Raw genomic sequence first — 115,343 nt, 5'->3', positions numbered from 1 at the left:
AATATGCAAATACTGAACAGCTATTCCTCTTTAATAAACAGACAAGCATTGGCATTGGGGCTGTGCTTTTGCTATGCTTTTAACGAACTAGAGGTGAGATGACATGAAGCATACAAATGTACTGCTGGCAGGAGGAGCCTCACGCCGCTTCGGAGAACCGAAGGCGTTTGTGAATTGGAGAGGCAAGATGTTTTACGAATGGGCTAAAAAGGCGCTTGGAGAACATATGGTTATCATCAGCCGTCCTGAGTTTATTGATAGATTTCAAGAAAACGGTGAAATCGAAGTGTATCAAGATGCTGAGCCGTTTCAAGGAATGGGGCCTTTGGCTGGTATATATACCGCTTTTAAAAAGACAGACGGTGATCTTTATACTGTTCTTTCCTGTGACACGCCGCTGATACAAAGAAGGACGATGCTGGAGCTCAAGCGTCTGATGACTGAGGGTATAGACGCGGTCGTCCCGATTTCAGACGGACGGGAGCAGCCGCTTATTGCAATTTACCATAAACGAATCATGCCCATTCTATATGATCAGCTCTCTGAGAAGAGATTAAGAATATCAGATTTGTTAGGCCGAATTTCGGTTTGTTACGTACAGGCTGAAGAGATCGGGGCAAATCCGGCAGAGTTTATCAATGTTAATACACGTGATGATTTTAGGCGTTTGGAAGAAAAAACGGACTCCTTCAGGTGGGACTGATGGAGCAAAAACATGTTAAGATGACATAAAAGATAAGGAGAACAGGTTTGATGGAGGAGCGTTATTCACGGCAAATCAGATTTAAGCAAATAGGCGAAATAGGCCAGAAAAGAATGGGAGACAGCCATGTGCTGGTTGTCGGAGCTGGAGCGCTTGGGACTGCAGGTGCTGAAGGGCTTTCTAGAGCGGGGGTCGGTACTATTACCATTATTGACCGTGACTATGTGGAGTGGAGCAACCTGCAAAGGCAGCAGCTTTATACAGAAAGCGATGCCAAGCTCCGTATGCCGAAAGCCATGGCTGCCAAAGAGCATCTATCAGCGATTAACAGCGGAATACATATTGAGGCGTATGTTGCCGAAGGAACAGCCGAAACGCTTGAGCCGCTGATTGAAAAAGCAGATGTCGTGATCGACGCGACAGATAATTTTGAAACCCGCATGCTGATAAATGATCTAGCCCAGAAAACAAAGACACCGTGGGTCTATGGTGCTTGTGTAAGCAGTCAGGGGATGTTCATGACGATTATTCCGGGAGAAACCCCTTGTCTGTCTTGTTTGTTTGAGCAAATTCCTGTCGGCGGGGCGACGTGTGATACTGCTGGCATCATTCCGCCCGCTGTGCATATCGTTTCGGCTTATCAGCAGGCTGAGGCTTTAAAGCTGTTAACCGGACAAACAGACGCGATACAGCGCGGTTTTGTGACATTCGATGTCTGGAACAACTCACATATGAAAATTAACGTTGATCATGTACGCCGTGAGGATTGCCCGTCTTGCGGAGCACATGCGGTTTATCCTTATCTCCAAGACTGGAACACACCAAAAGCCGCTGTACTGTGCGGCCGTGATACAGTTCAGGTAAGATCGGAATCATTAAAAAGAATTCCGAAACAGGAGCTCATCAAGCGGCTGAAAACAATCGGCAAGGTCGAGACCAATGCGTTTTTGCTGCATATTTTTTACGAAGATTTCAGAATCGTCATTTTCAATGACGGACGGGCACTGGTGCATGGCACAAATGATGTGAAAGAAGCCAATTCCGTGTTGGCAAGAGTAATTGGATTGTAACAACAGGAGGGGTCAGAATGCTGGAGAAAAGAACACCGATACCGGTAGACGAGGCAGTTCGGCGTGTCAGCTATTTTCAAAAACAAGGGGAAACGGAATGGGTGGCGCTTGAAGAAAGCCTTCATCGATTTTTAGCTGAAGATGTAACAGCGGATCACCACGTACCTGCATTTGACCGTTCGCCATATGACGGTTTTGCTGTCAGAGCGTGCGATACGGCTGAAGCTTCACGTGAGAACCCAGTTCGGTTTGAGGTTATAGATCATATTGGAGCGGGGGCTGTATCTGAAAAAGAACTTGGCCCGTTTCAGGCCGTGCGGATTATGACTGGAGCTCAAATCCCTGAAGGAGCAGATGCTGTCGTCATGATAGAGCTGACTCAACCCTTTGAGGAGAATGGGAAAGCGTTTATGTCTTTAAAACGCCGCTTCCAGCCGGGGGATAATATTTCAAAAACAGGTGAAGACGCTCAAAAAGGGAGTGTTTTATTGAGAAAGGGCACCCGGGTAACACCAGGAGTGTCTGCGCTTTTGGCAACCTTCGGATACGCATCTGTGCCTGTTGTGAGAAAGCCTGTTGTCGGGATTATCGCAACTGGTACCGAATTGCTGAATGTTAGTGATCCGCTGGAGCCGGGGAAAATCCGCAACAGCAATGCCAGTATGGTGTATGCGCAAGTGATAGAAGCAGGCGGATCACCACTTTATTTAGGGAAAATTTCTGATGATCTGGATAAAAGCTTTGCCGCGATCAAAGAAGCAATGAAAAAGGTTGATTTTCTGATTACAACTGGCGGCGTGTCAGTGGGTGATTTTGACTTTTTGCCTGCGATTTATGAAAAACTCGGAGCGGACGTGCTCTTTAATAAAGTTGCCATGCGCCCGGGCAGCGTGACAACGGTGGCGCATGCAAACGATATGCTGCTGTTTGGCCTGTCAGGTAATCCGTCAGCATGCTATGTCGGTTTTGAACTGTTTGTCAAACCGATGATCCAGACTTGGCTGTTCAATGAAAAACCGCATTCAATTTGTGCAGAAGCTGTTTTGACAAAGGATTTTCCAAAGCCGAACCCATTTACCCGATTTGTTCGTGCGTTCGTGTATCACCAGGAAGGGAAGCTGTTGGCGACACCCGTCGGATTAGATAAGTCGAGCTCTGTTACGTCACTTGCAGAAGCAAATGCGTTTATTATCCTGCCGGGCGGCACGAGAGGGTATGAATCAGGCCGAACGGTTCAAGTGCTGCTCATCAGAGAAGAGAATGGAAGTGAATGGCCTTGGTCTGTCCTTTCCCGATCGTCCAAGTTGTAGGATTTCAAAACAGCGGGAAAACAACGTTTATTGAGCGTATTCTTGAAAAAGCCTCTGAACAGGGGCTCAATTTAGGCTGTCTGAAGCATCACGGTCACGGCGGTGAACCGCAAACGTTCACTGAAGGAAAAGACACTGATCGTTACCAAGCGGCAGGTGCTGATGTGACAGCGGTAGAAGGTGCTGGTGTGTTACAGCTGACAGCCCGCCGCAATTGGGATTTGCCGCGGCTGATCGAGTTATATCAGTTTCTCGAAACAGACTGCCTTCTGATAGAAGGCTTTAAAAAAGCGCCTTATCCTAAAATAGTTATACTAAGCGAAAAGGAAGATCTAGAAGCGCTGCAGACTGTAAATACAATCGCCATCATCTATAGAAAAAAAGAGCATATGACAGAGCAGCAGGAATTACCCGTTTTTCATGCGGATGATCCGGTTGCGGTGGATTTTGTGCTCTCACAGCTGAAGGGGGAATCGCATAATGGAACGGTTTGAGGTTACGAAAACACCCATTATTACTGAAGACATCGTCAAAAAAGTGGAGAAACGGGAAGCAGGGGCAATTACTACATTTATTGGCACGGTTCGGGAATGGACAAACGGAAAAAGAACGGTTCGCCTTGAATATGAGGCATATGAACCGATGGCCGTACAGATGCTGGCTCAAATCGGGGCTGAAATCGAAGAAAAGTGGGAAGGCGCTTCAGCGGCGATCACGCACCGCATAGGTGTGCTGGATATCGGTGAAGCAGCGGTCGTGATCGCTGTATCTTCTCCCCATCGAAAAGCTGCTTATGAAGCCAATGAGTATGCGATCGAACGAATTAAACAGATTGTGCCGATTTGGAAAAAAGAAATTTGGGAAGACGGTGAGCAATGGATCGGCGACCAGCTTGAAACAACAGCTTATCCGAACGGAAAACCAGATCTAAGCGAGGGAGAGCAGCATGATTAAAATTCTTTTATTTGCAGGGCTTGCCGAACAGGCCGGCACACAAGCATTGGAAATAGATATGGAACAAGCAACAACAGATGAAATAAAAGTGAGTCTAAAAGAACAATACGGCCTCGAATCTATTGATACAGCTATGATTGCCGTTAACGAAAGCTATGTAAAAGAAAATACCTCCGTATCTTCAGGTGACACGGTAGCCATCATTCCGCCGGTCAGCGGTGGATGAAAACCGGACGGCATTCAGCCATCCGGTTTTTCTGTGTTTTTTTCGCATATCCTCAAGCATCCTCAGCATACAATGATTTTCTGTAAGCGTTTATTCTACATATAAGTGACTCCCTATAAAGTAAGAGACCCACTCCATCATTAGACTGAATTTTTGAAAAACAATAGAAATTTATTTCGGGTATCGATATAGTAAAGATGATAAAAATTGGAAAGGTGCTGGATATGGAGACATTTAAAAGGTTAAAAATGTTTTATTGGCCGTACAGAAAAGTGTTTATGTGGTCGCTTCTGGCCATGCTTTTGATGACTGCGATTACTGTCGTTTACCCGATTATCCTGCAAATTACGATTGATGAAATCGTACTGGGACGGCAGTATCAGCTTGCAACATGGGTCAGCTTAGGGTTTATTGCGGTAATGGCCTTGAAAGGAACCGCCACTTTTTTTCATCAATATTTAGGTGATATGTTTGGAATCAAATCCGTTTATCGGCTGAGAAATGGTCTGTATGAAAAACTGCAGCGGCTTTCTTTTTCTTATTATGATAATGCGAAAACAGGAGATTTGATGTCCAGGCTGACAGCTGATGTTGAAGGGCTTCGTTTTTTCTTATCATACGGTCTCGCTGAGCTCATTCGATTCGGCCTGCTGGTCGCCATCAGCCTGTCAGTCATGTTTTACTATTCTGTTCCACTTACGCTTGTGACCATAGCTGTTCTGCCATTTCTCGCTGTTGCGGTATATCAGTTTGACAAAAGGGTCCATCCTGCCTTTAGAGGCATCCGCAAATCGTTTGCGAAACTCAATACAAAAGTCCAAGAAAATATCAGCGGCATCAATACGGTTAAATCTCTTTCAAGGGAAGATTTTCAGATCAGCACTTTTAATAAAGCCAATGCGGAATACAGGGCACAATATTTACAAACATCATCCATTTGGTCTACGTATTTCCCTTTAATGGAGTTCATCGGGAACATTTGTATTGTAGCTCTCCTCTCATACGGCGGCTACTTGGTCATGCAAAATCAGCTTAATCCCGGCGAGCTTGTCGCTTTTTTCAGCCTCGTCAATTATATGATGTGGCCGATTATGAACTTAGGCTTTGTAATCAATATGTTCTCTCAAGCAAAAGCGTCAGGTGAACGCCTGCTGGAAATTCTGGAAAAAGAAGAAGACATCACAGACCATGCTCATGCTTTGCATAAACAAAAATTAACCGGAAATGTCCATTTCAAAAATGTTTCTCTTGCATACGGAAAAGAACAAACAAACGCGCTGTGCAATGTAAGCTTTGAGGCAAACAGCGGGAAGATAATCGGACTATTGGGCCCGACAGGTTCAGGCAAAAGCTCAGTTACACAGCTCCTCACCAGATTTTACAGCCCTGTTGGCGGAATGATTACCATTGATCACAAACCCATCACAGATTATTCGTTAAAAACCCTTCGCTCCAATATCGGGGTCGTACTTCAAGAATCTTTTCTGTTTTCATCTACGATTCGATCAAACATTTCGTACGGGAGGCCAGATGCCTCAATGGATGACATCATCGAAGCGGCAAAAAGGGCGCAGGCTCACGACTTTATTATGGAGCTTCCTGATGGATATGACACCATGCTGGGAGAGAGGGGAATGGGACTTTCCGGCGGACAGAAACAGCGTATCGCCATTGCGAGAGCCATTTGTTTGAACCCGAGCGTTTTAATATTGGACGATGCCACAAGCGCAGTAGATATGCAAACGGAGCACAGCATACAGCTTGCCTTAAAAGAAGTCATGAAAAATCGCACAACCTTTATCATCGCTCACCGCATTTCTTCATTGAAACACGCCGATGAAATTCTCGTTTTTGATAAAGGGCGCATTTGTGAAAGGGGAACACATCACGAGCTTCTTGAAAAAGGCGGCTACTATAAAAAGATTTACGATTTGCAATACCGTGATGTCAAAATGATAAATGAGCCGCATCAGGTCGGATAGGGAGGGCCATATGAAACAAGCAAAAAAACAGGGGATTTTGGAGCGTTTCTATTATTCTTCAGATGAAATCATTGAAAAGCCGTTTAACTGGGCTCAAATGTGGCGGCTGCTGAGTTATGTCAAACCTTATCGAAAAACAATTTTGCCGCTTTCCTTTCTCACTGTATTGATTGGGACTGCTGTGAAGCTTGTGATTCCTATTCTGATCGGTGTTTATGTTCTCGATCAAGCGATTACAGCGAGAAACTCGGAGCTGCTGACCCAGCTCATTTTTATCATTAGCGGTTTATATGTGCTCAATTATGCCGCCAATGTGTTAAGAATCAGGTGGATGAATCAGCTTGGCCAGCATGTGATTTACGATTTGCGCCAGCATTTATTTACCCATGTGCAGCGCTTATCCCATCGATTTTTTGATCAGCGGTCGGCCGGATCGATCTTGGTCAGGATTATGAATGATATTAACTCTCTTCAAGAGCTCTTTACAAGCGGAGTCATCAACTTATTGACCGACTTGCTCCTTCTGGCTGGTGTTATCATCATTTTGTTTACACTGAGCCCTGAGCTGACTATCGCCATTATGGTGACACTGCCGATCATGTTTTTTATTTCAACAAGTCTCAGAAAAAAAATACGCCGCTCCTGGCAAACGGTGCGCCTTAAGCAATCGAAGCTCAATTCTCATCTGAATGAAAGCATTCAGGGCATCCGTGTCACGCAGGCATTTACGCAGGAAGAAGAAAACATGGCGTTTTTTGACGGCGTCAATCAGGAGAACTATCAATCATGGAGGGAAGCAACAAGAAAAAATGCCATGTTCCGTCCGTTGGTAGAAATGACGAATGCGATAGGAACGGCTGTTTTGATTTGGTATGGCGCCACACTCATCATGAATGAAACCATCACGATTGGCGTCTTCGTTTCTTTTGCCTTCTATCTGGGCATGTTTTGGGAACCTATTTCGAGACTGGGCCAGGTTTATAACCAGCTGTTAATGGGGATGGCATCATCCGAACGGATTTTTGAGTTTCTGGACGAACAGCCAAATGTCAAGGAGAAGCCGGATGCCATTCATAAGAAAAAGATAAGTGGGGAGATCAGTTTTGAAGAGGTTGAATTTTCGTATGATGAAAAACGAAAAGCCCTTCACGCGGTTTCCTTCTCTATCCCGGCGGGCTCGACGCTTGCGCTTGTCGGACATACGGGGAGCGGGAAAACGACGATCGCCAATTTAATCAGCCGTTTTTATGATGCCACGGGAGGCACCATTAAAATAGACGGCATTCCGATAAAGGATCTCTCCCTTGCCAGTCTGCGTACTCAAATCAGCATTGTGCTGCAAGATACATTTATTTTCTCCGGGACCATCATGGAAAATATTCGTTTTGGCCGGCCGGGTGCTTCAGACGAAGAAGTGATGAAAGCAGCCAAAGCGGTCGGAGCGGATGAATTTATTTCTGGTTTAGCAGAAGGATACAAAACAGAGGTGGAGGAAAGGGGCAGCGTACTGTCTGCCGGACAGCGCCAGCTCATTTCCTTTGCAAGAGCATTGCTCGCCGATCCAGCTATTATCATCCTTGACGAAGCAACGGCCAGTATTGATACAGAGACGGAGGTGAAAATTCAGCAGGCGTTAAAAACGCTGCTGAATGGGCGTACAGCAGTGATGATCGCCCACAGATTGTCCACAATCCGCGACGCCGACCGCATCATTGTTCTTGATCACGGCAAGAAAATGGAAGAAGGAAACCATGAGCAGCTGCTCGCTAAAGGGGGCATCTATGCCGGGCTTGTAAAAGCGCAATATAGTGCAACGATAGAATAATATAAAAAGCCTTCAGTTATAAATTGAAGGCTTTTGGAAATTTATTAGAAAAACATGAAACTTTTTGATACCTCTCCCGTACTATTTGTTAGATATTCTCGAGGAGGTTTTATAATGGAAACAAATGTAGAAAAAAACAGCGGAATGGCGACTGAAAAGCCATCACTTTTTGGAGTGATCACAAGTCCGTCCGTTCAATTTGAAAGAATAAGAGAAAGACCGGCTGTATGGGGACCGCTTTTTATTGTTGCAGCGATTATCATCGTCGGCGCGGTACTGCAATCACTCGGTACGGATTATAGTGAGCTTTTGAAAAGCGGGGACACTCAAGGGCTATCAGCTGAACAAATTGAAACTGTCGCAACAATAACCAAATTTGGAGGAATGGCAGGCGCTATTTTCGGCGGTATCGCAGCGTTATTTATTGCCCCTCTTATTTATTGGCTCTGTGTAAAAATATCAGGCGGAGTTACGACATACAAAAAAATGCTTTCTCTCGGTCTGTTTGTCTCTTTGATTAGCAGTCTTGGATTATTGGTTAACGGAATCGTTGCTTTTACGACTGACGTGAATCCTCTTTACAGCACGACGTCACTGGCAGGGATTATCCCATCTGACGGAGCTCTCGCCAGCGTGTTAAATACCTTTGAGATATTCAGTATATGGAGCTATGTATTATTGGCAATCGGACTTCACAAAACAGGCGGCATCTCAAAAAAAGCAGGATGGATTTCAGTGATTGTTCTTTTCGGGATTCTGATTGCATTTTCGTTCTTTTCAGGTTTAATCAATTCTGTGGCGGGTGCATAAACTTATGAAAAAAGTCTGGATCGGAATTGGAATCGCAGTTTTAGTCGCTCTTTTTATTGGAATGAATATTTACCGGTCTGCCGCTCCGACAAGCGGCAGCGCTGGCCAGAAGATACAGACGGGAGGCCTCGAAGAAAAAGAAATCTCGTCAACGGTTATGGTTCCCGGCACACTTAAATTTTCAAATGAACAGTATGTGTTTTATGAAGCGGATAAAGGGACATTAGAAGACATTAAAGTAAAGGAAGGCGATAAAGTTAAAAAGGGCACGCCTTTGATCACCTATACAAATGAGCAGCTAAGCCTGGAAAAAGAACAGAACCAGTTAACGGCTCAATCGAATCAGCTTCAAATTGACCAAATACAAGAAAAGTTAAAAGCCTTAGACAGCAAAGAAAAAGAACTGGAAAAACAGGTTGGCAAGAAAGAAGCAGAAAAACAAATTGAATCTGAGCGGACGGAGCTTCAAATGCAGGAAAAAACTGCTGAGATCGAATTAAAACAAACCGAGCTTCAGCGGCAGTCACTTGCCAATCGGGTGTCAGATCTTCAAGTGAAAAGCGAAATCGAAGGCACCGTTATTTCTGTCAACCAAGAAGCGGCATCCAAAAAATCAGATATTCAAGAGCCTGTCATACATATCGGCAACCCGAAAGACCTTGTCGTCTCAGGGAAATTGTCTGAATACGATACACTGAAAGTCAAAAAAGGCCAGAAGGTCACACTCACTTCAGATGTTATTCAGGATAAAACATGGAAAGGCACAGTTTCCGCAGTCGGACTTGTTCCGGATCAGCAGGAAAGCACTGCGGCACAAGGAACAGAACAAGCGGTCCAGTACCCGCTTCAAGTGAAAATAAAAGGGAATCTTCCAGAAGGAAAGCCAGGGTTTAAATTCATCATGAATATTGAAACAGATAAGCGGAAAGCAAATACGCTTCCTTCAAAGGCAGTCAAAAAAGAAGATGATCAATATTATGTGTATACAGTAAAAGACGGAAAAGCAAAACGAGTTGATGTCAAAATCGGTCAAGTAACAGATGATCTGACAGAAATTAAAGAGGGAATTTCTCAAGATGATCAAGTCATTTTGAATCCTTCTGATCAGGTAACCGATGGAACGGAAGTGAAAGCATAAATGATTCAGCTTTCTAATGTGCGAAAAAGCTACCAGATCGGCAAGGAAACGTTTGATGTTCTCCATTCTATTGATTTGGACATTCATCAAGGGGAATATGTCTCGATTATGGGGCCGTCAGGATCAGGGAAATCGACGATCATGAATATTATCGGATGTCTTGACCGGCCGACTTCCGGTACGTATAAATTAGACGGCGAAGATATTTCTTCATATAAAGATAAAGAATTGGCGGCAGTCCGTAACCGGTCTATCGGTTTTGTATTTCAGCAATTTCAGCTTCTTCCGCGGCTGAACGCAAAAAAAAATGTTGAACTGCCGATGATTTATTCCGGTATAGGCAAAAAAGAACGGCAAGAACGGGCTGAGAAAGCGTTGGAAAAGGTCGGGTTAGCCGATCGAATGCTTCACATGCCCAATGAGCTGTCGGGCGGACAGAAGCAGCGGGTGGCGATTGCGAGGGCGATCGTGAATGAGCCAAAATTGATTTTAGCTGATGAACCGACCGGCGCGCTGGATACGAAAACAAGCGAGGCGATTATGGATCAATTTACAGCATTAAATGCCGAGGGAACGACAATCGTTCTTGTTACTCACGAGCCGGAAGTTGCAGATTGCACGAATCGGATCGTCATGGTGCGTGACGGAAACATTGTTCCTGCCAGCTCCGGACAAAGGAGTGTGGGAGAATGAGCCTGTTAGAAAACATCAGAATGGCTCTAAGCTCTGTCCTTGCCCATAAAATGCGTTCGATCTTAACGATGCTCGGCATTATCATTGGTGTAGGCTCTGTCATTGTTGTCGTTGCGGTAGGACAGGGCGGAGAGCAAATGCTGAAGCAGTCGATCAGCGGCCCGGGAAATACCGTGGAGCTGTACTATATGCCAAGCGATGAGGAGCTTGCAAGCAATCCGAACGCCTTAGCAGAATCTACTTTTACAGAAAACGATATTAAAGGTTTAAAAGAGATAGAGGGCATCAAACAAGTCGTTGCCTCGACTTCTGAAAGTATGACAGCACGTTATCATGAGGAAGAAACCGATGTTACGATTAACGGCATAAACGATGGATACATGAATGCTAATTCTTTAGAAATCGATAGCGGCCGAACCTTTAATGACAATGATTTTCTCGCGGGGAAAAGAGCCGGAGTCATCTCTCAAAAGATGGCTGAAGAGCTGTTTAATAAAACCTCCCCTCTCGGTGAAGTAGTCTGGATCAACGGACAGCCTGTTGAAATTATCGGCGTGCTGAAAAAAGAAACAGGCTTGCTTTCTTTCGGTTTAAGTGAAATGTATGTGCCATTTAATATGATGAAATCCTCTTTTGGCACAAGTGATTTCAGTAATGTATCATTGCAAGTTGAATCAGCAGATGACATAAAATCAGCTGGAAAAGAAGCGGCACAGCTGGTAAATGACAATCATGGCACAGAGGATTCGTATCAAGTGATGAACATGGAAGAGATTGCTGCCGGGATTGGCAAAGTAACGGCGATTATGACGACGATTATCGGCTCAATTGCAGGGATCTCTCTTTTGGTGGGCGGAATCGGTGTCATGAATATTATGCTCGTATCAGTCACAGAACGGACGCGAGAAATCGGAATCAGAAAATCACTCGGTGCGACGAGGGGGCAGATTCTGACTCAGTTTTTAATTGAATCAGTCGTATTGACGCTTATCGGCGGACTGATTGGGATTGGAATCGGATACGGAGGGGCCGCGCTTGTTTCTGCCATTGCGGGCTGGCCGTCACTCATATCCTGGCAGGTTGTATGCGGGGGCGTGCTGTTCAGTATGCTCATTGGTGTTATTTTCGGCATGCTTCCTGCAAATAAAGCCGCAAAGCTTGATCCGATTGAAGCGCTGCGTTATGAGTAACCTCATGCAACCTGCATGAGGTTTTTTTATGTTTAATGGTTTCTACTATGAATATAAAAGACTTTTTTCATTAAAATAAGAAGAAAATGTCGTACAATTGTCCTTATTTTTGTCGAATTTACAGTTTACAAACCCTATAGACATACGTTAATATGGAGAAACGTGAAAGATTTTGATAGTTATTGAATGAATTTGAATGATTTTAGTTGCCTAAATTGAAAAGAGCGTTTACAATGAAATTGTATTCAAAATGAATACGTTTTCATTAGGAGGTGAAGCATGTTAACTCCTGAACGGCATCAATTGATTATTGATCAAATAGAAAAGTATGATGTGGTAAAAATTCAAGAGCTCATAAATCTGACAAATGCTTCTGAATCAACAATCAGAAGAGATTTATCGACACTTGAAGAACGCGGTTTTTTAAAGCGTGTTCATGGGGGAGCGGCCAAGCTTTCCGATATCAGACTTGAACCCGATATGCTTGAAAAATCATCCAAAAACCTTCACGACAAATTGAAGATTGCTGAAAAAGCTGCTTCACTTTTAGAAGAAGGGGACTGCATTTACCTTGATGCAGGCACGACGACTTTGCACATGATTGATTTTATGGATAAAAGCAAAGATATTGTCGTTGTCACAAACGGGGTGATGCATATCGAAGCATTAATAAGGAAAGAAATTTCTTTTTATCTGCTTGGAGGATACGTAAAGCACAGAACGGGCGCGGTTATTGGAGGCGCTTCACTGATTGCCATGGATCAGTACAGATTCGACAAGAGCTTTCTGGGGACAAACGGTGTGCATACAGAGGCTGGCTTCACAACGCCGGACCCTGATGAGGCCCTTTTAAAACAGAAAGCTGTCAAACAGGCAAAACACGCTTACGTCTTAGCAGACCCTTCGAAATTCGGAGAAATTTCATTTTCGGCATTCGCCGGAATAGGCGACGCAACAATCATTACGACTGACGCTGAAGAGCTTACATTCGATAATTACCAAGAAAAAACTGTCGTAAAGGTAGTGAAACCATGATTTACACTGTAACACTTAATCCATCTGTCGATTATATTGTTCACGTTGAAGATTTTACTGTAGGAGGCCTGAACCGTTCCGTATACGATACAAAGTATCCAGGGGGCAAAGGCATCAACGTATCGAGACTGCTGAAAAGACACCATGTACCGTCTAAAGCGCTCGGATTCGTCGGCGGATTTACCGGAGAATATATCAAAACATTTTTGCGGGAAGAGAACCTGGAAACAGCTTTTTCTGAAGTAAAAGGAGATACCCGTATCAATGTAAAGCTGAAAACTGGTGATGAAACTGAAATTAACGGGCAGGGACCGACAATTTCGGGTGAAGATTTCAAAGCCTTTTTAGAACAGTTCCAATCTCTGCAAGAGGGAGATATCGTCGTCCTTGCGGGAAGCATTCCATCTTCACTGCCTCACGATACTTATGAAAAAATCGCAGAGGCCTGCAAACAGCAGAACGCACGAGTTGTTCTGGATATCTCAGGCGAGGCGCTTTTGAAAGCGACAGAAATGAAACCGTTTTTGATGAAGCCAAACCATCATGAGCTTGGAGAAATGTTCGGCACGACAATTACATCTGTTGAAGAAGCCGTTCCTTATGGGAAAAAGCTTGTAGAACAAGGTGCTGAACATGTAATCGTATCCATGGCAGGAGACGGAGCGCTTCTGTTTACGAACGAAGGTGTTTATTTTGCTAACGTGCCAAAGGGGGAATTGGTAAACTCAGTCGGAGCGGGAGATTCCGTCGTTGCAGGGTTCCTTGCCGGTATTTCCAAACAGCTGCCGCTTGAAGAAGCATTCCGCTTAGGAGTGACATCAGGCAGCGCTACCGCGTTCTCCGAAGAACTTGGAACAGAAGAATTTGTCCAGCAGCTTCTTCCTGAAGTTAAGGTCACACGTCTATAGAGGAGGAAACAAAAGTGAAAATAACTGAGCTTTTAACGAAGCATACGATAAAGCTTAATATTGAGAGCAAAGAAAAAGAAAATGTTATTGACGAAATGGTCACTGTTCTTGATAAGGCTGGAAAGTTAAATGACCGACAAGCCTACAAAGAAGCCATTTTAAATCGTGAGAGCCAAAGCTCAACGGGTATCGGTGAAGGAATCGCTATCCCGCATGCGAAAACGGCAAGCGTTATCAACCCGGCGATCGCGTTCGGACGTTCAAAAGACGGTGTCGATTATGAATCATTAGACGGCCAGCCGGCTCACCTGGTGTTCATGATTGCGGCGACTGAAGGCGCGAACAACACTCACCTTGAAGCATTGTCAAGACTTTCAACGCTGTTAATGCGTGAAGAAATCCGCAAGCAGCTCCTTGAAGCTGAGTCTGAAGATGCCATCATCGACATCATTAACCAGCACGATAAAGATGATGACGAAGAGGAAGAGGAAGAAGAAGCGGCACCAGCACCTGCCGGAAAAGGAAAAATCCTAGCGGTGACTGCATGTCCGACAGGTATTGCACACACATTCATGGCTGCGGATGCCCTTAAAGAAAAAGCGAAAGAGCTTGGTGTGGACATTAAGGTCGAAACAAACGGTTCAAGCGGTATTAAACACAAGCTGACTGCCCAAGAAATTGAAGATGCACCTGCAATCATTGTCGCAGCGGACAAGCAGGTTGAAATGGAGCGCTTTAAAGGCAAGCGCGTGCTTCAAGTACCTGTTACAGCAGGTATCAGACGCCCGCAAGAGCTTATCGAAAAAGCGATGAATCAAGATGCGCCGATTTATCAAGGCAGCGGCGGTTCTTCAGCTTCAAACGATGAAGATGGTGCGAGTGGAAAATCTGGCGGCGGCATCGGAAGTGCGTTTTATAAGCATCTGATGAGCGGTGTCAGCAACATGCTTCCGTTCGTAGTCGGCGGCGGTATCCTCGTTGCGATTTCATTCTTCTGGGGAATTAATTCTTCCAATCCGGATGATCCTACTTACAACACGTTTGCTGCAGCTCTTAAGTTTATCGGCGGTGACAATGCATTAGGATTAATTGTGGCTGTTCTTGCCGGATTCATCGCAATGAGTATTGCAGACCGTCCTGGTTTTGCGCCTGGTATGGTCGGCGGATTTATGGCTACTCAAGCAAATGCTGGATTCTTAGGCGGATTAATTGCCGGATTCCTGGCTGGTTATATCGTTGTTCTTTTGAAAAAAGCATTCGTCTTTATTCCGCAGTCACTTGACGGACTGAAACCTGTATTAATTTATCCGCTGCTTGGTATTTTCTTAACTGGTATTATCATGCGTTTCGTTGTGAATACACCGGTAGCAGCATTTATGGATTTCTTAACAAACTGGCTTGAAAGCCTTGGTACTGGCAACCTTGTATTAATGGGTATTATCTTAGGCGGTATGATGGCGATCGATATGGGCGGTCCGCTTAATAAAGCAGCCTTTACGTTCGGTATCGCGATGATCGATGCAGGCAACTATGCGCCTCATGCAGCGATTATGGCCGGCGGTATGGTTCCTCCGCTTGGTATCGCACTTGCAACAACAATTTTCCGAAACAAGTTCTCTCAGCGTGACCGTGAAGCAGGTATTACATGCTACTTCATGGGTGCTGCATTCGTAACAGAGGGAGCGATCCCGTTTGCTGCGGCTGATCCACTTCGCGTCATCCCAGCTGCTGTCGTTGGTGCAGCTGTTGCCGGCGGATTAACTGAATTCTTCCGTGTAACGCTTCCGGCACCTCACGGAGGAGTGTTCGTAGCCTTTATTACAAACCATCCGTTGCTTTACCTATTAAGTATCGTGATCGGTGCTGTCGTGATGGCAATTATCCTCGGCGTCGTTAAAAAACCTGTAACAGAGAAATAAGAAAAAAAGCGTCCTGATTCAAAAGGACGCTTTTTCTTTATCCTGCTCGCTGGAGCGCGGTTAAGTTATGTATTTTATTATCTTTTATGATAAAGTAAAAGAAGGGAAACAACTGACATAGCAATCGTCTAGGAGGAAACACTTTGACCGAGGAAAAAAACACGAAAACTGAAAAAACGGCGAAGAAAAAAACCAATACGTACTTGGAATGGGGAAAAGCGATTGTCATCGCGGTTCTGCTGGCTCTCCTGATCCGTCACTTTTTGTTTGAACCCTATTTAGTTGAAGGTTCATCTATGTATCCCACATTACATGATGGAGAAAGGCTGTTTGTGAATAAGACAGTCAACTATATCGGCGAGCTGAAGCGCGGAGATATCGTCATTATCAACGGGGAGACTTCGAAAATCCATTACGTAAAACGATTGATCGGAAAGCCCGGAGAAACCGTTCAAATGAAGGATGACACGCTTTATATAAACGGAAAAAAAGTAGCCGAGCCTTACTTGTCTAAAAACAAAAAGGAAGCAGAAAAACTTGGTGTCAGTCTGACAGGCGACTTTGGACCGGTTAAGGTTCCGAAAGGCAAATATTTTGTCATGGGAGATAACCGGCTGAATTCAATGGACAGCCGAAACGGGCTGGGACTGATTGCGGAAGACCGGATTGTCGGCACATCGAAGTTTGTCTTTTTCCCGTTTAACGAAATGCGTCAAACAAAATAAAAACGCCTTGCTGGCCTTTGGACAGCAGGCGTTTTTTAATTTGAAAAAGAAGCGACCAATGCAATGCATAATACAGTAATGAACACTGAACCGATAATGGCCAGTACACTGAAGAAAAGGTGAACCTGTTTGTTCTCTTTTCCGCGCTTTTCTAAAAGTCGTTTAGAGAAAATGTGCGAAAATATGTAAATTAGGGCTATTCCAATATATAGGCCGATATCTTTGGCGGTAAAGCCTGTTACGGCAAGGTAAAAGCCCGTAAAAAAGATCAATAAACAGTATTCAGTAAGTGTTAAAAGCCTCAACGTGTTCCTCCATGAGAGTGTGTAATTTTCCAGCCGGATGCATTCTCTCTGTTCAATTGTAACATAGCCGGCCGGTTTGAGTGTATAAGTGTTTTCTCTCTTGTTTTATCAGGGAATCATTTCTCTTGCCCTGCATTCATGGTATACTTTTATTGATGATAGACATGATGGAGGATAATAAATGATTGCTGTAAATAATGTAAGCTTGCGGTTTGCGGATCGCAAGTTATTTGAAGATGTTAATATTAAGTTTACCCCAGGCAACTGCTATGGGTTAATTGGTGCAAATGGTGCCGGTAAATCAACGTTTCTGAAAGTGCTCTCAGGCGAAATCGAGCCTCAGACAGGCGATGTTCATATGAGTCCTGGTGAGCGTCTTGCCATCTTGAAGCAGAACCATTTTGAGTACGAAGAGTATGAAGTGCTGAAAGTGGTTATTATGGGCCACAAACGCCTGTATGAAGTCATGCAGGAGAAAGACGCCATTTACATGAAGCCTGATTTCTCAGACGAGGATGGAATTCGTGCTGCTGAGCTCGAAGGTGAATTTGCGGAGCTGAACGGATGGGAAGCGGAAAGTGAAGCTGCGATTCTTTTAAAAGGCCTTGGTATCTCAGAAGACCTTCATACGAAGAAGATGGAAGACCTTGGCGGTTCAGAGAAAGTAAAAGTGCTCTTAGCACAGGCATTATTCGGCAAGCCGGATGTTCTGCTGCTTGATGAACCGACGAACCACTTGGACCTTCAGGCGATTCAGTGGCTGGAAGAGTTTCTGATTAACTTCGAAAACACTGTTATTGTCGTATCCCATGACCGTCACTTTTTAAATAAAGTGTGTACGCACATTGCTGACCTTGATTTTAACAAGATCCAAATCTATGTCGGAAACTATGATTTCTGGTACGAATCAAGCCAGCTGGCGTTAAAGCTTTCTCAAGAAGCGAACAAGAAAAAAGAAGAGCAAATTAAACAGCTTCAAGAGTTTGTCGCTAGATTCAGCGCCAATGCGTCTAAATCTAAGCAGGCTACATCAAGAAAGAAACTTCTCGAAAAAATTACGCTGGATGATATTAAACCATCTTCCCGCCGCTATCCTTATGTTAACTTTACGCCTGAAAGGGAAATCGGAAATGATGTTCTTCGGGTGGAAGGCTTAACGAAAACAATCGATGGCGTAAAGGTGCTCGACAATGTCAGCTTTATTATGAATAGAGAAGATAAAATTGCTTTCACTGGCCGCAACGAATTGGCTGTTACTACGCTGTTTAAAATCATTTCCGGGGAAATGGAAGCTGACAGCGGAACGTTTAAATGGGGCGTTACGACATCTCAAGCGTATTTTCCAAAAGACAACAGCGAATATTTCGAAGGCAGTGATCTGAATCTTGTAGACTGGCTTCGCCAATATTCTCCTCATGACCAAAGTGAGAGCTTTTTACGCGGATTCTTAGGTCGCATGCTGTTCTCCGGAGAAGAAGTCCACAAAAAAGCAAATGTACTATCCGGGGGAGAAAAGGTTCGCTGTATGCTGTCGAAAGCGATGCTTTCTGGCGCTAATATTTTAATTTTAGATGAGCCGACCAACCATCTAGACTTAGAATCCATTACAGCGCTCAATAACGGCTTAATCAGCTTTAAAGGCGCTATGCTGTTCACTTCCCATGACCATCAGTTTGTACAGACAATTGCCAACAGAATTATAGAAATTACACCTAACGGCATCGTCGATAAGCAAATGAGCTATGATGAGTTCCTTGAAAATGCTGATGTGCAGAAAAAACTGGCTGAACTATACGCGTAATAAAAGAAGCAGAGATTCCTCTGCTTTTTTTTGATACATAGAGTTGAAAGGAGATCACAGCATGAAATGTTTAGTTGTCGGAGCAGGAGGAGTAGGCGGATATATTGGCGGTCGGCTTGCAGAGAAAGGCAATGATGTGACATTTCTCGTACGCCATAATAGAGCTGAGCAGTTAAAAGAAACCGGGCTTGTCATCCATAGTGAAAAGGGGGATGTATCATTTCAGCCCGCATTAATCAGTGCCGGAGAAACCGGGCATTTTGACATCGTTATCATTGCTTCTAAAGCATATTCACTTGGTCAGGTGATAGACGATGTCAAATCGTTTGTCGATCGCGAATCTGTCATTATCCCTTTCTTAAATGGGTACCGCCACTACGAGCAGCTGTTTACGGCATTTTCAAAAGAACAGGTGCTGGGCGGCTTGTGTTTTATAGAAAGTGCTCTAGACAATAAGGGAGAAATTCATCATACGAGTGCATCGCATCGTTTTGTATTCGGAGAGTGGAACGGTGAGCGTACGGAACGAATAACAGCGCTTGAAGAGGCATTTTCAGGCGTGAATGCAGAAGTCATTATCAGCGGGCATATCGAGAAGGACATTTGGAAAAAGTATCTGTTTATTGCGGCGCAAGCGGGGATCACAACGTTATTTCAAAGACCGCTTGGCCCGATCCTTGAGACAGAAGGCGGACGTCACACGGTCCAAACCCTTATTGCGGAAATTGGCGCTATTCTGCGAAAAGAAGGCGTTCCTGCAGATCCGGATCTTGAAGAAGAGAGCTTCCGTACGATGACAAGCATGTCTTATCATATGAAATCATCCATGCTTCGTGATATGGAAAACGGACAAACGACTGAAGGCGACCACCTGCACGGCTTTTTGCTTGAAAAAGCAAAGCGTTTATCTCTTGCAGCACCTATATTAGAAACGGTTTATGCCAATCTGCAAATGTATGAAGCAGAAAAATAAAAAGGAGGCGAAAAGCCTCCTTTTGTTTTATTTAAAAAGCCCAATTTCCGTTTCTGAAGATAGGCTCTCTTTTTCCGTCTGACGTAATTCCGTCAATATTCATATCCTTAGAACCAATCATAAAGTCCACGTGTGTAATGCTTTCATTTAAGCCTTCTTTAACAAGCTCCTCACGAGACATCTGTTTTCCGCCTTCAATGTTAAAGGCATATGCACTTCCGATCGCCAAATGATTTGACGCGTTTTCATCAAACAATGTGTTATAGAAAAGAATATTTGATTGTGATATAGGTGAATCGTATGGAACAAGCGCCACTTCACCTAAATAGTGAGAACCCTCATCTGTTTCCACCAGTTCTTTTAAAATGTCCTCACCTTTTTCGGCTTTAATATCGATTATACGGCCATTTTCAAACGTGAGGGTGAAGTTTTCAATAATATTTCCGCCATAGCTTAACGGTTTTGTGCTTGATACCACTCCGTCGACCCCGTCTTTTTGCGGAAGTGTGAATACTTCTTCTGTCGGCATATTGGCCATAAACTCATGGCCGCTTTCACTCACGCTTCCAGCACCAGCCCAAAGATGCTTCCTAGGGAGCTTAATTGTTAAATCAGTTCCTTCTGCTTGATAATGTAAAGCGGCATAATGCCTCTCGTTCAAATGGTCAACTTTTTCATGAAGATTTTGATCATGATTAATCCACGCTTGCACCGGGTTGTCTTCGTTTACGCGCGTCGCTTTAAAAATTTCTTCCCACAGAAGCTGAATCGCTTCCTCCTCTGATTTGCCTGGAAAAACTTTTTGAGCCCAGCCCGCTGACGCCGCACCTACGACAGTCCAGCTGACTTTGTCCGATTGAATATATTGTCTGTATGTATGTAATGCTTTGCCTGCTGCTTTTTGGAAGGCAGCAATCCGTTTAGAATCTACACCTTTTAGTAAGTCTGGGTTTGACGACACAACAGAGATGAAAGCGGCACCTTTTTTAGCAAGCTCTTCTCTGCCTTTTGCCTCCCATTCAGGGTATTCTTCAAAAGCTTCAAACGGCGCGAGTTCATATTTTAATTTGGCGACTTCGTCATCCTGCCAATTCACCGTGACATTTTTTGCACCTTTTTCATATGCATGTTTCACAATTAAGCGGACAAAATCCCGTACATCTGTTGAAGCATTTACGACTACATACTGGCCTTTTTGGACGTTTACCCCGACCTCTACAGCCAGCTGCGCATATGTATTTAATTTCTGTGAAAATGAATCCATGAATTATTCCTCCTTAAGCTTTTTTCTCATCATATCAAATATGATCCTATAAAGGAAAGAAAGGAGGCCAAAGTGAAAAACCCAAAACAACATGTCTTGGGTCTTTCGATATTACGGATGATTCAGTTTTACAGTGCCGCCTGCAGGCGAATGAGGCATATTTGCTAAAGAAATGCTCATGCCTCCAAGAATAATTCCGCTTAAAATGGCTGCGATCGCTACTCTTCTTCCTAAATCTCTTAGCATCAGTTTCCTCCTTAACGTTTCTCCATTTCCCACAATATGAAGGGAATGAGGAAAAAAGAAGCAAGAAATTTGCTGTATGTGAGATTTTTTTCAGGAAAAGACTATTTAACCGCCTTTTGAAGCTTATCAATCACTTCTAAAGAACGGCCGGTGCCGATTGCGACACATTCAAGCGGGGTTTGCGCCACGTGTACAGGCACGACAATCTCTTCTGTGAGCCATTCTTTAATCCCGTTAAGGAGCGCGCCGCCGCCTGTTAAAATAACGCCGCGGTCAACAATATCTCCGCTTAATTCAGGCGGGCAGTCCTCAAGTGTAGCTCTGATGGCTTCGAGAATATGGAGGAGAGATTCACGCATTGCATCTTGAATTTCATTAGATTGAAGCATAATGGTTTTTGGAAGGCCTGTCACGAGGTCGCGTCCCCGAATTTCCATTGCTTCAGGAACATGCTCAATCAGGGCATGGCCAATTTCCATTTTTACCTGCTCAGCTGTGCGTTCGCCGATCAGTAAATTGTATTTTTTCCGGACGAAAGAAACGATATCCTCATCAAGCTGGTCTCCGCCTATTCTGATAGAGTGGCAGGAAACAACGCCGCCGAAGGAAATAATCGCGACTTCCGTCGTCCCACCGCCGATGTCTACCACCACATTGGCAACCGGCTCATCTACCGGCAAATCCGCTCCGATCGCTGCTGCTACTGGCTCTTCAATTAAATGGACGTTTTTCGCGCCGCAATTTTTCACCGCATCACTGATGGCGCGGCGTTCTACTGCGGTTGAGCCTGAAGGTGTGCAAACGACTACGTTCGGTTTTCTGAACGACATGCCGATGCTTTTTGCGGCTTTTTTCATAATGTGTTTTAGCAGATCGGTTGTCATATCATAGTCTGCGATTACGCCATCTTTCATTGGTCTGACAGCGACAATTTTTCCCGGTGTTTTACCGATCATGTTTTTCGCGTCAGCCCCGATCGCAAGAACTGCTTTTGTCGTTGTATCCACTGCGACAACAGATGGTTCATTTAAGATAATCCCTTTATTTTTGCTGTAAACAAGTATATTAGCTGTTCCTAAGTCAATCCCGATTTCAGTTGATTGAAACATGTTTTCACCCAATCTTTATCCTGATTTTATATGATTCTACATTTAAAGTTTCTAAGAAATGAAGCGATTTTTGGGGGTGTGCGTCGGTAAAGAAATGTTTTTGTAAAAAATCGCGGAACTGTGTAACAGAAGTAATACATTTTTCGGTTTTATGGAAAAAATATCTTGTACTTCTTTATAGAAAGCGGGAAACTTTTTCTAAGTTTCGTACGTCTACGATATATTGAGGTACATCCTTAAACATTACATGAGAAAAGAAACATTTAAAGGAAGAAGGGTTTTTATGAAATCAATAGGTGTTGTAAGAAAAGTAGATGAATTAGGGCGTATTGTCATGCCGATAGAATTAAGACGGGCACTTGATATTGCTATAAAAGACAGTATTGAGTTTTTTGTTGACGGAGAAAAAATTATCTTGAAAAAGTACAAACCTCATGGCGTCTGTTTAATGACCGGAGAAATCACTTCAGAAAATAAAGAATACGGCAACGGTAAAATTACGTTAAGTCCTGAAGGTGCACAGCTGCTTCTCGAAGAAATTCAAGCCGCTTTAAAAGAATAATATCATGTTTGAAAAAGGCGGAGCGATATCATCTCCGTCTTTTTTCGTGCCAATTTCTGATTACCGCCCCTAAGATATGACATCATGAACATTAGGTAATGAATGATTTGGGATACTTTACATATTTTACTCAATTATTTGTCGAAGAATGGTACAATAAGTAGAGAAACACAAGCGGCAGGTGGTCATATGAGAAAATATCAAGCTCGTATCATTTCCATCATTTTGGCAATGATTTTTATAATGTTTTGGGATTATTTATTTTATTTTATAGGCAAAAACCCGATTAATTGGCCTGTTGATATTGTGTATACTGCAGTCACGCTGGTAAGTGTCTGGATGCTGGCTTATTATATTGATGAGAAACAGCAGCTGGTTAAGAAAATGAAGGATAATGAATGGAAGTATAAACAGCTTTCTGAAGAAAAAAACCGCATCATGGATAATTTGCAGGAAATCGTATTTCAAACGAATGCAAAAGGCGAAATTACATATTTAAACCAAGCGTGGGCATCCATAACCGGCTTTTCAATCAGTGAATGTATGGGAACGATGTATAATGATTACTTCATAAAAGAAAAGCACGTAGCCGACCACATTAACAGCCAAATTCAAAACAAAGCGTCTTCTGGCATGTTTACGGCAAAATACGTGAAAAAGAGCGGCACGATTTTTTGGGGAGAAGTTCATTATAAACTTTACTACGACCGAGATGACCAATTTACAGGCAGCCTGGGTACAATGTCAGATATTACTGAGCGGAAAGAGGCTGAAGATGAGCTCATTGAGATTAATGAACGGCTGGCGAGAGAATCTCAAAAACTGTCAATCACGAGTGAACTTGCCGCTGGCATTGCACACGAGGTCAGAAACCCTTTAACATCTGTCAGCGGTTTCCTTCAGATTATGAAAACACAATATCCGGACAGAAAAGGCTATTTTGACATCATCTTTTCAGAGATTAAAAGAATCGATTTGGTGCTCAGTGAGCTGTTGCTGCTTGCAAAACCGCAGGCGGTCACATTTAAAATGCATCAGCTCAACGAGATCCTGAAACAAGTCACGACATTGCTTGATACCAATGCTATTCTGTCCAATATCGTCATAGAAAAAAATTTCAAAGAGACAGATGGCTGTATGATTAACGGAGACGAAAATCAGCTGAAGCAGGTCTTTATCAATATCATTAAAAATGGGATTGAGGCAATGCCAAAAGGCGGTGTCGTAACCATTTCGACTGCTAAAACAGCCTCTCATGCAGTGATAAGCGTCAAAGATGAAGGGTACGGCATGCCGCAGGAAAAGCTGAAACAGATTGGCAAACCTTTTTATTCAACAAAAGAAAAGGGAACCGGACTCGGACTTGCCATTTGTTTGAGAATTTTGAAAGAACATGACGGGGAATTGAAAATCGAAAGTGAAGCTGGAAAAGGCAGCGTCTTTCAAGTTGTTTTGCCTTTAACTTCAGACAGCTGAGAGGGGAAAAATGAAGATGAACTCGCTTCTGTTTGTATACGGGACATTAAGAAAACATGAAGAAAATCATCATCTGCTTGCACAATCGGCATGTATCAGTGAGCAGGCCAGAACGAAGGGATGTCTGTTTGCTGCAAAAGAGGGGCCCGCAGCCGTTTTTGAAGATGAGGGCTATATATGCGGCGAGGTATATGAAGCAGATGAATTGTGTATACATAAGCTCGATCAATTTTATCAAGGCTATGATAAACAAACGGTGCTTGTAGAAACGGATGCCGGGATCAAAAAAGCGCTTGTTTATTTTATGAACAAAGACGAGTGTGCCGGCTTTCCGATAATAAGCAGCGGCGACTGGAAAGAACATCAGATGATCAGTAAATCGCAAAATCCTGTTTATTATTTTGCCTATGGGTCCTGCATGGACAATGCCCGCTTTCAAAAGGCAGGAGTCGATCACTATTTTCAAGATCCAGTGGGAAGAGCTGTTTTAAAAGGTTATACAACCCGCTTCACCCTAAAAAGGGAAGACGGCTCAAGAGCGGATATGATAGAAGACGGAGGAACAACAGAAGGCGTTTTATATCGTATTCCTTTCTCTGCTCTCTCCTATCTGTATAAAAGGGAAGGCGTTGAATCTCTTACGTATCGGCCGGCATTTGTAGACGTTGAGGCAGGCGGAAGGCGCTACACAGACTGCTTAACTTTTCTCGTCCTCCAAAAAGAAGCGGAAACTGCCCCACCTCAGCACTATCAGATTGAAATTGAACGCGGAGCGGAGCTGTATTTGTCACCGGGGTTTGCTGAAAAGCTCAAGCAGCATATGAATTCGCTTCCAAAAGGGTAACGAAATTAACACTGTTACAAAAGAATATGATAAAATTTGATCAATATGAAGTCAGGTAAAGGAGCACCATTATGAAAAAAGAATTTGCGGTAATTGGACTAGGCCGTTTTGGTGGCAGTATTTGCAAAGCATTAAGCGAAGAAGGCGTCGAAGTTATGGCGATGGATATCGATGAAGATAAAGTCAACGAGTATGCCAAGATCGCATCCCACGCCGTTATCGGTGATTCAACAGACGAATCTGTCCTGAAAAATTTGGGTCTGCGAAATTTTGACCACGTTATTGTTGCAATCGGAGAAAATATTCAAGCGAGTATTTTAACGACTCTCATTCTGAAAGAACTTGGCGTTCATACCATTACAGTTAAGGCACAGAATGATTATCACGAAAAAGTGCTGTCTAAAATCGGTGCAGATCACATCGTCCACCCAGAACGCGATATGGCAAAACGAATTGCACATAACATCGTGTCCAACAACGTACTTGATTATTTGGAGCTGTCTGAAGAGCATAGTCTTGTTGAAATCGTAGCTAACAGCCGTCTGGCTGGAAATACGCTTCTCGATTTAGATATTCGTGCGAAATACGGTATTAACATCGTAGCCATCAAAAGGGGCAAGGAAGTCATCGTATCACCTCTTGCGACGGAAGTTATACATCAAGAAGATATTCTCATCGTCATTGGATCAGTTACAGACATTTCCCGTTTTGAAAAAAGAGTTCTTCATACAAAATAGCAGTAAAACAAGCCGTCCCCAAAGGGCGGTTTTTAATATTATCAGAATATAACAACTTTAATGAAATGAGCGTCAATTTCCTAAAATTTTATTGACTAAGCATAGGCGTTCCGATAGCATATTGTACCATATAATAAAAAAGAGGAGGGGCCTATTTGAATAAAGAAGAGCTGGTCAATAGGCTGAATGCTTCAGCCCGAAGACAAAAAGCTGATATCGTCATTAAGAACGGAAAAATCATGGACGTATATAATCAAGAGTGGATATATGAAGATATTGCGATTACAGATGGAGTCATTGTAGGCCTCGGCGAGTATGAAGGCGAAAATATCATTGATGCAGAGGGACAAATGATTGTTCCGGGTTTTATTGATGGACATGTACATATTGAGTCATCAATGGTTACACCAATAGAGTTCGCTAAAGCGGTACTACCGCATGGCGTGACGACCGTTGTTACCGATCCGCATGAGATCGCGAATGTATCTGGGGAAAAAGGGATTGCATTCATGATTGAACAGGCTCGGCAAACACCGCTGAATATCCATTTTATGCTCCCCTCCAGTGTGCCTGCCGCAAGCTTTGAGCGATCAGGCGCAGTGCTCAAAGCTGCCGATTTAAAGCCTTTTTACGAAGAGGAAGAAGTATTGGGGCTGGCTGAAGTTATGGATTATGTGTCGGTTCAGCAGGCTGAAGAAGATATGGTTCAGAAACTGCTCGATGCCCGTGTTGCAGGAAAGCGGATAGACGGTCATTTGGCGGGTTTATCTACAGACCTCATTAACATATATAGAACCGCATTGGTCTTAAACGATCATGAAGTAACGACGAAGGAAGAAGCCCTTGATCGTATTAGAAGGGGAATGTATGTGATGATGCGTGAAGGGTCAGTCGCAAAAAACACTCTCAATGTGCTGCCGGCTGTGAATGAAAAGAACGCGCGCCGTTTCTTCTTCTGTACGGATGATAAGCATGTGGATGATTTATTGTCAGAGGGTAGTGTGAATCATCAGGTGAAAATGGCGATTCAAGCCGGACTAAATCCGTTTTTAGCCTATCAATTAGGAAGCCTTAACGCAGCCGAATGCTATGGATTAGATACAAAGGGAGCGATTGCCCCAGGTTTTGACGCTGATTTGCTCTTTGTATCTGATCTGGAAAACGTCACTGTCACAATGACGATGGTAAAAGGACAGACTGTTGCTGAAGGCAGCAAAGCAATCTATCAAGATTGTGCTTCAACGGCGGCACCAGAACCAGCACTGCTTGATTCTGTTAAGCTTGCTGCTCCTCTTAACAAACAGAATTTTTATATGCCGATTGATTCAAAGCAGCAGATCAATGTGATTCAAATCATTCCAAATCAGCTTGAAACACGATTGATACATGTCGAGGCACCTAATGCTCGCGATTTTGAGTCTGACATTGAGCTCGATTTGTTAAAGATTGCAGTTGTTGAGCGGCATAATGGTTTAAAAGAAATCGGGCTTGGTGTTGTGAAAGGATTTGGATTTAAGAGCGGAGCGATTGCTACAACCATCTCGCACGATTCCCATAATATGATTGCAGTCGGAACAAATGATGCCGATATCGCGGCTGCAGTTAATAAGCTGCAGGAAATTGGCGGAGGATTAACGGTCATAAAAAATGGAGAAGAGCTTCATTCAGTTCCGCTGCCGATCGCGGGGTTATTATCCGACCAATCTGCAGAACAGGTGAATCAAAGCTTACTGACGCTGCATGATAAATTGTCGTTAATCGGTTTCACAGGCGAGTTTAATCCATTTTTGACGCTGTCGTTTTTAGCATTGCCTGTCATTCCTGATATCAAAATGACGACAACGGGATTATTTGATGTAAAGTCATTTCAGCATATTGCATTGCAATAAAAAAGATGCACTCCAAAGTGAGTGCATCTCAGCATGTCGACAAACCCTCGCATTCGTTGTCAGGCCTGCGCTTCGGTGCTCACGAATTTCAACATTCGCTGTGCTCCGATGCTCGCCCTTCCTAGAATTCAAGGGTTTTCAATCACGCTGAAAAGATGACAAAATCCTAAAACTAAAAATCGTTTTAGGATTTTGTCAACAATCTAAGATGCACTCCTAAGAGAGTGCATCTTTTTTTAAACCTCCATAATGATCGGAAGGATCATCGGACGGCGTTTCGTTTTTTCATATAAGAACGGCGCAAGCGTGTCTGTAATCTCATTTTTGATTTCAGACCATTGAGTCGTTTTTCGTTCCATCACTTTTTGTAAGTGGTTTGAGATAAGCTCTTGAGCGTCATTGATCAAGTCGCCAGATTCTCTCATGTACACAAATCCTCTGGAAATCAAATCAGGTCCCGCTGAAATCTTAAAGCCATCCATGTCAATGCTGACAACCACAATGACAAGACCTTCTTCAGAAAGAATTCTGCGGTCACGAAGCACGATATTCCCAATATCACCGATACCGCTTCCGTCAATGTATACTGAACCAGACGGGATTTTGCCGGCAACTGAAGCTTCATCGCCTTTAAGCGCCAATACTTCACCATTATCCATGATAAAGCAGTTTTCTTCAGGGATGCCGCAATCTGTTGCAAGTTTGACATGCATCTTTTGCATTCTGTACTCACCGTGAATCGGCATGAAGAATTTAGGCTTGATTAAACGAAGCATCAGCTTCTGTTCTTCCTGTCCGCCGTGACCGGATGTATGGATATCATTAAGAGGTCCGTGAATAACCTCGGCCCCCGCACGATACAGCTGGTTGATCGTCCGGCTCACGCTGATTGTGTTGCCTGGGATAGGGGATGAAGAAAATACGACTGTATCCCCAGGATTAATTGAAATCTGGCGGTGTGTGCCGTTTGCAATTCTTGATAATGCCGCCATCGGTTCCCCTTGGCTTCCTGTACATAAAATTGTTACTTTATTGGCAGGCAAACGATTGATTTCGTTATGCTCAATAAATGTATTTTTAGGACAGTTAATATATCCGAGAGTTTGTCCGATTTCGATAGCCGATTCCATACTGCGTCCAAATACGGCAACTTTTCTTCCATTTATTACAGCAGCCTCAATTACCTGCTGCAAGCGATGGATATTCGACGCAAATGTAGCGAAGATAATTCGGCCGTCTACCTTGCGGAAAATGTCATGAATGCTTTCTCCGACACGGCGTTCAGACATAGTGAACTCTGGGTTCTCACTGTTTGTGCTGTCTGAAAGGAGGCACAGAACGCCTTCTTTTCCGATTTCGGCCATTTTCGTCAAGTTTGCTGGCTCGCCGACTGGAGTAAAGTCGAATTTGAAATCTCCAGTATGTACGATGTTTCCTGGCGGCGTCTTTACAACTATACCGTAGGAATCCGGAATACTATGTGTTGTTCTGAAGAATGACACAGCCGTTTTGCGGAACTTTACGATATCATCTTCACCAATAATGTTCAGTTTCGTCTGTCTTAATAATCCATGCTCTTCAAGTTTATTCCGAAGTAAGCCGATCGCGAGTTTACCGCCGTAAACAGGAATATTCACTTGTCTGAGCAGGTACGGAATACCGCCGATGTGGTCTTCGTGCCCGTGGGTGATAAAAAGCCCTTTAATTTTATCTTCATTTTTGACTAAATACGTGTAATCAGGGATAACGTAGTCAATGCCGAGCAGTTCATCCTCGGGAAACTTGATCCCCGCATCAATCAGCACAATTTCATCCTGAAATTGAACTGCATACGTATTTTTACCGATTTCGCCCAAACCTCCGAGGGCGAAAACAGCAGTCTGATCATTTTTTACAAATTTCATACCGCTCATAACTCCAATACTTTAAAATTTTCGCTCTGTTGTTCATATTCTAAAAATGCACCATCAACAGGTGTGATAAACTCAATATTAAATTTCTTCTCTTTCAGCTTTGTTCTGACGTCACGTTCAGATACGCCTTCAACATAAAGTGAATCTGTCTTTTCCCGAACAGGTACTTCGTCAGCCTTTTCTTGATAAAATACCTTATAAATCATCCAAATCTCTCCTTAAATGCCGTATGTTAGACTCGCTTACTCTATTATATTCGAAAACGGAATATAAGGAAAGCCTTGAGCAAAATAAGGATCTCTCGAAAAGTGAAAGATCCCTTGTCAGGCAATGGCTTTCTTGCGGAGCATTCCGTTCCATTGTTTTCTGAGTTTCTTTCTTAATTTGCGCAGCATTTGTCAGTCCCTCCTTTTATAAACATTTGTCCAGAGTTCTTTTATACAAATAGTATACGGAGGTTGAGGAAGACTTTTCGTGGTTATTAATGGAATTTAATATGATTTTTGAATGAAATAGTTTGCTGAATGGCAATCTTTTTGTATGATGAGGGTGGGAATTGCAGATCAAGACGATAAAGGGGAAGTTACAATGGATTCAAAATTAATCTTTTTTGATATTGACGGTACGATATATGATCATGACAAGAATATACCGGAAAGTACGAGAAAAACGGTAGCGGAGCTGCAACGCCAAGGGCATCATGTGTTTATTGCCAGCGGGCGGTCTCCTTTTTTGGTTAAGCCGATTTTGGAGGAGCTGGGCATACACTCATTTATTTCCTATAATGGGCAGTATGTTGTCTTTGAAAATCAAGTAATTTATAAAAATCCGCTGTCTGAGGAGGCAATCAGGCGATTATTAAAGCAGGCGGGAGAGGGCAAACATCCTGTCGTGTTTATGGCTGAGGACACGATGAAAGCGACTGTTGCGGATCACCCTCATGTTTTGGAGGGAATCGGCAGCCTTAAAACCGATTATCCAGAAACTGATGACCTTTTCTATGAAGGTAAAGAAATTTTTCAGCTTCTTTTATTTTGCCAGGATGAAGAAGAAAAAGCTTATGCCGCTTTTCCTGAATTTGATTTAGTGCGCTGGCATGAGTATTCGACTGATGTTCTGCCGCATGGAGGTTCGAAGGCGGAAGGGATCAAAAAAGTGATCGAGCGTCTACCGTTTGATATCAGCGATACATATGCTTTCGGCGACGGATTAAACGATCTGCAAATGATTGAGTATGTCGGGACAGGTGTAGCTATGGGAAATGCTGTTCCTGAATTGAAAGAAATCGCGGACTTTGTAACAAAGTCAGTAGACGAGGATGGAATTGCATACGCTGTGAAAGAATTAGGTCTTTTAAAATAAAGAAACGGCTGGCACTGCGCCAGCCGTTTTTCTTTTTAGCGCTCAATCGCGATTGCATTTTCAGGTTCTTTGAAAGGATTCTCCTTATCAATATGATCATAGAACATAACGCCGTTCAAATGATCAATCTCGTGCTGAAACACAATAGCCGGAAATCCTTTTAAACGGATATCAATGTTTTCGCCTTCAAGGGTTGTTCCTTTTACTCTGACGCGAGCATAGCGGGGAACATAACCGGGAATCGCTTCATCAACAGACAGGCAGCCCTCGCCGCTTGTTAAGTAGCTTTTTTCAACAGAATGGCTGACGATCTTAGGATTAAACAAAGCATAGCTGTATAACTTACCGGAAGCATCTTCCGCATGAACAGCGATCATTCGTTTTTTGATATTAATTTGAGGAGCCGCGAGTCCTACGCCTGGACGCAGCTTGTATTTTTCGGCTAATTCCGGATTTTGGCTGTTCTTAACGAATTCGATCATGTCGGCCAGCTGCTGTTTTTCTGCATCAGTCGGAGGCAGCTCAACAGGTTCGGCTGTCTCTCTGAGGGCTGGATGGCCGTCACGTACGATGTTTTCCATAGTAATCAAGAAACTTCACTCCTAAAGCTTAATATGTAAATTATATCGGATTTCTTCACAAAGGTGCAACGAAACAAATGACCAGCCGAAGATGGCTGGTCAAGTTCAAGCTGTGTAATTAGCAACAGCCTCCGCCTAAATAAGCAGCTCCGACAATGATTAACAAAATGAATAAAACAACGATTAGCGCAAAGGTGCGGCCGTAGCCATAACCGCCATATCCGTAACCACCATAACTGCAGCAGCCTCCGCCGTAACCATATCCATACATATTACAAAACCTCCTCTTTTAATTACGCCAGAGCCTTTAGAAGTAGGCATAGCGTCTACTATAACCTATGTAAAAACAAAAAAGTTGTATGGTCATCTGTCCTGATTTTTCACTTTTTTGATTTGATTTCAGAGTTGCCTCACAGGTACAGCTATTGCCAAACGTCCCCATGGATTTTATAGTAGAAACTGTCAAGATTGGGGGATTTAACGTGAAAGACGCAATAAAACGGCGGCCTGGAATGAAAATCGGAGCTTTTTGTGCGATGGCACTGATATTAACAGGATGCATGGGAGAAGACCCGGTTGATTCACTTCATCATTCATTAGAAAAAGCCGCGGAATCGGAAAAGCCGTTTCTAGAAGAACAGAAAACGCTCGAAGAATTAGAAGCGAAGGAAAATCAGCTTTACGATGATGTTATGAAGCTCAATATGGATGATTATAAAAAAATTGTTGCTTTATCTAACGAAGCGCTAGAAAATGTCAGCAAGCGTGAAGAACATCTGAAGATTGAAAATGACAGCATCAAAAAATCGGAATCAGAATTTGAGGAAGCAAAAACGTCTGCTGAACAAATTAAGGATAAACACATAAAAGAAAAGGCTGATGCCGCAGCAAGCCATATGAAGAAAAGATATACATCATATGGCTCCATGTATGAAGAATATAAAAAAGCGCTTCAACTTAATAAAAAGCTGTATATGCAGCTGAAAGATAAAGACTTGGCACGAGATGATCTGGACAAGCAGATCGATAAAGTCAATGCTTCTTATGAAAAGGTCCTTAAATACAACGGAGAATTTAATGAACAAACAGAAAAATATAATAATGCCCGGGAAGATCTATATGATGCCGCAGGCTATCACGTGAAAAAGAGCTGACTTTGAACAGCTCTTTTTTTTAATAAACGCGACGCCAATTTCATTCAAAATTTTCATTTCTATTGTAGTACAGTGTAGTGGTGTATACTAGTACAGTTTTGGGTACAGCTGGCATCTGTTTTTTTATTGAAAATGTAAAGCGAATACATTTATTGAAAATCAGCGATGAAAACGATTGACGGCTCTTCTTTATTTGGTGTAAACTAATCCATGTTAAGCGGTGTTGTATTAGTTTTTTACAACTTCGAAATAATACAGTTCAAAGCAGAGTGTAACTATCCTACATAAAAGGTTTTGGCAAACTGGGGATCGGCTAAAATATATACGACTTACTGCTAATACTTTAGGGTACCCTAAGTTTGTATGTATAAAAGGAATGCACGTCTAATGACTGTTTAAAAGAAAGGAAGAGGTGACTTAGTATGGCTGCAAAAACGAAAAAAGCTATCGTTGATAGTAAAAAGCAATTTGATGCCATTAAGAAGCAGTTCGAAACGTTCCAAATTTTAAATGAAAAGGGAGAAGTCGTGAATGAAGCGGCGATGCCTGATTTAACAGATGATCAATTAAAAGAGCTAATGCGCCGCATGGTATTTACGCGTGTGCTTGATCAGCGCTCTATCTCATTAAACCGTCAAGGACGTCTCGGATTCTACGCTCCTACTGCGGGTCAAGAAGCTTCTCAGATTGCAACGCATTTCGCGCTTGAAAAAGAAGACTTTGTTCTTCCTGGATACCGTGATGTGCCTCAGTTAATTTGGCACGGCCTTCCATTATATCAAGCGTTTCTTTTCTCTCGCGGACATTTCAGAGGAAACCAAATGCCTGATGATGTGAATGCCCTTTCTCCACAAATCATTATCGGTGCTCAATACATTCAAACTGCCGGTGTTGCGCTAGGTCTTAAAAAACGCGGTAAGAAAGCTGTCGCAATCACTTACACTGGTGACGGCGGAGCTTCACAAGGGGACTTCTACGAAGGAATTAACTTTGCCGGCGCTTATAAAGCACCTGCAATCTTCGTAGTACAAAACAACCGCTACGCGATTTCAACTCCGGTTGAAAAACAATCTGCGGCTGAAACAATTGCACAAAAAGCAGTAGCTGCAGGTATTGTCGGCGTACAAGTAGACGGAATGGATCCGCTTGCTGTATACGCTGCAACTGCTGAAGCACGCGAGCGCGCAATCAACGGCGAAGGCCCGACACTGATTGAAACACTTACATTCCGTTACGGCCCGCACACAATGGCTGGTGACGATCCGACTAAATATCGTACAAAAGAAATCGAAAATGAGTGGGAACAAAAAGATCCGCTTGTACGCTTCCGTGCGTTCCTTGAAAACAAAGGCTTATGGTCTGAAGAAGAAGAAGCAAAAGTAATTGAGGATGCGAAAGAAGAAATTAAACAAGCGATCAAAAAAGCTGATGCTGAGCCGAAGCAAAAAGTAACTGATTTAATGAAAATCATGTACGAAAAAATGCCTCACAACCTTGAGGAGCAATTTGAAATTTATACACAGAAGGAGTCGAAGTAAGCCATGGCGCAAATGACAATGATTCAAGCAATCACGGATGCGTTACGCACAGAACTGAAAAATGACGAAAATGTCTTAGTTTTCGGAGAAGACGTTGGTGTTAACGGCGGCGTATTCCGTGCGACAGAAGGATTGCAAAAAGAATTCGGTGAAGACCGTGTGTTTGACACGCCACTTGCTGAATCTGGTATCGGCGGTCTTGCCCTTGGATTAGGCTTAAACGGCTTCCGTCCGGTTATGGAAATCCAATTCTTCGGATTTGTTTACGAAGTAATGGATTCAGTTTCTGGCCAAATGGCTCGTATGCGCTACCGTTCTGGCGGTCGCTGGACTTCACCTGTAACAATTCGTTCTCCGTTCGGCGGCGGCGTTCATACTCCTGAGCTTCACGCTGACAGCTTAGAAGGTCTTGTTGCACAACAGCCTGGTATCAAAGTTGTTATTCCATCAACTCCTTATGATGCCAAAGGACTTTTAATTTCTGCGATCAGAGACAATGATCCTGTTGTTTTCTTAGAGCATATGAAGCTTTACCGTTCTTTCCGTCAGGAAGTTCCTGAAGAAGAATACACAATTGAGCTTGGCAAAGCTGACGTAAAACGTGAAGGTACTGACCTTTCAATCATCACTTACGGCGCAATGGTTCATGAATCATTAAAAGCTGCCGAGGAGCTTGAAAAAGACGGCATTTCTGCTGAAGTTGTCGACCTTCGCACTGTAAGCCCGCTTGACATTGATACAATCATCGCATCTGTAGAAAAAACAGGACGCGCGATTGTTGTTCAAGAGGCACAAAAACAAGCCGGTATTGCTGCAAATGTAGTAGCAGAAATTAATGACCGTGCGATCTTAAGCTTGGAAGCACCTGTACTTCGCGTGGCTGCGCCTGATACAGTATTTCCTTTCTCTCAAGCGGAGAGCGTATGGCTTCCAAACCATAAAGATGTTCTTGAAACAGCAAGAAAAGTTCTTGAATTTTAATCAAACTGCATAATCGAGAGGGAAGATGAACGTTTTCCCTCTATTATATATCTGTTTCAATGCTTACGTTGTAAACTTTAAAATTGCTTAATCAAACTAGGAGGTCGAGAACTGTGGCATTTGAATTTAAACTTCCAGATATCGGGGAAGGTATCCACGAAGGCGAAATCGTAAAATGGTTTGTCAAGCCTAACGATGAGGTAGATGAGGATGATGTACTGGCTGAAGTCCAAAATGATAAAGCAGTAGTAGAAATTCCTTCACCTGTTAAAGGAAAAGTATTAGAATTAAAAGTTGAAGAGGGAACGGTTGCAACTGTTGGACAAACGATCATTACGTTTGATGCACCTGGTTACGAAGACCTTCAATTTAAAGGCAGCGAAGAGTCAGATGATGCGAAAACTGAAGCACAAGTTCAGTCAACAGCAGAAGCTGGACAAGACGTTGCGAAAGAAGAGCAAGCTCAAGAGCCTGCAAAAGCAACTGGCGCAGGACAGCAGGATCAAGCTGAAGTTGACCCGAACAAACGCGTGATCGCTATGCCTTCTGTACGTAAATATGCTCGTGAAAAAGGCGTAGACATCCGTAAAGTTACTGGTTCAGGGAACAACGGACGTGTTGTAAAAGAAGATATCGACAGCTTTGTAAACGGAGGAGCGCAAGAAGCTGCGCCGCAAGAAACAGCTGCACCACAAGAAACAGCTGCTAAACCGGCTGCTGCACCAGCTCCAGAGGGCGAATTCCCAGAAACACGCGAAAAAATGAGCGGTATCCGTAAAGCAATTGCGAAAGCGATGGTTAACTCTAAACACACAGCTCCTCACGTAACGTTAATGGACGAAGTGGACGTAACAAACCTTGTTGCACATCGTAAACAGTTCAAACAGGTTGCTGCTGATCAAGGAATCAAGCTGACTTACTTGCCTTACGTTGTAAAAGCTCTTACATCTGCACTGAAAAAATTCCCTGTTTTAAACACGTCAATTGACGATAAAACAGAAGAAGTAGTCCAAAAACATTACTTCAACATCGGTATCGCTGCTGACACTGAAAAAGGCTTGCTTGTACCGGTTGTGAAAAATGCAGATCGTAAATCTGTCTTTGAAATTTCTGATGAGATCAATGGCCTTGCAACAAAAGCTCGTGAAGGCAAGCTTGCTCCAGCTGAAATGAAAGGCGCATCTTGCACAATTACAAACATCGGTTCTGCCGGCGGACAATGGTTCACTCCGGTTATCAACCATCCAGAAGTTGCGATTCTTGGTATCGGACGCATTGCAGAAAAAGCGATTGTTCGTGATGGCGAAATCGTAGCAGCTCCAGTCTTAGCTCTTTCTCTCAGCTTCGACCACCGTATGATCGACGGAGCAACTGCGCAAAATGCATTAAATCACATCAAGCGTTTACTGAACGATCCACAATTAATTTTAATGGAGGCGTAATGTTATGGTAGTAGGAGATTTCCCTATTGAAACAGATACTCTTGTAATTGGTGCGGGACCTGGCGGCTATGTAGCTGCCATCCGCGCTGCACAGCTTGGACAAAAAGTAACAGTCGTTGAAAAAGCAACTCTTGGGGGCGTTTGTCTAAACGTTGGATGTATCCCTTCAAAAGCGCTGATCAATGCAGGCCACCGTTATGAGAATGCAAAGCATTCTGACGACATGGGGATCACTGCTGAGAACGTATCAGTTGATTTCACAAAAGTTCAAGAATGGAAAACTTCTGTTGTAAACAAGCTTACTGGCGGTGTTGCAGGTCTTCTTAAAGGGAACAAAGTAGATGTTGTAAAAGGTGAAGCTTACTTTGTAGACAGCAATTCAGTTCGTGTTATGGATGAGAACTCTGCTCAAACATACACGTTCAAAAATGCAATTATTGCAACTGGTTCTCGTCCTATCGAATTGCCAAACTTCAAATATACTGAGCGTGTCCTAAATTCAACAGGCGCTTTGGCTCTTAAAGAAATTCCTAAAAAGCTCGTTGTTATCGGCGGCGGCTACATCGGAACTGAGCTTGGAACTGCGTATGCTAACTTTGGCACTGAGCTTGTTATTCTTGAAGGCGGAGATGAAATTCTTCCTGGCTTCGAAAAACAAATGAGTTCTCTTGTTACACGCAGACTGAAGAAAAAAGGCAACGTTGAAATCCATACAAATGCGATGGCTAAAGGCGTTGAAGAAAGACCAGACGGCGTAACAGTTACTTTTGAGGTAAAAGGCGAAGAAAAAACTGTTGATGCTGATTACGTACTGATTACAGTAGGACGCCGTCCAAACACTGATGAGCTTGGTCTTGAGCAAGTCGGTATTGAAATGACGGACCGCGGTGTTGTGAAAACTGACAAACAGTGCCGCACAAACGTACCTAACATTTATGCAATCGGTGATATCATCGAAGGACCGCCGCTTGCTCACAAAGCATCTTACGAAGGTAAAATCGCTGCAGAAGCTATCGCTGGAGAGCCTGCAGAAATCGATTACCTTGGAATTCCTGCGGTTGTCTTCTCTGAGCCTGAACTCGCATCAGTTGGTTACACTGAAGCACAGGCGAAAGAAGAAGGTCTTGACATTGTTGCTGCTAAATTCCCATTTGCAGCAAACGGCCGTGCACTTTCTCTTAACGAAACAGACGGCTTCATGAAGCTGATCACTCGTAAAGAGGACGGTCTTGTGATCGGTGCGCAAATCGCCGGCGCAAGTGCTTCTGATATGATTTCTGAATTAAGCTTAGCGATCGAAGGCGGCATGACTGCCGAAGATATCGCGATGACAATTCACGCTCACCCAACATTGGGCGAAATCACAATGGAAGCAGCTGAAGTGGCAATCGGAAGCCCGATTCACATCGTAAAATAATGCTTATATCAAAAACAGCCCTCGCTTAAAGCGGGGCTGTTTTTTTATTTTGACAGCACATGCTGCAATGGTTTAATGATGTCTTCTTTCTTTTTCACGCATCCCTCTATTTTCACCACGACATGACGCTCATCAACGACCATAAGGGTAGGGACGGTTTCAATCTCATCTTCCCAGCCTTCTTTGTTAGCATAGACCTTCATTTTATCTATTTGCTCGGGATAATCTTTTTCTAAATCAAGCAGTGCATCGTAATATGGCGCTTCCTGGTCAATTTGGTTCTCATCAGAAAAAAACAGGATTTGTGTATGATGAATGTTGTCAATCCGGCTTTTTTTCACCGGATTGATGGTGGAAAGCGTACAGCCCGATAAAGCAAATACTATTATCAGTATGGGGAATACCGCGCGATATCGCATCTATCTTCTCCTCTGTATAAACAATAGTAAACTAGCTTTAGTTTATCATGAGAGGCAGCGTAATCTGCTCCTTGTTACCTAATTGTTATATAATTGAAACCGTTTTTAAAGTGAGATTACATATCATATCCATCGTTTAAAATAGCAATCTGGGGGTATATAGAATTTATTGCTGCGTTCTTTCATAAAAGTTCAAAAAAACATGAAATCATGTTATGTGTTTTGGCATATGTATCGATTAACGCTGCTGTATGAAAAGAAAATATTATATGATGAAAAATGAAAAAATACGCTATATATAACGACATCCAAATTAAATGTGTTATACAGTTAGTTGTTGACATTTTAAATGTGACATATTAATATAATAGCAACAAAAGAAATTAAGCGTTTTCAAATTTCAAAGAAATGGGGAATGAGAGATGGGTACAATTGTTTGCCAAGATTGCAACGAAGCCATTCATTACTTTGAAGATGAGAAAGTGACTACATTATACGGAACATGCTGCGGACAATGTCAATGTCCTGTTGATGAAGAGTAAAAAAAGCATGCGGCTCAAGCCGCATGCTTTTTATTTATTGAATCGCTTTTTGTTCTTTGATGACCCGGATCATGTTTAAAGTTGAGTCTTCAGGTCCTTGAACAGGGAGACCTGCGTCAAGGTTCTTGAAAATGTAGCTGATGTTGTCTTCTGTAATAATTTCACCTGGAATGAAGATTGGAATACCAGGAGGATATACCATTACAAATTCAGCGATAATCCGTCCGGATGCTTCTTTTAAGGGGATGACTTCCGTATTTGCATAGAAAGCATCACGCGGAGTCATTGCCAATAAAGGAATTTCCGGGAGAAGAACTTCAGTTTGCTGATGTGTTACATCTTTTTCTGACATATGATGTGCAATCTCTGTTAAAGCCTCTACAAGCCGGTCTGCATCATTTTGGCTGTCACCAGGGGTGAAAATACACAAAATATTGTACAGATCAGAAAGCTCAACTTCAATATTAAAGGATTCACGAAGCCATTTTTCAACGTCATGACCTGTGAGTCCAAGATTTTTAACAGAGATAATCAATTTTGTCGGGTCATAGCTGTAAGCTGCTTTTGAAACAAGAATCTCAGAACCGACACAATAAATGCCTTCAATCTGATTGAGGCGATCTCTCGTCTGGTTGGCAAGCTTCAGTGTCTCCTCAGCAAGCTGATGGCCTTCTGTCGCAAGGCGTTTTCTGGCAACATCCAGAGAGGCGAGAAGCAAATAAGAAGTTGACGTTGTTGTCAGCATGCTCAGAATGGATTGCACTCTGTCTTTGGATACAAGGCCCTCTCTCATGTTTAAAATAGAGCTTTGCGTCAGTGATCCACCCAGCTTGTGTACACTAGTCGCTGCTATGTCTGCTCCTGCCTGCATGGCTGAAAGCGGCAATTCATCGTGAAAGTGAATGTGAACGCCGTGTGCCTCATCAACAAGCACCGGCACATCAAACGAATGAGCGAGTTCTACGATGCTTTTTAAGTCGGCTGCAACACCGAAATATGTCGGGTTGATGACGAGAAGCCCTTTTGCATCTGGATGCTCGGTAAGCGCCCGTTTGGCAGATTCAAGTGTAATGCCGTGGGAGATGCCCAACTCATTGTCAATTTCAGGATGAATAAAGATTGGGATCGCTCCGGAAAATACAATAGCTGTCATAATTGATTTGTGCACATTTCTTGGAATAATAATTTTATCCCCAGGTCCGCAAACAGCCATCACCATTGTCATAATGGCGCCGCTTGTTCCTTGAACAGAAAAAAATGTGTGGTCTGCGCCAAATGCTTCAGCCGCCAGATCCTGTGCCTGTTTAATGATGCCTTTTGGCGCGTGCAGGTCGTCTAATGGTTCAATATTGATTAAATCTATGCTTAACGCGTTTTCACCGATAAATTGTCGGAATTCTGGGTCCATTCCTGCCCCTTTTTTATGGCCGGGAATGTGGAATTGAACAGGCTGTCTGCTTGCATGCTTTTTCAGTCCTGTGTATAAGGGTGTTTCATGTTGCGACAATTGTTTTCCCACCTTTGTAATCATACCTATGCATAATAGTGTGTATTAAAATCAGTTTCTCAACCGTTTTTTAGACGTAAAACAAATGAATTATATTATGAACTTGAAAGAATGTAAAGAACAATTTATGATCAATTGAAGATGCTTTCTCCTAAGGGAAGCAAATCTATAAGGAGTGAAGAAAATGGAATACCAATATCCGATGAATGAAGATTGGACAACCGAAGAAGCAGTGGATGTGATCGCGTTTTTCCAGCAGGTTGAGCTTGCATATGAAAAAGGTGCAGATCGTGAAGAACTGCTTAAAGCTTACCGCCGTTTCAAGGAAATTGTACCGGGAAAGGCTGAGGAAAAAAAGATATGCGGCGAGTTTGAAGAACAAAGTACATACTCTCCTTATCGCACGGTCAAACAGGCGAGGGAATCTGATCAGGCGAAGATTAAGATGTAAGAAAAGAGCCGGGGGATACTCCGGCTCTTTTTTATGCTTGTGATACTTTTTGGGTGAAACGGTACAGAAAAGCAAGCTGCTTAAAGGCATCATCGATACGCTGAAGGAATTCATGGTTATTCATATTCAGCACTTCTTCTTTTTGAAGCTGGATGCCGCATAACAGCTCAGCTTTTTTTACAGTCTGCAAACGCTCAAACAGCGTCTTCAGCTGTTCCTTGTCCATTTCAGACTGCTTATGTACTCCCGGTTTTGTGTGATCTGCGGACCAAACGAAGCTGTCAGGGATATTCTTAGTAATGGTTTCCTGATTCGCTTCAAGCAATTTGCCGTATTCTTCTTTAATAGGGGATTCATATATAATCGCGAACCACACAAATACGTGGGTTTCCCATAAACCAATCTGAAAATGCGGCAGTTTTTTATAGCCTCTTTTGCTGTTTGCGAATGCGACCCAGCTGTCAGCAGGGGGATTGACGGATCTTCTTGCGTGCTTGGCCACATGAGGAAACATTTCATCTCCGGTTAAAGCTGATAAAGTTGGGGCAAAATGTTCGCCTAGAGCTGTTAGCTTTGGACGGACCGTCTCTTTTAATACCTCCATGCGCGCGTCTAAGCCTTCTATTGTAAATGTGTTAAAGTCTTCTTCCGTAAAACGCATTTGTGTCATGATTTTCCTCCTTCATGCTAAGTAAACATATTTTATCACAGTTCATACGAGCGTCAAAAAGATTGAGCGCGTTTGAAGAAAGGAGAAATGAGGTAATAAACGAATAGGTAAACACACAATTTTCAGAATCATGTTACGCGTAAATAGAACAATCATACGATATAAGAAGTAATCATTGTTGAATGGCAAAATGGGATGCTTTTTTACAAACAAATGATCTCTGGAAGGGGCGAAAGACAATGAGGCAAGTTGTAAAAGAGGGATTTAAGGAAGAGAAAAACAATCGTGTAGCTGTCTGGAGACTAGAGGTTGATTATGAATTGGCAACCCTATATGAAGCAATGCAAAAAGAAAATGAAGAACAGATTGAACAAAGCAAAAACAAACTTGAGCGACTCAGAAAAGAATGGATTCGTCTTAACGGGTAAAAAGCGATAGTGAAAACGAACCGCATGAATGGTTCGTTTTTACGTGAGAAGGGATATTTTTCATTTTCCTTGCTTTTTCACCGCCGTTATCAGTATCCTATAAAATAAAGGTCTACATAGAAGAGAGGTACGCACGAATGACAAATTGGACGGAAATTGATGAGATTGCAAAGAAATGGGTAAGAGAAGCAGGCACGAGAATTAAACAATCCATGAATGAAAGCCTGACAATTGAAACGAAATCAAATCCGAATGATTTAGTCACCAATATTGATAAAGAAACGGAAAAGTTTTTCATTGAACGCATTCAAGAAACGTTTCCGGGACACCGTATACTCGGCGAAGAAGGACAAGGAGACAAACTCCACTCACTGGAGGGAGTCGTCTGGATTATCGACCCGATTGACGGGACGATGAATTTTGTGCATCAGCAAAGAAATTTTGCGATTTCAATTGGAATTTTTGAAAACGGAGAAGGAAGAATCGGTTTAATTTATGATGTGGTGCATGATGAGCTCTATCACGCATTTAGCGGCAGAGGAGCTTATATGAATGAAACGAAGCTGGCTCCTTTAAAAGAAACTGCCATTGAAGAAGCGATTCTTGCCATTAATGCGACATGGGTAACGGAAAACAGAAGAATTGATCCAAGTGTGTTAGCGCCCCTTGTAAAAAGAGTCAGAGGCACACGCTCCTACGGTTCTGCCGCTTTAGAGCTGGCAAATGTCGCGGCAGGAAGAATAGATGCTTACATCACGATGCGGCTTGCACCATGGGATTATGCAGCCGGATGTGTGCTGTTAAATGAAGTTGGGGGCATCTATACGACCATAGAGGGAGAGCCGTTTACCTTTTTAGAAAATCACAGTGTGCTGGCCGGAAATCCATCCATACATAAAACGATATTTGAAGAGTATCTTCATGCTCAAAAGTAGGCCGTTTGAACAGGATGACCTCTGCTTGTTAGAGAAGCTCGCGGAGGCTCATCCTGTATGGAAAGAGGAGGAGTTTGGGGAGAAAGATGCAGAAAGCTATATGATCTCCTACTCCATGTACAACGGATCATGGCTTATATGGGAAAAAGACGGTCAGCCTGTTGCCGTCAGCTATCATCTCGAGTGGGCGCCTTCCAACGGAAAGCCGTGGCTTGGAACGGTGCTGATTGACCCGGCTGAAGAAAAAAAGGGGCATGCGAGGATGATCATTGAACAGATCAGCAAATTGCTCGGAGCCAAACATAAAGCGATGTTTGCGGCAGTTCCCATTGACCGGAGTGAATGGATACTGTTTTTGAGCCAATGCGGCTTTGAACAGCTGAAAACGGAGAAAGATGAGACAGGCAAATCATTTATGATCATGGTGAAGCCTTTAGCAGAAGCTGCCGTCTGATAACGGCAGCTTATTTGTTGTATGCCAGTACCATAAAAAGCCTCCCAAAAATTGAGAGGCATCTGATGATAAAAAATTATTTTTTCACCGCATGAATATAATGAATCGTTTCAAACGCTGACAAATCGTCTGTTCGATTGTTGAAGAATTGGTCATTAATATCGTCTGGTGATAGATGTTCATAGATAAGTAAACCTGATGATTCTAACTGAATTTCAATTTCTTGATAAGTGAAACACGATTTCATCGGTTCTCCGCTTGCGGCAGCCATTTTTACCATATGTTCAACTCTATTTGACGTTCCTTTTGCTGTAAAAAGTGTTTCGTCAGCATAATCAAAAACGATAGAGCTTCCTGATGGGACATGAGAAAATAAATTTCTGATCAAGCTTGCATTTTCTTCTCTCGTTAAATAATAAGACACTCCCAGAAGGCTGAAGAATGTTTTTGTGTTTTCAAATCCTTCATCTATAAGAGGCTGATACGAAAACGTTTTGGTAAAATCCATAGGAACAAAGTGAAGATGTCCCGGAATTGTCAGATTTGCATCTTTCAGCTTATTTTTTTTGAATTGCTGTGTAGCCGGATGATCAATCTCGAAAACTTGTAAGCTGTTTTCCAATTCAGGATGCCGAAAACAGAAAGTATCCAGTCCGGCCCCAAGAATGACATACTGTTTTGCCCCCAGCGTCAATTCGTTGTGTAAAACTTTTTCACAATACGCAGCACGTGCTAAGGGCGTAGGCGACAGCTGGATTTGGGTAACCCATTTTAATATTTTTTCAGGATCATTTTGCAGACGTTCGGCCATCTCTTTGCTGAAAAACGATATTCCTTGAATCATATTCTCGCGGATGTTTGTAAACTCTTTTTCATTAATGAGGTCTTTTGCAATAAAATCATCAAAAATGAGAGACGTGTCATATCGGCTATGATATGAACGGGCAAAAGCTGAAACCAAAGACGTTAAGCTGGACTCATTATTCCTCATGAAATGATCCTCCCATAAAAAAATAAGATTCCCCTGGCCAGGAGAATCTTATTATACCTACAAATATATTAATAGTAAATTATAGCATAAATAAAAATTTTTGTCAATGTTTTTGCTCTTTCTTCGATCGTGTGATCTTCATTTATTTCACCTGAGCCAAGTGTCTGCCGGAAGAATCTCCCCTTAGCCCGGATTAATATTGTATACTGCATCGTTGGCTTACTGCTGCTTTCGCATCTTTGCAGCTGAGCGGGGAAGACAGCATCGCTGCTTCCTGTACTGCACGCTTGCGGCTGTGTACTTCTCTTTTGCAAATCAGCAGCGGCTGCTGATTCTCATGGTATCATCCTTTCGGGGTGAATGATGATGCTTACAACGAAGAGAGAAAGCAAAATATGTAACGGAAAAAAGCCTGAGGGATCTCAGGCTTTTTTTAACATTACAATCCAACAGCATTCCAGGCTGCTTCAACTTTAGCGGCATCAGTTGACCCGTACAGATCACGGGCAGATTGAATAAGAGCTGCCTTGGCATCTTTGAACGTCGAAGAAGGCGTGAGGTACGTTGTTAACGCACGGTAATAGATCTGCTGTGATTTAGAGACACCAAGCTTTGTTATGGTATTGTAAGCGGCTTTATTTGGAATTCCGCTGTTTATGTGTACGCCGCCATAATCGCCTTCATCTGTATTTGGGAGGTTTCTGTAATTGGCGTAATTGTCAGGCTGATCGTATTTTGTTGGATTGGACAGGCTGCGGAGAGCAGGCTGGCTGACTGTAATGTCTTCACCGATATCCCAGTCTTCTGTATCGTTAAAATAACCGAATACGTCAGAGAAAGATTCGTTTAATGCCCCTGGCTGATTTTCATAAATCAGGTTGGCCGTTTCTTGAGTGACGCCATGTGTCATTTCATGTGCTGTCACATCTAATGAACCGGAAAGCGGAGAGAAGAATGAACCGTCGCCGTCACCGTAAATCATTTGGTCTCCTGTCCATGCAGCATTATTGTACCGAGTGCCGTAGTGAACGGAAGAAACGATTTTACTGCCTTTGTTATCATAGCTGTTCCGTTTAAATGTCGAATAAAAATAATCGTACACTTTACCGAGATTATAGTGGGCGTCAACGGCTGCCCGCTGTGATGAAGATGTGAATGTATTTGTTGTACTTGAGACAAGCGTTCCCGGAAGGCGGCTTTGTCTGTTTTGCAAGTCATATGTAATGATTTGAGTGCCTGTTGGTTTTGAAAGATCTCTTAGAACGTATTTTCCGCTTTCATAAGAGATGTTCAAAGGAACAGTTGCGCCCTTTAGCGTTGTTCCGCTTCCAGTGGCAGCAGCATGTTCTACTTTGTTTTGCTGTTTTACTATACTGCCTGTTTCAGCATCAACTAAGACTTCCCAGTTGGCAGGTTCAGGTTCGATATAGCGAATCGTCACGTCGTAAGCAAGACGATAGCTGCCGTCCTTTGTTTCTACGGCTTTTAACTCGGCTTTATTGCTGTTTTTGGCTGTTCCGTTAGAAACAGCGTCTGGTGATTTGCCGATCGCTTTGAAAGCGAGTGCCAGCGCTTTTTCAGAAGAGACTTTTTGGCTGTTTTCTGTTTTTGCAGCAGATTGATTTTGTAATTCACCATTGACCGCATAGACATTATCGGATTTATCGACGTGAACGATCACTTGTGAATCTTTAATAGGCACTCCGTTGATTACAGGCGCATATCGAAAGTGCTTGTACCCAAGGGCGTCAGTCGTGCTTTCAACAAGCTTCAGCCTTTTGGCAGGATCACCTTTGAAAATGTTGCTGTTCTTTTTCAAAAACTGTTTGACGGCCTTGTCATTTGGTGCAGAGAGCTCTGATTGTGCAATTGCATTTTTGGAGAGGAAATTTGTTTGATTCTCTTTAAGCTGATGACTTTCAGCAGCCTGAACACCAGGAAGGCTGATTGACAAACTCATAAACGAAGCAGCGACAGCAACAGACAATTTCTTACCTAAACCCACAATAAATCCCCCTTTTTGAAAATACTGAAATCTTTATATTGTTATATTAAACTAGCATTCTGGAATACTCAACAAAAACTAACATAACTAGACAAAATTGATAGAATTGTCCTGTGTTTATTTTTGTTAAATAATTTCAAGATGAGTCAAGTGTCATGTGATGTCTCATTGCAAGTGTTGTGTCTATTTACATATCAAAGGAAAGAGAAGAAATGTTTGTTGATTATTGAAACTTTTTGAAAAGCCGGCTGTCTAACCGGATGAGGCCTTAATAAGAAGTAAAGGATTGTTGTTCGTGTTGGAGTTATTCAGTCATTATGTATTGCATTTCGAACGTTATTTTATATTAAGCCGACAAAGCACCTTGCTGATCCAATGGTCAATTGTTGTTCTGGCGGGCTTATATCTATTGGTGCATCATCCTAAAATAAACCGGTACCGCACAATGTTCTTGGCAGGTGTTATATTGCGAATTGTGTTGCTGACGGGGGTGTCTGTTGAACTCATTCACCAGGTGCAAGCAACAAATTTCACCAGCGCTTACATCAGAGAGGACGGAAATGAACTGCTGCCGCTGCTGCATTTTTTGTTATACGGGTATGTTCTGCTGACGGCTTTTCACTATATGCTGATGCTTCGTGATCATGGCGGAAAAGGCATGTTTTATACATTCGATCTTGCCGTTGTCAGTTTGCCGATCGTACAAATGGTATTCAGTTTCTTTTCGTATTGGAAGGAATATCCTGATGGGATCGAGCCGATTGAATTCGTGTTTCTGTTTTTCATCATCATTCTTCCTATTGTTTTGAATGTACTGTTTTTCAAACAGTATTGGAGAACAAATAAGATTTTATTAGGTTTATTTTATACGATGATTATCGCCCTGCTTGTCCTGGTGCTTGCGCCGTATCCCAGTCAAATCTCGAAAGACTATGGTGCAGTGATGCCATATACAATTTATTTGACAATGGCGGGATTTTTGATGAGTTATCATCTGCTCAATAAGTCGGGAAAGATTTATGTGCGCGTGAATAAGTGGCTGACGATGGCTGTTATTGTATTTTTTATCTTGCTCTTAAATCCAATATATAACTTAGGAACGGCTGCTTTCGCTTTATCAAAGCCAGCAAATGTCCATGATTCATTCAATTTTGTAGGAGAACACATTTCATCTGAAAAAGCGGAACAGATTCTAAAGACATTTTTTCCTGCGGATGAGACATTGTATTTGCACGATACAAACATGGATGTGCATTATTTCTACTCATTTGAAAGTATGAGCTATGAGGCAGACGTCGATGAAGTATCCCAAATGATTCGCAATTATCAGTACTTGAAAAAGCCGAAGGGGAAGACGCTGGCTGATCAGGAGTACGTACGGAAGTCCATCGCTTTCCTTGAGCAACACGGACGTGTGTTAAATAAGGATCATATTGAAACAAAGGTATCTAAAGAAGACGGCCAGACAGTCGTTCGTATATTCCTGAAAAATCAATTTCATAAAAAAGATAATGCTGATGATGGCACAGTATTTTATTGGGAAAAGGAAACCTTAATGGGCTTTAGTGAAGACCCTTCGATTTATCAGCTTGATTCTCTTCGACATGTTCATATCACAGAACAAGATATACACGATAAAGTGAAGGGAATGTTTACAGCTTTAAAAATACCGAAACAGCCTTATCAAATCACAGATATTGAAAGCGACAGCCTGCTTGGAAGCTTAGTTCGAGTTGAAACAAAAGATGGAATTGTTTTGAACTTTGAGACCGACTCCGGCTGTTTACAAAATCTTTCGCTTCCTGTGAAAAAGAATATTTCATTGACAAACGACCGGCTGCTGCAGCAGATGTTATTGGTCTTCGGTGCTGATGTATCAGAAATCAAGAAAAAAAGTAGGCAGAGTGATAAAGTGGTATATTCTGATTCTTCTAATGCGTATGAGTTTTATGAAGATCAAGGGATGCTAAACGTTTATGTTTACAGCGATACACCCGATAAGGCATTTACGTATACGTATCGTGATGGAAAATTGGCTTATGAAAAAGTAGCTTCTGCATACCAGGATGTTATTTACAAAAAACGAATGCGTCCGATCATCGTTCAAAGAGGGAATGAATGCTATTATGCATGGCTGATCATTATTCAGCCATTTGGCTCAAACCGCCATGATGCTTATGTGGTGGATGGAGAAACACAAGAGGTGAAAAATCTTTATGAAACATAAAGAAAAGGAGTCTGTATTTTTAGATTTATATGACCTATATAAAGAAGGAGAGCTAGAGGACGAATCAATGGAATGGATGGAACAGCATGAGCCCCTATACCAAAAGAATGCGGAATCCTTAAAGAGTGAATCTTGTTCAGAGAGAAGCCCGGGTGCTGAAGAAGAGAGCCAAATAAGACATATGAAAGTATACCTGTCTTCCATGTATATCTGTTTCATATTATTGGCCATTTGGATGACGGTGTGGTTTTACTTTTAATGAAGCGTAGGGATTCTATTGAAGATTTGTATCGACAGTATTACCAAGAAATTTTAAATTATTTATATAGAAGGACTCATCACCTTGAAACAGCCAAGGACTTAGCGCAGGACACGTTTTTGAAAGCTCTTAACGGCTTGGCTTCGTTTAGGGGACATTCTTCCATCAGAACGTGGCTTTACACCATTGCACATCACACCTTTGTCAATTGGTACCGCAGGGATGTCAAATACCAATTTACTGATATCAGCAAGAATGAAGGATTAACGCAAACAACTTATGAGCAGCCTGAACAGTATTTGTCGCGGACGGTAAAAAGTGAAACCCTAAGGCAGGAACTCCTCCAGTTAAAGGATCAGCATCAATCCGTTTTGATTTTAAGAGAATTCCAAGAGCTTTCTTATGAAGAAATCGCTGAGATATTAGGATGGAGTCTTTCAAAGGTGAAAACCACACTTCACCGGGCCAGATTAGAGCTAAAGAAAAGCATGACGAAAAGAAGAGAGGAGGAGCGGATATGACCTGCTTTCTAGTAAGAGACCTGCTTCCTCTGTATCTTGAAGGTGATTGTAAAAGAGAAACGGAACACGTCATTAAAGAGCATATAAAGACCTGCAGCAGCTGCAGAGAAATGTATGACATGATGGCTGAGCCTTTTGAATTGGAAGGCGGACTGGCCGTTGTGGAGGCTTTTCTGCTGGAAGAAGAAATGCGGTTTAAACAGAGGTACTACGGTTTGCTAATCGTTAAAGCTGCCTGCTGGTTTGGAGCGGCGGTTGCCGTGATGCTCATCATCAAACTGCTGATATAAAGAAAAGCGCTTGTCCGGTTCCGGCAAGCGCCTTTTTAGTTTAAGCTTGAGGATGAATCATGTCGTAGATTGCGGCAAGCTGTTCTTGTGACAGAGCACTGAATAATTTTTCAAAAACGTCAGCTTCCAGAGGTGTTGCCCCTGCTTGTACCGCTGCATCTATATCATAGCTGTACACACCGTCTTGTAATACAATTGCTGCTTGAAGAATGTGAATCTTTAAAGAAACAGCGGAGAAAAATTGTTCAAGTGCGAGTGCTTCTTTTTCTGTGAAGCCAAGTTCAATTGCTTTTTCTGTATCAAATTTGTAATGTCCATCTTCGACATACACACATTGTGAAACAACGCTGAAAAATTCTGATGTCGACTCCCAGAGAGTTGCGATTACTTGAGCCTCTTCTTTTGTCATTCCTAACTCGACAGCTTTTTCACTGTCAAAATAATACACACCGTCTTGTTCGTATATACATTGATTTAATAAATCAATGTATGTATTGAGATCTTCATTTGTGATTGTCTGATGCTGCACATGAACATTGGAGTTATCAACCATTGTTTTTGCGCTGGCTGCATCAGGGCCGAACGTTAATAGAGCAGCTGAGGTCATTGCGGCAGTCGTTAGCATCGCTTTTTTTACAAATGTTTTCTTCATGTTTCTTCTCTCCCTTTTATGAATTGTGCTACGAATTCCATTATAGGGATAGATTGGCGTCGGAAAAATAGGTTTTATGGTATTTTATGTATATCGTTGCCGAACTACTTTTTGCCGGTCACATGTGTCATTGTTAGAACGATTGTCTATGTATGAATGCTGTTTTGCACCTTCCCGACTAAGAAACAGGGGAGATAAGACTTAATGAAATGAAAAACACCGCTTCTTTGCGGTGTTTTTTTGATTACAATGTCTTCAGCGGGGCAATGCTTTTAATCAAGCAAGCCTTGCTCGCGCATTTTCTTTTTTAATGTAAATCCGCCGCCCATTACGGCACAAACAAGCACAATGCTGGCGATAATGCCTGCAGCGCTTTTTTCAGCGATAAAGACGCCGATCAGCATAATACTGAAAACTGCTGCAAATGCAAATAATAGTAAAAGCCAATTCATTTTTTTCATGTTTTCCATCCCCTTTTACGTCTTATATTAAGTTTACAGAAAAACGTGACGCTTTTAAAGAGGATGTGTGGTATAATATGAAAGTTATTTAATTTTATTAGGAGATGAAAAAGTGAAACTTCGAAATGATCTTCGCAACATCGCGATTATTGCCCACGTTGACCATGGGAAAACGACTCTAGTCGATCAGCTTTTACATCAGGCTGGTACGTTCCGTGCCAACGAACAGGTTGCTGAACGCGCAATGGACTCTAATGATCTTGAACGCGAACGCGGCATTACAATTTTGGCGAAAAATACTGCGATTAACTATAAAGATACACGCATTAATATTTTGGATACCCCTGGACACGCAGACTTTGGGGGAGAAGTAGAACGAATTATGAAAATGGTTGATGGTGTACTGCTTGTCGTTGACGCATATGAAGGCTGTATGCCTCAAACACGTTTCGTTCTGAAAAAAGCTCTTGAACAAAATCTGAACCCGGTTGTTGTTGTAAACAAAATTGACCGTGACTTTGCCCGTCCTGAGGAAGTTATCGATGAGGTTCTTGATCTGTTCATTGAGCTTGATGCCAATGAAGAGCAGCTCGAGTTCCCAGTGGTATATGCTTCCGCGATTAATGGAACTGCGAGTCTTGATCCGAAACAGCAGGATGAAAACATGGAAGCTTTATATGAAACCATCATTAAGCATGTTCCGGCACCTGTTGATAATGAAGAGGAGCCGCTTCAATTCCAAGTTGCCCTTCTTGACTACAACGACTATGTAGGCCGTATCGGAATCGGACGCGTATTCCGCGGCACGATGAAAGTCGGTCAACAGGTTTCTCTTATGAAGCTTGACGGAACGGCTAAGTCATTCCGTGTAACAAAGATTTTCGGTTTCCAAGGCTTAAAGCGTGTGGAAATTGAAGAAGCAAAAGCAGGAGACCTCGTAGCGGTTTCCGGCATGGAAGATATTAACGTTGGTGAAACGGTCTGTCCTGTAGACCATCAAGATCCGCTTCCAGTGCTTCGCATTGATGAACCGACACTTCAAATGACATTTGTCGTGAATAACAGTCCGTTTGCAGGCCGTGAAGGCAAATATGTAACGGCCCGCAAAATCGAAGAGCGTCTTCAGTCTCAGCTTCAGACGGATGTGAGCTTGCGTGTTGAGCCAACCGCTTCTCCTGATGCTTGGGTTGTTTCCGGACGCGGTGAACTTCACTTGTCAATTTTAATTGAAAATATGCGCCGTGAAGGCTATGAGCTTCAAGTTTCAAAACCTGAAGTTATCATCAAAGAAATCGACGGCGTACGCTGTGAGCCTGTTGAGCGTGTACAAATTGATGTTCCGGAAGAGCATACAGGCTCAGTTATGGAATCAATGGGTGCCCGCAAAGGCGAAATGATTGATATGATCAACAATGGAAACGGCCAAGTCCGTCTCATCTTTACAGTTCCTTCCCGCGGATTGATCGGGTACTCCACAGAGTTCCTATCATTAACACGCGGATTCGGTATTCTGAACCATACCTTTGACAGCTACCAGCCGATGCAGGCGGGCCAAGTCGGCGGACGCCGCCAGGGTGTGCTTGTATCAATGGAAAACGGAAAAGCGACATCTTATGGTATTCAAGGAATTGAAGACCGCGGTGTCATCTTCGTTGAGCCGGGTACTGAAGTATACGAAGGAATGATCGTTGGAGAGCATAACCGTGACAACGACCTTGTTGTTAACGTCAGCAAAATGAAACAGCAGACGAACGTCCGCTCTGCGACAAAGGATCAGACAACTACAATTAAAAAAGCGCGCATCATGTCTCTTGAGGAATCTCTAGAGTACTTAAACGAAGATGAATACTGTGAAGTAACGCCTGAATCCATCCGTTTAAGAAAGAAAATCCTCAATAAAAACGAACGTGAAAAAGCGGCTAAAAAGAAAAAAACAGCAGGATTGTCTTAATCTCTTGCAGAATTTGAAAAGATAGAACCCGCACTTTGCAGGGGAGGGGAATCTTTTTGAATGATGTAAGCGAACGCCTGTCGTTCTTCGCTGCTCTATATCAAGTAGACCGGCAGCCTGCGGCAGGCATGTGGCTGCTGTACGGCACGATTTTTGTGTTGGCTGTTATTGTATTTAAGCTTGGATTTGCTAAACGGCTTCCGGTATTAAAATCAGCAGTGGTGTATGTATTTCTGGCTTTGGGCTGCACTGTTTTGACCTTTTTAGGAGTGTTTTTGCCCGTGGCAGAGGGATTGGTCGTCGCTGCGATGATTTTAATCATTTACAAAATTCGGCTGTATCAGTCGAAAAAGGGACAGTCTGCAAAATCATAAAAAGACTCAGCTGAGAAGCTGAGTCTTTTTTGTGTTGTGTATGGTAAAGCGGCTGCTTTATTTTTTGACTTTTTCTTTTTTTTGCTGTCCCGGGTGAAAAGTGAATTTTCCCGTTTTCAGCCGTTCTTCTGTTTTTTGGGCAATCCGGTCGTGGCATTCCTGGCACATATATGTATGGATTGGGCGGTTTCGAAGCCGTTTCGCGATCAGGGTATCATCATCAATTGTTTCAATTTTATCGCAAATAGAACATTGGACCCTCATCATATCACCTCTTTCACTAATATGTATTATAGCACGGATCAGAAGCTGTCCAAAATAAGAAAAAGCTAAAGCGCGAGGCTATAGCTTAATCATTGTTATTCTTTTTCATATGATGATCAGATTGATCGTTTTGCTCCTTTTCCATTTCCTGCTGCTGCTTTCTGTTTAATTGGTCATTTTGCTGCTTTGTTTGCGGCTCGTCTTCATTGTCAATCACATCGTTAGGCACTTCTGGAAGCACTCGGCCGACAATCGCAGCTAATTCATCTAGTATGCCTGTTACCGGACGGCCTTTACTGATTTCTCTGCTCATTTCATTCAGGCGGCTGACCGTATCTGGGTCAGCAATGACAACTGCGTTGGCACCATATCGATCATTTTTTAAAGCCTGTGCCACAGAATATTTAATCGTTTCCACTTTGCTTCTATCCAAAGTATCATCGACATCAATTCCAACAACGGCATAACCTCCAAGCACAACGGCTGTTGCATCCTTGACATCGGGATTTTTTTCAGCAACGCTGACAAGATGCTTGGCAATATCCGTTCTTGTTCCATTGTCTTTTGTCTCCTGAGTTGTGTCCTTTACGTGAATCGGTTTGGTTTCCTGCTGTCTTGTTGATTCTTTTTCAACATTCTGATCCTGTTTTCCTTGTTGGTAGGCACATGCGGACAGGATAAGCGTCAGCTGTATGAGAATGAAAAGAATTCGCACTTGCGGGTTCCCTCCTTGAAATGCATTCATTAATTTTATTGTTGAATTAACCTTCTATCTTTATGCACAAAAACATATATTTTAGCAGGCATTCACCTTTTTTCATCGTAAGAGAAGCAGGAAGAACTTTGACCCTTATATCAGGAGGCTGAGACTTGAGTAAAATTTATGTGTTAGATACGAATGTGTTATTACAGGATCCTAACGCGATATTTTCTTTTGAAGAAAATGAGGTTGTCATCCCTGCTGTCGTATTAGAAGAGGTTGATTCAAAGAAACGGTATATGGACGAAGTTGGGAGGAATGCAAGGCACGTATCTAAGCTGATTGATGCGCTAAGACAAAAGGGCAGGCTGCATGAGCATGTTCCGCTCGACACGGGCGGCACACTGAGAATTGAACTGAATCATCGTTCGTTTCACCAGCTGCAAGAGATCTTTATTGAAAAGACGAACGATAATCGCATATTAGCCGTTGCGAAAAACTTAAGCCTCGAGGAAGAAACGAAGGAGAATGGCAGACCGGTTATCCTCGTCAGCAAGGATGTACTTGTCAGAGTGAAAGCGGACGCAATCGGACTGCTTGCCGAAGATTTCTTAAATGACCGGGTCGTGGACAATGATGAAATGTACAGCGGCTATAAGGATTTATATATCAGCCAGCAGCTGTTCAACTCTTTTTATGGTAAAAATCAAATTTCAGTAAATGATATAAAACAGCACGCGTTTTATCCGAATCAATTCGCATTAATGAAGGATGAGCTGGGAGGATCCTCCTCTGCAGTCGGAATTGCAGATAAAACCGGAACGGTATTAAAAAGACTCGTATTTGATGATGAACATATATGGGGAATCAGACCGAAAAATGTTCAGCAGACAATGGCATTAGAGCTTTTGCTGCGTGAAGATATTCCGCTTGTCACCCTGATCGGAAAAGCGGGAACCGGCAAGACGCTTTTAGCATTGGCAGCGGGACTATTACAGACAGAAGACTTAGGAATATACAAAAAGCTGGTCGTGGCGAGACCGATTGTTCCTGTTGGCAAAGACATCGGATACTTGCCGGGCGAAAAAGAGGAAAAGCTAAAGCCTTGGATGCAGCCGATTTTTGACAACTTGGAGTTTCTGTTTAATGCGAAAAAACCGGGGGAGCTTGAGGCCATTCTGGCAGGTATTGGCTCAATTCAGGTAGAGGCGCTGACTTATATCAGGGGGAGAAGCATTCCAGATCAATTTATTATTATTGATGAAGCGCAAAATTTGACCAGGCATGAGGTAAAAACACTGCTGACGAGAGTCGGTGAGGGGAGTAAAATTGTCTTAATGGGCGATCCTGAACAAATTGATCACCCATATTTAGACAGTCTGAACAATGGTTTGGCCTATGTGGTTGAGCGGTTTAAAGGACAACCCATCTCAGGCAGCGTGAAGCTGTTAAAAGGTGAGAGATCAGGCCTCGCCCAGCTTGCAGCTGACTTGCTGTAATACTAAATGATTTCGATTTCTTTTATATCGGTGATGGGCTGTTTGTGATCAACTGGATCTTCAAAGTAAATATGAACGGGGCCACCTTCTTGAATCGGCTTGCCTGCCTCACTGAAATGGACAATACTGTTCAAAGCGGTTTCCAGAGGAACGGCGGCCTTTCCCGAACTTGTGACAAATACGCATTGTGTCGCAGAGCTGGGCGGCTCGGCATTTTTCAGCACAGTCCCAAGTTTCATTGCAAAGCTGCCGTTCATCAGTTTTTGCTTCTCGTATTGTTTTTCCGTCTTTAATGTCGGCGGCGCAATCCGGCCCTCTCTGATGACGCGTTCAGGATCAAGATCGGATTCATCCCCGGCTGATTGTAAATGTGAGTCTTGACTTGCCCCTTTGCGGTCAAACGAAAATTTGCGATCATCAAAAATCCATACGCTTGGATCAATGGTGATCGGATATGTAACATTGCCTTTTACTTGTATAACGCTCATGATATAACCCCCTTCTCTCAAAATTATAAAAGTTTTCGCATGAATTGTCACTTTGTGTACAAATTATGTGTATTGAAATGCTCAGGGAGCGAGGGTGGTTGCATGGTATGCCGGCATAATGACGAGCTTGAAGCCTTAGTGAAAGAGGCGAAAAAGGTGACGGACAAGGGGGAGGTAGCCAGCTATATTCCTGCCTTGGCAAAAGCCGATAAACACGATCTGTCAGTGGCGATTTATTATTCCAATAATATTTGTCTGTCAGCAGGTGATGTAGAAAAAACATTTACACTTCAAAGTATATCGAAAGTCCTCTCACTTGCTTTGGTATTAATGGAACACGGCAAAGATAAGGTCTTCAGCTATGTTGGACAGGAGCCGACCGGTGATCCGTTTAACTCAATTATCAAGCTGGAAACAGTGAATCCGAGTAAGCCGTTAAACCCTATGATCAATGCCGGGGCTTTGGTAGTGACAAGCTTGATTAGAGGGAAAACGGTGAAAGAGAGACTTGATTATTTACTTTCTTTTATCAGAAGACTGACAAACAACCAAGAGATTACTTACTGCCGGGAAGTGGCTCAATCCGAATACAGCACATCAATGATTAATCGAGCAATGTGTTATTATATGAAGCAGTACGGCATTTTTGAGGATGATGTAGAAGCGGTAATGGATTTATACACGAAGCAATGCGCGATAGAGATGAACAGTCTGGATTTGGCGAAAATCGGATCTGTATTTGCGCTGAACGGCAGACAACCTGAGACTGGAGAGCAAATCATCCCAAAAGATGTCGCCAGGATTTGCAAAACATTTATGGTGACGTGCGGAATGTACAATGCAAGCGGGGAATTTGCAATTAAGGTCGGAATTCCTGCAAAAAGCGGCGTATCCGGAGGGATTATGGGCCTTTCACCCTACGATTTCGGGATCGGTATTTTTGGCCCGGCATTGGACGACAAAGGGAACAGCATTGCAGGTGTAAAGCTTTTGGAAATAATGTCTGAGATGTACAGGCTGAGTATTTTTTAATTTATCTCATCTGCTTAAATCCTCTTGCATTTTCTGCTGATACCCTTTATGATAAATAGAAGAATTAGGTACTCGCCTGGGGAACGGAGGGATACTTTTGGCTTCAGAGATGATAGTTGACCATCGGCAAAAAGCTTTTGAACTCTTAAAAGTAGACGCTGAGAAGATTTTGAAGCTGATCCGAGTACAAATGGATAACTTAACGATGCCTCAATGTCCTCTATATGAAGAGGTTTTAGATACTCAAATGTTCGGGCTTTCGAGGGAAATCGATTTTGCTGTCCGCCTGGGATTGGTTGATGAAAAAGACGGTAAAGACCTTTTATACACATTGGAGCGCGAATTGTCTGCTTTGCATGACGCGTTTACAGGTAAATAAATGATAAAACTCAAACTTATTAACAGTTTGGGTTTTTTTATAACCGCTAATTTTCTCTCATTAAAGACGGTCTTTTTTTACACATTCCTTCCGAATCGTATAGAGATTCTTCGTCTCGTTTGATAAATTGTAGTAAAATAAAAAAGATAAATACATAAAAACCATAGATAATGGAAGTTAGAAGTAGGGAAGAGGATGTTATGTTAAAAAAAATGCTCAAATCTTATGATTACTCACTGATATTCGCAATTGTTTTACTATGCGGATTCGGTTTAGTGATGGTATACAGCTCAAGCATGATTACGGCTGTCTCTCGATACGGGGTAAGCAGTAATTTTTTCTTCATGCGGCAGCTGTTTGCTTTAATTGCGGGTGGCGCTCTTTTTATTCTCATGGCTGTGTTTCCTTACAAAGCACTGGCCCATCAAAAGTTTCAGAAGATGATACTGCTTGTTTCTGTTTTTGCGCTTATCTCGCTGTTTGTATTCGGGCATGTCGCCGGAAACGCGCAAAGCTGGTTTAAAATCGGCGGAATGAGTATCCAGCCGGGGGAATTTGTTAAACTGGTCGTGATTTTATATCTTGCAGCCGTATATGCCAAAAAACAAAGCTATATCGACCATCTGTTAACGGGAGTAGCCCCTCCGGTTGTCATGACGCTTGTGATTTGCGGGTTAATTGCCATGCAGCCAGATTTTGGTACAGCCATGATTATCGGCCTAATTGCGACGTGCATGATCTTGTGCTCCGGTTTCAGTGGAAAGACGCTGGTGAAGCTTGTTTTGCTGGGCGGCATTGTTTTAATTTTAGTCAGCCCGATTATTTATTTAAATCAGGACAAAATTTTAACTGAAGGCCGTTTGGCACGTTTTGAGAGTCTTGAAGACCCATTTAAGTATGCAAATTCATCAGGTTTACAAGTGATCAATTCTTATTATGCGATCGGCTCAGGCGGCATTTTCGGTCTGGGGCTCGGTGAAAGTATCCAAAAATACGGATATCTGCCTGAATCACACACTGACTTTATTATGGCTGTCATTGCTGAAGAACTAGGTATTTTTGGGGTATTGTTTGTGATTTTTCTATTGGGCTTTATCGTAATAAAAGGGTTTTATATAGCCAGAAAATGCGAGGACCCGTTTGGGAGTCTTCTAGCGATCGGCATTTCGAGCATGATTGCCATACAATCGTTTATTAACCTTGGCGGAGTCAGCGGATTAATTCCGATTACAGGGGTTACGCTGCCATTTATCAGTTACGGGGGCTCTTCTTTAGTACTGCTGCTAGCGAGTATGGGGATATTAGCGAATATCAGCATGTTTGTGAAATATTCAGAGAATAAGAAAAAGAGAGAGCCCTTGGCGCCGAAGGGAATGAAAAAGAAACAGCTCAAAAAAACTGTTTATCTGTAAAAAACAAGTGTGTACAGGGGAAGGGTATTCCGCTATGATAGATTATATTCCATTCGGGTAAGGGGGAGAAACGTTTGTCACAGCAATCGATACAAAAAGTATTAGTAGCAAACAGGGGAGAAATTGCAATCCGAATATTCCGGGCGTGTACCGAGTTGAATATTCGTACAGTTGCGGTCTATTCAAAAGAAGATTCCGGTTCCTACCATCGGTACAAAGCGGATGAAGCATACCTGGTCGGTGAAGGGAAAAAACCGATTGATGCTTATCTGGATATTGAAGGTATCATAGATATTGCGAAAAGAAACAAAGTCGATGCGATTCATCCGGGATACGGTTTCTTATCTGAAAATATCCATTTCGCGAAACGATGTGAAGAAGAAGGCATCGTGTTCATTGGTCCAAAGTCCGAACATCTAGATATGTTTGGTGACAAGGTAAAAGCGCGTGAGCAGGCAGAAAAAGCTGGAATCCCTGTGATTCCCGGAAGCGACGGCCCTGCAGAAACGCTTGAAGCAGTCGAACAGTTTGGACAAACTAATGGTTATCCGATTATCATTAAAGCTTCACTGGGCGGCGGCGGCCGTGGTATGCGGATTGTCAGATCTGAAAGTGAAGTCAAAGAAGCATATGAGCGTGCAAAATCAGAGGCAAAAGCAGCCTTTGGCAATGATGAAGTGTATGTAGAAAAATTGATTGAAAATCCGAAACATATTGAGGTTCAGGTGATTGGTGACAAGCAGGGCAATGTCGTCCACCTTTTTGAGAGGGACTGTTCTGTTCAAAGACGCCATCAAAAAGTCATTGAAGTGGCGCCGAGTGTCTCCCTGTCACCTGAATTAAGAAACCAAATTTGTGAAGCGGCAGTTGCGCTTGCGAAAAATGTAAACTATATAAACGCTGGTACGGTAGAGTTTCTTGTTGCAAACAACGAATTCTACTTTATTGAAGTAAACCCTCGCGTACAAGTTGAACACACGATTACAGAAATGATTACAGGTGTCGATATCGTTCAAACACAGATCCTTGTTGCCCAAGGGCACAGCCTTCACAGCAAAAAAGTAAATATTCCTGAGCAAAAGGACATTTCTACAATCGGCTATGCCATTCAGTCACGGGTTACGACTGAGGATCCGCAAAATGATTTCATGCCTGATACAGGAAAAATCATGGCTTACCGCTCAGGCGGCGGTTTTGGTGTCCGTCTTGATACCGGAAACAGCTTTCAAGGCGCCGTGATCACGCCATATTATGATTCACTTCTCGTTAAGCTTTCAACTTGGGCTTTAACGTTTGAACAGGCGGCGGCCAAAATGGTCCGAAACCTTCAGGAGTTTAGAATCAGAGGCATTAAAACAAACATTCCGTTCCTTGAGAACGTTGCAAAGCATGAGAAGTTCCTGACAGGGCAATATGATACGTCTTTCATTGATACAACACCTGAATTATTTAATTTCCCTAAACAGAAAGACCGCGGAACAAAAATGCTCACTTACATCGGCAATGTGACAGTGAACGGTTTCCCTGGAATCGGGAAAAAAGAAAAACCGGCGTTTGACAAACCAATAAACGTAAAAGTAGACATAGATCAGCAGCCTGCCAGAGGAACAAAGCAAATTCTCGATGAAAAAGGTGCTGAAGGGCTTGCAAATTGGGTTAAGGAACAGAAATCTGTCCTTTTAACTGATACGACATTCAGAGACGCTCACCAATCATTATTGGCGACGAGATTCAGAGCGCATGATTTGAAAAAAATCGCGAATCCGACGGCTGCGCTATGGCCTGAGCTATTCAGTATGGAAATGTGGGGAGGCGCGACCTTCGATGTAGCCTACCGATTCCTGAAAGAAGATCCGTGGAAGCGATTGGAGGACCTTCGCAAAGAAGTGCCGAATACCTTATTCCAAATGCTACTTCGTTCATCTAACGCGGTCGGCTATACGAATTATCCGGATAATGTGATTAAAGAATTCGTGAAGCAATCTGCTCAATCCGGTATTGATGTGTTCCGTATTTTCGACAGCTTAAACTGGGTAAAAGGGATGACGTTAGCCATTGATGCCGTTCGGGATACCGGCAAAGTGGCAGAAGCTGCGATTTGTTACACGGGAGATATCCTTGACAAGAACCGTACGAAATATGATCTTGCTTATTATACGTCGATGGCGAAGGAGCTTGAGGCTGCCGGAGCCCATATCCTTGGAATTAAAGATATGGCAGGGCTGTTAAAACCGCAGGCTGCATATGAACTCGTTTCTGCTTTGAAAGAGACGATCGACATTCCGGTTCACCTTCATACGCATGATACGAGCGGCAACGGTATTTATATGTACGCAAAAGCTGTTGAAGCCGGCGTTGATATCATAGACGTGGCGGTCAGCTCAATGGCAGGATTAACGTCTCAGCCAAGCGCGAGCGGATTTTATCATGCGATGGAAGGGAACGCCCGCCGTCCGGAAATGAATGTCCAAAACGTTGAAATGCTGTCTCAATATTGGGAGTCAGTTCGTAAATACTATAGCGAATTTGAAAGCGGAATGAAGTCTCCGCATACTGAAATTTATGAGCATGAAATGCCTGGGGGCCAATACAGCAACCTGCAGCAGCAGGCGAAGGGAGTAGGCCTAGGCGACCGCTGGAACGAAGTCAAAGAAATGTACAGACGCGTCAACGATATGTTCGGCGACATCGTGAAGGTCACGCCTTCCTCTAAAGTAGTCGGAGATATGGCGCTCTACATGGTGCAAAACAATCTGACTGAAAAGGACGTTTACGAAAAAGGCGAACAATTAGATTTCCCTGATTCTGTCGTGGAGCTTTTCAAAGGAAACATCGGCCAGCCTCATGGCGGATTCCCGGAAAAACTACAAAAGCTGATCTTAAAAGGACAGGAGCCGATTACGGTCAGACCGGGAGAACTGCTTGAGCCGGTATCCTTTGAAGCGATCAAACAGGAATTTAAAGAGCAGCATAACTTGGAGATTTCAGATCAAGATGCTGTGGCGTATGCCCTTTATCCTAAAGTCTTCTCTGATTATGTGAAAACGGCAGAAAGCTATGGAGACATTTCGGTATTAGATACGCCGACATTCTTCTATGGCATGGTATTAGGTGAAGAAATAGAAGTGGAAATTGAGCGCGGAAAAACACTGATCGTTAAGCTGATTTCAATCGGTGAGCCTCAGCCTGATGCCACTCGCGTCATTTATTTCGAACTGAACGGACAGCCGCGTGAAGTTGTCATCAAAGATGAAAGCATTAAGTCTTCCGTTCAGGAAAGACTGAAAGCGGACCGGACAAACCCAAGCCACATCGCAGCCTCCATGCCTGGAACGGTTATTAAGGTATTGACTGAAGCAGGTACAAAAGTCAATAAAGGTGATCATTTGATGATCAATGAAGCGATGAAAATGGAAACAACGGTTCAGGCGCCTTTCTCAGGAACAATCAAGCAGGTTCATGTGAAAAATGGCGAGCCGATCCAAACGGGAGATCTGCTTCTCGAAATTGAAAAAGCATAAAAAACAAGAGTGTATATCATTTGATATACACTCTTGTTTTTTATGAAAAAAGCGTAGGGAAATGAAAATTGTGTGGTTTAGAAGAGATCTAAGGCTTGAAGACAATACAGCACTGTCACAAGCCATTTCCTATATAAAACAAAAACAGGCTTATCTGCTGCCGGTCTTTCAGATACTTTGTAGTATGATATGAGCCATAAATATTTCTTAAAGGCACTATCTTTGTATGAAGCATGGCAAAAGGGCTCTATCTGCACATTTTTATCATGAAGCAATACTTATGTTTCGCAGGCTGTGCGGTTTTTTAGCATGATGACAAAAAATACGGAGCGCAGCGAGCCGCTCAATGATCATCAAGTCCAGCGGAGAGGCTGGCCATTGAAACGTATGAAGCGGCAAAAAACATGATACAAAAAAGACCAAAGCGCAGAAAGCTTTGGTCTAGAGTTATTATGATTGTCTTGATTCATAACGGAAGCGTGCAATCAATAATAAGAAGTAGCATAGAACACCAAATAGGCAGGCAATAAAGAACGAGTGGGCAAGTGCAAAGCCCAGAGCCAGTTCAGAGTATACGATCATAATACCGGACAGCGCCTGTAATGTAATAAAAATAAGACATGAGATCCATCCCCAAAAGATCTGCTTTTGATCTTTATAGGAAGTAATAGCATGAACAGCGGCCACAATAATCCATACAAACAACAGCAATGCTGCTGCTCTATGGCCCATTTGCACCCATTCATGGAATTGGGTCGGAAGTCCATTGTTCAGCGGGCTGCACAGCGGCACATCAGGACATGCCAGACTTGATTCGGTATGTCTTACATATGCGCCTGTATACACAACGATATAGGAGTATATTAAAATCCCTATCATGTGAAATTGCATTTTTTTGCCGATTTGAAGCGGCTTAACCAGTTTTCTAACTGATTTGTCGGCTTCAAATATGAGCAATGTCAAAATGAGCACTGAAGCAAAAGAAATCAATGAGATGCCAAAGTGAAGCGCCATAATCAGCGCGTTTGAACCGAATACGACAGCCAATGCGCCAAGCAGTGCCTGTAAAAATAAAAAGATAATAGACATGATCGCGAGAAACGTTGTTTCACGGAAAATCGGTGTGATTTTTCTCCATGACCAAAACGCAAGGCTTAACACAAGGATAATAGAGATCCCGCTTGCGAACCTGTGGCTCCATTCAATAATTGAAGCCGGATTCATTTCAGGGAAAAAACGGCCGTGACACAGCGGCCACTGTCTGCCGCAGCCTTGGCCGGAACCTGTTTTTGTAACGAGAGCTCCCCCGATTAAAACAATAAGCATGACAAATGTTGTCAGAACACCGAGAGCTTTTAATGCTTTATTCATACAATATTCACCTTCTCAACATACTGCTGCGATTTTATATACGTTCCAAGTGTAAGCGAATATGTGTTTTGTGGCAATTCTTAGAGCCTTTTGTTCACAAAAATATAATAGAATGACGGCTATCGGAAAATGTACACTTGATTATTCATGCCGGGTCTGATAGAAATAAGGTAAACGCACTGCCAATTTGGCGATTGCCTTCATCTTTGGTAAAATTCATAAAAAGTTCACAAATAAATTCCTGTTTGTCGTTTAATATTTAATAGGATGTTTTTTTACAAGATGTTATCTTGTATGATAGAGTTGCAGGTTTTTTTATTCTCCTGCGTTAGGTTTGTAAGGGAGGTTTACGTTATGGCTAACTCCAGAATCTTAAATGATACAGCTATAGACGGACAAATTGAAGAAACAACGGCGTGGAAAGATTTTCTGTCCCTTATTAAAATAGGGATCGTCAATTCTAATCTCATCACGACTTTTACTGGAATGTGGCTTGCACTGCATATTTCCGGTTTGAGTTTTTTAGGCAATATAAACACCGTTCTTCTTACATTAATCGGGTCTTCTCTGATTATTGCGGGCTCCTGCGCGATCAATAACTGGTATGACCGGGACATTGACCATGTTATGGAGCGTACGAAAGTAAGACCGACGGTTACGGGTAAAATTCAGCCGAATCAGGCGTTATGGTCTGGAATTTTGCTGGTTGCTTTAGGGTTGATCATGCTGTTGATGACAACTGTTATGGCTGCTGTTATTGGTTTTATCGGAGTCTTTACGTATGTTGTATTGTACACAATGTGGACGAAGCGCCGCTATACGATTAACACAGTAGTAGGAAGTGTTTCCGGTGCAGTGCCGCCGCTTATTGGATGGACGGCAGTGGAAGGAAATATCGGTGTCGTAGCGTGGGTATTATTCATGATTTTATTTATTTGGCAGATTCCTCACTTCTTAGCATTGGCTATTAAGAAAACGGAGGATTACAGAGCTGCAAATATTCCGATGCTTCCTGTCGTATACGGATTTGAAGTGACAAAAAGACAAATTATTGTGTGGGTTGCGTGCCTGATGCCGCTTCCGTTTTTCCTTGGAAGCCTGGGCCTTCCGATTGTCATTCTCGGCTTGCTGTTAAATATCGGCTGGCTGATTCTTGGCTTAATGGGCTTCCGCTCCAAGAATATCATGAAGTGGGCAACGCAGATGTTCGTTTATTCGCTTAACTACATGACAATCTATTTCGTTGCCATGGTTGTCTTGACGCTTTTCTAAAAAATAGATATGATGCTTGTTTTATCGCTTCAAAATAAACGATGACAACTAGTAAATGCCGCCTTGACCTCTTGTTTAATCAGGCGGCTTTACTTTTATACATAGATGGCATTTTGAGTAAAAAAACTCATAATTTAAGAGAAGAGGAAATGTAAGTGCTTTATTGGTGATAGGCTGGATTGCGAATCTGCTTTCCGCCTTTGTATTGACCAGAAAAGGGGTTGGGTGAAATGGTAAAGCATTGGCGTCTTATTTTATTATTAGCCTTGGTGCCGCTTCTATTAAGCGGATGTGGAAAACCTTTTTTATCCACGCTCAAGCCTGCTGGCGAGGTGGCTGATAAACAGTATGACCTGACAGTGCTCAGCACATTGATTATGGTGGTTGTTGTTGCAGTAGTATCTGTTATCTTCTTTTATGTAATTGTGAGATTCAGAAGATCACGGGTCGGTGAGAACACGATACCGAAACAGGTAGAGGGGAACAAAATTTTAGAAATCACATGGACCGTGATCCCGATTTTGCTGCTCATTATTCTTGTGATCCCTGTCGTATTATATACGCTTGAGCTTGCAGATACATCACCAATGGATAAGAAAGGCCGAAAAGCCGAGGATGCTCTCGTAGTCAATGTCCGGGCAAATTTATATTGGTGGGAGTTTGAATATCCTGATTACGGCATTATCACAAGCCAGGAGCTGATTGTGCCGACAGACCAGCGTGTATATTTTAATTTAAAAGCTTCAGATGTAAAACATTCCTTCTGGATTCCTTCTGTTGGAGGAAAACTTGATACGAATACGGATAATGAAAATAAGTTTTTCCTGACATTTGATTCAAAACGAAGCAAAGAGGCAGGAGATATGTTTTTTGGGAAGTGTGCAGAGCTTTGTGGCCCTTCACACGCGCTGATGGATTTTAAGGTAAAGACGATGTCTGCAAAAGAATTCCAGGGCTGGACAAAAGAAATGAAAAACTATAAGTCTACAACAGAGAGCGATTTGGCTAAGCAGGGCGAAGAACTGTTTAAAGAGAAGAACTGTCTGAGCTGCCATGCAGTAGAGCCGAATGATAAGCGTGCAGAAGCAGCGAGAACGGCTCCTAATTTGGCGACCTTCGGTGAAAGGGCAAAAGTGGCAGGGGTGAAAGACGCCAACGAAGAAAATGTGAAGGCTTGGCTGAAGGATTCTGAGAGCATAAAACCGGGTAACAAAATGACAGGAACTTATCCGAAGCTCTCAGACAGTGAAACAGATGCGCTTTATGAATACTTAAAAGGCTTAAAAACGGAAAGCAAGTAGGGAAGAAAGGGAGATATTGGGGGAGGTCACATATGTTGAATGCGCTTACAGAAAAACGGACGCGCGGATCTATACTTTGGGATTATTTGACGACGGTGGACCATAAAAAAATCGCAATTCTTTACTTAATCGCCGGGGGATTCTTCTTTCTTGTCGGGGGAATTGAAGCGATGTTTATCAGAATTCAGCTTGCAAAGCCGGAAAATGCTTTTCTCAGTGCCCAAGCGTACAATGAAGTAATGACAATGCACGGGACGACAATGATCTTTCTGGCTGCGATGCCGCTTTTATTTGCCTTGATGAATGCGGTCGTTCCCTTGCAGATTGGGGCCCGTGACGTTTCATTTCCATTTTTAAACTCGCTCGGTTTTTGGCTCTTCTTTTTCGGGGGCATTTTCTTAAATCTAAGCTGGTTTTTGGGCGGAGCGCCAGACGCGGGTTGGACGTCATACGCCTCACTTTCGCTTCATTCTGAAGGGCACGGCATAGACTTTTTCGTCCTCGGACTGCAAATATCGGGGCTTGGGACGCTGATAGCCGGGATTAACTTTTTGGCCACGATTATCAACATGAGAGCTCCCGGCATGACGTACATGAGGCTGCCTTTGTTCACATGGACGACATTTGTAGCCTCAGCATTGATTTTGTTTGCATTTCCTCCGCTTACGGTCGGATTGGCTCTGATGATGCTGGACCGGCTGTTCGGCACCAATTTCTTTAATCCCGAGCTTGGCGGAAATACGGTCATTTGGGAACATTTATTTTGGATCTTTGGCCATCCGGAGGTTTATATCTTAATTTTGCCTGCATTCGGTATATTTTCAGAGGTCATCCCTGTGTTTGCCAGAAAGCGTTTGTTTGGGTATTCATCAATGGTTTTTGCCATCGTGCTCATTGGCTTTCTGGGCTTTATGGTTTGGGTGCACCACATGTTTACGACAGGTCTGGGGCCGATTGCAAATGCGATTTTTGCGGTTGCCACAATGGCTATCGCGATACCGACCGGGATTAAGATTTTTAACTGGCTTTTGACGATCTGGGGAGGAAATGTGAAGTATACGACAGCGATGCTGTATGCCGTCTCATTTATTCCGTCCTTCGTGCTCGGCGGTGTGACGGGTGTCATGCTGGCAGCAGCAGCTGCTGATTATCAGTTCCATGATACGTATTTTGTGGTGGCGCACTTTCACTATGTCATTATTGGCGGCGTGGTATTCGGCCTTTTAGCCGGCGTTCATTTCTGGTGGCCGAAAATGTTTGGTAAAATTCTGCATGAGACGATGGGGAAAATTTCATTTGTATTGTTTTTTATCGGCTTTCACCTCACGTTTTTCATTCAGCATTTTGTCGGTTTAATGGGGATGCCGCGCCGGGTTTATACGTTTTTGCCAGGCCAGGGTCTTGAAACCGGCAACTTGATCAGTACAATCGGGGCGTTTTTTATGGCGGCAGCTGTTATTCTTCTGCTAGTCAATGTCATTTGGACATCGGTAAAAGGCGAATATGTCGGAGCTGATCCATGGCAGGATGGACGTACCCTTGAATGGACCGTTTCTTCACCGCCGCCTGAGTATAACTTTAAACAGCTTCCTTTTGTCAGAGGGCTTGATCCGTTTTGGATCGAGAAGCATGCAGGACACAAATCAATGACGCCGGCTGAACCGGTTGATGATATTCATATGCCAAACGGCTCAATCCTGCCGTTCATCATTTCCTTCGGCCTTTTTGTCGCAGCGTTCGGGCTGTTGTACAGAACCGATCACGCTTGGGGGCTGCCGGTGATCTTTATCGGACTCGGCATCACATTTATTACGATGCTGCTTCGTTCAGTAATTGATGATCACGGCTATCATATTCATAAAGAGGAACTGCCGAATGATGATAAAGGGGTGAAGGCATAATGCAAATTGAAGAAAAATTCACCGCAGAAACCTTTCCAGCTTCTCCCGAAAAAGTAACGCTGGAAGGGAAAAATAAATTTTTAGGCTTTTGGCTTTTTCTTGGGGGAGAGACAGTTTTGTTCGCGTCTCTCTTCGCAACGTTTCTTGCACTCCGGAATTCAAATGCCGGTGATCCGCCTACGACGGAAATGTTCGATGTAACACTTGTGTTTATCGCCACAATGCTGCTATTAACGAGCAGTTTAACGAGTGTGTACGCGATGTACCACATGAAGAACTTTTCTTTCGGCAAAATGCAGCTTTGGCTGGGAATTACGATCTTATTGGGGGCTGGCTTTTTAGGACTGGAAATTTATGAGTTTAAGCATTACACCCATGAGTTTGGCTTTACGATCACAAGCTCTGCGCTCGGTTCCGCGTTTTACACGCTTGTCGGTACACACGGCGCCCACGTGGCATTTGGGCTTATGTGGATCAGCACGCTGATGATCCGTAATGCCAAGAGGGGGCTGAACTTGTATACGGCGCCTAAGTTTTATGTTGCCAGTCTATATTGGCACTTTATTGATGTCGTGTGGGTCTTCATCTTTACCGTTGTATATTTAATGGGGATGGTGGGATAAACATGGTCGGTAAAAAAAGCAGAGGGCATATCAACAGCGACCTTGAATTTAAGAAAAAGAAGCACGCTCAGGAGATGAAATATCAGGTTCTGTCTTTTGGTTTAATGATCGGTCTTACGATTGTTGCATTTCTGACAGTGGCAACGGACGGTGTAGGCAGCTGGTTTACGATTCCTTTCATTATTTTGCTAGCTGCAATTCAAGTCATTTTCCAGCTGTATTATTTCATGCATATGAATCAAAAAGGGCATGAGGCGCCGGCAATGTTTTTGTATTCAGGCATGTTTGTCGCGTTCATCACTGTGCTTGCGTTTGTCACAATTATATGGTGGTAATTTGAACAGCCGCCGGAGGTGAAGAAATGAATCAGCTAGAGGTATTTGGGTTTCGCGCGATGTGGAGCCCTTATCTTTTTTGTATCTTGTTGGGCATTACAGTGCTTTATCTCTATTTTTACAGGCGAATGTCTTCAAAGCCAAATCGAATAACGGGTAAACAGATGGTGTGCTTTCTATCGGCGATGCTGTTTTTATATGCAGCCGAGGGAAGTCCGGTTGATCTGCTCGGACATATTATGTTCAGCGCGCATATGGTGCAGATGGCTGTCCTGTATTTGGTCGTCCCGCCGCTATTGATCGCGGGAATTCCTGCATGGCTTTGGGAGAAAATCATTTTCAGGCCTGCCATTAAACCGGTTTTTTCATTTTTCACGAAGCCTTTAATTGCTTTGCTTTTGTTTAACGGCATTTTTTCTTTATATCATGTTCCGCTTATATTTGATACTGTCAAAACAGATTCGTTATACCATACATTAATGACTTGGCTTATCTTTGTGCTTGCGTTTTTGATGTGGTGGCCGCTTGTTCATAAGGTCGAGCGTCTCGGGCAGCTCAGCGGCTTGATGAAGCTGGGATATATTATGGCGGACGGTATGCTGCTTACGCCTGCTTGCGCGCTGATCATGTTCAGCGGCGCGCCGTTATATGCCACCTATACAGATCCGTCTGCGTGGGCTGAGGCAATGAAGCTTTGTGTGCCTGCGGATATGATGGGGCAGGTCCCATTAACAGGACCAGAGATGTTAAATACACTGCCTTTGTTAGAGGATCAGCAGCTCGGAGCAGTTATGATGAAAATCATTCAGGAAATTGTGTACGGCACTTTTTTGGCGATTGTTTTTTTCCAATGGGTGAAGAAAGAAAGGGAAAAGGACGGGCAGGAGGAGCCACCGTATATTCAGCAAACGATATCATAAAAGGTACAGCGAAAATGCTGTACCTTTTCATTACATTTGAACTGTTTTTAACATGTCGGATATGTCCTGAATCAGTGCTTTGCTTTTTGTTACAACCTGTACGGGAAACTCTTCCGTTTCTCCATATTCTACTCCGTGCGGGTAGTAATGCTTGCCTAAGAGAGGGGACATTAATTGAATCACGGCGCGGCCGCTTCCAACATCGCCCTCTGCCGCAATGCCCTGTATCCGCAGGTAAAACGTACCCTCAATCGTCGAAAACTTCTTGTCATAGGTGACTCTTTCGTAATCCCATTGACCCGCTCTGACGAGGCCTTTGCTTTCCATCAAGTCGTCTAGCCAGCTGAGCTCAGCCTTTACCCCTTCAAGTCCGCTTTCAGTAAACTTCAACACTGACCCCTCCTTATAAAAATTACCTTTCCTGACAATCATAGTATGAAAGCGTTAAACTTTCAATGAATCTTCTTCTTTTGAAAGTATGCAAAAATTAAATTTTGACGACAATAGCACTAGACTAAAGGAGGTTATACGGATGACAAAAATAAAAGATCTGATGACAGCCGACTTGCAATATTGCACGGTATTAGATAATGTATATGAAGCTGCGGTAAAGATGAAAGACGCGAATGTAGGGGCGATTCCGGTAGTTGATGAGGATGGAGAAACACTGGTCGGCATCGTGACCGACCGCGATCTCGTGTTAAGAGGAATCGCCATAAAAAAACCAAACTCGCAAAAAATCACTGACGCGATGACCGAAAAACCTGTCAGCGTAGATGAAGATGCTTCAGTCGATGAGGTTCTTCATTTGATGGCATCCCATCAGCTCAGAAGGATACCTGTTACAAAAAACAAAAAGCTGACTGGAATTGTCACGCTTGGTGATCTTTCTTTATCTGAGCAAACGAATGAACGTGCCGGCAGCGCCTTATCGGATATTTCCGAGGGGGATAATAGAGAAGAAGGCTTTTTTCATTAACACATAAATCTTTGACATGTTAAATAGGCTGTATTGTAATGAGATGTAAGGCAAGACATAGTGATTCGCTACGGGGGTGATAGATTGAAAAATATCTTGAGAGCGATGGTTATCCTCTTGATTATCTGCGGAACTTATGTTCTGTTTATTCAATATGGATCTGTTCCTGAAAAAAAATCAAATGACAGCGAGCCTCAAGTGTCTAACGAGGAAGCGCAAAGCGGCAAACGAATACATATGCCGACCTCAGGATTATTGTCCTTTATGGGCAAGTCCGCCGATGATGTAATGAAAAAGCTTGGGGAACCAGAACGCATTGACCCTTCAGCTTATGATTACGATTGGTGGGTATACAATCAGGGAAAGGACCAGTATGTCCAAATTGGGGTATTAAACAATAAAGTGGTCACATTATTTGCTACTGGGAATGATATTAACGCGAAGCCTTTCAAAATTGGTGAAACAACCGGAGAAGTATTCAAGACGACCCAGGTGGCACCGTTTGTGAATGTAGAGTATAAAGGAAATTCCTATCGGTTTGAGTTTTCTGAAGAGGATATCAATACCAGGCCGACTGTTAAGGTAGGAAAGATGTATGTCCAGCTGTATATGGACAAATTTGAGGGGAAGCTATCCAGCATCAGGGCGTTTGATGCGCAAACCTTTGTAAAGCAAAGACCTTATGAGGTTGTGTACCGCGGTGAATTAATGAAACCGGAATCTGTTTCAGATGATAAGTGGAAAAAGATCCAAACGACGAGTGAAAAGCAAATACTTGATTTGACGAATGTCATACGCGTCAAACATGGGCTTGCAAGGCTTGAGTGGGATCAGCCGACGGCGGAAGTGGCCTTTGGACATAGCCAGGATATGAAGGAAAATAATTATTTCTCCCATGTCTCTAAAAAATACGGCACGCTGAAAGACCGCTTAGAAGAAGGGCATGTTGACTTTCAGCAAGCGGGAGAAAATATTGCATATAATTATGTGGACGGCCCGGCTGCTGTAGAAGGCTGGCTGAATAGTGAGGGCCATCGAAAAGCGCTTCTGAATTCAGATTATACGCATCTCGGTGTCGGAGTAGACCGAAAATATTACACTCAAAATTTTATTAAGCGATGGTAATGAAAAGCCGCGGAGGAATGGTTCCGCGGTTTTTCTAATTTTCACAAAAGCTTAATGATCTGAATGCATGTGTCGTTGCGTGCATAAGAGCTGCAGCGGAATAAATGTGTTGTTTTCCTTTTCTGACAACATGGCTGCTGAGGAGGCAGATTCCCATTCCTTCAGTAAGGCTCTTTCACGAGTGTATGGGGCAAAGCTGAAAATTCATTCGGGAACGAATATAGGCGAACACAATGCCTGACAAAACGATACATTGTAGTAGGTATCGATTTTCGGAGGGGGTGAGGATTGTGGCGAATCAACATGCCAATCATTCAATCAATGACTTTAAACAATTCGTCAAAAAGCATCCCAAGCTGATAAAAGAAGTACGCAAAGAACAAAGAAGCTGGCAGGACGTATATGAAAATTGGGTCCTCTTCGGGGAGAGCGACCCGATTTGGGATCCGTATCGGGAACCGGAAGAAGCTGCAGAAGCTGTGCCTGAAACAGAGCAAAAAAATGATTTTGTCTCTAAAATGGTGACTGCGGTGAAAAAGATGGATGTCAACCAAATGAACGAACAAATCAATAAAATGAGCCAGTCGATCTCATCGTTGCAAAGTCTTCTTCATACATTTTCCGGGAGCAGCCAGAAGCAATCTCAGCCAGGCTCTGGACAGCATCCTTTTTCTTTTCGAAAGGATTAAAAAAGGGGAGCTCATATGCGCAAAGAGGTTCAGGAATTTATTTTAGCAAACGAAGAACGGAAACGATTCATCAGAGAACAGCCGATATGGTACCGCAGACTTTCGAGAAAACCGGATGATCTGTCCTCCTTTCAGCTTGAGATGATGAACTTTTATGAAAAAACCATACCGCACCGGGTGAACCAATTTACGAACGGGATTCAAATGGCGCAAATGATGATGCAAATGTTTCAAGCGATGCGGACAAAAGATTAAAAGGCCCGAAAGAGGGTCTTTTTTCATGCTGTAAATGCAGGGAGATTGTTTTCGGGCTTGCGGTTAAGCATTTTCCAATTGGCTGGTTTCGTGGTAAACTAACAACTGGAGGTGCGTGCTATGTATGCGACGATGGAATCCGTGCGGCTTCAAAGTGAAGCTCAGCAGCTTGCCGAGATGATTCTGCAGTCGGAGACGGCTGAGAACTACCGCAATTGTTACAAGCGTCTCCAAGAAGATGAAGAGGCAGGGCGGATTATTCGTTCTTTTATCAAAATAAAAGAGCAGTATGAGGATGTACAGCGTTTTGGCAAATATCATCCTGACTATAGAGAAATATCCCGGAAAATGAGGGAGATCAAGCGGGAGCTGGACCTGAACGATAAGGTGGCTGACTTCAAGAGAGCTGAAAATGAGCTTCAGTCTATTCTTGATGAGGTTAGCGTCGAGATTGGGACAGCTGTTTCGGAGCATGTTAAAGTTCCGACTGGGAACCCTTATTTTGACGGTTTGTCTTCATGCGGAGGCGGCTGCGGTTCAGGCGGAAGCTGCGGATGCAAAGTGTCCTGACGAGACTGGCCGTCTCGTCTTTTACATATAAGAGAAATCAGGCAGGTGATTGTATTGGAGAATAGGCGCCAGGGCATGATTGTGTATCTGCATTCCCTAAAGCAAAGCAAAATGCTGAGGAAGTTCGGAAATGTGCACTATGTATCAAAACGCTTAAAATATGTCGTGCTGTATTGCGATATGGACCAAATTGAAAAAACAATGGACAAGATTGCGTCTTACTCTTTTGTGAAAAAAGTAGAGCCTTCTTATAAACCGTTTTTAAAATTGGAATTCGAGTCAAAGCTTGATAAAGCAAAAGAATACGATTATAAAATCGGCATATAGCTGTATAAAAAAATCCCCGCAGACTTCTGCGGGGTCCTTCTATTCCTTAACATGTTAAGGAGAAGGCAAAGGGAGAGGAGAAACCGGAGGAAGAACTTATGGGGAAACGTAAGTCTTCTCCGCGGTTGGCAACAACATCCTCTAGATGCTGTTGCTTATAGTATGGACAAGGATCAGTCCGCCTATACACCTGTTTATTAGAATTAGCATTCATTGTTTGAAAGAATGCTTTATGTTAAGATAGGATTGATTTTTTTCTATGTACATAGCGGCGTCCGGCCGAACAAAGAAACAAAATAGCTTTTAGAAAAAGTGGTGTGGAACATGAGAGTAATTTCTGGATCAAAAAAAGGCCGTTCACTAAAGGCTGTGCCGGGAACATCAACTAGACCGACAACCGACAAAGTGAAGGAATCCATTTTCAATATGATCGGCCCTTATTTTGATGGGGGCAGGGGACTTGACTTATTCGCAGGGAGCGGAGGTCTTGGAATCGAAGCGCTTTCACGCGGGTTTGAGCATTGTATATTCGTTGACCGTGATTTTAAAGCGATTCAAACGATAAAATCAAATTTAAAAACGCTGGAGCTTACAAAACATGCCCAGGTATACCGGAATGATGCGGAACGGGCTTTGCACGCTGCTGCAAAAAGAGAAACAGGCTTTCGCGGAATTTTTCTTGATCCGCCGTACAAGGAACAAAAGCTAAAAGCGCTTTTAACGATGATTGATGAATATCAAATGCTGGAAGAAGACGGCTTTATCGTTGCTGAGCATGACAGAGAGGTCGAGCTTCCCGAAACCGTAGGAGATCTTGTGATGGCAAGAAAAGAAACCTATGGACTTACAGGTGTAGCGATTTATAAAAAGAGGGGGTAGTGATGTGGCGAGTATAGCTGTCTGTCCCGGCAGTTTTGATCCGGTGACCTATGGGCATCTGGATATCATCAGACGCGGGGCGCATATTTTTGAACAAGTGTATGTATGTGTGCTGAATAATTCTTCGAAAAAGCCTTTGTTCAGTGTAGAAGAGCGGTGTGAGCTCCTGAGAGAAGTGACAAAAGACATTCCGAACATAACAGTTGAAACGTCGCAGGGACTGTTAATTGATTATGCAAAAAGAAAAAAGGCGAAAGCGATTTTAAGAGGCTTGAGAGCGGTATCTGATTTTGAATACGAGATGCAGGGGACTTCCGTAAACCGTGTGCTTGATGAATCCATTGAGACGTTTTTTATGATGACCAACAATCAATATTCGTTTTTAAGTTCAAGCATCGTAAAAGAAGTGGCAAGATACAATGGATCGGTCTCAGAGTTTGTGCCGCCGGAAGTAGAGCTGGCGCTTCAACAAAAATTTAGACAAGGATGAGGGTTTTGACTCATCCTTTTTTTGTTCCGTTTGTCAGTCTGTAAGAAAAAATGATAATGTACGTAAACAGCGCGCATAATGTGACAGCGGGTCCAATCTGCACAAGCAGATTCCAGCCGTTTATAAATGCAGTTGGCATTTCGCTGCTATTAAGAGATTTAAATACATACTGATACGGATCATGCCATGCCGTGTAAAGCGGTTTCCATAAAAGCATGACGAAGACGGCGGCATAAACGCCCTGCAGCAAACGTGCGATAAAGAATGGTTTAAATCTGATATCGGTTTCCGATAAAATACCTGCCACCTGAGCTTGAACGGAAAAGCCGCTAAACCCGAGAATAAAACTGACGACAATGGCTTTTTGAAGAAGAGAGACATCTGTCTCGCTGACAAGCTTGCTACCTAACGTGATTTCAAACATCCCTGATAAAAGGGGAATGTCCAATTGAGCTGGAAGCTGAAACAAAGTCAGCACGCCTTTTGTGAAAACAGACAGAATATCAGTCAGCTGCACCACGGACAACAGCCGGTTAAAGACAGAAAATAAAATAATAAAGCCACCCACCATAAGAAGGGTTTGAACAGAAGAGGTCACGGCGTCGCCTAAAATTTTGCCCAGAGGCCGTTTTTCCGCGAGTCTGGCGGTATGCAGAGCGTGTAAAGCATCTTTGATCGAAGGAAAAGGTATTGTTTTCTTCCCTCTGAGATGCTGCTCTTCCTTGCGGCCATAGGAACGCATCGTTAAACCGACAGCCAGATTCCCCAAATAGTGTGCAGAAGCCAATAAAATGCCCAATGACGCGTTTTGAAAGAAACCGACGGCAACAGCGCCGAAAATAAAGAGCGGGTTTGAAGAATTGGTAAACGACGCAAGCCGTTCTGCTTCTACTCTTGAAATCTGTTTTTCCTGCCGCAGACGGGCAGTGAGTTTTGCTCCCGCTGGGTTTCCTGATGCCATTCCCATAGCAAGAACAAAGCCGCCAACACCGGGCACGCGAAAGATCGGACGCATAAAAGGTTCAAGCAAAACACCGACAAACCGCACAATGCCAAAACCAATTAAGAGTTCAGACAGAATAAAAAATGGCAGCAATGACGGAAATACAACCTCCCACCACATAGAAAGCCCGGTTTTAGAGGCTTCGAATGAGGCCTGCGGATGTGAGATGACAGTCGCTGTTAAAAAAAGAAAAAACGAAGCAATCAAAAGTGTATTAATCTTCGACAAGTTCATTCTTACCTCCCCGATGCTAAAAATGCCCAATGACATGTATTCATGATAAAATAATGTATGACACGAAACGGCCAAGCAGTACCTGTCCTCTTGATTCTTTGTACTAATATACGAGCATAGGGGTTCAGTTTAGACCATAGAATTCGGTATACAGGGAATTCAGGCAGGAGGTTAACGCGTTGGCCAAACCTAAAATCGGGTTAGCGTTAGGATCGGGAGGGGCCAGAGGGCTCGCTCATCTCGGTGTGCTTTCCAGTTTACATAAGCACCAAATTGAAGTAGATATGATTGCGGGGAGCAGCATGGGCGCTTTGGTGGGCAGTTTCTATGCCGCCGGCCATGATGTGGCAACGATGAGAAAAGTCGCCAAAGCCTTTAAACGGCGGCTTTATGCTGATTATACGATGCCCAGACTCGGTTTTCTAAAAGGTGACCGCGTCAGGCAGCTTGTACATGCTTATACATTCGGAAAACCGATCGAAGAGCTCCAAATCCCGCTGGGTATTGTTGCGTGTGATTTACAGACAGGAGAAAAGATTGTGTTCCGTAAAGGGTCAGTATCAGATGCGGTGCGGGCCAGCATCAGCATACCGGGTATTTTTATTCCGCAGAGGCTGGACGGACGTCTCCTTGTAGACGGTGCGGTCGTCGACCGAATTCCGGTTTCTGTTGTAAAAGACATGGGGGCTGATATCATCATCGCCTCGGATGTCTCTAGGGTTCGAAAAACCGAAACGGCGGCGCATATTTTTGATGTGATTATGAAAAGTATGGATATACTGCAAAATGAATTGGTGCGACATCAAACGATCGCCGCAGATATCATGATTCGCCCTTCTCTTGAAACATACAGCTCAAGCTCGTTTGCCAATATTGAAGCAATGATATCGGCAGGCGAGGAGGCGACAAACCGAATGATCAGCAAGATAAGAAAAGAAATAGAGAATTGGGAGGGCTCATAACTTGCTACGTAAAAAACATTTTAGCTGGATGCTTGTCATCCTCATTCTGATTGCCGTTTTATCATTTATAAAACTTCCATACTATATTACAAAACCGGGAGAAGCGACAGAACTTGCTTCACTGATAAAAGTGGAGGGAGGCTACCCGGAAACAGGGAGTCTGTCCTTAATGACTGTCAAAGTGGGGCCGGCTAATCCGTTTACATATGTGTGGGCAAAGATGCACCCTTATTATGAAATTGTTCCTGATGAGAGCATCAAGGAAGAAGGTGAATCAGATAAGGAGTATATGAAAAGGCAGCTCCAAATGATGCAAAGCTCGCAAGAAAACGCGGTTATAGCCGCCTATCAACAGGCAGGAAAAAAAGTCACCTATTCCTTTAACGGCATATACGCAAGCTCGGTTGTGGAAAACATGCCTGCAAAAGGGAAAATAGAAGTCGGTGATAAAATCATCAGTGCAGACGGCAAAAACTATCAGTCTGCTGAAAAGCTGATTGATTATATCAGCAGCAAAAAAGCTGGAGATAAAGTCACGTTAAAAATCGAAAGAGAAGAAAAAGTAAAGCGTGTCGCCCTTACGTTAAAACAATTTCCTGATGAGCCAGATCGGGCAGGAATCGGAGTTTCGCTCTATACGGACAGAAACGTCAAAGTGGAACCTGATATTGATTTTGAAATCGAAAATATCGGCGGCCCGTCAGCAGGTTTAATTATGTCACTTGAAATCTATAATCAGCTGACAAAAACAGATGAAACAAAAGGCTACGATATTGCGGGAACAGGTACGATTGATGTTGACGGAAAAGTAGGTCCGATCGGCGGCATTGATCAAAAAGTCGTCGCCGCAGACAAAGCTGGAAAAGACATTTTCTTCGCGCCAAATCAAAGCGGCGCCAGCAATTCCGATTATAAAAACGCAGTAAAAACAGCAAAAGATATTGACTCAGATATGAAGATTGTGCCTGTTGATATGATGCAGGATGCGATTGATTATTTGAATAAGCTGAAAGCGAAAAGCACCTGATCCTCAGGTGCTTTTTCTATATATTTAAAAAACGTTGTTCATCCTCGTCATATCGAATCGGTGCATGTCCGTATTCTTGCAGGTCAAACTCAGTTCTTAGCGGCTCTTCTATCGGCATGCTGTAGATTCTGCTTGCTTTTATGTCCAGATCGAGAGCTGGATGGGAGAAAGAGGACAGTTTGCTGACAAGCGGAACAGACAGCGCTTTTTTCTTTTCCGATAAATAAGCCTGTCCTTTTTTCGTCATGCCGAGCAGCCTGATATAAGGCACCTCTTCGTCTTTCAGCAGCTTGTGCATATCCTGTTTTTTCGTTCTGGTTAAAATGTGAGTGTTCATCCGCTGGAGTCTTGTCCACGTATAACGTTTTGTTTTCAGCAGCTCCATAAATTCCTGATAGGAGCTGGCTTTTCTGATCGAACGTAGAATTCTGTGCTCTAAGCCTTCCTCCACCTCGTATACTTGCTGTAATTCCTGTGATGTTACAGTTGAAAGGCTGTATTTTAAGTAAGAAAAATAGCTTTCAGGTGTATGCCACAGTCCGAAAGATTTGCGGTAATGTGCTAATTCACGTGCAGATGCAGCAGGAAGAAAACGAAGGTAGGCATCAAGACTCTGTTCAATCATCGCTTTTCTGATGCTTGTGGCACTTGCGATATAGTTTTCGCCTTCAGGAAGGTCGGCATCATGATAGTCCGAGGAGATGCGTGCTGTAGTACTAGGTTTCATCGAATATCCCCCGGAAAGAATAGAAGTTACATAATGATATCCCAGAATGTTATTTGGTTTTGACAAATCAAGTGCACTTTCGGTATGTAAAATGGAGCTGAATGCGATAGCTGCCGCGGCTGGATAACTGGAACCCTTTTTAAGTTCTTCTTTAATACGCTGATCAAATGTATGTTTATGTTCATCAATAAGCCTTGCTGTTTCTAAAAACGGCTCAATATCACCATTTTCACTCCCGAAAAACAGCGCCTCGCATCCAAGTTTGTTCAGGATGGAAACACTGCCGCGTGCAAAAATGTCCGCTTTTTGCACCGCGTAAAGATATGGCAGCTCAATGACAACATCGACTCCGTTTTGCAGCGCCATTTTTGTTCGGGCCCATTTTGATACTACAGCCGGTTCTCCGCGCTGTAAAAAATGTCCGCTCATTACCGCAACAGCCGTGTCGCATCCGGTTTGCCGCTTTGCTGTTTGGGCATGATAAAGGTGACCGTTATGAAAGGGATTATATTCAACCACCAATCCGACAGCTTTCATATTTTTTCCGCCTTTCTTGCTATGTTTAAAAACGTATGGTACATTTGCAAATGAAAACTCTTACGTCTTATTTTTATTTTAAGTGTATGCATCGTATATTCCGCTGTCAACGATACTTCAATGGCAGCATTATGCTGTAAAGAAAAAATATTGACAAAAACAATCTTAAAAGCTATAATCATGTTTGTTGCTTTCATGAGGTGATACAAATGAAATGGACGATTTATCAGCTGCATCAAATGCCGAAACAAAGTTTTGAGTTTGATGAAACAGTTGAGTTAAATGAGCTGACAAAGGTGAATTCTGACATTCGCCGCATTTCTCCCGTTCGGGTGAAGGGCAGAGCGGATATCAAATCCAAACAGGTTTCGTTTGATTTTACAATTTCAGGCGAAATGATTTTGCCATGCTCAAGAACACTCGTTGATGTTCCGTATCCATTTGAAATTTCAACAAAAGAACTGTTTATATTTCATCAGACGGATGATATAGAAGATGATGACGTTCACATTGTTGAGGACGATACTATCGACTTAACTCCGATCGTGAAAGAAGAAATTCTTTTAGAAATCCCTATGCAAATCTTTTGTGAATCTGAACAAGAAAAAGGAGCTGCTCCTCAAGAAGGAAAGGACTGGCAAGTCATTTCGGAGGAAGACAAGAAGAATCAAGTTGATCCGAGACTTGCAGCCCTAGAAAAGCTCTTAAAACAAGATGATGAATCTTAACTCTTTAAGGAGGTGGGAATAATGGCTGTACCTTTTAGAAGAACTTCTAAAATGAAGAAAAGATTGCGCCGTACACATTTCAAACTTAATGTACCTGGTATGACAGAATGTCCGTCATGCGGAGAGATGAAATTGTCTCACCGTGTATGCAAAGCATGCGGATCATACAACGGCAAAGACATAAATGTAAAAAGTAACTAATAAGAAAAGCGCAGGGTGAAAGCCCTGCGCTTTTTCTTTTTCTCTCCCTGCCAGCTTGCGGAAAATTTGTGAGTGCAAATAGTCTATCTAATCTATTACCGGCATATGTATGAGATAAATAAGCTGACATGGAGGGAGATTGAATTTGACCATTACAAGACAAGATGCTTGGACTCAGGATGAGGATTTGCTGCTGGCAGAAGTGGTGCTTCGTCATATTCGAGAGGGAGGAACACAGCTTTCCGCCTTTGAGGAGGTTGGAAGGGCGCTGACCAGAACCGCGGCAGCCTGTGGTTTCAGGTGGAACTCGTATGTGAGAAAACAATACCAGTCAGGCATAGAGCTTGCGAAAAAGCAGAGGAAAGAACTGAGAAAGCAAATCGGCGTTCATTCGGTCAATATGCCGAATTCCGTCAAGCAGACTGCTGCGGCAGCGTCAGAAGGAAAACGAGATTTGTCCATTCAGGATGTGATTCAATTTCTCGAACAATTCAAAGAAGCGCCGTCTGCACAAGAATTTCAGCTCGAAAGGGAAAAATTGAAGGAGCAAATCCAAACGCTGCAAAACGAGCTTGAGGATTTACGGAGTGAAAATCAAACATTGAGGAACCAGCTAGAGATGACAGAAGAGGATTACAAGGCACTGATCGATATCATGGATCGGGCGAGAAAAATGGTTGTTTCAAAAGAAGACGGAAGAATGAAAAAAGCGGCTCAAGAAACGTAATGAAACGGCTTGAAATGAACCGGCCCTAGAGTAAGAATAGGCCGGTTGTTTTTATTTCTATGCAGATTCTCCGGGTGTCATTTCATGATCCATATCAGGATGCCAGATGAGCGGGTTTTCCCCTTTGTCCCGCGCCATATCATATTTAACAGTTTCAAAGTTCATTTTATTCCAAAATTCCGCTGATTTCATTCGCGGATTTGTCCGAATCGGCATTTTGAATGATTTAGCGAATTCAACCAGCGCTGTCCCGTATCCTCTGTTCTGGTAGCCCGGAAGAACCTCAAGCTTCCACAGTTCCAAGTAATCCTGGCGGTTGTCGAAATAAGGATTCGATTTGCCGTTAACTTGATATAGACTCATTCGCGCTACAAGTTTATCCCCGAAATAAATCCCGTAAAAAGGCGAGGTGCTGTCATTTTCAATAATATTATCCTGAAGATCTTCAAGCATTGAAAGCTCCTGAATGCCGTATTCTTTGAATTTCTTGAATTCTTCAAGTGTTTTATAGTTGATGAGCAGACGTTCTACCTTTACCAAACCAATCTCCCCCTTTGTTGTTTCTACATATATTGTAAACGCTTTATTTAAAAAATCCAAATATTTAAACTTTAATTTTAAGCACACGATATCTTTGAGCGGTAATTTCTTCGTACTTCTGCTATGATAATACGTAAATGCTAAATTGGGTGTGACATCATGAAAATTGGAATTATCGGCGGAGGTTCCGTCGGTCTTTTATGCGCCTATTATTTGTCACTTCATCACGAGGTGACTGTTGTGACAAGGCGGAAAGAACAGGCTGCGGCCATTCAGTCTGAAGGGATACGGCTTTATAAAGGCGGAGAAGAATTCAGCGCTGATTGCAGTGCGGACACGAATATCAATTCGGATTTTGATCTTCTTGTCGTGACAGTGAAGCAGCATCAGCTTCAGTCTGTTTTTCCGTGGCTTGAACGGATCGGGAAAACGAACATATTATTTTTGCAAAACGGCATGGGACATATCCACGACCTAAAAGACTGGCGCGTTGGCCATTCCATTTATGTTGGAATCGTTGAGCACGGAGCTGTAAGAAAATCAGATACAGCTGTTGATCATACTGGCTTAGGTGCGATAAAATGGAGCGCGTTCGACGAAGCTGAACCAGATCGGCTGAACATCTTGCTTCAGCATAACCACTCGGATTTTCCAATTCGTTATGAGACGGATTGGTACCGCCTGCTGACGGGCAAGCTGATTGTAAATGCTTGTATCAATCCGTTAACCGCGTTATTGCAGGTGAAAAATGGAGAACTGCTGACAACGCCAGCTTATCTGGCTTTTATGAAACTGGTTTTTCAGGAGGCTTGCCTCATTTTAAAGCTTGAAGACGAAGCTGAGGCTTGGGAGCGGGTTCGGGCCGTTTGCGGGCAAACGAAAGAAAATCGCTCTTCTATGCTGGTTGACGTCATTGAAGGCCGGCAGACAGAAGCTGACGCTATTATCGGATATTTATTGAAGGAAGCAAGCCTTCACGGCCTTGATGCCGTCCATCTGGAGTTTTTATACGGCAGCATTAAAGCTTTGGAGCGAAATACAAACAAAGTCTTTTGAGCTTTTTCTGTAACATGCTATACTCATTTCGGATAACTAACTATTTATTGGAGAAAGGAAGTTCTAGAAGATGCAGCTAACTGAACTTTCCATCAAAAATCAGAATGTGTTTGTACAGCACTATATAGATGGCAAAGAAGAAATGTCTTCTTTTTTTGATTACAGCATTCATAATAAGGACATCTGGCGCGAAAGACTGAAAGACTTATCTTCCCGTTTTTTCGCAAGAGAGGAATTGGCGGCGTACTTAACCTCATACCATAACAAATTCGGTTCAAGTGCCATGCAGTCTGCTATTGAGAAGCTGAAGGACCCGTCAAGTGCCGCTGTTGTCGGCGGACAGCAGGCCGGACTTTTAACAGGACCGCTTTACACGATACATAAAATCATTTCAATCATTGTGTTAGCAAAGGAACAAGAAAAGCAACTGCAAGTGCCTGTCATACCGATTTTCTGGGTGGCCGGAGAAGACCACGATTTGGATGAGATTAATTTTGTTCATACATCTGAAGAGAACGGGCCTGTGAAAAAAAAGCTGCCTCAGTCTTATTGGAAGAAATCTTCGGCAGCGAGCACATCGCTTGATCAGGAAAAATGTGCCGCGTGGATAGATGATGTATTTGCCGCTTTTGAGGAAACTGACCACACGAATGCACTTCTCGACAATGTAAAACGATGTTTAAGGGAATCCGTTACATTCACTGACTTCTTTGAACTGTTGATCGCGGATCTGTTCCAAGAGGAGGGTTTAGTTTTATTAAATTCTGGAGATCCAGGGATTAAAAAGCTGGAAACGGCCATGTTCCAAAAGATTCTTCGGGAAAATGATGAACTCGCCCGCGCGGTTTCAGATCAGCAGGCCTTCATGCGTGAAGCAGGCTACAAGCCGATTATCGAGTCCGGAAAAGAACAGGCGAATCTGTTTTATGAATATGAAGAAGAGCGTTTTTTAATTGAAAAAGACAACGGCCGTTTTGTCATCAATGAGCTTGATCTCGGATGGACGATGGATGAACTTTATACACATATGGAAGAGCATCCTGAGCGCTTCAGCAACAATGTTGTGACGAGGCCGTTAATGCAGGAATACCTCATTCCGACTTTAGCATTTATTGCAGGGCCCGGAGAAATCAACTATTGGGGTGAGCTCAAACAGGCCTTTGCGGTGATGGGCTTTAAAATGCCTCCTGTTATGCCAAGGCTGAACATTACGATACTTGAACGGCATATTGAGAAAAAACTGCTTGAACGGAATATCCCATTACAAGACGCGATTGAACGCGGAACGGAGAATCAAAGAGAGACATACTTTGAGCATCAGATTCCGGAAGAGTTTACCGCAGTGATGGATCAGGCGAAAAGCCAAATTGAAGCGATTCACAAAACGGTCCGGCAGGAGGCGTTAAAGGTTGATCAAAGCATGGAACCTTTACTCCTGAAAAATGCCGCCTTTATTCAGGATCAGCTTCAGTTCTTAGAGCGTACTGTGACGAAGCGAATTGAAGAAAAAGAAGGCTACGTCTTGAAGGATTATGAGAGAATCCAAAATAGTATTAAACCGCTTCTTGCACCGCAAGAACGAATTTGGAATATTATGTATTATTTAAACAGGTACGGTCCAAAATTCTTCACATCATTCAAAAATCTGCCATTTTCTTTTCAAAATCAACATCAAGTTGTCAAACTTTGAAATAAAGTTTTAAAGAACCCTGACTAGTTCAGGGTTTTTTTTTATGGGTAAACAGTGTAAAATGAAGTTGTGGAGAGAAGTGGTGGATAGTGGTGAGTTAAGGAGAGAAAGTGGGGCAAGAGATCATGTTTATGGGTGAATACCAGCATACCATCGATGCGAAAGGCCGCATGATCGTACCCGCTAAATTCAGAGAAGGCCTGGGTGAGCAATTTGTGCTGACTAGAGGGCTTGACCAATGTCTCTTCGGCTACCCTATGCACGAATGGAAACAAATTGAAGAGAAACTAAAAGCACTTCCTCTCACTAAAAAAGATGCCCGCGCGTTTACCCGTTTCTTCTTTTCAGGGGCGACTGAATGCGAACTGGACAAGCAAGGCAGGGTAAATATCGCATCATCTCTATTGAATTACGCCAAACTGGAAAAAGAATGTGTTGTTATCGGGGTTTCTAATCGAATTGAATTGTGGAGTAAAGTAATTTGGGAACAATACACAGAAGAGCAAGAAGATTCATTTGCTGAAATTGCTGAAAACATGATTGGGTTTGATATATAATGATTCTTCGTGTATAACACTCTAAAAACAATTTCAATTCATCCTGATAAAAGGTGGGACCAACACATTATGTTTCAACACAAGACAGTACTTCTTCGTGAAACCGTAGACGGGCTCAATATTAAACCGGACGGTACATATGTAGACTGCACACTCGGCGGAGCTGGGCACAGTACATACTTATTGCAGCAGTTATCCGAGAAGGGGCGTTTAATCGCTTTTGACCAAGACGATATGGCATTACAGCATGCGAAAGAAGCGTTGTCCGATTATAAAGGGCAGCTTATTCTGATTAAAAGCAATTTCAGGTATTTAAAAGAATGTTTGAATGAACAAGGCATTACTGAAGTAGACGGTATTTTATTTGATTTAGGGGTGTCTTCTCCGCAGCTGGATACACCGGAACGCGGATTCAGTTACCATCATGACGCACCGTTGGACATGAGGATGGACCAGTCGGCCACACTTACGGCGAAAGAAGTCGTTAATGAGTGGCGCTATGAGGATCTCGTTCGTATCTTCTTTAAATACGGCGAAGAAAAGTTCAGTAAACAGATCGCCAGAAAGATTGAGGAGGCAAGAATCAAATCTCCTATTCAAACTACGGGCCAACTGGTCGATCTAATAAAAGACGCGATTCCCGCTCCAGCGAGAAGGAGCGGAGGACATCCTGCTAAACGCGTGTTTCAGGCAATCAGAATTGCCGTGAACGATGAACTTAAGGTGTTTGAAGAGGCTTTGGAGCAAGCAATTGAGGTTCTGAAGCCAGGGGGAAGGGTATCAGTCATTACCTTCCACTCGCTTGAAGACAGAATTTGCAAATCCACTTTTAAAGAAAAGTCGTCACTTCCGGAACTTCCTCCGGGTCTTCCAGTCATACCGGAAGAATTTGAACCGGAGTTAAAGCTCATCACACGAAAACCGATTACGGCATCTCAAGAAGAGCTTGAAGAAAACAACCGGGCTCGTTCTGCAAAGCTTCGGATTGCCGAAAAAAGAAAATAACAAAACGCGAAAGCAAAATTAAAAGGAGGTCATCAGCCTATGAGCAATTTAGCTTACCAACCAGAGAAACAGCAGCGGCATGCGATCAGTCCTGAGAAAAAAGTGATTGTCAAGAAAAGGGCTTCCATTACTCTCGGAGAAAAAGTGCTCCTTGTCCTCTTTGCTGCGGCGGTGCTCAGCGTATCGCTTTTGATTGTATCGAAGGCGTATGCGGCATATCAAACCAATATTGAGGTGCAAAAACTTGAGGAGCAAATTTCAGCCGAAAACAAGCAAATTGGTGACCTCGAAAAAAATGTTGCTGATTTAAGCAAACCGCAGCGTATTATGGACATTGCGAAAAAGAACGGCTTGAATTTAAAAGATAAAAAAGTGAAAAACATACAGGAATGATTCAAATGCCAAAAAAGAATAAATTTATGAATAGAGGAGCAGCGATTCTAAGTATTTGTTTCGCTCTCTTTTTCTTTGTCATCCTGGGCAGAATGGCATATATTCAAATAACCGGAAAAGCGGACGGCGAAGTGCTTGCGACAAAAGCGACAGAGCAGCATGAAAAGAAACGGACCATTGAGGCGAGCCGCGGCTCGATTTTAGACCGAAAAGGAAAAGTGATTGCGGAGGACACAGCGACGTATAAGCTGATTGCCATTCTCGATAAAAAAATGACGACTGATGTTAAGCATCCTCAGCATGTCCAAAACAAAGAAAAAACCGCGGAAGCGCTGTCTAAAGTGATAAAGATGGACAAGGCTGACATCCTTGATATCTTAAATAAGGATGCGAAACAAGTTGAGTTCGGCTCAGCGGGCCGGGATATTACGTATTCGCAAAAGCAAAAAATCGAAAAGCTGAACCTTTCGGGTATTTCATTTTTACGGGATACAAAACGCTACTATCCAAACGGAGTATTTGCGTCTAATCTAATCGGCTATGCCGAGGTTGATCAAGAAACAAATGAAATTTCCGGCGCGATGGGATTAGAAAAAGTGCTGGATAAGTATTTGAAGGAGCGGGACGGATATGTGACATATGAAAGCGACAAATCCGGCTGGGAGCTCCCGAACAGCAAAAATAAAATTACAGCGCCAAAAAATGGTGACAATGTATATTTAACCATTGATCAGAAAATTCAAACCTTTTTGGAAGACAGCATGACAAAAGTAGCGCAAAAGTATAATCCGAAAAAAATCATGGCCGCAGTCGTCGATCCGAAAACGGGCAAAGTGCTTGCCATGGGGCAGCGCCCAAGCTTTGATCCGAACACGCGCGATGTGACGAACTACTATAATGATTTAATTTCATATGCGTATGAGCCTGGATCAACGATGAAGATCTTTACACTCGCTGCTGCCATACAGGAGAATGTGTATAACGGCAATGAAAAGTACAAGTCCGGAACATATAAAGTAGGCGGAGGAATAGTAAAAGACCATAATGACGGGGTAGGCTGGGGGGCAACAACATACCATGATGGTGTAGTAAGGTCTTCTAATGTGGCTTTTGCCAAATTGGCTAATGAAAAGCTGGGCTATACCCGTCTTGATGAATATCTTCATAAATTCAATTTCTATCAAAAAACAGGTGTTGACTTGCCGAATGAAGTATCAAGTAAAATAAACTTTAAATATGAATTTGATAAAGCATCGACTGCATATGGTCAAGCTTCTGCTGTTACACCAATTCAACAGCTGCAGGCTGCGACTGCAATAGCAAATGACGGTAAAATGATGAAACCTTACGTCATAGACCATATTGTTGATCCTGATACGAAGAAAACCATTTATCAAAATAAACCTCAGTCAGCTGGTACGCCAATCTCTGCAGGCACCGCTAAAAAGGTTCGTAATATTTTAGGTGATGTTGTTACATCTGATATCGGTACTGGACAGCCTTATAAAATTGAAGGTTTTGATGTAGCTGTTAAAACTGGAACCGCACAAATTGCCGGACAAAACGGTTATCTATCTGGCCGCGATAATTACGTATTTTCTGTAATGGGAATGGCGCCTAAAGATGATCCTCAACTGTTGATCTATGTTGCAGTGCAGCAGCCGCAATTAGAGAATGATGAAACAGGTTCAAATCCAGTTTCTGAAATCTTCAACCCAACAATGAAAAACAGCCTGCACTACCTAAACATAGAACCAACTGAAAAATCTGACTCAGATAAGGAAGAAACAAAAGCGCAGACGATGCCCGATTTAACAGATCAAACGGTTACTGCTGCTCAAAAGAAAGCAAAAGAAGAGAATCTCACACCGATTGTCATCGGCAGTGATGTCGCTGTAAAAGAACAGTATCCGAAAGCGGATGAGGAAGTTCTCACCAATCAGAAGGTCTTTCTGAAGACGGGCGGTAAAATCAAAATGCCTGATATGACAGGCTGGTCGAGAAGAGAGGTTCTTCAGTACGGCGAGCTGTCGGGAATTCATATTGAAGTAAGCGGACAAGGCTACGCTGTCAGCCAAAGCGTCAAGAAGGACAAAGAAATAAAAGGAAAAAACGTTATCAAGGTTAAGTTTAAAAACCCTGATTAAAAAGAAAGAAAGCTTGCCGGGGATTTTCCCCATTATGCAGGCTTTCTTTTTTTATACCTTCAGAGGAGCATCGTTCTACCTGTCCAATTACAGGCATAAAATGAAACAAGCCTAAATAAGGAGTGAACGGTCTCTTGCGCGTCTCGAATGTAACGGTTAGAAAACGTTTATTATTTGTTTTGCTTTTTGGCGTGATCGTGTTTCTGATCATTGATACTAGGCTGGGGTATGTTCAGTTTGTGATGGGCGAGAAACTGACTTCGCTGGCGAAAGATTCCTGGAGCAGGAACTTGCCGTTTGAGCCGGAGAGAGGCGAGATTCTGGATCGGAACGGTGTGAAACTCGCAACAAACAAAAGTGCGCCGACCGTATTCGTCGTGCCACGCCAAGTTCAGAATCCAATGAAAACGAGCAAGCAGCTTGCGGCCGTTTTAAACATGTCAGAAGAAAAAGTATATAAGCATGTGACAAAAAAAGCGTCAATCGAAAAGATAACTCCTGAAGGAAGAAAGATTTCAAATGAAAAGGCGAAAGAAATCAAAGCGCTTGATTTAAAGGGAGTGTATGTAGCGGAGGATAGTATCCGCCATTACCCGTTCGGCAGCTTTTTATCTCATGTGCTTGGATTTGCCGGGATTGACAACCAAGGGCTCCTTGGACTTGAAGCCTATTACGACGATGATCTAAAAGGGGAAAAAGGTTCTGTTAAGTTTTATACAGATGCCAAGGGGAAGAAAATGCCTGATGAAGCGGATGACTACACACCGCCTAAGGACGGGCTTGATATGAAGCTGACAGTTGATTCAAAGGTTCAAACGATAATGGAAAGAGAGCTTGATAACGCTGAGGCCAAATATCATCCTGACGGTATGATTGCTGTGGCCATGAATCCGAAAAACGGAGAAATATTGGGAATGGCTAGCAGGCCTGACTTTGACCCGGCTGATTATCAATCGGTCGATCCGTCCGTCTACAATCGGAATCTGCCGGTATGGAGCACGTATGAGCCGGGATCTACCTTTAAAATTATTACACTTGCAGCAGCACTTGAGGAGCAAAAAGTAAATTTAAAACGTGATCAATTTTATGATAAAGGGCATGCAGAAGTGGACGGAGCGAGACTGCGGTGCTGGAAAAGAGGTGGGCACGGGCTGCAGACGTATCTAGAAGTTGTACAGAACTCCTGCAACCCGGGGTTTGTTGAATTAGGCGAGCGCTTAGGAAAGGAGAAGCTTTTCAAATATATCAAAGACTTTGGTTTCGGCCAAAAAACGGGAATTGATCTGCAGGGCGAGGGAACAGGAATCTTATTCCCGCTTGACAGAGTAGGTCCGGTGGAGCAAGCGACGACGGCTTTCGGACAGGGGGTATCTGTCACGCCGATTCAGCAGGTTGCAGCCGTATCTGCCGCTGTAAACGGAGGAACGCTCTACACACCTTATATTGCAAAGGAATGGATTGATCCTATAACGAAAAAAACCGTTAAAAAACAATCACCAATCGCAAAGAAACAAGTTATTTCTGAGGGGACATCAAAACAAATCCGCTATGCATTAGAGAGCGTCGTCGCAGAAGGCACGGGCCGCAATGCATTTGTTGAAGGGTATCGTGTCGGCGGAAAAACGGGAACTGCACAAAAGGTTAAAGATGGAAAATACCTTGAAAACAACCATATTGTATCATTTATCGGTTTCGCGCCGGCTGACGATCCGAGTCTTGTCGTCTATGTCGCGGTGGATAACCCGAAAGGCACGATTCAGTTTGGCGGAACGGTTGCAGCGCCAATTGTCGGGAATATTATGAGAGACAGCCTGCCGGAGCTTGGTGTGAAGCCTCGGAAAAATCAAATCGAGAAAAAATACCAATGGAACGACACAAAAACAGTAGAAGTTCCGAATGTTGTAGGGATGTCTGTCTCAGATCTTGAGTCACTTTTGGTGAATCTCAATGTAGATGCTTCCGGGAAAGGAAGCAAAATCGTTAAACAATCGCCAGCTGCCGGAACGAAAGTAAAAGAGGGCTCAAAGATACGCGTTTATTTGACTGAAGAAGATGAAAAGGAGGCAGCCGATTAATTCGGGCTGCCTTTTATTTTATTGCAGAAAAAATGCTGATATCTTTCAAGATTAGCTGGATGTATCCTTTTATTTACGCTAAAATATGAACTGTATGCTTAAAATCATTATCACATCAGTTGACGTGACTTTAATGATAAAAAGAACGAACTAGAATGTTGAGAGGTTTGATACGATGAAACTTACAAAGCTGCTTACATATTTAACAACCGAACCTTCTGTAAACGACTCACAAGACCCTGAAATAACTTCAATTGAGATGGACTCCAGAGAAGTAAAGAAAGGGAGTCTTTTTGTATGTGTAAAAGGGTATACGGTGGATGGCCATGATTTTGCGCAAAAAGCAGTAGAAAGCGGCGCAGCGGCTATTGTGGCAGAAAAAGAGCTCGATGTGGATGTGCCTGTCATTATTGTCCGGCGGTCACTGCGTGCGCTAAGCGTTTTGTCTGATGCGTTTTACGGACAGCCGACAAAGAAGCTTCAGCTGATCGGAATCACAGGCACAAACGGCAAAACATCAACGACCCATATGGTCGATGAGATTCTGAAAAAAGCGGGAAAACGCACAGGCTTGATCGGTACCATGTACATGAAAATCGGTGATGAAACACTTCCCGTTAAAAACACGACTCCGGAAAGCGTCACGCTGCAGAAAACGTTTAAGAAAATGAATGACAAGCAAGTAGACACTGCCATCATGGAAGTTTCTTCTCACGCTTTGTCTTTAGGACGTGTTCATGGGTGTGATTATGATATTGCCGTGTTTACGAATTTAACGCAGGACCATCTGGACTATCATAAAACGATGGATGAGTACCGACAGGCAAAAAGCCTGCTCTTTTCTCAGCTTGGCGGGGCTTTCAACCACGAACACCCAAAGCGTGCCGTACTGAATGCTGACGATGCGGCGAGCGCTTATTTTGAAAAGGTGACCGCAGCGCATATCTCTACATACGGAATTAAAAACAACGCTGATGTGATGGCGAAGAACATCACGATCACTGCACAGGGAACAAGCTTTGATCTTGTGACAAACAAAGGCACTAAGCACATTACAATGTCGCTTGTCGGACAATTTAATGTGTATAATGTGCTGGCAGCTGTTGCAACATGTATCGCAGCAGGCATTCCGTTTGAAACCATCACTGCAGCTGTTGAAGAATTGCATGGCGTAAGAGGCCGATTTGAATTGGTCAATCAGCAGCAGGAGTTTCCGGTTATCGTTGATTACGCACACACGCCGGACAGCCTTGAAAATGTGCTGAAGACTTGCAGAGATATGACGGAAGGAAAGCTTTTTGTCGTTGTTGGCTGCGGGGGAGACAGAGATAAGACGAAACGCCCGAAAATGGCTAAAATCGCTGTGGAGCTGGCTGACGAACCGATTTTCACTTCGGATAATCCGAGAAGCGAAGATCCCCGCGCGATTTTAAGAGATATGGAAGCTGGAGTAGAGAACGAATACTATCACAGCATTGCAAACCGCGAGCAGGCGATCTTTTTCGCGATTGCCAATGCCAAAAAAGGCGACGTTGTTCTCATTGCCGGAAAAGGGCATGAAACCTATCAGCAGATTGGAAGCGAAACTTTCGATTTTGACGATGCTGAAGTGGCGGCGAGAGCCATTGTCGAACTCAATAAAAATAAGACGAATTCATAGGAAAGAGATGTTATGGAATAATGGAGCTTGAAAAGATGTTTCATATGGAAAAAAATCATGAATATGATAACTACGTATGTCGTTTGAAAGAAACAGGAGGAGAAAAGGACAATGCTTGAGCAAGTCATTCTATTTACAATTTTAATGGGTTTTTTAATTAGTGTTCTGCTCTCTCCGATTCTTATTCCGTTTTTAAGAAGATTAAAATTCGGCCAGAGTATTAGAGAAGAAGGACCGAAATCACATCAGAAAAAATCAGGGACGCCGACAATGGGCGGGGTCATGATCATACTTTCTATCATTGTGACAACAATTGTTATGACACAGAAGTTTTCAGAAATAAGCCCGGAAATGGTGCTGCTTCTGTTTGTTACACTAGGCTACGGTTTGCTTGGCTTTTTAGATGATTACATCAAGGTCGTCATGAAGCGCAACCTTGGATTGACGTCAAAGCAAAAGCTGATCGGACAAATTATCATTGCGGTTGTATTTTATGCCGTGTACCATTACTACAATTTTGCGACGGACATTCGCGTGCCTGGAACTGACTTATCATTTGATCTTGGCTGGGCTTACTTTATCCTGGTGCTCTTTATGCTTGTCGGCGGATCAAATGCAGTTAATCTGACTGACGGTCTTGACGGTTTATTATCCGGTACGGCTGCGATTGCTTTTGGCGCCTTTGCTATCCTGGCATGGAATCAGTCTCAATATGACGTAGCCATTTTCTCAGTTGCCGTTGTCGGTGCAGTGCTGGGCTTCCTCGTATTTAATGCTCATCCGGCCAAAGTCTTTATGGGAGATACGGGATCGCTTGCATTGGGAGGAGCTATCGTTACCATTGCCATTTTAACGAAATTAGAGATCCTGCTGGTTATCATCGGCGGTGTATTCGTTATCGAGACATTATCCGTTATTCTGCAGGTTATCAGCTTTAAAACGACAGGTAAACGAATCTTTAAAATGAGTCCGCTTCATCACCATTATGAGCTTGTAGGCTGGTCTGAATGGAGAGTAGTCGTGACGTTTTGGGCTGCGGGACTTTTGCTTGCCGTTTTAGGAATTTACATCGAGGTGTGGTTATAAGTGGAAAACGATCAATTTTTACAGAATCAGCATTTTTTAATCCTTGGGCTCGCGAAAAGCGGGTATGCGGCGGCATCCATTCTTCATGACAAAGGCATTTACGTTGCAGTCAACGACCAAAAGCCTTTTGAAGAAAACGAACCAGCCCAAAAGCTTTCTGAAAAAGGAATCGAGGTTGTTTGCGGAGAGCATCCAGTTTCTCTGTTCGATCAGCATCAAATCACAGTTCTGATCAAAAACCCGGGAATTCCTTATGAAAATATTATGGTTCAGGAAGCGGAAAAAAGAGGCATCCCGGTTTGGACGGAAATTGAGCTCGCTTACTACCTGACAAACGCCAAGTTTATCGGGATTACCGGATCGAACGGAAAAACGACCACGACAACGCTGATTTATGAAATGCTCAAAGCTGACTCGCAAAAGGCACTGATTGCCGGAAACATCGGCACAGTCGCAAGTGAGGTTGCCTATCATGCTGATGGGGATGAATGGATCGTTACTGAACTGTCTTCGTTTCAGCTGATGGGAACACACGCTTTTAGACCGGAAATCAGCCTGATCTTAAACGTGTTTGACGCTCATTTGGATTATCACCATACGCGAGAAAACTATGAAAAAGCTAAACAGAAAGTGTATCTTCATCAGGTTGCTTCAGATAAAGCCATTGTCAACCAGGATGATGAAACTGTCGTGCGTCTGGCTGAAGCAGGAAAAGCCGAAATCATCCTATTTTCAGTCAGCAAAACGCTTGAACAGGGCGCTTATGTAAAAGACGGTATGATTATGTTCAGCGGCGAAGCCATTATTCCTCTGGAAGAGGTTGTGCTGCCCGGCGCTCATAATTTGGAGAACATTTTAGCTGCCATTGCAGTTGTGAAAACGGCAGGAGTGTCCAGCGAAGCAGTTAAAAAGGTGCTGACAAGCTTTACTGGCGTGAAGCACCGTCTGCAATATGTCACAACAGTGAAAGACCGCAAGTTTTATAATGATAGTAAAGCGACAAACATTTTGGCGACAAGCAAGGCGCTTTCAGCTTTTGACAAACCGGTCATTCTGCTTGCGGGCGGACTGGATCGCGGAAATGGTTTTGACGACTTAAAACCGTATATGAAACATGTCAAAGCAGTGCTTACATTTGGCCAGACAGCGCCGAAACTTGAGAAGCTCGGCAATGAGATGGGAATACAACATGTCAAACGTGTCGATAATGTTGAACAAGCAGTATCTGCGGCGTTTGCGCTCTCAAATGAAGGAGATGTCATCCTGCTGTCACCTGCGTGTGCGAGCTGGGATCAATTCAAAACATTTGAAGAACGCGGTGACATGTTTATAGATGCCGTGCATATGCTTAAGTAAGGGCTTGTCTTGGAGTAAATCGGCAGCCCTAATGACTTTAAGCTTGGGGTGTCGATTGCTTTGACTACTAAAAAAACATCGCCTGATTTCTTATTGGTCATCATTACGTTATTATTATTAACAATCGGATTAATTATGGTGTACAGTGCGAGTGCGGTATGGGCGGATTATAAATTTGACGACTCATTCTTTTTCGCGAAACGGCAGCTGCTGTTTGCGGGAATCGGTGTCATTGCCATGTTTTTCATCATGAATGTTGATTATTGGACTTGGAGGACATGGTCCAAGTTGCTGATGGTTATCTGCTTTTTCCTACTGGTGCTTGTTTTGATACCAGGCGTTGGCATGGTGCGAAACGGTTCAAGAAGCTGGATCGGAGTCGGGGCATTCAGCATACAGCCTTCAGAGTTTATGAAGCTTGCGATGATCGCATTCCTTGCTAAATTTCTCTCTGAAAAACAAAAAAACATCACATCGTTCAGACGGGGCTTCGTCCCGGCACTTGGCATCGTGTTTTCAGCGTTTTTGATTATCATGTGCCAGCCTGACCTCGGAACAGGGACGGTGATGGTCGGAACTTGTATTGTCATGATTTTTGTAGCCGGCGCGCGAATCGCCCATTTTGTCTTTCTCGGGCTGATTGGCCTCAGCGGATTTGTCGGACTCGTACTATCGGCTCCATATCGGATTAAGCGGATTACCTCCTACTTAAATCCGTGGGAAGACCCGCTCGGAAGCGGTTTTCAAATCATTCAATCGCTTTATGCAGTGGGGCCCGGCGGATTGTTTGGAATGGGCCTTGGACAAAGCAGACAGAAGTTCTTTTATCTGCCTGAGCCGCAAACAGACTTTATTTTCGCCATCTTGTCAGAGGAGCTTGGCTTTATCGGGGGAACACTTATTTTGCTTCTCTTCAGCGTTCTGCTGTGGAGAGGGATCAGAATTGCGCTCGGTGCCCCTGATCTGTACGGAAGCTTTGTCGCAGTCGGCATTATTTCAATGATTGCCATTCAAGTCATGATTAATATCGGCGTAGTAACGGGCCTTATTCCGGTAACAGGCATCACGCTCCCGTTTCTAAGCTACGGAGGCTCTTCATTGACCCTGATGCTGATGGCTGTCGGTGTGCTGCTGAACGTGAGCCGCTACTCGAGGTATTAATGAATGTTTGCCAAAGTTTCCTGTGAAACAGAAAGCTGGGAAACAATTGATGCGATAACCCTGTCCAACAAAACAGGGTTATCGTTATGTTATAGAGAAACTTAGACTGGGGGAAGAGATATGCGAATTGCAATAAGCGGAGGCGGTACAGGGGGACATATTTACCCTGCGCTTGCTTTTATTAAAGAAGTGCAGCGCCGTCATCCTGATGTGGAATTTTTATATATCGGAACAGAAAACGGACTGGAGAAAAAAATTGTTGAGCGGGAGAATATACCGTTTCGTTCAATTGAAATTACAGGATTTAAAAGAAAGCTGTCATTTGAAAACGTCAAGACTGTGATGCGTTTTCTGAAGGGTGTAAAAAAGAGCAAGTCGTACTTAGCGGAATTTAAGCCCGATGCCGTGATTGGAACGGGCGGTTACGTCTGCGGGCCTGTTGTCTATGCCGCTGCGAAAATGGGAATTCCGACTATTGTCCATGAACAAAACAGCCTGCCGGGCATCACGAATAAGTTTCTTTCAAAATATGTTAATAAAGTAGCGATTTGTTTTGAAGAAGCAAAATCACATTTTCCTGGCGAGAAAGTTGTATTTACGGGAAACCCGAGAGCCTCTGAAGTCGTCTCAATAAAGACGGGCCGATCAATGGCTGAATTTGGGCTTTCTGAAGAGAAAAAAACGGTCTTAATCTTTGGCGGAAGCCGAGGCGCTGCACCGATTAACCGTGCTGTCATTGACATGCAGGATGAGCTGAAAACAAGAGACTACCAAGTGCTGTATATCACCGGTGAAGTTCACTATGAAAAAGTGATGAATGAGCTGAAAAGCAAGGGTGCCGCTGATAATATGGTCACAAAGCCGTTTCTTCATCAAATGCCAGAGTATTTAAAGGCCATTGATGTCATTGTGGCCAGAGCCGGTGCGACGACGATTGCCGAAATTACTGCTCTCGGAATCCCAAGTGTTCTGATCCCAAGCCCATATGTAACAGCGAATCACCAGGAGGTCAATGCCAGATCTCTCGGCCAGCATGATGCGGCGATTGTTCTGAAAGAAACAGAGCTCAACGGTGAAAAGCTGATTGATGCGCTTGACCGGATTGTATTGAATGAGCAAACGTTAAAGGAAATGAGCGAACGGACAAAGGCACTCGGTGTTCCTGACGCGGCTGCCCGTTTATACAGCGTACTCGAAGAATTGAAAAAATAATAGAAAAGCAAATGGAATGCGGAGGTTTACGATGGAGAAAGTGATACAGGAATTAAAAGAACGCGAAGTCGGCAAGGTTCTTGCAAACGAACCGCTCGCGAATCATACAACGATGAAAATCGGCGGACCTGCGGATGTATTGGTCATTCCAAGCAGTGTAGATGCTGTCAAAGATATCATGGACGTTATTAAAAAATATGATGTGAAGTGGACAGTCATCGGCCGTGGATCAAATCTTCTTGTTTTAGATGAGGGAATCAGAGGCGTAGTGATTAAGCTGGGTGCAGGCCTTGACCATCTGGAGCTTGAAGGGGAGCAAGTGACGGTCGGAGGCGGTTATTCAGTGGTCCGTCTTGCTACCTCATTGAGCAAAAAAGGCCTGTCCGGTTTGGAATTTGCTGCCGGTATTCCAGGATCAGTCGGCGGAGCGGTTTACATGAATGCCGGCGCTCACGGCTCTGATATGAGCGAAATCCTCGTCAAAGCACATATTTTGTTTGAAGACGGCACGATTGAGTGGCTGACAAATGAGCAGATGGATTTCAGCTACAGAACATCTGTATTACAAAAGAAACGCCCGGGCGTTTGCCTTGAAGCCGTTCTGCAGCTGGAGCAGAAGGATAAAGAATCAATCGTTCAGCAAATGCAAAGCAATAAAGACTACAGAAAAAATACACAGCCGTATTCAAGCCCTTGTGCGGGAAGCATATTCAGAAATCCGCTTCCGAATCATGCCGGAAACCTTGTTGAAAAAGCAGGCTTGAAAGGATATCAAATCGGCGGTGCAAAGATATCGGAAATGCACGGAAACTTCATCGTCAATGCGGGCGGAGCATCAGCAAAAGATGTGCTTGATCTCATTGACCATGTGAAAAAGACAATCCGTGAAAAATACGAGATTGATATGCACACAGAGGTTGAAATCATCGGCGAAAATCGCTGATTCAAGTTCTGACTGAAGCTGTTCATATGATATACTGTAAGCAAACGACAAACGGCATCCATAGTATGCCGTTTGTTTTGGAATAGACAGACTTTTAACAGCTGTTTCATTTGAATGAGGTGAACAGGCAATGAACCCGAGTCATGACCGAGAAAAAATCGTAAACATTGAAGAACGGATTCCTAAAATTAAAGAGCAGCGGAAACAGAAGGCCAACCGACGTCTCATTTCATTTATTATGCTCTTTTTTATTATGGTGCTGATCATCGTGTACCTGCAGACGCCAATCAGTAAAGTATCAACAATCTCTGTTACAGGGAATGAGAATGTATCCACAAAGGAAATTATCGAGCTTTCCGATATTAACAGCGGAGATACTGAGTTTTGGAGTTTGGACAAGAAAAAAACAGAAAAGAAGATTCAGCAAAATAAATTAGTGAAAAAAGCGGAGATCAGCAAATCGCTTCCTAATAAAATCAACATTGCGATCGAAGAATATAAAGCGATTGCTTATTTAGAAAAAGACGATGTGTACTATGAAGTGCTTGAAAACGGTTCAGTTCTGCCAAACGAAGTAACGCCGGATGATGCCGGACCGATACTGGTAAATTGGACAAACGCGAAGAAACGGTCCCAAATGGCCAAGCAGCTCGATGCTTTGTCAAATTCGTTAAAACAGTCGATTTCAGAAATTTATTATACGCCTGTAAAAATGGATGAAAACCGTATTAAATTGTATATGAACGACGGTTATGTTGTCACTGCGTCTATTAAAACTTTTGCAGACCGAATGAAAACGTATCCTTCTATCATTTCGCAGCTTAGCAGCAATAAAAAAGGAATTATTCATTTAGAAGTTGCCACCTATTTTGAAGAGTTTGGCAAAAACGATAAAGCTGCTAAAAAGGAAGATGAAAATTGAGGGGTAAATCAGCAGTCCTCCTTTCTTTAATTATGCTTATCGCAGGCTTTTTGATTTCATTTTCTTTTCAAATGACAAAAGAAAACAACAAAAGCGCGGCTGAGACGGAAGAGTGGAAAAAAGAATATGCGCTGAGGGATGAACTCCTGAAACAGGAGAAAGAAAATAAGAATCTTGAAAAAGAATTGTATCAAAAGCAAAACAAAGTCCGTCAGGCGGAAAATAAGCTGAAGAAAGAAAAGACGGAATACTATAACGTCCTCGAAGATACAGAAAAATACAGAATGTATATTGGGGAAGTCGGTGTGCAGGGAGAGGGCGTTGAGGTGACCTTGGAAGATGCGTCGTACATACCGGAAGGGGAGAATGTGAACAGTTACATCGTTCACGAAAGCCATATCTTTCAAGTGGTAAACGAACTGTATATCTCGGGTGCGTCGGCCGTCGCCGTTAATGGCCAGCGTTTGACACATGATTCCTATATCAAGTGCAACGGTCCTGTTGTAACGGTAGACGGGGTGCAACATCCCGCCCCATTTACGATATCTGCCATTGGAGATCCTGATGTCCTGCTGCCTTCGTTAAATATAGCAGGAGGCCTGATCGATCAGCTGTCAATGGATCATATTTCTGTTTCCGCAGAAAAAGAGAAAAACGTACAAATGAAACCGATTCTGAAAACGAAGGAATGACTGAAAAAGCGGGTGAAACAGATTGAAAATAAAGCGTTCCTTCATAAGCATCAGTGTGCTTATGGTCATCTTCGGCCTCATGATAGCTGTTCAGTTTAACTCATTAAAGCACCCTCAAGTCCGAGACACAAGAGATATGTGGGATATAAGGGAAGAGCTGACTTCAGAGCAGAAGAAGCAGGAAAAGCTGCTGGCTGAAATAAACAAATATGATAAACTGCTCAATAGCTATTCGCAAACGAAAGAAATGACAAAAGAAACCGCGCTCAATAATACCTTGCAAACCTTAAAAAAAACAGCCGGCATGACCGATATAACAGGTAGCGGAATTGTCATCACCATTTCCCCGCTTTTTTCTGAAAGCTTAACAGGAGAGCCGATCGAAAATCCGCCTCCGGATTTGCTGAAGAAGCTGATCAATGAACTCAACTCCTTCGGTGCAGAGCATATCTCGATTAATGAGCGAAGAGTTGTGAATCATACCGTCATAAGGGATATAAACGGCACAACGAAAATAGACGGATACGGCCTTGACGATTATCCTTTAACAGTAAAAGTGCTTGCCGAAGATCCGGACATGCTGTACAGCAGAGTGAAGGGGTCAGGACTTGAGGACCTTTTTGCATCTGAAAATTTAGCATTAAAAGCCGGTAAATCTGACAGCAACCTGACACTAAAAGCATATGACAGACCATTAGACGTACAACAGCTGAAACCGCTTAAAGACTGAAAAGGAGGAGAATTGTCATGTGGCTGCCCGTGCTGGGACTGGTGCTCGGAATAGCGATCGGACTGATGACAAACTTAACGATTCCGAGTGAATATTCAAACTACTTATCGCTTGCGGTGCTTGCCGCACTTGATACATTAATCGGCGGAATCAGGGCGCATTTACAGGGTACATATGATGAAATGGTATTTGTTTCCGGTTTCTTTTTTAATATTATATTGGCAATAAGTTTAGCTTTTCTGGGAGTCCATCTTGGTGTAGACTTGTATTTAGCAGGTATATTCGCATTTGGAGTCAGATTATTTCAGAATATAGCCGTTATCAGAAGAAATCTACTAACAAAGTGGACTCTTTCTAAAAAAAATAAAAAAAATGTGATATAAAAGAGGATATACATAGGATATAACGAATATTTTCAATAAACATAAAATGTGAAGAGCACATAAGGAATATTCCGTTGTTATTTTTTGTTACACACTTGTAAAGCCACATTCATTGTATTGTTGTTCCGCAAATAATAGAATAGAAATGATCGAAATGTGAGGAGGTGCCATAGAATGAACAACAATGAACTTTACGTCAGTCTTGACATCGGTACGTCCAATACAAAAGTGATCGTCGGAGAAATGACAGATGATTCCCTTAATATTATCGGTGTGGGAAATGTACCGTCTGAAGGGTTGAAAAAAGGCTCAATCGTTGATATAGATGAGACCGTTCATTCTATAAGAAAAGCGTTTGACCAAGCTGAAAGAATGGTAGGTTTTCCGCTTAGAAAAGCTATTGTCGGCGTTAATGGAAATTATATCAATATTCAAGATACAAACGGTGTTGTAGCAGTTTCCAGTGAAAATAAAGAAATTCAAGTTGAAGATGTGCGCCGTGTCATGGAGGCGGCACAGGTTGTTTCAATACCGCACGAACAGCTGATTGTAGACGTCATTCCTAAACAGTTTATCGTTGATGGAAGAGATGAAATCACCGATCCGAAAAAAATGCTGGGTGTGCGTTTAGAAGTTGAGGGCACCTTGATCACCGGTTCAAAAACAATCTTACATAACTTGCTCCGCTGTGTTGAAAGAGCCGGTATTGAAATAACTGATATTTGTCTTCAGCCGCTGGCAGCCGGTTCTGCTGCATTATCAAAGGACGAGAAAAACCTTGGTGTGGCTCTCATTGATATAGGGGGAGGGTCAACAACCATTGGCGTATTCCAGAACGGACATCTCACTTCTACCCGTGTCATTCCTCTCGGAGGCGAAAATATCACCAAAGATATCTCCATCGGATTGAGAACGTCAACAGAAGAAGCAGAACGCGTGAAAAAGCAATTTGGACATGCCTACTATGACGAAGCCTCGGAAGATGAAGTATTTGAGGTAACCGTAATAGGCACCAATCAAAAACAAACATTTACACAGCAGGAAGCAGCGAATATCATTGAAGCAAGAGTAGAAGAAATTCTTGATATTGTTTCAGAAGAGCTTAGCAGTATGGGAATTACCGATCTGCCGGGAGGCTTCGTGCTGACAGGGGGACAAGCAGCAATGCCGGGTGTCATGTCATTGGCACAAGATGTGCTGCAAAACAATGTCAGAGTGGCAAGCCCGAATTATATCGGTGTAAGAGATCCTCAATATATGACGGGAGTGGGCCTGATCCAATTCGCCTGCCGAAATGCAAGAATCCAAGGCAGAAAAATAGGCTTCAAGATGCCTGAAGAAGCGATACAGGAAATTGCAGTCTCATCATCAGAGGAACAAGAGCAGCATCATCACCAAAATGAGGTGCAGCAGCGGCCAAAAGGAAAACAAAAAACACAAGCCGAACATAATAAACAGAGCAAAATGAAAAAACTATTAAGCATGTTTTGGGAATAGATAGATAGTCATTCGGCAGATTAGGAGGATTTAGCATGTTGGAGTTCGAAACAAACATAGACGGCTTAGCATCAATTAAAGTAATCGGAGTAGGAGGCGGCGGTAACAACGCCGTTAACCGAATGATTGAAAATGAAGTGCAAGGAGTAGAGTACATCGCGGTAAACACGGACGCTCAAGCTCTTAACCTGTCAAAAGCAGAAGTGAAAATGCAAATCGGCGCAAAGCTGACTAGAGGATTGGGAGCAGGTGCGAATCCGGAAGTCGGAAAAAAAGCCGCTGAAGAAAGCAAAGAACAAATTGAAGAAGCGTTAAAAGGCGCTGACATGGTATTCGTGACAGCTGGTATGGGCGGCGGAACAGGAACAGGTGCTGCACCAGTTATCGCACAAATCGCGAAAGACTTAGGCGCATTAACAGTCGGAGTTGTTACAAGACCGTTTACATTCGAAGGACGCAAAAGACAGCTTCAGGCTGCAGGCGGAATTTCAGCAATGAAAGAAGCGGTAGATACACTGATCGTGATCCCGAACGACCGTATCCTTGAAATTGTTGATAAAAACACACCGATGCTTGAAGCATTCCGTGAAGCGGATAACGTACTCCGCCAAGGGGTTCAAGGTATTTCAGACTTGATTGCTACACCTGGTCTTATCAACCTTGACTTCGCTGATGTGAAAACAATCATGTCAAACAAAGGATCTGCTTTGATGGGTATCGGTATTGCGACTGGAGAAAACCGCGCGGCAGAGGCAGCGAAAAAAGCAATCTCCAGCCCGCTTCTTGAAGCGGCCATTGACGGTGCGCAAGGCGTCCTTATGAACATCACTGGAGGAACAAACCTCAGCCTATATGAAGTTCAGGAAGCAGCAGACATTGTCGCTTCTGCATCTGACCAAGACGTAAACATGATTTTCGGTTCTGTTATTAATGAAAATCTAAAAGACGAGATTGTGGTGACAGTGATTGCGACTGGTTTTATCGAACAAGAGAAGGACGTGACGAAGCCTCAGCGTCCAAGCTTAAACCAAAGCATCAAAACACATAATCAAAGTGTTCCAAAGCGTGAGCCAAAACGTGAGGAGCCTCAGCAACAAAACACAGTAAGCCGTCATACTTCACAGCCGGCTGATGATACGCTTGACATCCCGACATTCTTAAGAAACCGCAATAAACGCGGCTAATGTAAAGGACAAAATCGTTTTCGATTTTGTCCTTTTTGTTTTTCTCCAAGATTTTTCTTCTTGTAAAGTCTTTTTCCCTATGTCTTCCTTCGTATACCAACAAATCGGACTATTAGACCCACTTGTATAATGTGACAATTATATCATTTTCATATATATGGAAATCAAATGACATAAAACGACAATATCTGTAATGCGGATTGTCTACAGTTAACGTACAGCGATGTTCTGACAAACAATTCATTTTTAAAAGGAGGGACGACATTTTTTTACAAAGCATTTTGAAAAAGGGGGATAAAAATGAGGAAAAAAACGAAAAACAGACTCATCAGCTCTGTTTTAAGTACGGTTGTCATCGGTTCACTGCTGTTTCCGGGTGTAGCCGGGGCAAGCAGCAAAGGCGCCTCAACTTCTGTTAAACAGGAGCTTCAATCTGCTGAATCCATTCAGAACAAGATTTCGAGTTCATTAAAGAAAAGCTTTAAGAAGAAAGAAAAAAAGACCTTTCTGATTAAATTTAAAGATCAAGCTGACACAGAAAAAGCGGCAAAAGCGGCTGTTAAAAAAGCGAAATCGAAGAAGCTGACTGCCGCTAAGACGGAATATCAAAAGCGTTCTGCCGTTGTGTCATCTTTAAAAGTCACAGCCAATGAATCCCAGAGAGATGTCTTAACATACTTGAAGAGCCAGAAAAATAAAGGAAATGCAGATCAAATTCACTCTTATTATGTAGTGAATGGGATCGCTGTTCATGCCTCAAAAGAAGTGATGGAAAAAGTAGCGCAGTTCCCCGACGTGGAAAAGGTGCTTCCAAATGAGAAACGACAATTGTTTAAGTCATCCTCTCCATTTAATATGAAAAAAGCGCAAAAAGCTGTCAAAGCAATTGACGGTGTAGAATGGAATGTAGACCAAATTGACGCCCCGAAAGCTTGGGCACTTGGATATGACGGAACAGGTACAGTTGTCGCGTCCATTGATACAGGCGTGGAATGGAACCATCCGGCATTAAAAGAGAAATATCGCGGATATAATCCGGAAAATCCTGATGAGCCTGATCATGAAATGAACTGGTATGATGCTGTAGCAGGGGAAGCAAGCCCTTATGATGATTTGGCTCATGGAACCCACGTGACAGGTACGATGGTGGGATCTGAACCCGATGGAACAAATCAAATCGGTGTAGCGCCAGGCGCAAAATGGATTGCTGTTAAAGCGTTCTCCGAAGATGGTGGCACTGATGCTGACATTTTAGAGGCCGGTGAATGGGTTTTAGCTCCAAAGGACGCAGAGGGGAATCCTCACCCAGAAATGGCTCCTGATGTTGTCAATAATTCATGGGGCGGGGGCTCAGGACTTGATGAATGGTACAGAGACATGGTCAATGCCTGGCGTGCGGCCGATATTTTCCCTGAGTTTTCAGCGGGGAATACGGATCTCTTTATTCCTGGCGGTCCTGGTTCTATCGCAAACCCGGCAAATTATCCGGAATCGTTTGCAACTGGAGCGACTGATATTAATAAAAAGCTTGCTGACTTTTCTCTTCAAGGGCCATCTCCATATGATGAAATAAAGCCGGAAATTTCTGCACCGGGCGTAAATATTCGTTCTTCCGTTCCCGGCCAGACATATGAGGACGGATGGGACGGCACATCAATGGCAGGGCCGCATGTGTCCGCTGTTGCCGCACTGCTGAAACAGGCGGATGCCTCACTTTCTGTCGATGAGATGGAGGATATATTAACCAGCACGGCTGAACCGCTGACGGATTCAACATTTCCTGATTCTCCGAATAACGGATACGGCCATGGTTTGGTGAACGCTTTTGATGCTGTATCAGCTGTTACAGATGGTTTAGGAAAAGCAGAAGGACAAGTTTCTGTAGAGGGAGATGATCAAGAGCCTCCTGTCTATCAGCATGAGAAAGTAACAGAAGCCTATGAGGGCGCGAGCCTGCCGCTTACTTTGACAGCTGAAGACAATGTAAGTGTGACATCTGTAAAACTGTCTTATAAGCTGGATCAAGGTGAATGGACAGAAGTAACGGCTAAGCGGATCAGCGGTGATCATCTGAAAGGGACCTACCAGGCAGAGATTCCAAACATAAAAGGAGCTGCACTAAGCTACAAGTGGATTATTCAGGATTTTGGCGGCCATGTCGTTGAGTCTGACACATACGATGTACCAGTGAAACCAAGCATCACGGTGGGATATAAGCAGGACTTTGAAACTGCACCCGGCGGCTGGATTGCGAGCGGAACAAATAATAGCTGGGAATGGGGAGTTCCTTCAACAGGCCCAAATACTGCAGCATCCGGAGAAAAAGTATACGGAACAAATCTGGCAGGAAACTATGCCAACACAGCAAACATGAATCTCGTGATGCCTCCTGTTAAAGTGCCGGATTCAGGAAACCTGTTTCTTCAATTTAAAAGCTGGCACAATTTAGAGGATGATTTTGATTATGGCTACGTTTTTGTTTTGCCTGAAGGTAAAAAGAATTGGGAGCAGGCTGGTGTCTATAATGGAAAGACATCAAGCTGGACGGACGAAGAAATTGATTTATCCGCTTATAAAGGTCAAAACATTCAAGTGATGTTTAACCTCCAATCTGATGAAAGTATTACAAAAGAGGGCTGGTACATTGATGATGTAGTGCTTTCTGACAAATCAGCCGGAAAAACAGCCAAAAAGAATAAGCTGGGTGTCGAAAAGCCGTCTGGAAAGCAAAAGAAAAAGCCGGTAAATCCGAAAAAAGCTAAGCCATCTACAAACACAACGGTAAAACATCAGAGTAAGGATATACAGCCTCAAGTTTTGCCACTAAGGGCACAAGTCAGTGTGGTGGAAACAGGAAAATCAACATATTCAGATCAATCTACAGGGCAGTACACGCTGACGCACAAAGCGGGAGACTATACGCTTATGGCAGAAGCATACGGCTACCAATCGAAAACACAAAAAGTTTCTCTGCAGGCAGATCAGACGACACAAGCTAATTTTACGTTAGAGGAAATGAAGAAGGGCACATTAAAAGGAACAGTCATCAATAAAACGACAGGCGATCCGGTAAAAGGAGCCTCCGTTTATGTTGTAGAGGATGCTGCGGTTGAACCGGCTACGACAAACGACAAAGGCGAATATACGCTTGAGGCCTATGAAGGCGCTTATACGATTAAAGTCGCTGCACCGGGGTATTACAGCGATGAATTCTCCGTTGATTTAAAAGGAGATGTGACAAAAGAAACTGTACTGAAGCCTTTCGTCGGTTATCCGGGTGAGATTGCATATGATGACGGAACGGCGGAGAATGCCAATTCCTATTTTGCGGCCGGTAACGGATGGGCCGTCAAAATGACGCTGGCTGACGGCAAGGAAAAAGGCATGCTTACAGGAGGACTGTTCCGATTCTGGGATACAGAGTTCCCTGATCCTGGCGGCACAGAGTTTAAGGTTGAGGTATACGATGCTACAGGAGAAAACGGAGCACCGGGTAAGAAAATTGCCGGGCCATTTAACGCTGAAGCCCTTCGCAATGGCGAATGGACCAAGGTAGATCTCAGTTCAAAAGGGATTATGGTCGATAAAGACTTTTATCTTGTGTATATCCAGTCGGAACCTGATCCGTATTCACCTGGACTGGCAATGGATGAAACCGGTCAGAATTCCGGCCGCAACTGGCAGTTTATAGACGGAAAATGGCAGCCAGGTGACGAAGCAGACGGCAACTATATGATCCGCGCATTAGTTGATTATGAAGCTGCTGTACCTGAGATTACTTCACCGGCAGACAAATCATATACAAATAAGGAGAACGTCACCGTAAAAGGAAAAGCCTCTCCTGGTACAACGGTACACATTTATAATGGAAAGAAAGAAGCAGGAGAAACGAAAGCTGCTGCGGATGGCACGTTCCAGACAGGCATCACACTCAGCAAGGGCGAAAATGAGCTGACAGCAACTGCATCAACAGACAACGGGACAACGGATGCCTCCAGCCCGATCAAGGTCACGCTTGATCAAGACAAGCCTGAATTAACGCTGGACAATCCAAAGGATGGCGAGAAAACAAATAAAGAAGCGCTGACTGTCAAAGGGTCTGTATCCGATGACAATCTGAAAGAAGTCAAGGTGAATGGCAAAAAAGCAACGGTAACTGACGGTTCATACTCGGCCCGTATTCTGTTGGAGAACGGAAGCAATGAAATCAAGGTGACTGCTACAGACTTAGCAGGCAACAAAACGACGAAAAAGACTGTCATTGATGTCAACTTTAACCAGCCCGTCATCTCCGGATTGATTCCGGGAGAGGACAAAAACTTAAAAGCCGGTGAATCTGTGAAAATCGCTTTCTCAAGCGCTGAAGATTTGGATGCAACGTTTGTCATTCGTCTGCCTCTGACAAATGCAAGAGCGAGTGTACAAAATGCCACAGAGCTCCCGCTAAGAGAAATTTCTCCTGGGAAATATGAAGGCTATTGGACAGCCACTTCTTCTATTAAAGCAAACGGAGCAAAAGTAGAAGTGATTGTACGAGATGATTATGGAAATGAAACAAGAAAAACAGCGAACGGAAAACTTTATATCAATACTGAAAATTAAGTGTAAAAAAAGCTGCCGTGAAAGGCAGCTTTTTTTATAATCCTCTCATTCATTTCCTCGACAAATTAAGCAGATATCCCTGAAAAATTGTATTTTCCTCTCAACATTAATTGACAGACTTTCCCACAGAGCTTGCTTTATACTTGAAACAAGAAGGGGAACAGCGTGATGCAAGATAGAAAGGAGTCAGATGTGAAAATCTATTTAGATGTCATTTGGCTGTTAAACTTTTGTTTTGATGCGCTTTTGCTTTTGCTCACGGCATTTATTTTAAAACGGCATGTGAAAAAAAGAAGACTGATAGGCGGAGCGTTCATCGGTTCCAGTATTGTCCTTTTGATGTTTACTCCTTTTTCGCCGATCGTTGAACATCCGGCAGGTAAGCTGGCTTTTTCAGTTGTTATTGTGATGGTGACATTTGGCTTTAAGAGATTCCGCTATTTCTTTCAAAATTTGTTTTCCTTTTATTTTGCGACTTTTTTAATGGGGGGAGGAATTATCGGAGCCCATTCTTTGCTGCAGTCAAATTCTGTTGTTCAAAACGGTGTCATGATTACCAATCAAACTGGGTTTGGAGACCCGATCAGCTGGTTGTTTATTGTAGCTGGCTTTCCAGCATTATGGTTTTTTTCTAAGAGAAGAATTGAAGATATTGAAACAAAAAACATTCAATATGAGGAACGAGTCAGCGTACAGGCGGATTTGGGCGGCCAAACGCTTCATGTCAGAGGGCTGATTGATTCCGGTAATCAGCTGTACGATCCGCTAACTAAAACGCCGGTCATGATTATTCACATTGATAAACTAGAACCGATTTTCGGAGCAGCCGAAACGATGATCATTCGAAACACAGATCCATTGGAAGCCACCCAACAGCTCGATGATTCGTTTCGCTTTTTAGATAAACTGAGGCTGATTCCATATAGGGGAGTAGGTCAGCAAAATCAATTTTTACTATGCGTTAAACCGGATCACGTAACGATTATAACAAAAGAAGAAATGGTTTCTGCGGATAAATGCTTAATCGGCATCAGCACAACAAAGCTATCGGCAGATGGAGAGTTTGACGCAATTATTCATCCGAAAATGCTTTCGGGCAAGGCCATCAAACACGTTTCATAATGTTCGCAAATGTCCGTTACTAATCATACTCAAACGACGTGACATTTAGAAGGGAGAGGAAGATGAAAAAACTGAAATTGCGATTGACGCACCTCTGGTATAAGCTGCTGATGAAACTTGGGCTGAAAAGTGATGAAGTCTATTACATAGGCGGGAGTGAAGCTCTGCCGCCTCCATTATCTAAAGATGAGGAGCAGGTTCTGTTAATGAAGCTCCCAAACGGCGATCAGGCGGCTCGCGCCATTTTGATTGAACGCAATTTGCGCCTGGTCGTCTATATCGCCCGTAAATTTGAAAATACGGGAATTAATATAGAGGATTTAATCAGCATCGGTACCATCGGATTAATCAAAGCTGTGAATACGTTCAATCCAGAAAAGAAAATCAAGCTGGCGACCTATGCCTCCCGCTGTATAGAAAACGAAATCCTGATGTATTTAAGGAGAAACAACAAAATCCGTTCAGAGGTTTCCTTTGATGAGCCGCTTAATATTGATTGGGACGGCAATGAGCTTTTGCTTTCTGATGTGCTCGGCACTGACGATGACATCATCACAAAAGACATAGAAGCTAACGTAGATAAAAAGCTTTTGAAAAAAGCGCTTGAACAGCTCAATGAGAGGGAAAAACAAATCATGGAACTACGTTTTGGCCTTGTCGGCGAGGAGGAAAAGACCCAAAAGGATGTAGCGGATATGATGGGGATTTCCCAGTCCTATATTTCTCGTCTTGAGAAACGAATCATTAAAAGATTGCGAAAAGAATTCAACAAAATGGTGTAAAAAAATTTTTACGGGTAATCCCTTGATTCTACAAGGATTTCCCAATTATGACTATTTTTCGGTCTGAACGCAGTGCATATTTTTCCCACCCAAGGAGATACTTAACGTTGTACAGCAGCTCCTGTAGGGAGGGAAAAAAGTGTCGAGAAATAAAGTCGAAATCTGCGGGGTGGATACCTCCAAATTACCAGTACTCAAGAATGAAGAGATGAGAAAGCTGTTTAGGCAGCTGCAGGATGAAGGCGATGATTCAGCAAGAGAAAAGCTTGTAAACGGGAACTTGCGTCTTGTCTTAAGTGTCATTCAAAGATTTAATAACAGAGGAGAGTATGTTGATGACTTATTTCAGGTCGGCTGCATCGGACTAATGAAATCCATTGATAATTTTGACCTAAGCCACAATGTTAAGTTTTCAACATACGCTGTACCTATGATTATCGGAGAGATCCGCAGGTATTTACGCGATAATAACCCGATCCGTGTCTCAAGATCACTCCGGGATATCGCTTATAAGGCACTTCAGGTAAGAGAGCGGTTAATCAGTGAGACAAGCAAGGAGCCGACTGCAGAAGACATCGCAAAAGTTCTTGAAGTACCGCATGAGGAAATCGTATTTGCGCTTGATGCCATCCAGGATCCGGTTTCTCTATTTGAACCGATCTATAACGACGGCGGAGACCCGATTTATGTGATGGATCAAATCAGTGATGAACGCAATAAAGATTCACAATGGATTGAAGAGCTGGCTTTAAAAGAGGGCATGAGAAGGCTGAATGATAGGGAAAAAATGATTTTGAGAAAGCGATTCTTCCAAGGGAAAACTCAAATGGAAGTAGCCGAGGAAATCGGGATTTCCCAAGCGCAGGTGTCCAGACTTGAAAAAGCGGCTATCAAACAAATGAATAAGAATATTCATCAATAATGAAAGAAAAGCCTTTAAAACGATTTTGTTTTAAAGGCTTTTCTATTGATTGCGGGCGGTTTACGTTTTGGAAAAAATAAGGTATCCTAGTTCGTACAAAGTTTTATGAAAATTTAAATAATTATAAAGGCAGTAAAGAGGAGGACCACGATGATTTTGCAGCTTGACAATGTCTCACTAAAACGGAATGGAAAATGGATACTGAGAGATATTCATTGGAAGGTGGAAGAAAAGGAAAATTGGGTGCTTTACGGACTGAATGGCGCTGGAAAGACAGCGCTGTTAAATATGCTTTGCTCTTATTATTTTCCAACATCGGGCGAGATGCAGGTGCTTGGCCATGAATTTGGTAAAACGGAGCTTGGGGAGAAACTTAGACGGAAAATTGGCCTCGTCTCAGCGGCTCTTCAGCAAAAATTTTATCCGGCAGATTCGGCATTTGAAATTGCTTTGAGCGGAGCTTACGCTTCGATTGGATTATATGAAACACCAAGTGCAGAAATCAGGGAAAAAGCGATTGGTTTGTTAGAGGACTTGGGAGCAATTGAATATGCCGACCGCCGCTATGAAACCCTTTCTCAAGGAGAAAAACAAAGAGCCTTGATTGCAAGAGCGCTAATGGCTGATCCGGAGCTGCTGATACTGGACGAACCGGTCACAGGACTGGATTTTATTGCCCGGGAAAAGCTGTTAGACACGATTACATACATTGCAAATAAAGAAAATGCGCCATCGATCCTTTACGTGACTCATCATGCGGAAGAAATTTTGCCGGTCTTTGACAAAGCCCTTTTGTTAAAACAGGGAGAGGTCTTTCAATCGGGAGAAGTAAAGGAAATGCTTACTGATCAAATACTTTCCGCTTTTTTTGATACGCCAATCCATGTATTATGGAATCAGAATCGGCCGTTTTTAACAAGAGCCGAGCCGATAACGAATGCCTGACAAACACATATCGATTCATCCTAGGGGTGCTTTGCGAAGCTGAGAGAGACTTTGTCTTAACCCTTTTGACCTGATCTGGATCATGCCAGCGGAGGGAAGCGGTGAAACAACGGAGTACATAGGACTCTGTTTGTTTTTATTAAGCCGTTTCATAACATTTGAAACGGCTTTTTTGATTTTAAAGAATAGGAGCGGATCACATTGAATCAACAAATAGACTCTCTGTTAACAAAGGTGGAAGATCAAAAGGAGGAGCTTATTCAGCTAGCAAAAACGCTGATGTCCTATAAAACACCTGCTCCGCCTGCAAGAAATACCGACGGCATTCAGTCCTGGATTGCTGGGTTTTTAAATGAAATGGGATTCTCGATCGATAAATGGGACGTGTACCCAGGAGATCCCAATGTTGTAGGTCTACTAAAGGGAACAGATTCAGCAGATTATCATAGCTTGATCATCAATGGCCATGTAGATGTGGCAGAGGTAAAAGAGGATGAGGAGTGGGAGCATGATCCGTTTCATCCAATTGAAAAAAACGGTCTCTTAATCGGGCGAGGCGCTTCTGATATGAAAGGCGGAATGGCGTGTGTGCTGTTTGCTGTGAAATTGATTCGTGAAGCCGACATTGAACTTCCCGGTGATTTGATTCTGCAATCGGTTATCGGGGAGGAAGTCGGAGAAGCCGGCACGCTTGAATGCTGCAAGAGGGGCTATCATGCTGATTTTGCAGTTGTCGCGGATACGAGCGATATGCATATTCAAGGTCAAGGCGGTGTCATTACAGGCTGGATTGAAATCAAAAGCAGTCAAACGTTTCATGATGGGACGAGGCGGAATATGATTCATGCAGGCGGAGGAACATTCGGAGCAAGCGCAATTGAAAAAATGGCAAAAATCATTGCGGGGCTCGGGGAACTGGAGCGCCACTGGTCTATCATGAAAAGTTATCCCGGTTTTAAACCAGGCACAAATACGATTAACCCGGCTGTCATAGAAGGCGGCAGGCATGCGGCTTTTATAGCTGACGAGTGCCGACTGTGGATCACAGTCCATTTTTACCCGAATGAAACCCATGAACAAGTGGCAGCGGAAATAGAAGATTACATTAACCGGCTGAGTGACAGTGATATTTGGCTTAGGGAAAACCGCCCTGTCTTCAAGTGGGGAGGCTCATCTATGATTGAAGACAGAGGAGAAATTTTTCCGGCACTGGAAGTTGACCCTGGCCACCCAGGCGTCTCAGCACTTACAGCGTCTCATCAGAAAGTGAAACGGGAGCGTCCGGTTATTGACGTTTCTCAATCCGTTACAGACGGAGGATGGCTGTATAATGCCGGCATTCCAAGCGTGATTTATGGACCTGGAGATCTTCACAATGCACACTCCGTGAACGAGGAGGTATCGATTGAGCAGCTGGTAGATTATACGAAAATTATGCTCAATTTTATCATCGGTTGGTGCAGCTGTAAAAAAGAACAGTGACCATGAAAATTTTTTCTTGCTGACAAGGTTCAGCCCGCCCGTTCATATACTTGAAAAAAGGACGGAAAAAGGACGTGATGGAATGATCAGCATTTCAGAATTTCAGGTGAAGGATGTCGTCAATGTCTCAAACGGAAAAAAGCTGGGGAGCATTGGTGATATAGATATCAATGTGACCACTGGCAAAATTCAGGCGATCATACTAGGAGGAAATGGGAAAGTTCTCGGATTTTTTGGAAAAGAAGAGGAATTGGTCATTCCATGGCGAAATATAGTAAAAATCGGGGAAGATGTAATCTTGGTCCGATTAAATGAACCGCATGCATAACCTGCTCGTCTGCCGCGGATTGGCAAATGCCGGAAGTCTGGATTCTTCCGGCACATTTCATTTAGAAATATGCAAATCGGCGCTCAACGAATGCAGAAAGATGTGGTAAAATAAGTGGGAAATTCCGCTTTTTTAAATGTTTGTCGAAAGGTTGGATCATCATGAATACATATCACCCATTCAGTCTTACCACACCCTCGACACTCATGATACAAGACTGGACACAAACGAATCAAAACAACAGAGAAGTCATTGCCGGATTTACTACGAAAAACGGCGGTGTCAGCCAAAAGCCTTTTGAATCGTTAAATACAGGATTGCACGTTCATGACAAAGATGCAGATGTAGTTAAAAATCGTGAATATATTGCCGATATGTTTAATATTGATTTGCAGTCTTGGGTATTTGCTGATCAGACACATGATAATCGCGTTCAGAAAGTGACGCAGAGGGATAGGGGAAAAGGCGCCCGTGAGTATCACACAGCTCTAAAAGCAACGGACGGGCTCTATACAAATGAAAAGAATGTGTTTTTGGCATTATGCTTTGCTGATTGTGTGCCTCTTTTCTTTTATGATCCGGTTAAATCGCTTGTCGGGGTCGCCCATGCCGGGTGGAAAGGCACTGTCAAACAGATTGGCAGAGAAATGGTGAAGCAATGGACCGAGCAGGAAGGTTCAAATCTCTCAGATATTTATGCTGTTATAGGACCGTCTATCAGCGGAGCATGCTATACAGTAGACGACCGTGTCATGGATGCTGTCCGGGCATTGCCAGTTTCAGCAGAACGTGCCGTAAATCAGACGGCACAGGCACAATATCAGCTTGACCTGAAAGAGCTGAACCGCCTTATATTGATCGACAGCGGTTTGGCAAATGAACAGATTTCTGTCAGTGGTTTATGCACGGAAAGTGAGCCGTCTCTTTTCTATTCTCACCGCCGCGATCAGGGGAAAACTGGACGGATGATGTCCTTTATCGGAATGAAGGAGGCATAAAAGATCTTGCGTGTTGTTGATAATTTACGACATATAAACGAACGAATAAACGAAGCATGTAACAGATCGGGCCGCAGCTCCGATGAAGTTACGGTTATTGCAGTCACAAAATATGTATCGCCTGAAAGAGCACAGGAGGCAGTGGATGCGGGCATCACCTGCCTCGGAGAGAATCG

117 protein-coding genes and 1 riboswitch (1 of these 118 cut by a window edge) are annotated in these 115,343 nt (G+C 43.1%); of the genes, 93 read left to right on the top strand and 24 right to left on the bottom strand.

All coding sequences use genetic code 11. The features are described 5' to 3' along the window. Positions 1–103: 103 nt before the first annotated feature. From AC0DBE_RS07520 to sipT, 16 genes are all read left to right on the top strand, one after another. Positions 104–703 (top strand): molybdenum cofactor guanylyltransferase, encoded by a 600-nt coding sequence (locus AC0DBE_RS07520; RefSeq protein WP_014113630.1) that lies wholly within the window; start codon positions 104–106, stop codon positions 701–703. A 50-nt stretch (positions 704–753) separates the two neighbouring features. Beyond that, entirely contained in the window at positions 754–1,773 is a 1,020-nt protein-coding gene (locus AC0DBE_RS07515; RefSeq protein WP_014113631.1) for a MoeB/ThiF family adenylyltransferase, read from the top strand. A gap of 17 nt (positions 1,774–1,790) precedes the next feature. Next, positions 1,791–3,083, top strand: coding sequence for a molybdopterin molybdotransferase MoeA (locus AC0DBE_RS07510; protein WP_014113632.1), 1,293 nt, complete (start codon positions 1,791–1,793; stop codon positions 3,081–3,083). Further along, positions 3,044–3,577 (top strand): molybdopterin-guanine dinucleotide biosynthesis protein B, encoded by a 534-nt coding sequence (gene mobB / locus AC0DBE_RS07505; protein ID WP_014113633.1) that lies wholly within the window; start codon positions 3,044–3,046, stop codon positions 3,575–3,577. The genes AC0DBE_RS07510 and mobB overlap by 40 nt, the downstream gene beginning before the upstream one ends. Beyond that, entirely contained in the window at positions 3,564–4,037 is a 474-nt protein-coding gene (locus AC0DBE_RS07500) for a molybdenum cofactor biosynthesis protein MoaE (protein ID WP_014113634.1), read from the top strand. Before mobB ends, AC0DBE_RS07500 begins: the two co-directional genes overlap by 14 nt. After that, positions 4,030–4,263, top strand: a complete 234-nt coding sequence (gene moaD / locus AC0DBE_RS07495; RefSeq protein WP_014113635.1) for a molybdopterin converting factor subunit 1 — start codon at positions 4,030–4,032, stop codon at positions 4,261–4,263. Before AC0DBE_RS07500 ends, moaD begins: the two co-directional genes overlap by 8 nt. A 224-nt stretch (positions 4,264–4,487) precedes the next feature. Continuing rightward, a complete protein-coding gene (locus AC0DBE_RS07490; RefSeq protein ID WP_472961643.1) occupies positions 4,488–6,245 on the top strand; it encodes an ABC transporter ATP-binding protein in 1,758 nt (585 codons plus the stop codon). A 10-nt stretch (positions 6,246–6,255) separates the two neighbouring features. Further along, positions 6,256–8,070, top strand: a complete 1,815-nt coding sequence (locus AC0DBE_RS07485; protein ID WP_472961641.1) for an ABC transporter ATP-binding protein — start codon at positions 6,256–6,258, stop codon at positions 8,068–8,070. A gap of 114 nt (positions 8,071–8,184) precedes the next feature. Continuing rightward, on the top strand, positions 8,185–8,880 hold the full coding sequence (gene yknW / locus AC0DBE_RS07480) for a YknW family membrane protein (protein WP_014113638.1): 696 nt from the start codon (positions 8,185–8,187) through the stop codon (positions 8,878–8,880). 4 nt (positions 8,881–8,884) lie between these two features. Beyond that, positions 8,885–10,018 carry an efflux RND transporter periplasmic adaptor subunit gene (locus AC0DBE_RS07475; RefSeq protein WP_409509666.1) on the top strand — a complete coding sequence of 378 codons (1,134 nt, stop codon included), beginning with the start codon at positions 8,885–8,887 and terminating at the stop codon, positions 10,016–10,018. Beyond that, entirely contained in the window at positions 10,019–10,711 is a 693-nt protein-coding gene (yknY, locus tag AC0DBE_RS07470) for an ABC transporter ATP-binding protein YknY (protein WP_072566213.1), read from the top strand. Further along, positions 10,708–11,901, top strand: a complete 1,194-nt coding sequence (gene skiZ / locus AC0DBE_RS07465; RefSeq protein ID WP_014113641.1) for a sporulation-delaying-protein transporter subunit SkiZ — start codon at positions 10,708–10,710, stop codon at positions 11,899–11,901. Before yknY ends, skiZ begins: the two co-directional genes overlap by 4 nt. 279 nt (positions 11,902–12,180) lie before the next feature. Continuing rightward, positions 12,181–12,936 carry a DeoR/GlpR family DNA-binding transcription regulator gene (locus tag AC0DBE_RS07460; protein ID WP_003218720.1) on the top strand — a complete coding sequence of 252 codons (756 nt, stop codon included), beginning with the start codon at positions 12,181–12,183 and terminating at the stop codon, positions 12,934–12,936. Beyond that, complete coding sequence (gene pfkB / locus AC0DBE_RS07455; RefSeq protein ID WP_072566214.1) at positions 12,933–13,844, top strand: 1-phosphofructokinase; 912 nt, start codon at positions 12,933–12,935, stop codon at positions 13,842–13,844. Before AC0DBE_RS07460 ends, pfkB begins: the two co-directional genes overlap by 4 nt. Positions 13,845–13,858: 14 nt before the next feature. Then, positions 13,859–15,763 (top strand): PTS fructose transporter subunit IIABC, encoded by a 1,905-nt coding sequence (locus AC0DBE_RS07450; protein WP_014113643.1) that lies wholly within the window; start codon positions 13,859–13,861, stop codon positions 15,761–15,763. A gap of 143 nt (positions 15,764–15,906) precedes the next feature. Next, entirely contained in the window at positions 15,907–16,488 is a 582-nt protein-coding gene (gene sipT / locus AC0DBE_RS07445; protein ID WP_014113644.1) for a signal peptidase I sipT, read from the top strand. Between the two features lie 35 nt (positions 16,489–16,523). Here the strand turns inward: sipT and AC0DBE_RS07440 are convergent, their stop codons facing one another. Next, positions 16,524–16,793, bottom strand: coding sequence for a hypothetical protein (locus AC0DBE_RS07440; protein WP_003222329.1), 270 nt, complete (start codon positions 16,791–16,793; stop codon positions 16,524–16,526). 181 nt (positions 16,794–16,974) lie between these two features. Between AC0DBE_RS07440 and AC0DBE_RS07435 the strand changes: the two genes are divergently transcribed. Both AC0DBE_RS07435 and AC0DBE_RS07430 read left to right on the top strand, forming a co-directional pair. After that, the gene (locus AC0DBE_RS07435) at positions 16,975–18,594 is read left to right on the top strand and encodes an ABC-F family ATP-binding cassette domain-containing protein (protein ID WP_014113645.1); all 1,620 of its coding nucleotides are present in this window, start codon (positions 16,975–16,977) and stop codon (positions 18,592–18,594) included. A gap of 61 nt (positions 18,595–18,655) precedes the next feature. Further along, complete coding sequence (locus AC0DBE_RS07430) at positions 18,656–19,567, top strand: ketopantoate reductase family protein (protein ID WP_014113646.1); 912 nt, start codon at positions 18,656–18,658, stop codon at positions 19,565–19,567. Between the two features lie 31 nt (positions 19,568–19,598). On the opposite strand, the gene AC0DBE_RS07425 is transcribed toward AC0DBE_RS07430, so the two are convergent. The 3 genes from AC0DBE_RS07425 to mreBH form a co-directional block, all read right to left on the bottom strand. Further along, positions 19,599–20,831, bottom strand: coding sequence for an aminopeptidase (locus AC0DBE_RS07425; RefSeq protein WP_072566215.1), 1,233 nt, complete (start codon positions 20,829–20,831; stop codon positions 19,599–19,601). 111 nt (positions 20,832–20,942) lie between these two features. Then, positions 20,943–21,077 (bottom strand): protein YkpC, encoded by a 135-nt coding sequence (locus tag AC0DBE_RS07420; RefSeq protein WP_003238865.1) that lies wholly within the window; start codon positions 21,075–21,077, stop codon positions 20,943–20,945. 101 nt (positions 21,078–21,178) lie between these two features. After that, positions 21,179–22,186 (bottom strand): cell shape-determining protein MreBH, encoded by a 1,008-nt coding sequence (gene mreBH / locus AC0DBE_RS07415; RefSeq protein WP_014113648.1) that lies wholly within the window; start codon positions 22,184–22,186, stop codon positions 21,179–21,181. Between the two features lie 283 nt (positions 22,187–22,469). Here mreBH and abhA point away from each other — a divergent pair, with 283 nt between their 5' ends. The 5 genes from abhA to ade all read left to right on the top strand — a co-directional run bounded on the left by abhA (position 22,470) and on the right by ade (position 27,694). Next, positions 22,470–22,748, top strand: a complete 279-nt coding sequence (abhA, locus tag AC0DBE_RS07410) for a transcriptional regulator AbhA (protein ID WP_041520942.1) — start codon at positions 22,470–22,472, stop codon at positions 22,746–22,748. 189 nt (positions 22,749–22,937) lie between these two features. Beyond that, positions 22,938–24,224, top strand: coding sequence for a two-component sensor histidine kinase KinC (gene kinC, locus AC0DBE_RS07405; protein WP_014113650.1), 1,287 nt, complete (start codon positions 22,938–22,940; stop codon positions 24,222–24,224). 16 nt (positions 24,225–24,240) lie between these two features. After that, positions 24,241–25,068, top strand: coding sequence for a gamma-glutamylcyclotransferase family protein (locus tag AC0DBE_RS07400; protein WP_072566217.1), 828 nt, complete (start codon positions 24,241–24,243; stop codon positions 25,066–25,068). 71 nt (positions 25,069–25,139) lie between these two features. Further along, positions 25,140–25,805, top strand: a complete 666-nt coding sequence (ktrC, locus tag AC0DBE_RS07395) for a Ktr system potassium transporter KtrC (protein ID WP_003222311.1) — start codon at positions 25,140–25,142, stop codon at positions 25,803–25,805. A 155-nt stretch (positions 25,806–25,960) separates the two neighbouring features. After that, positions 25,961–27,694 carry an adenine deaminase gene (ade, locus tag AC0DBE_RS07390; protein WP_061187389.1) on the top strand — a complete coding sequence of 578 codons (1,734 nt, stop codon included), beginning with the start codon at positions 25,961–25,963 and terminating at the stop codon, positions 27,692–27,694. 236 nt (positions 27,695–27,930) lie between these two features. Here the strand turns inward: ade and rnjA are convergent, their stop codons facing one another. Both rnjA and rnpZA read right to left on the bottom strand, forming a co-directional pair. Next, positions 27,931–29,598, bottom strand: coding sequence for a ribonuclease J1 (gene rnjA, locus AC0DBE_RS07385; RefSeq protein ID WP_061187390.1), 1,668 nt, complete (start codon positions 29,596–29,598; stop codon positions 27,931–27,933). Between the two features lie 5 nt (positions 29,599–29,603). Next, a complete protein-coding gene (gene rnpZA, locus AC0DBE_RS07380; protein ID WP_014113654.1) occupies positions 29,604–29,813 on the bottom strand; it encodes an RNA polymerase subunit omega 1 in 210 nt (69 codons plus the stop codon). Positions 29,814–30,195: 382 nt separating this feature from the next. On the opposite strand from rnpZA, the gene AC0DBE_RS07375 reads away from it, so the two are divergent. Next, a complete protein-coding gene (locus AC0DBE_RS07375) occupies positions 30,196–30,969 on the top strand; it encodes a Cof-type HAD-IIB family hydrolase (protein ID WP_472961631.1) in 774 nt (257 codons plus the stop codon). 35 nt (positions 30,970–31,004) lie between these two features. Here AC0DBE_RS07375 and def read toward each other — a convergent pair whose 3' ends face one another. Together def and AC0DBE_RS07365 are read right to left on the bottom strand one after the other, a co-directional pair. Beyond that, on the bottom strand, positions 31,005–31,559 hold the full coding sequence (def, locus tag AC0DBE_RS07370) for a peptide deformylase (protein WP_072182639.1): 555 nt from the start codon (positions 31,557–31,559) through the stop codon (positions 31,005–31,007). Between the two features lie 109 nt (positions 31,560–31,668). Beyond that, positions 31,669–31,821, bottom strand: a complete 153-nt coding sequence (locus AC0DBE_RS07365) for a YjcZ family sporulation protein (RefSeq protein ID WP_003222298.1) — start codon at positions 31,819–31,821, stop codon at positions 31,669–31,671. 211 nt (positions 31,822–32,032) lie between these two features. On the opposite strand from AC0DBE_RS07365, the gene AC0DBE_RS07360 reads away from it, so the two are divergent. The 5 genes from AC0DBE_RS07360 (at position 32,033) to lpdA (ending at position 38,082) form a co-directional block, all read left to right on the top strand. Beyond that, positions 32,033–32,704, top strand: a complete 672-nt coding sequence (locus AC0DBE_RS07360; protein ID WP_472961628.1) for a YkyA family protein — start codon at positions 32,033–32,035, stop codon at positions 32,702–32,704. Positions 32,705–33,126: 422 nt separating this feature from the next. After that, a complete protein-coding gene (gene pdhA / locus AC0DBE_RS07355) occupies positions 33,127–34,242 on the top strand; it encodes a pyruvate dehydrogenase (acetyl-transferring) E1 component subunit alpha (RefSeq protein WP_003222294.1) in 1,116 nt (371 codons plus the stop codon). A 3-nt stretch (positions 34,243–34,245) separates the two neighbouring features. After that, complete coding sequence (gene pdhB, locus AC0DBE_RS07350) at positions 34,246–35,223, top strand: pyruvate dehydrogenase complex E1 component subunit beta (RefSeq protein ID WP_014113660.1); 978 nt, start codon at positions 34,246–34,248, stop codon at positions 35,221–35,223. A 113-nt stretch (positions 35,224–35,336) separates the two neighbouring features. After that, positions 35,337–36,665 carry a pyruvate dehydrogenase complex dihydrolipoyllysine-residue acetyltransferase gene (gene pdhC, locus AC0DBE_RS07345; protein WP_003222290.1) on the top strand — a complete coding sequence of 443 codons (1,329 nt, stop codon included), beginning with the start codon at positions 35,337–35,339 and terminating at the stop codon, positions 36,663–36,665. A 4-nt stretch (positions 36,666–36,669) separates the two neighbouring features. Further along, entirely contained in the window at positions 36,670–38,082 is a 1,413-nt protein-coding gene (lpdA, locus tag AC0DBE_RS07340) for a dihydrolipoyl dehydrogenase (protein ID WP_014113661.1), read from the top strand. Between the two features lie 44 nt (positions 38,083–38,126). On the opposite strand, the gene slp is transcribed toward lpdA, so the two are convergent. Then, positions 38,127–38,501, bottom strand: a complete 375-nt coding sequence (gene slp / locus AC0DBE_RS07335) for a peptidoglycan-associated lipoprotein Slp (RefSeq protein ID WP_061187393.1) — start codon at positions 38,499–38,501, stop codon at positions 38,127–38,129. Positions 38,502–38,923: 422 nt separating this feature from the next. On the opposite strand from slp, the gene AC0DBE_RS07330 reads away from it, so the two are divergent. Further along, positions 38,924–39,043, top strand: a complete 120-nt coding sequence (locus AC0DBE_RS07330; protein ID WP_003232305.1) for a GapA-binding peptide SR1P — start codon at positions 38,924–38,926, stop codon at positions 39,041–39,043. A 34-nt stretch (positions 39,044–39,077) separates the two neighbouring features. Here AC0DBE_RS07330 and speA read toward each other — a convergent pair whose 3' ends face one another. Next, the gene (gene speA / locus AC0DBE_RS07325; RefSeq protein ID WP_014113664.1) at positions 39,078–40,550 is read right to left on the bottom strand and encodes an arginine decarboxylase; all 1,473 of its coding nucleotides are present in this window, start codon (positions 40,548–40,550) and stop codon (positions 39,078–39,080) included. 184 nt (positions 40,551–40,734) lie between these two features. Here speA and AC0DBE_RS07320 point away from each other — a divergent pair, with 184 nt between their 5' ends. Beyond that, on the top strand, positions 40,735–41,001 hold the full coding sequence (locus tag AC0DBE_RS07320; protein WP_003221303.1) for a UPF0223 family protein: 267 nt from the start codon (positions 40,735–40,737) through the stop codon (positions 40,999–41,001). A 31-nt stretch (positions 41,002–41,032) separates the two neighbouring features. On the opposite strand, the gene AC0DBE_RS07315 is transcribed toward AC0DBE_RS07320, so the two are convergent. Then, positions 41,033–41,671 (bottom strand): YktB family protein, encoded by a 639-nt coding sequence (locus AC0DBE_RS07315; protein ID WP_014113665.1) that lies wholly within the window; start codon positions 41,669–41,671, stop codon positions 41,033–41,035. A gap of 239 nt (positions 41,672–41,910) precedes the next feature. Here AC0DBE_RS07315 and AC0DBE_RS07310 point away from each other — a divergent pair, with 239 nt between their 5' ends. From AC0DBE_RS07310 to AC0DBE_RS07300, 3 genes are all read left to right on the top strand, one after another. After that, positions 41,911–42,099 (top strand): hypothetical protein, encoded by a 189-nt coding sequence (locus AC0DBE_RS07310; protein WP_009967148.1) that lies wholly within the window; start codon positions 41,911–41,913, stop codon positions 42,097–42,099. A 137-nt stretch (positions 42,100–42,236) separates the two neighbouring features. Next, complete coding sequence (gene suhB / locus AC0DBE_RS07305; protein WP_014113666.1) at positions 42,237–43,034, top strand: inositol-1-monophosphatase; 798 nt, start codon at positions 42,237–42,239, stop codon at positions 43,032–43,034. A 25-nt stretch (positions 43,035–43,059) separates the two neighbouring features. After that, positions 43,060–43,488 (top strand): GNAT family N-acetyltransferase, encoded by a 429-nt coding sequence (locus tag AC0DBE_RS07300; RefSeq protein WP_014113667.1) that lies wholly within the window; start codon positions 43,060–43,062, stop codon positions 43,486–43,488. A 76-nt stretch (positions 43,489–43,564) separates the two neighbouring features. On the opposite strand, the gene AC0DBE_RS07295 is transcribed toward AC0DBE_RS07300, so the two are convergent. Together AC0DBE_RS07295 and nprE are read right to left on the bottom strand one after the other, a co-directional pair. Then, positions 43,565–44,479, bottom strand: a complete 915-nt coding sequence (locus AC0DBE_RS07295) for a class I SAM-dependent methyltransferase (protein ID WP_472961620.1) — start codon at positions 44,477–44,479, stop codon at positions 43,565–43,567. A gap of 439 nt (positions 44,480–44,918) precedes the next feature. Beyond that, positions 44,919–46,484: a neutral metalloprotease NprE gene (nprE, locus tag AC0DBE_RS07290; protein ID WP_014113669.1), complete on the bottom strand. Its 1,566-nt coding sequence runs from the start codon at positions 46,482–46,484 to the stop codon at positions 44,919–44,921. 286 nt (positions 46,485–46,770) lie between these two features. On the opposite strand from nprE, the gene AC0DBE_RS07285 reads away from it, so the two are divergent. From AC0DBE_RS07285 to AC0DBE_RS07270, 4 genes are read left to right on the top strand one after another with little or no spacing between them, the layout of a single operon-like run. Then, entirely contained in the window at positions 46,771–48,711 is a 1,941-nt protein-coding gene (locus AC0DBE_RS07285; RefSeq protein ID WP_472961617.1) for a hypothetical protein, read from the top strand. Next, a complete protein-coding gene (locus AC0DBE_RS07280; protein ID WP_087987138.1) occupies positions 48,701–48,970 on the top strand; it encodes a hypothetical protein in 270 nt (89 codons plus the stop codon). The genes AC0DBE_RS07285 and AC0DBE_RS07280 overlap by 11 nt, the downstream gene beginning before the upstream one ends. Further along, the gene (gene ylaC, locus AC0DBE_RS07275; RefSeq protein WP_041521160.1) at positions 48,970–49,491 is read left to right on the top strand and encodes an RNA polymerase sigma factor YlaC; all 522 of its coding nucleotides are present in this window, start codon (positions 48,970–48,972) and stop codon (positions 49,489–49,491) included. Before AC0DBE_RS07280 ends, ylaC begins: the two co-directional genes overlap by 1 nt. Then, the gene (locus AC0DBE_RS07270; protein WP_087987137.1) at positions 49,488–49,781 is read left to right on the top strand and encodes a zf-HC2 domain-containing protein; all 294 of its coding nucleotides are present in this window, start codon (positions 49,488–49,490) and stop codon (positions 49,779–49,781) included. The genes ylaC and AC0DBE_RS07270 overlap by 4 nt, the downstream gene beginning before the upstream one ends. A 40-nt stretch (positions 49,782–49,821) precedes the next feature. On the opposite strand, the gene AC0DBE_RS07265 is transcribed toward AC0DBE_RS07270, so the two are convergent. Next, the gene (locus tag AC0DBE_RS07265) at positions 49,822–50,433 is read right to left on the bottom strand and encodes a hypothetical protein (RefSeq protein ID WP_014113674.1); all 612 of its coding nucleotides are present in this window, start codon (positions 50,431–50,433) and stop codon (positions 49,822–49,824) included. A gap of 272 nt (positions 50,434–50,705) precedes the next feature. Then, positions 50,706–50,894, bottom strand: coding sequence for a YlaF family protein (locus AC0DBE_RS07260; protein ID WP_003221324.1), 189 nt, complete (start codon positions 50,892–50,894; stop codon positions 50,706–50,708). A gap of 112 nt (positions 50,895–51,006) precedes the next feature. Here AC0DBE_RS07260 and typA point away from each other — a divergent pair, with 112 nt between their 5' ends. Both typA and AC0DBE_RS07250 read left to right on the top strand, forming a co-directional pair. Continuing rightward, positions 51,007–52,845: a translational GTPase TypA gene (gene typA, locus AC0DBE_RS07255; RefSeq protein WP_014113675.1), complete on the top strand. Its 1,839-nt coding sequence runs from the start codon at positions 51,007–51,009 to the stop codon at positions 52,843–52,845. Positions 52,846–52,901: 56 nt separating this feature from the next. Further along, the gene (locus tag AC0DBE_RS07250; RefSeq protein WP_014113676.1) at positions 52,902–53,219 is read left to right on the top strand and encodes a YlaH-like family protein; all 318 of its coding nucleotides are present in this window, start codon (positions 52,902–52,904) and stop codon (positions 53,217–53,219) included. Between the two features lie 57 nt (positions 53,220–53,276). Here AC0DBE_RS07250 and AC0DBE_RS07245 read toward each other — a convergent pair whose 3' ends face one another. Then, on the bottom strand, positions 53,277–53,486 hold the full coding sequence (locus AC0DBE_RS07245; RefSeq protein ID WP_072183306.1) for a YlaI family protein: 210 nt from the start codon (positions 53,484–53,486) through the stop codon (positions 53,277–53,279). Between the two features lie 82 nt (positions 53,487–53,568). After that, a complete protein-coding gene (locus tag AC0DBE_RS07240) occupies positions 53,569–54,198 on the bottom strand; it encodes a YhcN/YlaJ family sporulation lipoprotein (protein WP_014113677.1) in 630 nt (209 codons plus the stop codon). A 155-nt stretch (positions 54,199–54,353) separates the two neighbouring features. On the opposite strand from AC0DBE_RS07240, the gene AC0DBE_RS07235 reads away from it, so the two are divergent. Further along, positions 54,354–55,682 carry a PhoH family protein gene (locus tag AC0DBE_RS07235; protein WP_014113678.1) on the top strand — a complete coding sequence of 443 codons (1,329 nt, stop codon included), beginning with the start codon at positions 54,354–54,356 and terminating at the stop codon, positions 55,680–55,682. A 2-nt stretch (positions 55,683–55,684) separates the two neighbouring features. Here AC0DBE_RS07235 and AC0DBE_RS07230 read toward each other — a convergent pair whose 3' ends face one another. Continuing rightward, positions 55,685–56,170, bottom strand: a complete 486-nt coding sequence (locus AC0DBE_RS07230) for a hypothetical protein (RefSeq protein ID WP_014113679.1) — start codon at positions 56,168–56,170, stop codon at positions 55,685–55,687. Positions 56,171–56,272: 102 nt separating this feature from the next. On the opposite strand from AC0DBE_RS07230, the gene glsA reads away from it, so the two are divergent. From glsA to AC0DBE_RS07205, 5 genes are all read left to right on the top strand, one after another. Next, positions 56,273–57,202 (top strand): glutaminase A, encoded by a 930-nt coding sequence (gene glsA / locus AC0DBE_RS07225; protein ID WP_014113680.1) that lies wholly within the window; start codon positions 56,273–56,275, stop codon positions 57,200–57,202. Positions 57,203–57,299: 97 nt separating this feature from the next. Next, a complete protein-coding gene (locus AC0DBE_RS07220; RefSeq protein WP_003221339.1) occupies positions 57,300–57,581 on the top strand; it encodes an Fpa/YlaN family protein in 282 nt (93 codons plus the stop codon). A gap of 200 nt (positions 57,582–57,781) precedes the next feature. Then, a complete protein-coding gene (ftsW, locus tag AC0DBE_RS07215; RefSeq protein WP_014113681.1) occupies positions 57,782–58,993 on the top strand; it encodes a cell division protein FtsW in 1,212 nt (403 codons plus the stop codon). 74 nt (positions 58,994–59,067) lie between these two features. After that, the gene (gene pyc / locus AC0DBE_RS07210) at positions 59,068–62,514 is read left to right on the top strand and encodes a pyruvate carboxylase (RefSeq protein ID WP_014113682.1); all 3,447 of its coding nucleotides are present in this window, start codon (positions 59,068–59,070) and stop codon (positions 62,512–62,514) included. Between the two features lie 61 nt (positions 62,515–62,575). Next, a complete protein-coding gene (locus AC0DBE_RS07205; RefSeq protein ID WP_079287708.1) occupies positions 62,576–62,707 on the top strand; it encodes a deoxyribodipyrimidine photo-lyase in 132 nt (43 codons plus the stop codon). Between the two features lie 257 nt (positions 62,708–62,964). Here the strand turns inward: AC0DBE_RS07205 and ctaA are convergent, their stop codons facing one another. Continuing rightward, positions 62,965–63,885 (bottom strand): heme A synthase CtaA, encoded by a 921-nt coding sequence (ctaA, locus tag AC0DBE_RS07200; RefSeq protein ID WP_072566227.1) that lies wholly within the window; start codon positions 63,883–63,885, stop codon positions 62,965–62,967. A 354-nt stretch (positions 63,886–64,239) separates the two neighbouring features. Here ctaA and cyoE point away from each other — a divergent pair, with 354 nt between their 5' ends. The 6 genes from cyoE (at position 64,240) to ctaG (ending at position 70,237) form a co-directional block, all read left to right on the top strand. Continuing rightward, positions 64,240–65,157 carry a heme o synthase gene (gene cyoE / locus AC0DBE_RS07195; RefSeq protein ID WP_003221348.1) on the top strand — a complete coding sequence of 306 codons (918 nt, stop codon included), beginning with the start codon at positions 64,240–64,242 and terminating at the stop codon, positions 65,155–65,157. Between the two features lie 230 nt (positions 65,158–65,387). Then, complete coding sequence (gene coxB, locus AC0DBE_RS07190; protein ID WP_472961609.1) at positions 65,388–66,458, top strand: cytochrome c oxidase subunit II; 1,071 nt, start codon at positions 65,388–65,390, stop codon at positions 66,456–66,458. 32 nt (positions 66,459–66,490) lie between these two features. Next, positions 66,491–68,359: a cytochrome c oxidase subunit I gene (gene ctaD / locus AC0DBE_RS07185; RefSeq protein WP_472961608.1), complete on the top strand. Its 1,869-nt coding sequence runs from the start codon at positions 66,491–66,493 to the stop codon at positions 68,357–68,359. Next, positions 68,359–68,982 (top strand): cytochrome c oxidase subunit III, encoded by a 624-nt coding sequence (ctaE, locus tag AC0DBE_RS07180; RefSeq protein WP_003221354.1) that lies wholly within the window; start codon positions 68,359–68,361, stop codon positions 68,980–68,982. Before ctaD ends, ctaE begins: the two co-directional genes overlap by 1 nt. Positions 68,983–68,984: 2 nt before the next feature. Beyond that, positions 68,985–69,317: a cytochrome c oxidase subunit IVB gene (gene ctaF / locus AC0DBE_RS07175; RefSeq protein WP_014113686.1), complete on the top strand. Its 333-nt coding sequence runs from the start codon at positions 68,985–68,987 to the stop codon at positions 69,315–69,317. 26 nt (positions 69,318–69,343) lie between these two features. After that, a complete protein-coding gene (ctaG, locus tag AC0DBE_RS07170) occupies positions 69,344–70,237 on the top strand; it encodes a cytochrome c oxidase assembly factor CtaG (RefSeq protein WP_014113687.1) in 894 nt (297 codons plus the stop codon). A gap of 30 nt (positions 70,238–70,267) precedes the next feature. On the opposite strand, the gene AC0DBE_RS07165 is transcribed toward ctaG, so the two are convergent. Beyond that, positions 70,268–70,630 (bottom strand): YugN family protein, encoded by a 363-nt coding sequence (locus AC0DBE_RS07165; RefSeq protein ID WP_014113688.1) that lies wholly within the window; start codon positions 70,628–70,630, stop codon positions 70,268–70,270. A gap of 139 nt (positions 70,631–70,769) precedes the next feature. On the opposite strand from AC0DBE_RS07165, the gene AC0DBE_RS07160 reads away from it, so the two are divergent. The 8 genes from AC0DBE_RS07160 to coaD all read left to right on the top strand — a co-directional run bounded on the left by AC0DBE_RS07160 (position 70,770) and on the right by coaD (position 75,551). Then, on the top strand, positions 70,770–71,216 hold the full coding sequence (locus tag AC0DBE_RS07160) for a CBS domain-containing protein (RefSeq protein WP_014113689.1): 447 nt from the start codon (positions 70,770–70,772) through the stop codon (positions 71,214–71,216). Between the two features lie 84 nt (positions 71,217–71,300). Then, positions 71,301–72,341, top strand: a complete 1,041-nt coding sequence (locus tag AC0DBE_RS07155; protein ID WP_472961604.1) for a CAP domain-containing protein — start codon at positions 71,301–71,303, stop codon at positions 72,339–72,341. 290 nt (positions 72,342–72,631) lie between these two features. Further along, positions 72,632–73,030: a YlbD family protein gene (gene ylbD, locus AC0DBE_RS07150; protein ID WP_014113692.1), complete on the top strand. Its 399-nt coding sequence runs from the start codon at positions 72,632–72,634 to the stop codon at positions 73,028–73,030. Between the two features lie 15 nt (positions 73,031–73,045). Further along, the gene (locus tag AC0DBE_RS07145) at positions 73,046–73,285 is read left to right on the top strand and encodes a YlbE-like family protein (RefSeq protein ID WP_014113693.1); all 240 of its coding nucleotides are present in this window, start codon (positions 73,046–73,048) and stop codon (positions 73,283–73,285) included. 120 nt (positions 73,286–73,405) lie between these two features. After that, positions 73,406–73,855, top strand: coding sequence for a regulatory iron-sulfur-containing complex subunit RicF (gene ricF / locus AC0DBE_RS07140; protein WP_003221370.1), 450 nt, complete (start codon positions 73,406–73,408; stop codon positions 73,853–73,855). Between the two features lie 54 nt (positions 73,856–73,909). Beyond that, entirely contained in the window at positions 73,910–74,182 is a 273-nt protein-coding gene (locus tag AC0DBE_RS07135) for a YlbG family protein (RefSeq protein WP_003221373.1), read from the top strand. Positions 74,183–74,506: 324 nt separating this feature from the next. Beyond that, positions 74,507–75,061 carry a 16S rRNA (guanine(966)-N(2))-methyltransferase RsmD gene (rsmD, locus tag AC0DBE_RS07130; RefSeq protein ID WP_014113694.1) on the top strand — a complete coding sequence of 185 codons (555 nt, stop codon included), beginning with the start codon at positions 74,507–74,509 and terminating at the stop codon, positions 75,059–75,061. Between the two features lie 4 nt (positions 75,062–75,065). Beyond that, on the top strand, positions 75,066–75,551 hold the full coding sequence (gene coaD / locus AC0DBE_RS07125) for a pantetheine-phosphate adenylyltransferase (protein WP_003221378.1): 486 nt from the start codon (positions 75,066–75,068) through the stop codon (positions 75,549–75,551). A gap of 10 nt (positions 75,552–75,561) precedes the next feature. On the opposite strand, the gene spoVV is transcribed toward coaD, so the two are convergent. Next, positions 75,562–76,788, bottom strand: coding sequence for a dipicolinic acid transporter SpoVV (gene spoVV / locus AC0DBE_RS07120; RefSeq protein ID WP_061187408.1), 1,227 nt, complete (start codon positions 76,786–76,788; stop codon positions 75,562–75,564). Between the two features lie 179 nt (positions 76,789–76,967). Between spoVV and AC0DBE_RS07115 the strand changes: the two genes are divergently transcribed. After that, positions 76,968–77,750 (top strand): patatin family protein, encoded by a 783-nt coding sequence (locus AC0DBE_RS07115; RefSeq protein ID WP_472961599.1) that lies wholly within the window; start codon positions 76,968–76,970, stop codon positions 77,748–77,750. Between the two features lies 1 nt (position 77,751). Further along, complete coding sequence (ddcP, locus tag AC0DBE_RS07110) at positions 77,752–78,777, top strand: protease DdcP (protein ID WP_472961598.1); 1,026 nt, start codon at positions 77,752–77,754, stop codon at positions 78,775–78,777. A 16-nt stretch (positions 78,778–78,793) separates the two neighbouring features. Here the strand turns inward: ddcP and AC0DBE_RS07105 are convergent, their stop codons facing one another. Continuing rightward, complete coding sequence (locus AC0DBE_RS07105) at positions 78,794–80,041, bottom strand: nucleotidyltransferase (RefSeq protein ID WP_472961596.1); 1,248 nt, start codon at positions 80,039–80,041, stop codon at positions 78,794–78,796. Beyond that, on the bottom strand, positions 80,038–80,223 hold the full coding sequence (locus AC0DBE_RS07100; protein ID WP_041520944.1) for a hypothetical protein: 186 nt from the start codon (positions 80,221–80,223) through the stop codon (positions 80,038–80,040). The genes AC0DBE_RS07105 and AC0DBE_RS07100 overlap by 4 nt, the downstream gene beginning before the upstream one ends. Before the next feature lie 27 nt (positions 80,224–80,250). Here AC0DBE_RS07100 and AC0DBE_RS07095 point away from each other — a divergent pair, with 27 nt between their 5' ends. From AC0DBE_RS07095 to gerR, 3 genes are all read left to right on the top strand, one after another. After that, positions 80,251–80,769 carry a YceD family protein gene (locus AC0DBE_RS07095; RefSeq protein WP_014113700.1) on the top strand — a complete coding sequence of 173 codons (519 nt, stop codon included), beginning with the start codon at positions 80,251–80,253 and terminating at the stop codon, positions 80,767–80,769. A gap of 21 nt (positions 80,770–80,790) precedes the next feature. Then, positions 80,791–80,970 (top strand): 50S ribosomal protein L32, encoded by a 180-nt coding sequence (gene rpmF / locus AC0DBE_RS07090; RefSeq protein ID WP_003154457.1) that lies wholly within the window; start codon positions 80,791–80,793, stop codon positions 80,968–80,970. 145 nt (positions 80,971–81,115) lie between these two features. Continuing rightward, complete coding sequence (gerR, locus tag AC0DBE_RS07085; protein ID WP_014113702.1) at positions 81,116–81,697, top strand: sporulation specific transcriptional regulator GerR; 582 nt, start codon at positions 81,116–81,118, stop codon at positions 81,695–81,697. A 57-nt stretch (positions 81,698–81,754) separates the two neighbouring features. Here the strand turns inward: gerR and AC0DBE_RS07080 are convergent, their stop codons facing one another. Continuing rightward, positions 81,755–82,237, bottom strand: coding sequence for an N-acetyltransferase (locus AC0DBE_RS07080; RefSeq protein ID WP_014113703.1), 483 nt, complete (start codon positions 82,235–82,237; stop codon positions 81,755–81,757). 159 nt (positions 82,238–82,396) lie between these two features. On the opposite strand from AC0DBE_RS07080, the gene AC0DBE_RS07075 reads away from it, so the two are divergent. From AC0DBE_RS07075 to AC0DBE_RS06940, 28 genes are all read left to right on the top strand, one after another. Next, the gene (locus tag AC0DBE_RS07075) at positions 82,397–83,293 is read left to right on the top strand and encodes a 2-dehydropantoate 2-reductase (protein ID WP_014113704.1); all 897 of its coding nucleotides are present in this window, start codon (positions 82,397–82,399) and stop codon (positions 83,291–83,293) included. A gap of 70 nt (positions 83,294–83,363) precedes the next feature. Continuing rightward, positions 83,364–84,983, top strand: coding sequence for a bacillithiol biosynthesis cysteine-adding enzyme BshC (gene bshC, locus AC0DBE_RS07070; protein ID WP_014113705.1), 1,620 nt, complete (start codon positions 83,364–83,366; stop codon positions 84,981–84,983). Positions 84,984–85,108: 125 nt separating this feature from the next. Next, positions 85,109–85,540, top strand: coding sequence for a division/cell wall cluster transcriptional repressor MraZ (gene mraZ, locus AC0DBE_RS07065; RefSeq protein ID WP_003221402.1), 432 nt, complete (start codon positions 85,109–85,111; stop codon positions 85,538–85,540). A gap of 69 nt (positions 85,541–85,609) precedes the next feature. Continuing rightward, entirely contained in the window at positions 85,610–86,545 is a 936-nt protein-coding gene (rsmH, locus tag AC0DBE_RS07060; protein ID WP_014113706.1) for a 16S rRNA (cytosine(1402)-N(4))-methyltransferase RsmH, read from the top strand. A gap of 39 nt (positions 86,546–86,584) precedes the next feature. Beyond that, complete coding sequence (gene ftsL / locus AC0DBE_RS07055) at positions 86,585–86,938, top strand: cell division protein FtsL (protein WP_003221405.1); 354 nt, start codon at positions 86,585–86,587, stop codon at positions 86,936–86,938. 5 nt (positions 86,939–86,943) lie between these two features. After that, on the top strand, positions 86,944–89,085 hold the full coding sequence (pbpB, locus tag AC0DBE_RS07050; protein ID WP_014113707.1) for a penicillin-binding protein 2B: 2,142 nt from the start codon (positions 86,944–86,946) through the stop codon (positions 89,083–89,085). A gap of 134 nt (positions 89,086–89,219) precedes the next feature. Continuing rightward, the gene (locus AC0DBE_RS07045) at positions 89,220–91,160 is read left to right on the top strand and encodes a stage V sporulation protein D (RefSeq protein WP_472961591.1); all 1,941 of its coding nucleotides are present in this window, start codon (positions 89,220–89,222) and stop codon (positions 91,158–91,160) included. Positions 91,161–91,335: 175 nt separating this feature from the next. Then, a complete protein-coding gene (locus AC0DBE_RS07040; RefSeq protein ID WP_072183044.1) occupies positions 91,336–92,820 on the top strand; it encodes a UDP-N-acetylmuramoyl-L-alanyl-D-glutamate--2,6-diaminopimelate ligase in 1,485 nt (494 codons plus the stop codon). Positions 92,821–92,931: 111 nt separating this feature from the next. Beyond that, a complete protein-coding gene (mraY, locus tag AC0DBE_RS07035) occupies positions 92,932–93,906 on the top strand; it encodes a phospho-N-acetylmuramoyl-pentapeptide-transferase (protein WP_003238695.1) in 975 nt (324 codons plus the stop codon). Next, entirely contained in the window at positions 93,907–95,262 is a 1,356-nt protein-coding gene (gene murD / locus AC0DBE_RS07030) for a UDP-N-acetylmuramoyl-L-alanine--D-glutamate ligase (protein ID WP_472961587.1), read from the top strand. Between the two features lie 60 nt (positions 95,263–95,322). Further along, a complete protein-coding gene (gene spoVE, locus AC0DBE_RS07025) occupies positions 95,323–96,423 on the top strand; it encodes a stage V sporulation protein E (RefSeq protein ID WP_014113711.1) in 1,101 nt (366 codons plus the stop codon). 120 nt (positions 96,424–96,543) lie between these two features. Beyond that, positions 96,544–97,635 carry an undecaprenyldiphospho-muramoylpentapeptide beta-N-acetylglucosaminyltransferase gene (gene murG, locus AC0DBE_RS07020; RefSeq protein WP_472961584.1) on the top strand — a complete coding sequence of 364 codons (1,092 nt, stop codon included), beginning with the start codon at positions 96,544–96,546 and terminating at the stop codon, positions 97,633–97,635. A 31-nt stretch (positions 97,636–97,666) separates the two neighbouring features. After that, the gene (gene murB / locus AC0DBE_RS07015) at positions 97,667–98,578 is read left to right on the top strand and encodes a UDP-N-acetylmuramate dehydrogenase (RefSeq protein ID WP_014113713.1); all 912 of its coding nucleotides are present in this window, start codon (positions 97,667–97,669) and stop codon (positions 98,576–98,578) included. Between the two features lie 130 nt (positions 98,579–98,708). Continuing rightward, complete coding sequence (divIB, locus tag AC0DBE_RS07010) at positions 98,709–99,500, top strand: cell division protein DivIB (RefSeq protein WP_090557757.1); 792 nt, start codon at positions 98,709–98,711, stop codon at positions 99,498–99,500. Further along, entirely contained in the window at positions 99,497–100,192 is a 696-nt protein-coding gene (locus AC0DBE_RS07005) for a DUF881 domain-containing protein (RefSeq protein ID WP_242733327.1), read from the top strand. Before divIB ends, AC0DBE_RS07005 begins: the two co-directional genes overlap by 4 nt. 22 nt (positions 100,193–100,214) lie before the next feature. Further along, entirely contained in the window at positions 100,215–100,922 is a 708-nt protein-coding gene (locus AC0DBE_RS07000; RefSeq protein WP_014113715.1) for a DUF881 domain-containing protein, read from the top strand. A 17-nt stretch (positions 100,923–100,939) separates the two neighbouring features. Next, on the top strand, positions 100,940–101,305 hold the full coding sequence (locus AC0DBE_RS06995; RefSeq protein WP_003238683.1) for a small basic family protein: 366 nt from the start codon (positions 100,940–100,942) through the stop codon (positions 101,303–101,305). 174 nt (positions 101,306–101,479) lie between these two features. Then, positions 101,480–102,802, top strand: a complete 1,323-nt coding sequence (gene ftsA / locus AC0DBE_RS06990) for a cell division protein FtsA (RefSeq protein ID WP_014113716.1) — start codon at positions 101,480–101,482, stop codon at positions 102,800–102,802. Positions 102,803–102,837: 35 nt separating this feature from the next. After that, positions 102,838–103,986: a cell division protein FtsZ gene (gene ftsZ, locus AC0DBE_RS06985; RefSeq protein WP_003232167.1), complete on the top strand. Its 1,149-nt coding sequence runs from the start codon at positions 102,838–102,840 to the stop codon at positions 103,984–103,986. A 300-nt stretch (positions 103,987–104,286) separates the two neighbouring features. Next, positions 104,287–108,588, top strand: a complete 4,302-nt coding sequence (locus AC0DBE_RS06980) for a S8 family serine peptidase (RefSeq protein ID WP_472961579.1) — start codon at positions 104,287–104,289, stop codon at positions 108,586–108,588. 192 nt (positions 108,589–108,780) lie between these two features. Further along, the gene (gene spoIIGA, locus AC0DBE_RS06975; RefSeq protein ID WP_041521162.1) at positions 108,781–109,710 is read left to right on the top strand and encodes a sigma-E processing peptidase SpoIIGA; all 930 of its coding nucleotides are present in this window, start codon (positions 108,781–108,783) and stop codon (positions 109,708–109,710) included. A gap of 62 nt (positions 109,711–109,772) precedes the next feature. Continuing rightward, positions 109,773–110,492 carry an RNA polymerase sporulation sigma factor SigE gene (gene sigE / locus AC0DBE_RS06970; RefSeq protein WP_003221446.1) on the top strand — a complete coding sequence of 240 codons (720 nt, stop codon included), beginning with the start codon at positions 109,773–109,775 and terminating at the stop codon, positions 110,490–110,492. Positions 110,493–110,631: 139 nt separating this feature from the next. Next, on the top strand, positions 110,632–111,414 hold the full coding sequence (sigG, locus tag AC0DBE_RS06965) for an RNA polymerase sporulation sigma factor SigG (protein ID WP_003221449.1): 783 nt from the start codon (positions 110,632–110,634) through the stop codon (positions 111,412–111,414). A gap of 150 nt (positions 111,415–111,564) precedes the next feature. Further along, the gene (locus AC0DBE_RS06960) at positions 111,565–112,359 is read left to right on the top strand and encodes an ABC transporter ATP-binding protein (RefSeq protein WP_472961577.1); all 795 of its coding nucleotides are present in this window, start codon (positions 111,565–111,567) and stop codon (positions 112,357–112,359) included. A gap of 12 nt (positions 112,360–112,371) precedes the next feature. Then, a riboswitch (TPP riboswitch) is annotated at positions 112,372–112,473 on the top strand. Between the two features lie 87 nt (positions 112,474–112,560). Continuing rightward, positions 112,561–113,841 carry an acetylornithine deacetylase gene (locus tag AC0DBE_RS06955; RefSeq protein ID WP_079287720.1) on the top strand — a complete coding sequence of 427 codons (1,281 nt, stop codon included), beginning with the start codon at positions 112,561–112,563 and terminating at the stop codon, positions 113,839–113,841. An 82-nt stretch (positions 113,842–113,923) separates the two neighbouring features. Beyond that, a complete protein-coding gene (locus AC0DBE_RS06950; RefSeq protein ID WP_003221455.1) occupies positions 113,924–114,169 on the top strand; it encodes a YlmC/YmxH family sporulation protein in 246 nt (81 codons plus the stop codon). Between the two features lie 161 nt (positions 114,170–114,330). Then, positions 114,331–115,167 carry a peptidoglycan editing factor PgeF gene (gene pgeF, locus AC0DBE_RS06945; RefSeq protein WP_079287721.1) on the top strand — a complete coding sequence of 279 codons (837 nt, stop codon included), beginning with the start codon at positions 114,331–114,333 and terminating at the stop codon, positions 115,165–115,167. Between the two features lie 6 nt (positions 115,168–115,173). Next, a protein-coding gene (locus AC0DBE_RS06940; RefSeq protein WP_472961574.1) for a YggS family pyridoxal phosphate-dependent enzyme crosses the window boundary here: on the top strand, positions 115,174–115,343 show its start. Its footprint extends 535 nt past the window's final position; 170 of the gene's 705 nt are visible here — the first part of the coding sequence; its start codon is at positions 115,174–115,176; its stop codon lies off the right edge, out of view.

This window comes from Bacillus sp. VA15 (genome assembly GCF_055721145.1).
This window is presented reverse-complemented; position numbering and strand designations above follow the sequence as displayed.

Bases quoted from the DNA above. Each gene is read 5' to 3' on its own strand.
- rnpZA (WP_014113654.1), bottom strand. From the start codon at position 29,813: ATGATTTATAAGGTATTTTATCAAGAAAAGGCTGACGAAGTACCTGTT.
- rpmF (WP_003154457.1), top strand. From the start codon at position 80,791: ATGGCTGTACCTTTTAGAAGAACTTCTAAAATGAAGAAAAGATTGCGC.
- mraY (WP_003238695.1), top strand. From the start codon at position 92,932: ATGCTTGAGCAAGTCATTCTATTTACAATTTTAATGGGTTTTTTAATT.
- AC0DBE_RS06995 (WP_003238683.1), top strand. From the start codon at position 100,940: ATGTGGCTGCCCGTGCTGGGACTGGTGCTCGGAATAGCGATCGGACTG.
- AC0DBE_RS06960 (WP_472961577.1), top strand. From the start codon at position 111,565: ATGATTTTGCAGCTTGACAATGTCTCACTAAAACGGAATGGAAAATGG.
- pfkB (WP_072566214.1), top strand. From the start codon at position 12,933: ATGATTTACACTGTAACACTTAATCCATCTGTCGATTATATTGTTCAC.
- ctaG (WP_014113687.1), top strand. From the start codon at position 69,344: ATGAATCAGCTAGAGGTATTTGGGTTTCGCGCGATGTGGAGCCCTTAT.
- pgeF (WP_079287721.1), top strand. From the start codon at position 114,331: ATGAATACATATCACCCATTCAGTCTTACCACACCCTCGACACTCATG.
- mraZ (WP_003221402.1), top strand. From the start codon at position 85,109: ATGTTTATGGGTGAATACCAGCATACCATCGATGCGAAAGGCCGCATG.
- AC0DBE_RS07105 (WP_472961596.1), bottom strand. From the start codon at position 80,041: ATGAAAGCTGTCGGATTGGTGGTTGAATATAATCCCTTTCATAACGGT.
- ftsA (WP_014113716.1), top strand. From the start codon at position 101,480: ATGAACAACAATGAACTTTACGTCAGTCTTGACATCGGTACGTCCAAT.
- AC0DBE_RS07040 (WP_072183044.1), top strand. From the start codon at position 91,336: ATGAAACTTACAAAGCTGCTTACATATTTAACAACCGAACCTTCTGTA.
- AC0DBE_RS07500 (WP_014113634.1), top strand. From the start codon at position 3,564: ATGGAACGGTTTGAGGTTACGAAAACACCCATTATTACTGAAGACATC.
- AC0DBE_RS07315 (WP_014113665.1), bottom strand. From the start codon at position 41,671: ATGACACAAATGCGTTTTACGGAAGAAGACTTTAACACATTTACAATA.
- ricF (WP_003221370.1), top strand. From the start codon at position 73,406: ATGTATGCGACGATGGAATCCGTGCGGCTTCAAAGTGAAGCTCAGCAG.
- ftsW (WP_014113681.1), top strand. From the start codon at position 57,782: ATGTTAAAAAAAATGCTCAAATCTTATGATTACTCACTGATATTCGCA.
- AC0DBE_RS07270 (WP_087987137.1), top strand. From the start codon at position 49,488: ATGACCTGCTTTCTAGTAAGAGACCTGCTTCCTCTGTATCTTGAAGGT.
- bshC (WP_014113705.1), top strand. From the start codon at position 83,364: ATGCAGCTAACTGAACTTTCCATCAAAAATCAGAATGTGTTTGTACAG.
- divIB (WP_090557757.1), top strand. From the start codon at position 98,709: ATGAACCCGAGTCATGACCGAGAAAAAATCGTAAACATTGAAGAACGG.
- AC0DBE_RS07420 (WP_003238865.1), bottom strand. From the start codon at position 21,077: ATGCTAAGAGATTTAGGAAGAAGAGTAGCGATCGCAGCCATTTTAAGC.
- ctaF (WP_014113686.1), top strand. From the start codon at position 68,985: ATGGTCGGTAAAAAAAGCAGAGGGCATATCAACAGCGACCTTGAATTT.
- mreBH (WP_014113648.1), bottom strand. From the start codon at position 22,186: ATGTTTCAATCAACTGAAATCGGGATTGACTTAGGAACAGCTAATATA.
- skiZ (WP_014113641.1), top strand. From the start codon at position 10,708: ATGAGCCTGTTAGAAAACATCAGAATGGCTCTAAGCTCTGTCCTTGCC.
- AC0DBE_RS07400 (WP_072566217.1), top strand. From the start codon at position 24,241: ATGAACTCGCTTCTGTTTGTATACGGGACATTAAGAAAACATGAAGAA.
- AC0DBE_RS06980 (WP_472961579.1), top strand. From the start codon at position 104,287: ATGAGGAAAAAAACGAAAAACAGACTCATCAGCTCTGTTTTAAGTACG.
- ktrC (WP_003222311.1), top strand. From the start codon at position 25,140: ATGAAAAAAGAATTTGCGGTAATTGGACTAGGCCGTTTTGGTGGCAGT.
- AC0DBE_RS07510 (WP_014113632.1), top strand. From the start codon at position 1,791: ATGCTGGAGAAAAGAACACCGATACCGGTAGACGAGGCAGTTCGGCGT.
- pbpB (WP_014113707.1), top strand. From the start codon at position 86,944: ATGCCAAAAAAGAATAAATTTATGAATAGAGGAGCAGCGATTCTAAGT.
- AC0DBE_RS07100 (WP_041520944.1), bottom strand. From the start codon at position 80,223: ATGATTATAGCTTTTAAGATTGTTTTTGTCAATATTTTTTCTTTACAG.
- AC0DBE_RS07430 (WP_014113646.1), top strand. From the start codon at position 18,656: ATGAAATGTTTAGTTGTCGGAGCAGGAGGAGTAGGCGGATATATTGGC.
- AC0DBE_RS07320 (WP_003221303.1), top strand. From the start codon at position 40,735: ATGGAATACCAATATCCGATGAATGAAGATTGGACAACCGAAGAAGCA.
- AC0DBE_RS07075 (WP_014113704.1), top strand. From the start codon at position 82,397: ATGAAAATTGGAATTATCGGCGGAGGTTCCGTCGGTCTTTTATGCGCC.
- AC0DBE_RS07490 (WP_472961643.1), top strand. From the start codon at position 4,488: ATGGAGACATTTAAAAGGTTAAAAATGTTTTATTGGCCGTACAGAAAA.
- ctaA (WP_072566227.1), bottom strand. From the start codon at position 63,885: ATGAATAAAGCATTAAAAGCTCTCGGTGTTCTGACAACATTTGTCATG.
- rsmH (WP_014113706.1), top strand. From the start codon at position 85,610: ATGTTTCAACACAAGACAGTACTTCTTCGTGAAACCGTAGACGGGCTC.
- yknW (WP_014113638.1), top strand. From the start codon at position 8,185: ATGGAAACAAATGTAGAAAAAAACAGCGGAATGGCGACTGAAAAGCCA.
- AC0DBE_RS07295 (WP_472961620.1), bottom strand. From the start codon at position 44,479: ATGAGGAATAATGAGTCCAGCTTAACGTCTTTGGTTTCAGCTTTTGCC.
- AC0DBE_RS07365 (WP_003222298.1), bottom strand. From the start codon at position 31,821: ATGTATGGATATGGTTACGGCGGAGGCTGCTGCAGTTATGGTGGTTAC.
- rnjA (WP_061187390.1), bottom strand. From the start codon at position 29,598: ATGAAATTTGTAAAAAATGATCAGACTGCTGTTTTCGCCCTCGGAGGT.
- murB (WP_014113713.1), top strand. From the start codon at position 97,667: ATGGAGAAAGTGATACAGGAATTAAAAGAACGCGAAGTCGGCAAGGTT.
- AC0DBE_RS07205 (WP_079287708.1), top strand. From the start codon at position 62,576: ATGAAAATTGTGTGGTTTAGAAGAGATCTAAGGCTTGAAGACAATACA.
- rsmD (WP_014113694.1), top strand. From the start codon at position 74,507: ATGAGAGTAATTTCTGGATCAAAAAAAGGCCGTTCACTAAAGGCTGTG.
- AC0DBE_RS07515 (WP_014113631.1), top strand. From the start codon at position 754: ATGGAGGAGCGTTATTCACGGCAAATCAGATTTAAGCAAATAGGCGAA.
- AC0DBE_RS07265 (WP_014113674.1), bottom strand. From the start codon at position 50,433: ATGAAGAAAACATTTGTAAAAAAAGCGATGCTAACGACTGCCGCAATG.
- AC0DBE_RS07160 (WP_014113689.1), top strand. From the start codon at position 70,770: ATGACAAAAATAAAAGATCTGATGACAGCCGACTTGCAATATTGCACG.
- AC0DBE_RS06950 (WP_003221455.1), top strand. From the start codon at position 113,924: ATGATCAGCATTTCAGAATTTCAGGTGAAGGATGTCGTCAATGTCTCA.
- AC0DBE_RS07475 (WP_409509666.1), top strand. From the start codon at position 8,885: ATGAAAAAAGTCTGGATCGGAATTGGAATCGCAGTTTTAGTCGCTCTT.
- AC0DBE_RS07330 (WP_003232305.1), top strand. From the start codon at position 38,924: ATGGGTACAATTGTTTGCCAAGATTGCAACGAAGCCATTCATTACTTT.
- ftsL (WP_003221405.1), top strand. From the start codon at position 86,585: ATGAGCAATTTAGCTTACCAACCAGAGAAACAGCAGCGGCATGCGATC.
- AC0DBE_RS07520 (WP_014113630.1), top strand. From the start codon at position 104: ATGAAGCATACAAATGTACTGCTGGCAGGAGGAGCCTCACGCCGCTTC.
- AC0DBE_RS07280 (WP_087987138.1), top strand. From the start codon at position 48,701: ATGAAACATAAAGAAAAGGAGTCTGTATTTTTAGATTTATATGACCTA.
- abhA (WP_041520942.1), top strand. From the start codon at position 22,470: ATGAAATCAATAGGTGTTGTAAGAAAAGTAGATGAATTAGGGCGTATT.
- spoVV (WP_061187408.1), bottom strand. From the start codon at position 76,788: ATGAACTTGTCGAAGATTAATACACTTTTGATTGCTTCGTTTTTTCTT.
- lpdA (WP_014113661.1), top strand. From the start codon at position 36,670: ATGGTAGTAGGAGATTTCCCTATTGAAACAGATACTCTTGTAATTGGT.
- AC0DBE_RS07095 (WP_014113700.1), top strand. From the start codon at position 80,251: ATGAAATGGACGATTTATCAGCTGCATCAAATGCCGAAACAAAGTTTT.
- suhB (WP_014113666.1), top strand. From the start codon at position 42,237: ATGACAAATTGGACGGAAATTGATGAGATTGCAAAGAAATGGGTAAGA.
- moaD (WP_014113635.1), top strand. From the start codon at position 4,030: ATGATTAAAATTCTTTTATTTGCAGGGCTTGCCGAACAGGCCGGCACA.
- ftsZ (WP_003232167.1), top strand. From the start codon at position 102,838: ATGTTGGAGTTCGAAACAAACATAGACGGCTTAGCATCAATTAAAGTA.
- kinC (WP_014113650.1), top strand. From the start codon at position 22,938: ATGAGAAAATATCAAGCTCGTATCATTTCCATCATTTTGGCAATGATT.
- AC0DBE_RS07425 (WP_072566215.1), bottom strand. From the start codon at position 20,831: ATGGATTCATTTTCACAGAAATTAAATACATATGCGCAGCTGGCTGTA.
- coxB (WP_472961609.1), top strand. From the start codon at position 65,388: ATGGTAAAGCATTGGCGTCTTATTTTATTATTAGCCTTGGTGCCGCTT.
- yknY (WP_072566213.1), top strand. From the start codon at position 10,019: ATGATTCAGCTTTCTAATGTGCGAAAAAGCTACCAGATCGGCAAGGAA.
- pdhB (WP_014113660.1), top strand. From the start codon at position 34,246: ATGGCGCAAATGACAATGATTCAAGCAATCACGGATGCGTTACGCACA.
- slp (WP_061187393.1), bottom strand. From the start codon at position 38,501: ATGCGATATCGCGCGGTATTCCCCATACTGATAATAGTATTTGCTTTA.
- AC0DBE_RS07375 (WP_472961631.1), top strand. From the start codon at position 30,196: ATGGATTCAAAATTAATCTTTTTTGATATTGACGGTACGATATATGAT.
- AC0DBE_RS07310 (WP_009967148.1), top strand. From the start codon at position 41,911: ATGAGGCAAGTTGTAAAAGAGGGATTTAAGGAAGAGAAAAACAATCGT.
- murG (WP_472961584.1), top strand. From the start codon at position 96,544: ATGCGAATTGCAATAAGCGGAGGCGGTACAGGGGGACATATTTACCCT.
- AC0DBE_RS07245 (WP_072183306.1), bottom strand. From the start codon at position 53,486: ATGATGAGGGTCCAATGTTCTATTTGCGATAAAATTGAAACAATTGAT.
- mobB (WP_014113633.1), top strand. From the start codon at position 3,044: ATGGCCTTGGTCTGTCCTTTCCCGATCGTCCAAGTTGTAGGATTTCAA.
- AC0DBE_RS07485 (WP_472961641.1), top strand. From the start codon at position 6,256: ATGAAACAAGCAAAAAAACAGGGGATTTTGGAGCGTTTCTATTATTCT.
- AC0DBE_RS07460 (WP_003218720.1), top strand. From the start codon at position 12,181: ATGTTAACTCCTGAACGGCATCAATTGATTATTGATCAAATAGAAAAG.
- pdhA (WP_003222294.1), top strand. From the start codon at position 33,127: ATGGCTGCAAAAACGAAAAAAGCTATCGTTGATAGTAAAAAGCAATTT.
- ylaC (WP_041521160.1), top strand. From the start codon at position 48,970: ATGAAGCGTAGGGATTCTATTGAAGATTTGTATCGACAGTATTACCAA.
- sigE (WP_003221446.1), top strand. From the start codon at position 109,773: ATGAAAAAACTGAAATTGCGATTGACGCACCTCTGGTATAAGCTGCTG.
- AC0DBE_RS07260 (WP_003221324.1), bottom strand. From the start codon at position 50,894: ATGAAAAAAATGAATTGGCTTTTACTATTATTTGCATTTGCAGCAGTT.
- AC0DBE_RS07435 (WP_014113645.1), top strand. From the start codon at position 16,975: ATGATTGCTGTAAATAATGTAAGCTTGCGGTTTGCGGATCGCAAGTTA.
- ctaE (WP_003221354.1), top strand. From the start codon at position 68,359: ATGCAAATTGAAGAAAAATTCACCGCAGAAACCTTTCCAGCTTCTCCC.
- glsA (WP_014113680.1), top strand. From the start codon at position 56,273: ATGGTATGCCGGCATAATGACGAGCTTGAAGCCTTAGTGAAAGAGGCG.
- cyoE (WP_003221348.1), top strand. From the start codon at position 64,240: ATGGCTAACTCCAGAATCTTAAATGATACAGCTATAGACGGACAAATT.
- AC0DBE_RS07145 (WP_014113693.1), top strand. From the start codon at position 73,046: ATGCGCAAAGAGGTTCAGGAATTTATTTTAGCAAACGAAGAACGGAAA.
- AC0DBE_RS07230 (WP_014113679.1), bottom strand. From the start codon at position 56,170: ATGAGCGTTATACAAGTAAAAGGCAATGTTACATATCCGATCACCATT.
- ctaD (WP_472961608.1), top strand. From the start codon at position 66,491: ATGTTGAATGCGCTTACAGAAAAACGGACGCGCGGATCTATACTTTGG.